The 102,718-nt window shown below is 70.5% G+C and carries 108 protein-coding genes, 2 tRNA genes and 2 pseudogenes (1 of these 112 cut by a window edge); 20 read left to right on the top strand and 92 right to left on the bottom strand.

Annotation, left to right across the window (positions count from 1 at the left end; translation table 11 throughout):
• Window positions 1-17: 17 nt before the first annotated feature.
• Together PHA84_RS13610 and PHA84_RS13605 are read left to right on the top strand one after the other, a co-directional pair.
• The gene (locus PHA84_RS13610; protein WP_270888652.1) at window positions 18-1,169 is read left to right on the top strand and encodes an LOG family protein; all 1,152 of its coding nucleotides are present in this window, start codon (window positions 18-20) and stop codon (window positions 1,167-1,169) included.
• The gene (locus tag PHA84_RS13605; protein ID WP_270888651.1) at window positions 1,166-1,705 is read left to right on the top strand and encodes a DUF1990 family protein; all 540 of its coding nucleotides are present in this window, start codon (window positions 1,166-1,168) and stop codon (window positions 1,703-1,705) included. The genes PHA84_RS13610 and PHA84_RS13605 overlap by 4 nt, the downstream gene beginning before the upstream one ends.
• A gap of 71 nt (window positions 1,706-1,776) precedes the next feature.
• Here the strand turns inward: PHA84_RS13605 and purU are convergent, their stop codons facing one another.
• From purU to pyrH, 6 genes are all read right to left on the bottom strand, one after another.
• A complete protein-coding gene (gene purU, locus PHA84_RS13600; protein ID WP_270888650.1) occupies window positions 1,777-2,661 on the bottom strand; it encodes a formyltetrahydrofolate deformylase in 885 nt (294 codons plus the stop codon).
• 69 nt (window positions 2,662-2,730) lie between these two features.
• On the bottom strand, window positions 2,731-3,960 hold the full coding sequence (locus PHA84_RS13595) for a monooxygenase (protein ID WP_270888649.1): 1,230 nt from the start codon (window positions 3,958-3,960) through the stop codon (window positions 2,731-2,733).
• 136 nt (window positions 3,961-4,096) lie between these two features.
• The gene (gene rlmN, locus PHA84_RS13590) at window positions 4,097-5,332 is read right to left on the bottom strand and encodes a 23S rRNA (adenine(2503)-C(2))-methyltransferase RlmN (protein ID WP_270888648.1); all 1,236 of its coding nucleotides are present in this window, start codon (window positions 5,330-5,332) and stop codon (window positions 4,097-4,099) included.
• Between the two features lie 62 nt (window positions 5,333-5,394).
• The gene (locus PHA84_RS13585) at window positions 5,395-6,306 is read right to left on the bottom strand and encodes a phosphatidate cytidylyltransferase (protein WP_270888647.1); all 912 of its coding nucleotides are present in this window, start codon (window positions 6,304-6,306) and stop codon (window positions 5,395-5,397) included.
• Between the two features lie 35 nt (window positions 6,307-6,341).
• Window positions 6,342-6,899, bottom strand: coding sequence for a ribosome recycling factor (frr, locus tag PHA84_RS13580; protein WP_270888646.1), 558 nt, complete (start codon window positions 6,897-6,899; stop codon window positions 6,342-6,344).
• 86 nt (window positions 6,900-6,985) lie between these two features.
• Entirely contained in the window at window positions 6,986-7,738 is a 753-nt protein-coding gene (gene pyrH, locus PHA84_RS13575; RefSeq protein ID WP_270888645.1) for a UMP kinase, read from the bottom strand.
• Between the two features lie 230 nt (window positions 7,739-7,968).
• Here pyrH and PHA84_RS13570 point away from each other — a divergent pair, with 230 nt between their 5' ends.
• Complete coding sequence (locus tag PHA84_RS13570) at window positions 7,969-9,945, top strand: M13-type metalloendopeptidase (protein ID WP_270888644.1); 1,977 nt, start codon at window positions 7,969-7,971, stop codon at window positions 9,943-9,945.
• A gap of 152 nt (window positions 9,946-10,097) precedes the next feature.
• Here the strand turns inward: PHA84_RS13570 and PHA84_RS13565 are convergent, their stop codons facing one another.
• Entirely contained in the window at window positions 10,098-10,325 is a 228-nt protein-coding gene (locus tag PHA84_RS13565; protein ID WP_270888643.1) for a hypothetical protein, read from the bottom strand.
• Between the two features lie 161 nt (window positions 10,326-10,486).
• On the opposite strand from PHA84_RS13565, the gene PHA84_RS13560 reads away from it, so the two are divergent.
• Window positions 10,487-13,441 carry an ATP-binding protein gene (locus tag PHA84_RS13560; RefSeq protein ID WP_270888642.1) on the top strand — a complete coding sequence of 985 codons (2,955 nt, stop codon included), beginning with the start codon at window positions 10,487-10,489 and terminating at the stop codon, window positions 13,439-13,441.
• Here the strand turns inward: PHA84_RS13560 and PHA84_RS13555 are convergent.
• The 3 genes from PHA84_RS13555 to rpsB all read right to left on the bottom strand — a co-directional run bounded on the left by PHA84_RS13555 (window position 13,421) and on the right by rpsB (window position 15,747).
• On the bottom strand, window positions 13,421-13,693 hold the full coding sequence (locus tag PHA84_RS13555) for a DUF4242 domain-containing protein (protein ID WP_270888641.1): 273 nt from the start codon (window positions 13,691-13,693) through the stop codon (window positions 13,421-13,423). The genes PHA84_RS13560 and PHA84_RS13555 overlap by 21 nt on opposite strands.
• Window positions 13,694-13,851: 158 nt before the next feature.
• Window positions 13,852-14,682, bottom strand: a complete 831-nt coding sequence (gene tsf / locus PHA84_RS13550; RefSeq protein WP_270888640.1) for a translation elongation factor Ts — start codon at window positions 14,680-14,682, stop codon at window positions 13,852-13,854.
• A gap of 39 nt (window positions 14,683-14,721) precedes the next feature.
• Complete coding sequence (gene rpsB, locus PHA84_RS13545) at window positions 14,722-15,747, bottom strand: 30S ribosomal protein S2 (RefSeq protein ID WP_270888639.1); 1,026 nt, start codon at window positions 15,745-15,747, stop codon at window positions 14,722-14,724.
• Between the two features lie 295 nt (window positions 15,748-16,042).
• On the opposite strand from rpsB, the gene PHA84_RS13540 reads away from it, so the two are divergent.
• Together PHA84_RS13540 and PHA84_RS13535 are read left to right on the top strand one after the other, a co-directional pair.
• Window positions 16,043-17,197 carry a pyridoxal phosphate-dependent aminotransferase gene (locus PHA84_RS13540; RefSeq protein ID WP_270888638.1) on the top strand — a complete coding sequence of 385 codons (1,155 nt, stop codon included), beginning with the start codon at window positions 16,043-16,045 and terminating at the stop codon, window positions 17,195-17,197.
• A gap of 174 nt (window positions 17,198-17,371) precedes the next feature.
• Window positions 17,372-17,911 (top strand): M23 family metallopeptidase, encoded by a 540-nt coding sequence (locus PHA84_RS13535; RefSeq protein WP_270888637.1) that lies wholly within the window; start codon window positions 17,372-17,374, stop codon window positions 17,909-17,911.
• A gap of 145 nt (window positions 17,912-18,056) precedes the next feature.
• On the opposite strand, the gene PHA84_RS13530 is transcribed toward PHA84_RS13535, so the two are convergent.
• The 3 genes from PHA84_RS13530 to dprA all read right to left on the bottom strand — a co-directional run bounded on the left by PHA84_RS13530 (window position 18,057) and on the right by dprA (window position 21,162).
• Complete coding sequence (locus PHA84_RS13530) at window positions 18,057-18,875, bottom strand: DUF3152 domain-containing protein (protein ID WP_270888636.1); 819 nt, start codon at window positions 18,873-18,875, stop codon at window positions 18,057-18,059.
• Between the two features lie 117 nt (window positions 18,876-18,992).
• Window positions 18,993-19,895, bottom strand: a complete 903-nt coding sequence (locus tag PHA84_RS13525) for a tyrosine recombinase XerC (RefSeq protein ID WP_270888667.1) — start codon at window positions 19,893-19,895, stop codon at window positions 18,993-18,995.
• Between the two features lie 148 nt (window positions 19,896-20,043).
• The gene (gene dprA / locus PHA84_RS13520) at window positions 20,044-21,162 is read right to left on the bottom strand and encodes a DNA-processing protein DprA (RefSeq protein ID WP_270888635.1); all 1,119 of its coding nucleotides are present in this window, start codon (window positions 21,160-21,162) and stop codon (window positions 20,044-20,046) included.
• 209 nt (window positions 21,163-21,371) lie between these two features.
• On the opposite strand from dprA, the gene PHA84_RS13515 reads away from it, so the two are divergent.
• Window positions 21,372-21,812 carry a hypothetical protein gene (locus PHA84_RS13515; protein ID WP_270888634.1) on the top strand — a complete coding sequence of 147 codons (441 nt, stop codon included), beginning with the start codon at window positions 21,372-21,374 and terminating at the stop codon, window positions 21,810-21,812.
• A gap of 88 nt (window positions 21,813-21,900) precedes the next feature.
• Here the strand turns inward: PHA84_RS13515 and PHA84_RS13510 are convergent, their stop codons facing one another.
• From PHA84_RS13510 to PHA84_RS13395, 24 genes and pseudogenes are all read right to left on the bottom strand, one after another.
• A complete protein-coding gene (locus PHA84_RS13510; RefSeq protein ID WP_270888633.1) occupies window positions 21,901-22,107 on the bottom strand; it encodes a hypothetical protein in 207 nt (68 codons plus the stop codon).
• 440 nt (window positions 22,108-22,547) lie between these two features.
• Window positions 22,548-22,994, bottom strand: a complete 447-nt coding sequence (locus PHA84_RS13505; protein WP_270888632.1) for a hypothetical protein — start codon at window positions 22,992-22,994, stop codon at window positions 22,548-22,550.
• A gap of 104 nt (window positions 22,995-23,098) precedes the next feature.
• On the bottom strand, window positions 23,099-23,320 hold the full coding sequence (locus PHA84_RS13500; RefSeq protein WP_270888631.1) for a hypothetical protein: 222 nt from the start codon (window positions 23,318-23,320) through the stop codon (window positions 23,099-23,101).
• Between the two features lie 153 nt (window positions 23,321-23,473).
• A complete protein-coding gene (locus PHA84_RS13495; protein WP_270888630.1) occupies window positions 23,474-23,599 on the bottom strand; it encodes a hypothetical protein in 126 nt (41 codons plus the stop codon).
• On the bottom strand, window positions 23,599-24,174 hold the full coding sequence (locus tag PHA84_RS13490; protein WP_270888629.1) for a hypothetical protein: 576 nt from the start codon (window positions 24,172-24,174) through the stop codon (window positions 23,599-23,601). Before PHA84_RS13490 ends, PHA84_RS13495 begins: the two co-directional genes overlap by 1 nt.
• 14 nt (window positions 24,175-24,188) lie before the next feature.
• A complete protein-coding gene (locus tag PHA84_RS13485; protein ID WP_270888628.1) occupies window positions 24,189-24,503 on the bottom strand; it encodes a hypothetical protein in 315 nt (104 codons plus the stop codon).
• An 86-nt stretch (window positions 24,504-24,589) separates the two neighbouring features.
• Window positions 24,590-24,754, bottom strand: coding sequence for a hypothetical protein (locus tag PHA84_RS13480; protein WP_270888627.1), 165 nt, complete (start codon window positions 24,752-24,754; stop codon window positions 24,590-24,592).
• A complete protein-coding gene (locus PHA84_RS13475; protein ID WP_270888626.1) occupies window positions 24,751-25,302 on the bottom strand; it encodes a hypothetical protein in 552 nt (183 codons plus the stop codon). Before PHA84_RS13475 ends, PHA84_RS13480 begins: the two co-directional genes overlap by 4 nt.
• Window positions 25,299-25,679: a hypothetical protein gene (locus PHA84_RS13470; RefSeq protein ID WP_270888625.1), complete on the bottom strand. Its 381-nt coding sequence runs from the start codon at window positions 25,677-25,679 to the stop codon at window positions 25,299-25,301. The genes PHA84_RS13475 and PHA84_RS13470 overlap by 4 nt, the downstream gene beginning before the upstream one ends.
• Entirely contained in the window at window positions 25,676-25,888 is a 213-nt protein-coding gene (locus PHA84_RS13465; protein WP_270888624.1) for a hypothetical protein, read from the bottom strand. Before PHA84_RS13465 ends, PHA84_RS13470 begins: the two co-directional genes overlap by 4 nt.
• Window positions 25,889-26,048: 160 nt before the next feature.
• Complete coding sequence (locus PHA84_RS13460) at window positions 26,049-26,411, bottom strand: terminase (RefSeq protein WP_270888623.1); 363 nt, start codon at window positions 26,409-26,411, stop codon at window positions 26,049-26,051.
• A 118-nt stretch (window positions 26,412-26,529) separates the two neighbouring features.
• On the bottom strand, window positions 26,530-27,009 hold the full coding sequence (locus PHA84_RS13455) for a hypothetical protein (protein WP_270888622.1): 480 nt from the start codon (window positions 27,007-27,009) through the stop codon (window positions 26,530-26,532).
• A complete protein-coding gene (locus PHA84_RS13450; RefSeq protein ID WP_270888621.1) occupies window positions 27,006-27,221 on the bottom strand; it encodes a hypothetical protein in 216 nt (71 codons plus the stop codon). The genes PHA84_RS13455 and PHA84_RS13450 overlap by 4 nt, the downstream gene beginning before the upstream one ends.
• The gene (locus tag PHA84_RS13445) at window positions 27,218-27,463 is read right to left on the bottom strand and encodes a hypothetical protein (RefSeq protein ID WP_270888620.1); all 246 of its coding nucleotides are present in this window, start codon (window positions 27,461-27,463) and stop codon (window positions 27,218-27,220) included. The genes PHA84_RS13450 and PHA84_RS13445 overlap by 4 nt, the downstream gene beginning before the upstream one ends.
• Before the next feature lie 785 nt (window positions 27,464-28,248).
• Window positions 28,249-29,595, bottom strand: coding sequence for a recombinase family protein (locus PHA84_RS13440; protein WP_270888619.1), 1,347 nt, complete (start codon window positions 29,593-29,595; stop codon window positions 28,249-28,251).
• A 71-nt stretch (window positions 29,596-29,666) separates the two neighbouring features.
• Window positions 29,667-31,112: pseudogene (locus PHA84_RS13435) on the bottom strand (YifB family Mg chelatase-like AAA ATPase); the annotation flags it as partial.
• A complete protein-coding gene (locus PHA84_RS13430; protein WP_270888618.1) occupies window positions 31,109-31,495 on the bottom strand; it encodes a YraN family protein in 387 nt (128 codons plus the stop codon). The pseudogene PHA84_RS13435 and the gene PHA84_RS13430, both read right to left, overlap by 4 nt.
• 210 nt (window positions 31,496-31,705) lie before the next feature.
• Window positions 31,706-32,023: a DUF2469 domain-containing protein gene (locus PHA84_RS13425; RefSeq protein WP_270888617.1), complete on the bottom strand. Its 318-nt coding sequence runs from the start codon at window positions 32,021-32,023 to the stop codon at window positions 31,706-31,708.
• Entirely contained in the window at window positions 32,020-32,778 is a 759-nt protein-coding gene (locus tag PHA84_RS13420) for a ribonuclease HII (RefSeq protein WP_270888616.1), read from the bottom strand. The genes PHA84_RS13425 and PHA84_RS13420 overlap by 4 nt, the downstream gene beginning before the upstream one ends.
• 4 nt (window positions 32,779-32,782) lie before the next feature.
• Window positions 32,783-33,967 carry a signal peptidase I gene (lepB, locus tag PHA84_RS13415; protein WP_270888615.1) on the bottom strand — a complete coding sequence of 395 codons (1,185 nt, stop codon included), beginning with the start codon at window positions 33,965-33,967 and terminating at the stop codon, window positions 32,783-32,785.
• Window positions 33,964-34,602, bottom strand: a complete 639-nt coding sequence (gene lepB, locus PHA84_RS13410; RefSeq protein WP_270888614.1) for a signal peptidase I — start codon at window positions 34,600-34,602, stop codon at window positions 33,964-33,966. Before lepB (PHA84_RS13410) ends, lepB (PHA84_RS13415) begins: the two co-directional genes overlap by 4 nt.
• A gap of 175 nt (window positions 34,603-34,777) precedes the next feature.
• Window positions 34,778-35,137: a 50S ribosomal protein L19 gene (gene rplS / locus PHA84_RS13405; RefSeq protein ID WP_270888613.1), complete on the bottom strand. Its 360-nt coding sequence runs from the start codon at window positions 35,135-35,137 to the stop codon at window positions 34,778-34,780.
• 228 nt (window positions 35,138-35,365) lie between these two features.
• Complete coding sequence (locus tag PHA84_RS13400; protein ID WP_270888612.1) at window positions 35,366-35,575, bottom strand: hypothetical protein; 210 nt, start codon at window positions 35,573-35,575, stop codon at window positions 35,366-35,368.
• Between the two features lie 65 nt (window positions 35,576-35,640).
• On the bottom strand, window positions 35,641-36,699 hold the full coding sequence (locus PHA84_RS13395; RefSeq protein WP_270888611.1) for a LacI family DNA-binding transcriptional regulator: 1,059 nt from the start codon (window positions 36,697-36,699) through the stop codon (window positions 35,641-35,643).
• A 140-nt stretch (window positions 36,700-36,839) separates the two neighbouring features.
• On the opposite strand from PHA84_RS13395, the gene PHA84_RS13390 reads away from it, so the two are divergent.
• Together PHA84_RS13390 and PHA84_RS13385 are read left to right on the top strand one after the other, a co-directional pair.
• Window positions 36,840-37,598 carry an ABC transporter permease gene (locus PHA84_RS13390; RefSeq protein ID WP_270888610.1) on the top strand — a complete coding sequence of 253 codons (759 nt, stop codon included), beginning with the start codon at window positions 36,840-36,842 and terminating at the stop codon, window positions 37,596-37,598.
• A 188-nt stretch (window positions 37,599-37,786) separates the two neighbouring features.
• Complete coding sequence (locus PHA84_RS13385; RefSeq protein ID WP_270888666.1) at window positions 37,787-38,680, top strand: aminoglycoside phosphotransferase family protein; 894 nt, start codon at window positions 37,787-37,789, stop codon at window positions 38,678-38,680.
• Here the strand turns inward: PHA84_RS13385 and trmD are convergent.
• The 20 genes and pseudogenes from trmD to PHA84_RS13290 form a co-directional block, all read right to left on the bottom strand.
• Window positions 38,661-39,875 carry a tRNA (guanosine(37)-N1)-methyltransferase TrmD gene (gene trmD / locus PHA84_RS13380; RefSeq protein ID WP_270888609.1) on the bottom strand — a complete coding sequence of 405 codons (1,215 nt, stop codon included), beginning with the start codon at window positions 39,873-39,875 and terminating at the stop codon, window positions 38,661-38,663. The genes PHA84_RS13385 and trmD overlap by 20 nt on opposite strands.
• Window positions 39,876-39,877: 2 nt before the next feature.
• The gene (rimM, locus tag PHA84_RS13375; protein ID WP_270888608.1) at window positions 39,878-40,423 is read right to left on the bottom strand and encodes a ribosome maturation factor RimM; all 546 of its coding nucleotides are present in this window, start codon (window positions 40,421-40,423) and stop codon (window positions 39,878-39,880) included.
• Between the two features lie 113 nt (window positions 40,424-40,536).
• Window positions 40,537-40,779: an RNA-binding protein gene (locus tag PHA84_RS13370; protein ID WP_270888607.1), complete on the bottom strand. Its 243-nt coding sequence runs from the start codon at window positions 40,777-40,779 to the stop codon at window positions 40,537-40,539.
• Between the two features lie 2 nt (window positions 40,780-40,781).
• On the bottom strand, window positions 40,782-41,351 hold the full coding sequence (gene rpsP, locus PHA84_RS13365) for a 30S ribosomal protein S16 (protein ID WP_270888606.1): 570 nt from the start codon (window positions 41,349-41,351) through the stop codon (window positions 40,782-40,784).
• A 283-nt stretch (window positions 41,352-41,634) separates the two neighbouring features.
• Window positions 41,635-43,173 carry an SDR family NAD(P)-dependent oxidoreductase gene (locus PHA84_RS13360; RefSeq protein WP_270888605.1) on the bottom strand — a complete coding sequence of 513 codons (1,539 nt, stop codon included), beginning with the start codon at window positions 43,171-43,173 and terminating at the stop codon, window positions 41,635-41,637.
• A gap of 73 nt (window positions 43,174-43,246) precedes the next feature.
• On the bottom strand, window positions 43,247-43,729 hold the full coding sequence (locus tag PHA84_RS13355) for an RrF2 family transcriptional regulator (RefSeq protein ID WP_333742317.1): 483 nt from the start codon (window positions 43,727-43,729) through the stop codon (window positions 43,247-43,249).
• A gap of 90 nt (window positions 43,730-43,819) precedes the next feature.
• Entirely contained in the window at window positions 43,820-44,146 is a 327-nt protein-coding gene (locus PHA84_RS20800) for a TOBE-like domain-containing protein (RefSeq protein ID WP_442952892.1), read from the bottom strand.
• A 30-nt stretch (window positions 44,147-44,176) separates the two neighbouring features.
• Window positions 44,177-44,830: pseudogene (locus PHA84_RS20795) on the bottom strand (sulfate/molybdate ABC transporter ATP-binding protein); the annotation flags it as partial.
• Entirely contained in the window at window positions 44,830-45,633 is an 804-nt protein-coding gene (gene cysW / locus PHA84_RS13345) for a sulfate ABC transporter permease subunit CysW (protein WP_270888603.1), read from the bottom strand. The pseudogene PHA84_RS20795 and the gene cysW, both read right to left, overlap by 1 nt.
• Entirely contained in the window at window positions 45,630-46,499 is an 870-nt protein-coding gene (gene cysT / locus PHA84_RS13340; protein WP_270888602.1) for a sulfate ABC transporter permease subunit CysT, read from the bottom strand. Before cysT ends, cysW begins: the two co-directional genes overlap by 4 nt.
• A gap of 2 nt (window positions 46,500-46,501) precedes the next feature.
• Window positions 46,502-47,542, bottom strand: coding sequence for a sulfate ABC transporter substrate-binding protein (locus tag PHA84_RS13335; protein WP_270888601.1), 1,041 nt, complete (start codon window positions 47,540-47,542; stop codon window positions 46,502-46,504).
• Between the two features lie 227 nt (window positions 47,543-47,769).
• A complete protein-coding gene (locus PHA84_RS13330; RefSeq protein WP_270888600.1) occupies window positions 47,770-48,861 on the bottom strand; it encodes an amidohydrolase family protein in 1,092 nt (363 codons plus the stop codon).
• An 11-nt stretch (window positions 48,862-48,872) separates the two neighbouring features.
• Complete coding sequence (locus tag PHA84_RS13325) at window positions 48,873-49,706, bottom strand: alpha/beta fold hydrolase (RefSeq protein ID WP_270888599.1); 834 nt, start codon at window positions 49,704-49,706, stop codon at window positions 48,873-48,875.
• The gene (ffh, locus tag PHA84_RS13320; RefSeq protein WP_270888598.1) at window positions 49,703-51,304 is read right to left on the bottom strand and encodes a signal recognition particle protein; all 1,602 of its coding nucleotides are present in this window, start codon (window positions 51,302-51,304) and stop codon (window positions 49,703-49,705) included. Before ffh ends, PHA84_RS13325 begins: the two co-directional genes overlap by 4 nt.
• A 206-nt stretch (window positions 51,305-51,510) precedes the next feature.
• Window positions 51,511-53,889 carry a [protein-PII] uridylyltransferase gene (locus PHA84_RS13315; protein WP_270888597.1) on the bottom strand — a complete coding sequence of 793 codons (2,379 nt, stop codon included), beginning with the start codon at window positions 53,887-53,889 and terminating at the stop codon, window positions 51,511-51,513.
• A 134-nt stretch (window positions 53,890-54,023) separates the two neighbouring features.
• On the bottom strand, window positions 54,024-54,362 hold the full coding sequence (locus PHA84_RS13310; RefSeq protein ID WP_091780767.1) for a P-II family nitrogen regulator: 339 nt from the start codon (window positions 54,360-54,362) through the stop codon (window positions 54,024-54,026).
• A complete protein-coding gene (locus PHA84_RS13305) occupies window positions 54,359-55,774 on the bottom strand; it encodes an ammonium transporter (RefSeq protein WP_270888596.1) in 1,416 nt (471 codons plus the stop codon). Before PHA84_RS13305 ends, PHA84_RS13310 begins: the two co-directional genes overlap by 4 nt.
• Before the next feature lie 130 nt (window positions 55,775-55,904).
• Window positions 55,905-56,561 (bottom strand): maleylpyruvate isomerase N-terminal domain-containing protein, encoded by a 657-nt coding sequence (locus PHA84_RS13300; RefSeq protein ID WP_270888595.1) that lies wholly within the window; start codon window positions 56,559-56,561, stop codon window positions 55,905-55,907.
• Window positions 56,558-57,541, bottom strand: coding sequence for an HTTM domain-containing protein (locus PHA84_RS13295; protein ID WP_270888594.1), 984 nt, complete (start codon window positions 57,539-57,541; stop codon window positions 56,558-56,560). The genes PHA84_RS13300 and PHA84_RS13295 overlap by 4 nt, the downstream gene beginning before the upstream one ends.
• Window positions 57,538-58,002, bottom strand: coding sequence for a hypothetical protein (locus PHA84_RS13290; protein ID WP_270888593.1), 465 nt, complete (start codon window positions 58,000-58,002; stop codon window positions 57,538-57,540). The genes PHA84_RS13295 and PHA84_RS13290 overlap by 4 nt, the downstream gene beginning before the upstream one ends.
• 93 nt (window positions 58,003-58,095) lie before the next feature.
• On the opposite strand from PHA84_RS13290, the gene PHA84_RS13285 reads away from it, so the two are divergent.
• Window positions 58,096-59,610: a lipase maturation factor family protein gene (locus PHA84_RS13285; RefSeq protein WP_270888592.1), complete on the top strand. Its 1,515-nt coding sequence runs from the start codon at window positions 58,096-58,098 to the stop codon at window positions 59,608-59,610.
• Here the strand turns inward: PHA84_RS13285 and ftsY are convergent.
• The 17 genes from ftsY to PHA84_RS13200 form a co-directional block, all read right to left on the bottom strand.
• Window positions 59,528-60,739 carry a signal recognition particle-docking protein FtsY gene (ftsY, locus tag PHA84_RS13280; protein WP_270888591.1) on the bottom strand — a complete coding sequence of 404 codons (1,212 nt, stop codon included), beginning with the start codon at window positions 60,737-60,739 and terminating at the stop codon, window positions 59,528-59,530. The two genes, PHA84_RS13285 and ftsY, sit on opposite strands and share 83 nt — an antisense overlap.
• A 72-nt stretch (window positions 60,740-60,811) precedes the next feature.
• Window positions 60,812-63,502: a WD40/YVTN/BNR-like repeat-containing protein gene (locus tag PHA84_RS13275; protein ID WP_270888590.1), complete on the bottom strand. Its 2,691-nt coding sequence runs from the start codon at window positions 63,500-63,502 to the stop codon at window positions 60,812-60,814.
• Window positions 63,503-63,637: 135 nt separating this feature from the next.
• A complete protein-coding gene (locus PHA84_RS13270) occupies window positions 63,638-63,901 on the bottom strand; it encodes a hypothetical protein (RefSeq protein ID WP_270888589.1) in 264 nt (87 codons plus the stop codon).
• 63 nt (window positions 63,902-63,964) lie between these two features.
• A complete protein-coding gene (gene smc, locus PHA84_RS13265; RefSeq protein WP_270888588.1) occupies window positions 63,965-67,534 on the bottom strand; it encodes a chromosome segregation protein SMC in 3,570 nt (1,189 codons plus the stop codon).
• Window positions 67,535-67,797: 263 nt separating this feature from the next.
• Window positions 67,798-68,094, bottom strand: coding sequence for a chorismate mutase (locus PHA84_RS13260; protein WP_270888587.1), 297 nt, complete (start codon window positions 68,092-68,094; stop codon window positions 67,798-67,800).
• A complete protein-coding gene (locus PHA84_RS13255) occupies window positions 68,091-68,282 on the bottom strand; it encodes a hypothetical protein (RefSeq protein WP_270888586.1) in 192 nt (63 codons plus the stop codon). The genes PHA84_RS13260 and PHA84_RS13255 overlap by 4 nt, the downstream gene beginning before the upstream one ends.
• Window positions 68,283-68,381: 99 nt before the next feature.
• Complete coding sequence (locus PHA84_RS13250; RefSeq protein ID WP_270888585.1) at window positions 68,382-68,678, bottom strand: acylphosphatase; 297 nt, start codon at window positions 68,676-68,678, stop codon at window positions 68,382-68,384.
• 6 nt (window positions 68,679-68,684) lie between these two features.
• A complete protein-coding gene (mutM, locus tag PHA84_RS13245; protein WP_270888584.1) occupies window positions 68,685-69,596 on the bottom strand; it encodes a bifunctional DNA-formamidopyrimidine glycosylase/DNA-(apurinic or apyrimidinic site) lyase in 912 nt (303 codons plus the stop codon).
• A 19-nt stretch (window positions 69,597-69,615) separates the two neighbouring features.
• The gene (rnc, locus tag PHA84_RS13240; protein WP_442952889.1) at window positions 69,616-70,419 is read right to left on the bottom strand and encodes a ribonuclease III; all 804 of its coding nucleotides are present in this window, start codon (window positions 70,417-70,419) and stop codon (window positions 69,616-69,618) included.
• 17 nt (window positions 70,420-70,436) lie between these two features.
• Window positions 70,437-70,631, bottom strand: a complete 195-nt coding sequence (rpmF, locus tag PHA84_RS13235) for a 50S ribosomal protein L32 (RefSeq protein WP_270888583.1) — start codon at window positions 70,629-70,631, stop codon at window positions 70,437-70,439.
• Between the two features lies 1 nt (window position 70,632).
• Complete coding sequence (locus PHA84_RS13230) at window positions 70,633-71,229, bottom strand: YceD family protein (protein WP_270888582.1); 597 nt, start codon at window positions 71,227-71,229, stop codon at window positions 70,633-70,635.
• A 204-nt stretch (window positions 71,230-71,433) separates the two neighbouring features.
• Window positions 71,434-71,931: a pantetheine-phosphate adenylyltransferase gene (coaD, locus tag PHA84_RS13225; protein WP_270888581.1), complete on the bottom strand. Its 498-nt coding sequence runs from the start codon at window positions 71,929-71,931 to the stop codon at window positions 71,434-71,436.
• A 39-nt stretch (window positions 71,932-71,970) separates the two neighbouring features.
• Window positions 71,971-72,525 carry a hemerythrin domain-containing protein gene (locus tag PHA84_RS13220; protein ID WP_270888580.1) on the bottom strand — a complete coding sequence of 185 codons (555 nt, stop codon included), beginning with the start codon at window positions 72,523-72,525 and terminating at the stop codon, window positions 71,971-71,973.
• Between the two features lie 70 nt (window positions 72,526-72,595).
• Window positions 72,596-73,171 (bottom strand): 16S rRNA (guanine(966)-N(2))-methyltransferase RsmD, encoded by a 576-nt coding sequence (rsmD, locus tag PHA84_RS13215; RefSeq protein WP_270888579.1) that lies wholly within the window; start codon window positions 73,169-73,171, stop codon window positions 72,596-72,598.
• Window positions 73,172-73,220: 49 nt separating this feature from the next.
• Window positions 73,221-73,997, bottom strand: a complete 777-nt coding sequence (locus tag PHA84_RS13210; protein WP_270888578.1) for an alpha/beta fold hydrolase — start codon at window positions 73,995-73,997, stop codon at window positions 73,221-73,223.
• A 154-nt stretch (window positions 73,998-74,151) separates the two neighbouring features.
• Entirely contained in the window at window positions 74,152-76,386 is a 2,235-nt protein-coding gene (locus PHA84_RS13205) for an ATP-dependent DNA helicase RecG (protein WP_333742313.1), read from the bottom strand.
• Window positions 76,387-76,391: 5 nt separating this feature from the next.
• Window positions 76,392-78,077 carry a DAK2 domain-containing protein gene (locus tag PHA84_RS13200; protein ID WP_270888576.1) on the bottom strand — a complete coding sequence of 562 codons (1,686 nt, stop codon included), beginning with the start codon at window positions 78,075-78,077 and terminating at the stop codon, window positions 76,392-76,394.
• 167 nt (window positions 78,078-78,244) lie between these two features.
• Here PHA84_RS13200 and rpmB point away from each other — a divergent pair, with 167 nt between their 5' ends.
• Complete coding sequence (gene rpmB / locus PHA84_RS13195; protein WP_056922510.1) at window positions 78,245-78,439, top strand: 50S ribosomal protein L28; 195 nt, start codon at window positions 78,245-78,247, stop codon at window positions 78,437-78,439.
• Window positions 78,440-78,572: 133 nt separating this feature from the next.
• On the opposite strand, the gene thiL is transcribed toward rpmB, so the two are convergent.
• Window positions 78,573-79,550 carry a thiamine-phosphate kinase gene (gene thiL, locus PHA84_RS13190; RefSeq protein WP_270888575.1) on the bottom strand — a complete coding sequence of 326 codons (978 nt, stop codon included), beginning with the start codon at window positions 79,548-79,550 and terminating at the stop codon, window positions 78,573-78,575.
• Window positions 79,551-79,692: 142 nt separating this feature from the next.
• On the opposite strand from thiL, the gene PHA84_RS13185 reads away from it, so the two are divergent.
• Together PHA84_RS13185 and PHA84_RS13180 are read left to right on the top strand one after the other, a co-directional pair.
• On the top strand, window positions 79,693-79,926 hold the full coding sequence (locus PHA84_RS13185; protein ID WP_270888574.1) for an Lrp/AsnC family transcriptional regulator: 234 nt from the start codon (window positions 79,693-79,695) through the stop codon (window positions 79,924-79,926).
• Window positions 79,927-79,930: 4 nt separating this feature from the next.
• Window positions 79,931-80,410 (top strand): DUF3515 family protein, encoded by a 480-nt coding sequence (locus PHA84_RS13180; protein ID WP_333742311.1) that lies wholly within the window; start codon window positions 79,931-79,933, stop codon window positions 80,408-80,410.
• A gap of 90 nt (window positions 80,411-80,500) precedes the next feature.
• On the opposite strand, the gene PHA84_RS13175 is transcribed toward PHA84_RS13180, so the two are convergent.
• The gene (locus PHA84_RS13175) at window positions 80,501-81,631 is read right to left on the bottom strand and encodes a D-alanine--D-alanine ligase family protein (RefSeq protein ID WP_270888573.1); all 1,131 of its coding nucleotides are present in this window, start codon (window positions 81,629-81,631) and stop codon (window positions 80,501-80,503) included.
• Between the two features lie 74 nt (window positions 81,632-81,705).
• Between PHA84_RS13175 and PHA84_RS13170 the strand changes: the two genes are divergently transcribed.
• On the top strand, window positions 81,706-82,779 hold the full coding sequence (locus PHA84_RS13170) for a trans-sulfuration enzyme family protein (RefSeq protein WP_270888572.1): 1,074 nt from the start codon (window positions 81,706-81,708) through the stop codon (window positions 82,777-82,779).
• On the opposite strand, the gene PHA84_RS13165 is transcribed toward PHA84_RS13170, so the two are convergent.
• A complete protein-coding gene (locus PHA84_RS13165) occupies window positions 82,776-83,774 on the bottom strand; it encodes an NAD(P)H-dependent glycerol-3-phosphate dehydrogenase (protein ID WP_270888571.1) in 999 nt (332 codons plus the stop codon). The two genes, PHA84_RS13170 and PHA84_RS13165, sit on opposite strands and share 4 nt — an antisense overlap.
• On the bottom strand, window positions 83,771-84,460 hold the full coding sequence (locus PHA84_RS13160; protein WP_270888662.1) for a lysophospholipid acyltransferase family protein: 690 nt from the start codon (window positions 84,458-84,460) through the stop codon (window positions 83,771-83,773). The genes PHA84_RS13165 and PHA84_RS13160 overlap by 4 nt, the downstream gene beginning before the upstream one ends.
• Before the next feature lie 192 nt (window positions 84,461-84,652).
• On the opposite strand from PHA84_RS13160, the gene PHA84_RS13155 reads away from it, so the two are divergent.
• A complete protein-coding gene (locus PHA84_RS13155) occupies window positions 84,653-85,564 on the top strand; it encodes a hypothetical protein (protein WP_270888570.1) in 912 nt (303 codons plus the stop codon).
• A gap of 20 nt (window positions 85,565-85,584) precedes the next feature.
• Here PHA84_RS13155 and murA read toward each other — a convergent pair whose 3' ends face one another.
• The 4 genes from murA to leuC form a co-directional block, all read right to left on the bottom strand.
• The gene (gene murA, locus PHA84_RS13150; protein WP_270888569.1) at window positions 85,585-86,901 is read right to left on the bottom strand and encodes a UDP-N-acetylglucosamine 1-carboxyvinyltransferase; all 1,317 of its coding nucleotides are present in this window, start codon (window positions 86,899-86,901) and stop codon (window positions 85,585-85,587) included.
• A 70-nt stretch (window positions 86,902-86,971) separates the two neighbouring features.
• Window positions 86,972-87,718: an HU family DNA-binding protein gene (locus tag PHA84_RS13145; RefSeq protein WP_270888568.1), complete on the bottom strand. Its 747-nt coding sequence runs from the start codon at window positions 87,716-87,718 to the stop codon at window positions 86,972-86,974.
• A gap of 391 nt (window positions 87,719-88,109) precedes the next feature.
• Window positions 88,110-88,703 carry a 3-isopropylmalate dehydratase small subunit gene (gene leuD / locus PHA84_RS13140; RefSeq protein ID WP_270888567.1) on the bottom strand — a complete coding sequence of 198 codons (594 nt, stop codon included), beginning with the start codon at window positions 88,701-88,703 and terminating at the stop codon, window positions 88,110-88,112.
• Window positions 88,703-90,154, bottom strand: a complete 1,452-nt coding sequence (leuC, locus tag PHA84_RS13135; RefSeq protein ID WP_270888566.1) for a 3-isopropylmalate dehydratase large subunit — start codon at window positions 90,152-90,154, stop codon at window positions 88,703-88,705. Before leuC ends, leuD begins: the two co-directional genes overlap by 1 nt.
• A 120-nt stretch (window positions 90,155-90,274) precedes the next feature.
• On the opposite strand from leuC, the gene PHA84_RS13130 reads away from it, so the two are divergent.
• Complete coding sequence (locus PHA84_RS13130) at window positions 90,275-91,018, top strand: IclR family transcriptional regulator (protein WP_270888565.1); 744 nt, start codon at window positions 90,275-90,277, stop codon at window positions 91,016-91,018.
• Window positions 91,019-91,066: 48 nt separating this feature from the next.
• A complete protein-coding gene (locus PHA84_RS13125; protein WP_270888564.1) occupies window positions 91,067-91,660 on the top strand; it encodes a MerR family transcriptional regulator in 594 nt (197 codons plus the stop codon).
• A gap of 82 nt (window positions 91,661-91,742) precedes the next feature.
• Here PHA84_RS13125 and PHA84_RS13120 read toward each other — a convergent pair.
• The 6 genes from PHA84_RS13120 to PHA84_RS13095 form a co-directional block, all read right to left on the bottom strand.
• Window positions 91,743-91,815: transfer RNA gene (locus PHA84_RS13120), tRNA-Glu, on the bottom strand.
• 107 nt (window positions 91,816-91,922) lie between these two features.
• Window positions 91,923-91,994, bottom strand: a tRNA-Gln gene (locus PHA84_RS13115).
• Window positions 91,995-92,086: 92 nt separating this feature from the next.
• A complete protein-coding gene (locus PHA84_RS13110; RefSeq protein WP_270888563.1) occupies window positions 92,087-92,524 on the bottom strand; it encodes a cyclic nucleotide-binding domain-containing protein in 438 nt (145 codons plus the stop codon).
• A gap of 70 nt (window positions 92,525-92,594) precedes the next feature.
• The gene (gltX, locus tag PHA84_RS13105) at window positions 92,595-94,124 is read right to left on the bottom strand and encodes a glutamate--tRNA ligase (RefSeq protein ID WP_270888562.1); all 1,530 of its coding nucleotides are present in this window, start codon (window positions 94,122-94,124) and stop codon (window positions 92,595-92,597) included.
• A 93-nt stretch (window positions 94,125-94,217) separates the two neighbouring features.
• Entirely contained in the window at window positions 94,218-94,994 is a 777-nt protein-coding gene (locus PHA84_RS13100; protein ID WP_270888561.1) for a fumarylacetoacetate hydrolase family protein, read from the bottom strand.
• A gap of 42 nt (window positions 94,995-95,036) precedes the next feature.
• On the bottom strand, window positions 95,037-95,990 hold the full coding sequence (locus PHA84_RS13095) for a GlxA family transcriptional regulator (protein WP_270888560.1): 954 nt from the start codon (window positions 95,988-95,990) through the stop codon (window positions 95,037-95,039).
• A gap of 82 nt (window positions 95,991-96,072) precedes the next feature.
• Between PHA84_RS13095 and PHA84_RS13090 the strand changes: the two genes are divergently transcribed.
• The 3 genes from PHA84_RS13090 to argG all read left to right on the top strand — a co-directional run bounded on the left by PHA84_RS13090 (window position 96,073) and on the right by argG (window position 98,733).
• Window positions 96,073-96,249, top strand: a complete 177-nt coding sequence (locus PHA84_RS13090; RefSeq protein ID WP_270888559.1) for a hypothetical protein — start codon at window positions 96,073-96,075, stop codon at window positions 96,247-96,249.
• Window positions 96,250-96,373: 124 nt separating this feature from the next.
• Complete coding sequence (locus tag PHA84_RS13085; protein WP_270888558.1) at window positions 96,374-97,297, top strand: 3-methyladenine DNA glycosylase; 924 nt, start codon at window positions 96,374-96,376, stop codon at window positions 97,295-97,297.
• A gap of 11 nt (window positions 97,298-97,308) precedes the next feature.
• Window positions 97,309-98,733: an argininosuccinate synthase gene (gene argG, locus PHA84_RS13080; protein ID WP_270888557.1), complete on the top strand. Its 1,425-nt coding sequence runs from the start codon at window positions 97,309-97,311 to the stop codon at window positions 98,731-98,733.
• Between the two features lie 24 nt (window positions 98,734-98,757).
• Here the strand turns inward: argG and cimA are convergent, their stop codons facing one another.
• The 4 genes from cimA to PHA84_RS13060 form a co-directional block, all read right to left on the bottom strand.
• Window positions 98,758-100,338, bottom strand: coding sequence for a citramalate synthase (gene cimA, locus PHA84_RS13075; RefSeq protein WP_270888556.1), 1,581 nt, complete (start codon window positions 100,336-100,338; stop codon window positions 98,758-98,760).
• A gap of 256 nt (window positions 100,339-100,594) precedes the next feature.
• Window positions 100,595-101,368: a gamma-glutamyl-gamma-aminobutyrate hydrolase family protein gene (locus PHA84_RS13070; protein WP_270888555.1), complete on the bottom strand. Its 774-nt coding sequence runs from the start codon at window positions 101,366-101,368 to the stop codon at window positions 100,595-100,597.
• Window positions 101,368-102,135: a 3-oxoacyl-ACP reductase gene (locus PHA84_RS13065; RefSeq protein WP_270888554.1), complete on the bottom strand. Its 768-nt coding sequence runs from the start codon at window positions 102,133-102,135 to the stop codon at window positions 101,368-101,370. The genes PHA84_RS13070 and PHA84_RS13065 overlap by 1 nt, the downstream gene beginning before the upstream one ends.
• Before the next feature lie 12 nt (window positions 102,136-102,147).
• Window positions 102,148-102,718 carry the final stretch of an aldehyde dehydrogenase family protein gene (locus PHA84_RS13060; RefSeq protein WP_270888553.1) on the bottom strand. The gene runs 803 nt beyond the window's last position, so the window shows 571 of its 1,374 coding nt (coding positions 804-1,374); its start codon lies beyond the right edge, outside the window; it ends in the stop codon at window positions 102,148-102,150.

The raw sequence follows: 102,718 nt of genomic DNA, 5'->3' as shown, positions 1-102,718 counted from the left end.
GCGGCTAGGGTCTGAGCATGGCGGCCACGAGCGGCAAGGACTCTCCGGAGGTTGAGAGCCTGCGTGACCTGGACGCCGTGATCGCCTCCGGCCGACCACTCACCGGCCTTCGGCTCCAGGACCTCGACCTCACGGCATACGAGGACGTGTTCCTGGGGCGCACCGACCTCGAAGGGCTCGTCGTCCTCGGCGGCCGGCTCCCGCCGGCGCTGGATACCCACCTGCGTATGCACCATGCCTTGGTGTTCCCGACTGACCCCAGCTGTCCAGTCAACCCGTACCGCGCCAGCCTGTACGAGCCGCATGAGCTCTACGCCGGGCTGGCGGACCAGGGCTACGAAGCGACCCCGGACTACCGCGCGTACGAGTGGTCCCGCGACACGACGTTCCATCGGGATGCCCTGGCAACCCTGCTCCGGGCCATCCACGACGACTCGGTCACCGACGCCCTGACCGAGCTCCTCGGAGACCGGATGGTCGTGGGCGTCATGGGCGGCCACGCGCTCGTGCGCGGCTCCGCGCCATATGCCGACGCCGCTCGGCTGGGACGGACCCTCGCCGCAGCCGGCCTCGTGGTTGCCACCGGCGGCGGCCCGGGTGCCATGGAGGCTGCCAACCTCGGGGCGTTCGCGACCGGTGAAGGACAGCTGGACACCGCCCTGGAGCGGCTCGCGGACGTTCCCTCCTTCCGGCCGGACGTGCGCGCATGGGCCTTGGTGGCCCTCCAGGTCCGCCAGGAGGTGGGAAGAGCCCGTCGCTGCAGCGAGGTCACGAGCGTCGGCATCCCGACCTGGTTCTACGGCCACGAACCACCGAACGTGTTCACCGACGGCATCGGGAAGTACTTCTCCAACGCAGTGAGGGAAGACGGCCTCCTTTCGCGGTCGAACGCGGGCGTGGTGGTCCTCGAAGGCGCGGCCGGCACGGTCCAGGAGATCTTCCAGGCGGTCACCCCGCTCTTCTATGCCGAGGCCGACGCCACCCTCTCCCCCCTGGTCCTGGTGGGCCGGCAGTACTGGACGACCGCGGTCCCGGTCTGGGACGTGGTCCAGGCACTGGGCCGCGACCGGCTCCTCGGACCGGCAGTGCACCTGGTGGACTCTGTCGCAGAGGCAGCGGAGGTCGTCACCTCGGCGTTGCCCAGCAACCCTGCGCACGTGGGCCGATGACCATGCGCCTGTCCGACCTGAGCCACTTGGACCTCACCTACACCCCTCAGGGGCTCACGCTCGAGTCGATACTGCCCGAGGGTTTCCAGCACCTGGAGGTACGTCGCCGGCTCGGATCGGGAGACCAGGCGTTCCGTAGAGCCTCGGAGGCCGTTCTGACGTTCGAACCGCAGCGGGCCACCGGCCTGCGCCCGCTGACCAGCGGATCGCGGGCGGTGGAGGGCGTCGACGTGCTGAACCGGCTGGGGCCTGTGCCGGTCCCGTGCCGCGTCGTCTGGATGCTCGACTCGCCGACGCGGGCCGGCTTCGGCTACGGCACGCTGCAAGGACATCCGGAGAGTGGCGAAGAGGGATTTCTGGTCGAGCGCCATGGTGAGGAGGTGTATGCCGCGGTGCGGGCCTACTCCCGGCCGGTCGCGTGGTGGACGCGGCTTGGCGGTCCGCTCACGTGGCGCGGACAGCGATGGGTGGCCCTGGGCTACTTGTGGGCAGTGCAGCGAGCGGTCGACCGGGACCGGGGACGTCGGAAGGGATGACCACGGTGATCTGCGTCAGCCGAGCTGCCCCGCGCCAGTCGCGCTCATCCGCCAAGCCGCTCACTGCGGCGTCAGTCGAACACGATCGTGCGGCGGCCTCGCAGCACCACCCGGCGTTCCGCGTGCCAGCGTACGGCTCGGGCGAGCGCCATGGCCTCGAGCTCCTGACCCGCGGAGGCGAGCTCGGCAGGGCTCATCCTGTGGTCGACCCGCCGGAAGTCCTGCTCGATGATCGGCCCCTCGTCGAGGTCCGCGGTGACGTAGTGAGCCGTGGCACCGATGACCTTGACACCGCGGTCATGGGCCTGCGTGTACGGCTTGGCCCCCTTGAAGCTCGGAAGCAGCGAGTGGTGGATGTTGATGATCTGGCCGGGGAAGTCGGCACACAGGTCCGCCGACAGCACCTGCATGTACCGGGCCAGCACCACCGTGTCCGCTGCGTGCTCGGCGATCAGCCGGCGCAGAGCGGCTTCAGCGGCCGGCTTGGTGTCGCGGCCAACCGGGAGGTGGTGGAACGGCACGCCATGCCACTCGGCGAGCTGCCGGAAGTCGTCGTGGTTGGAGATGATGGCCACCACCTCCACGGGCAGGGTGCCGCTCTCGGCCCTGAACAGAAGGTCGTTGAGGCAGTGGCCCTGCCGGCTCACCATGACCACGACCCGGCGACGCTGGGACAGGTCATGCGCCGCATACTCCATCCCGAACCGGCCCACTACATCTGCCATCGCCGCATCGAGGTCCGCGAGACCTAGCGGCGATCCCTCCCGTGCGAGGTGCATCCTCAGGTGGAACTCGCCCGACGTGGCGTCCGCGAACTGTTGGCTGTCCAAGATGGTCATGCACAGCTCGAGCATCACGCCTGAGACGGCGTGCACGATGCCACGTCGGTCCGGACACGACACGGTGAGGACGAACTCGCGACCCTGCTCGGGCGTCCGCGGGCTTCCGCTACGCACAACACGCTCCTTCCGACGCACCACACCTCTGGGATGGACGTCACCTCTGGCAGAGTCTCGAGGCGGCGGCTACGGCCGGGTCAGCAGCACGATGCCCAGGCACATCTCGTCGGTCGTGCCCTCCCCCCACACGACGTACCGCTCCGGGAGGCCGCTGAACGCCGGCAGCCTGTCACGCAGACTCTGGTCGTGCGTGCAGGTGACCGACAGCGTGTCTCCTGGCCTGACCCTCACCTCGGGCTTGACCGGCCGGCTGCTCTGGTTGTCGAAGTCCCACACCGGGAGGCTCAGAATGGTCCGCTCGTCGGCGCGGCCCTTGTTGACGGTGACCTTGATCGAGCGACCGAGGAGGTGCATGTGTCCGGCGACCGCCCGGATGGTGCCCGCCTCGAGCACCGGTCGGGTGCAGGTCTGCGTCGCAGAGGCGTGGATCGGCCCGCAGAGCAGGTGCAGCGCGTTCGCTACGGCGCCGGCCTCCCCTCCGAACCGGTGCGCGACGTCGAGCACCGCCACGTCCCGGTCGCACAGCGGCCCCGACTTTCCCGGGCGGCAGGGCAGCTCGACGGGGCCCGGGAGCAGGACCGTGTCCAAGGTCTTGCGGGTGCCGTTGTCCGCGGCGAGCCGGATCCTGGCAGCGCTCCGGTCGGGGGCATGGCCGGCGAGAAGGTTGTAGTGGACCTGCATGATGATCCGTGAGCCCGCCGCCATGGGCATGCCCAGGTCGGGCGCGAGCAGGCTCTCACCGCCCCCGGGCGCCCAGGCACCCAGCCACGGCGCCTGGTCCAGGCTTGCTCCCTGGCCCTCGACACCGCTGCCGCCGAAGCACGTCCAGCCCTGGCCGGGCACGCGCTGGTCCTCCTGCTGCGCGCGGGCCACCTTGTCCGGAGGAACCCTGAACAGGATGACGTGGTGCACGATGTGGGGGTTCCCTGGTACCACGTCCATTCCGGTGATGACCGCGTCGCGTGTCACCTTGGGGTCGAGCAGGAAGCAACGGTAGTCATCGGTGCCGGGCGTCGTGGGGGCCTTGGGCGTGTATGCCGCCGGCATGGCCACGGTGACGAGCCGTTCCCCGTTCCGCAGCGGAGCTATGGGCCGCGGGGCCTGCGCCGCGGCTGCGTGGTCGTGCCCGGGAGCTGCGCTGCCCGTGGCCGACGACCGCGTGGGGGACGCCGTCGGTAGCTGACCGGCGGCAGATCGTGACGAGGACGAGGACGAGGCCTGGCCCGTCGCGGCGCAGGACGCCGTGGTGAGCGCCAGCGCTACCGCGGCGACCACGAGACGGAGGCGAGCGGTCACCTGCCGAGTGTAGGCGGATGGAGGTACCGCGGCCGCCCATCCGTCGCACCCGGCTCGGTCGGCTGCGCCTCGACCGGTGGCCGTGCCCAGGCTGTGGCGGCGCAGGCTGTGGCGGCGCTCAGTTTGTTGGCGGCGCTCACGCGGTGGCCGCGGCCAGCTGCCCGCAGGCGCCGTCGATGTCCTGGCCCCGGGTATCCCGGATGGTCGTCGGAATACCGTGTGCGCGCAGCCGCTCGACGAACTGCTGCTCGACGCCGGGTCGCGACGCCGTCCACTTCGAGCCGGGCGTCGGGTTGAGCGGAATGGGGTTCACGTGTACCCAGCCCCTCCCCCGTGCGGCCAGCTTCTCCCCCAGCAGGTCGGCCCTCCAGGCTTGGTCGTTGATGTCCTTGATGAGGGCGTATTCGATACTCACGCGGCGCCCCGTGGTGAGGTAGTAGCGGTGTGCACTGTCGAGCGCCTCGTCGACCTTCCAGCGCGTGTTGATGGGGACGAGTTCGTCACGCAGCTCGTCGTCGGGTGCGTGCAGCGACAGCGCCAGGGTGACCGGGATGCCTTCCCCCGCGAGCTTGTCGATGGCCGGCACGAGCCCCACGGTGGACATGGTGACGCCTCGGGCGGAGATCCCCAGACCTTCCGGTGCCGGGTCGGTCAGCCTCCGGATGGCGCCGATGGCGGCCTTGTAGTTGGCCAGCGCCTCCCCCATGCCCATGAAGACGACGTTGGAGATCCGCGTCGGTCCGGTGGCCTCCGGAGCGTTGACGTCGTCCTCGTCACCGAGCCCTGCTTCTGCACCCGCTGTCCCACCGGCTCCCACACCGGTTCCCATCGCGCTCGCGAGCCCTCCGTTGCGTAGCAGCCGCGCGGCCGACACCACCTGCTCCACGATCTCGGCGGTAGACATGTTCCGGGTGAGCCCTGCCTGGCCCGTGGCGCAGAACGGGCAGTTCATGCCGCATCCAGCCTGGCTGGAGATGCAGATGGTCACCCGCTTGGGATAGCGCATCAGCACGGACTCGACGATCGCGCCGTCATGGAGCTTCCAGGCCGACTTCACCGTGGCACCGTCGTCAGCGGTCCGCTGGACCAGGGGGGTGAGGAGAGTCGGAAGGAGGTCGGCGACCAGGTCGTCGCGGATGGCCTTCGGCAGGTCGGTCATCTGCTCCGGCGCCTCCACGAGCCGCTCGAAGTAGTGCGTCGAGAGCTGCTTGGCGCGGAACCGCTTGTGACCCAACGCCTCGACCGCTTCCGCACGCTCTGCGGGCGTGAGGTCGGCGAGGTGCCGCGGTGGCTTCCCGCGGCGAGGGGCACTGAACGTGAGCTGGCCCGGCACGGGCCGGGCGGTGGTGGGTTCGGGCAGGTCGGTGCTCATGATGGGCCCATTCTCTCAGGTCCACCGGGTCCACCAGGCTCACCAGGCCGGCTGCCCACGGCCTACGTCGCGGAGGGCACCACGGCAGCGAGCAGCGCCCAGGCGATCGGAGCCACCACGACCAACGAGTCGAGCCGGTCCATGACCCCGCCGTGGCCGGGCAGGATCGTGCTCATGTCCTTGATGCCGAGATCCCGCTTCACGGTCGACTCGGTGAGGTCACCCACCGTGGCGGCGACGGCGCAACAGGCGCCCAGCAGGGCACCACCCCACCAGGGGCCGTCCAGAATCAGCGCGACGGCCACCGCACCACCCACCACGCAGGCCAGGACGGAGCCGGCGAAGCCCTCCCAGGACTTCTTGGGACTGACCGACGGCGCCATGGGGTGCCTCCCGAACGACACGCCTGCCGCATACCCCCCCACGTCGCTGAGCACGACGACGAGGATGAACACGAACACCCTGCGGGCGCCGTCCGGAGCCGCCAGCATCAGGGCCGCGAAGCCCGCAAGGAACGAGGGGTACACCGCGACGAAGAAGCCGCCCGCCACGTCGCGCACCGCGTCGAGCACCCCGTCGGCCACCCGCCACAGCAGGATCCCCACACACGTCAGGCCCAGCGTCACGATCAGCGCCTCTCCACCGCCGACATACGCCGACAGGATCATGCTGACGCTGCCGACAAGGCTGGGGAGAAGCGGCACGTGGATGGAGACCTGGGCGAGGGCTCGCCGCAGCTCCCATACCCCGACGCCGATCGCCACGACGACGATGCCGAGCATGAGCTCCTTGCGCAGCACCAGCGAGGCGACGATCAGGACACCTAGGCCCAGACCGACCCCGATCGCTGCGGGGAGGTTGCGACCTGCCCGCGACGGACTGCGGACCGGCGGCTCGGCCGCCGTCGGGCCGACGGCGCTTCCCGAGGCCTGCCTGGCCTCGCGACGGGTGTTGCCGGACTGGGGGGCGGACATGGAGGTCGCTCGTGGAGGAGGGGTGCTGGCGGAGCTCAGACCTCCAGGAGCTCTGCCTCCTTGCCCTTGAGCAGCTCGTCGACCGTGTCGACGTACCGCTTGGTGGTGGCGTCCAGCTCCTTCTCGCCGCGCGAGCCGTCGTCCTCGCCGACCTCGCCGTCCTTGACCAGCTTGTCCAGCTCGTCCTTGGCCTTCCGCCGGATGTTGCGGATGGACACCTTCGCGTCCTCGCCTTTGTGCCGGGCCAGCTTGATGTAGTCCCTGCGCCGCTCCTCGGTGAGCTGGGGAAGCACGCAGCGGATGACGTTGCCGTCGTTGCTGGGGTTCACTCCGAGGTTGGAGTCACGCAGGGTCTTCTCGATCGCGTGCATCGCCGACTTGTCGAAGGGGCTGATGAGGATGGTGCGGGCCTCGGGCGTCTGGAAGGACGCCAGCTGCTGCAAGGGAGTGGGCGCGCCGTAGTAGTCGACCAGCAGCTTGTTGAACATGCCCGGGGTGGCGCGGCCGGTCCGGATTCCCGCGAAGTCCTCCTTGGCGACCTCGACGGCCTTCTCCATCTTCTCCTCGGCTTCGAGAAGAGTCTCTTCAATCATGTCCAGCTCCTTGTCGGGCGCTCCCTGACAGGGGGACGCCGGTCGTCATGTGGCCAGTCTGAGGGAGGCGCCGAGCAGGCGCCGCCTCACCCGGGGGTGACCAGCGTCCCGATCCTCTCACCGCGCAGTGCCTTGACCACGTTGCCCTCCCCCTCCATGCCGAAGACCACCATGGGCAGCTTGTTGTCCATGCACAGGCTGAACGCCGCGGTGTCCACCACGCGCAGCCCCCTCTGCATCGCCTCCGTATAGGTGATCTCGTCGTACTTCCTGGCGGCGGGGTTCGTCCGCGGGTCCGAGTCGTAGACGCCGTCGACCCCGTTCTTGCTCATCAGCACGGCGTCGCACTTGATCTCCAGGGCCCGCTGCGCCGAGACGGTGTCCGTGGAGAAGAACGGCATCCCGGCGCCGGCACCGAAGATCACGACCCTGCCCTTCTCCAGGTGGCGGATCGCGCGCCGGGGGATGTATGGCTCGGCCACCTGCCCCATGGCGATCGCCGTCTGGACGCGCGTCTCCACTCCCTCCTTCTCGAGGAAGTCCTGCAGCGCGAGACAGTTCATGACAGTGCCCAGCATGCCCATGTAGTCGGCCCGCGTACGGTCCATGCCCTGCTGCTGCAGCTCGGTGCCGCGGAAGAAGTTGCCGCCGCCGATGACCACGGCGACCTGGATGCCCTCCCCCACCCCGCGGGCGATCTGGCGCGCCACGCCTCGCACGACGTCCGGTGCCAGGCCGACCTTGCCGCCACCGAAGACCTCGCCGGAGAGCTTGAGCAGGACCCGCCGGTGGTGAGCAGGGGAGCCGGCTCGGGCGGTCTGCTCGGGGGCAGATGTCACGACAGGTCCTCCTGGTGCTACGGGCGGTCACCGAATACTTCCACACTCGGTGCCCACCCCCCGTCTCGGTCATGCTCCTGTCCGTGATGGCGCGGCGCCTGTCCGTCATGGCGGGGCGCGTGTCGGTCATGGCGTGGCTCCTGTCCGGCCCGTGACCGTCGTTGCTCGCCGCCGGTTGGGGCCGTCAGTCGCCCGTGGCAGGGTTGGCGCATCCAGCCGCATCAACCCCCATGAAGGAGACGCGTGTGAGGTCCGGCATCCTCCCAGGTCACCGCGACGAGTCGGTCCGCCCGCAGGACGACCTCTTCGGATACGCGAACGGCGCCTGGGTGCGTGACACCGAGATCCCGGCCGACCGTGGTCGATACGGCACGTTCGACATCCTGCGCGAGCAGTCGGACGAGCGGGTCCGCGGGCTCGTGGAGCAGGCCGCCGCGGAGACCGACGCGCCGAAGGGGTCGCCGAACCGCCAGGTCGGGGACCTCTACCGCTCCTTCATGGACGAGTCACGCGTCGAGTCCCTCGGCCTCCGCCCGATCCAGGACGACCTGGGCGCCATCGCGGCCACAGAGACCGTGGAGGACCTGTTCCGCGTGGCCGGCAGGCTACAGCGCCAGGGAGTGCCCGGGCCGCTGGCCATGGGCGTGGCCCCGGACGCCCGCTCCCCCGAGGAGTACATCGTGTACGTGGCTCAGGCCGGCCTGGGGATGCCGGACGAGTCGTACTACCGCGAGGAGCGCCATCAAGACGTCCGTTCGGCGTACCTGCCTCACGTCTCGAAGATGTTGCACCTCACCGGCCTTGCCGACGGATCGACCGAGGAGGGCTCGGCCGCCGCCCGCGTCGTGGCGCTGGAGACTCGGATCGCCGCCCACCACTGGGACAACGTCGCGACTCGAGACGCGGTCAAGAGCTACAACCGGTTCACCTGGGAGCAGCTCTGCACCCTTGCACCGCAGGTCCCTTGGGAGCCGTATGTCGAGGGTCTGCGTGCGCGAGAGGCGTTCGAGCAGGTCGTCGTGGGGCAGCCGGACTTCCTCGAGGGCCTGTCCCAGCTCGTCGCGGAGGTGCCGCTGGCCGACTGGCGGACGTGGCTGGCGTTCCACCTCGTCGAGTGCTCGGCCCCTCTGCTGAGCAGCGACCTTGTGGCCGCTGAGTTCGACTTCTCGGGCCGCGTCGTGTCGGGGCTGCCGGAGAACCGCGATCGCTGGAAGCGCGGCGTGTCGCTCGTCGAGGGTGCCGTCGGGGAGGCCGTGGGGCAGCTGTACGCGGCACAGTACTTCCCGCCGGAGGCGAAGGAGCGGATGCTGCAGCTCGTCGACAACCTCGTGGAGGCGTTCCGCAGGTCGTTCCAGAGCCTGGACTGGATGGGTCCGCAGACCCGCGAGCAGGCCTTGGCCAAGCTCGAGTCGTTCACCCCCAAGATCGGCTACCCGGACCGGTGGAGGGACTACTCCACCCTGACCATCGACGACGACCTTGTGGGGAACGTGCGTCGGGCGGCCGTGTTCGAGCACGACCGACAGCTGGCCAAGCTCGGCGGTCCGATCGACCGCGACGAGTGGATGATGCTCCCGCAGATGGTGAACGCCTACTACCATCCGCTGCTCAACGAGATCGTCTTCCCAGCCGGGATCCTCCAGCCGCCGTTCTTCGACCTGGAGGCCGACGACGCGGTCAACTACGGAGGGATCGGCGCCGTCATCGGCCACGAGATCGGGCACGGCTTCGACGACCAGGGGTCCCGCTACGACGCCAAGGGCGCGCTGCGGGACTGGTGGACCGAGGACGACCGGGCCCGGTTCGACGAGCGCACCCGGGCTCTCATCGCGCAGTTCAGTGAGCTGTCGCCGTTGGCGGCGCCCGAGGACAAGGTGAACGGTGCCCTCACGGTCGGGGAGAACATCGGTGACCTCGGCGGCCTGGCCATCGGGTATGCCGCCTACTGCATCGCCACGCAGGGCCAGGAGGCCCCCGAGCTCGACGGGCTGAGCGGGGTGCAGCGCTTCTTCTTGGGCTGGGCCCAGGTCTGGTGTGGCAAGGCCAGACCCGAGGAGGCGAGACGGCTGCTCGCCATAGACCCACACGCACCGACGGAGATCCGCGCCAACGCGGTGCGCAACTGTGACGAGTTCCACGAGGCCTTCGCGGTCCGCGAGGGCGACGGGATGTGGCTGGCGCCCGAGCACCGGGTGCACATCTTCTGACCAACCCTCGCGGGTGGGGCGCCCCCTGCCACTGGTGCTGTGGTGCGCGTCGGCAGATCATGCCGCAGGTGGCTGACGGGAGCGCAGGAGTGCCGCGTGGCAGGAGCCACGCGGCACTCCCACTCGTGCACCGCGCACGGAGCGGGAGCGCCTCAGCGCTCGGGCAGGTGGAGCGGTGCGGACACCCCGGCGCCGGACAGCTCGTCCCCACGGACGATCTGGGTGCCGACCCGCTGGACGGGGTTCTTGAAGGGCGACGTGATCTGGACCGTGGGTGGCCCGGCGTCCTGCCGCGCGTCTGCAGGCCCGACAGCGAGAAGGGTGAGGACGGTCGCGGTGGCGATCGTCAGCGTGAGGCGAGCGATGCGGTGCACGTTCATGGTCTGGCTCCTTGTCCTGGCGGCCCACCAGTTGTGGGCCTGCAACCAGAGTCCGCGGCTGAGGACCTCACCACCTGACCGGAACCGGGCATCTTGCCCGCAGCGGCGGATGACCAGAAATGCCCATGGGGCGTGCCGATCGGCACCGGTACCGTGGACACGTGATCGGGTGGGCCGGCCCGGAGCTTCCGCCGCAGTGGTCCGGGTCGGCGAGGACGCCGCCCCTCGTTGGACGGCGGGCCGAGCTCGAGGCCCTCGAAGCCGCCTGGCGGGCTGTCGAGGCAGGAGCCCGTCAGCTCGTCCTCGTCGGGGGCGAGGCCGGTGCGGGAAAGTCCCGACTCGTGCAGGAGACCGCCCTAGCGCTGCACTCCCAGGGTGTGCGAGTCCTCACCGGCGCATGCTCGCCGGACCTCGGTCTGCCGTTCGACCCCCTCGCCGGTCCGGTTCGAGTGCTGCTGCACGCCGTGGAGTCGGGCGAGCTCAGCCTCGAGCAGCAGGCGTCCGACCCGCTCGATCCCGCGCTGTTGCGCACCCTCGTCGACGGGACGCTGCAGACCACTGTCGCCGTAGCTCGGCCCTCGTTGGGCGGTGTCGTCTCAGCCCTCACCGCCGCGTGCCGCGGTCGCCCGGTCGCGTTGGTGCTGGAGGACCTTCACTGGGCCGGTGAGTCCGGGCTGCGTGCCTTGCGCTTCGTGGTCGAGCAGACCAACCGGCTTCCGCTCCTGCTGCTGGCGACCTACCGGACGAGCCCTCCTGACCGCTCGGAGGTCCTAGGTCAGCACCTCAGCGAGCTCTCCCGCGTACCCGGCGTGCAGCGTCTCGAGCTCCAGGGACTCGAGACGGCCGAGATCGCCGACTACCTCGCCGCCCTCGACGGCTTCGCACCGCACGCCGGCGTGGAGGACGCGGCAGCCCTGCGCGCGCACACGGGAGGCAACCCCTTCATGCTCGGGGAGGTGTGCCGCGAGCTTCGCCGCCGTGACCGGTCCCCGACCGTCTCGGGAGAACCGCTGCCGGTGCCGGAGTCGCTGCGCAGTCTCGTCGCCGGGCGTCTCGCGACTCTTCCGGCGCACCATCGGCGGCTGGTGAACCTCGCAGCCATCGTGGGCGAGACCTTCTCGCTAACCACCCTCCTCGCCGTCCGCACGCCGGACGGGCAGGGGCCCGGGGTGGGCCAGGTCTACGAGGCCCTGGAAGCGGCGGCCGCAGCCGGGCTGGTCGAGCCGGTCCGCAGTATGGCCGGCCGACACCGCTTCCCGCACTCCCTGGCACGCCAGGCGGTACTCGACGAGATGAACCACTACGAGCTGGCGTCGGGGCACGCCAGCGTAGGTTTCGCGCTCGAGCGTGCACCGGACGGGGAGGGCTCGCACGTTCAACGGCTGGCCCACCACTTCGCGAATGCCGTAGGGCTCGGCCTCGAGGACCAAGCCGCGCACTACCTCGAAGGGGCCGCAGTGGCTGCGCGGTCACGACTGGCCCACGCCGACGCCGCCGTGCTGTTCGAGCGGTCCGCGTCGTTCGCAACCGGTCCGGAGGACCGGGACCGGCTGCTCCTGGCGGCTGCACACTGCTACCACGGCGCTGGCAACATGACCCGGGCCCGCTCTCTCGGGGAGCAGGTCGCGACCGAGGGCCAGCCCGGCATCCGACTCACCGCTGCGATCGCCTACGAGAGGTCCTGCTGGGAGGCCAGCGTGGACTTCCCGCGCGCGGTGCAGCTGCTCAGCGAAACGTTGGCTGCCGAACCCGCCACGCACGCACTGGCCAGGATCCGTGGCGAAGCCCATCTGGCGCGCGCACTCGCATGGATCGGCCGCCTTCCCGAGGCGGTCAGCCGGAGCGAGGATGCGGTGGCGCGAGCACGCGCTTCGGGTGACGAGGACACCCTCGTTGACGTGCTGTCCACGGCGATCCACGCCACGACCGGGCTCTACCGCGCCCGTGACCGTTGGGACCTCGCGCGGGAGCTCTGCGAGATTGCCAGACGCCGGGACGACGTCGCGCCTCTGGGCCCGGGCGCCGCCACCCGATCCCAGTGCGCCTACATCCTGGGGGACCCCGACGACCTCCGCAGCGCGCTGGAGGACATGGCGCACATGGTGCGAGCGACGCAGCACACGTACTGGTTGTGGACCGCCAACTTCGCCGCGATCTCTGCCCGGATCATGCGTTGCGACTTCACCGGAGCCGAGGAGTCGATGCGGAGCAACCGGGCACTTGCTCGGTCCCTCGACGGCGGGCAGGGACGCCAGGACGAGGGGCCGGCCAGCCTGCAGACCTTCATCCTCAGACGCGAGACAGGTGGTCTGGAGCCGGCCCGCGCGCTGCTGGGGGGCGCTGCCTCGCCGCTGAACGACGCCTGGCGACCCGGGCTTCTGGCCCTCGCCACCGAGCTGGGCGCGGCGGACATCGCCCTCGCCACGCTGCGTGAGGCCCTCACACACGACCTGGAACAGCTGCGGGTGTCGTCCTCCTGGCCGGCAGTCCTGTCATTCCTGGGCGAAGCCGCCGCTTGGCTCGACCAGCCCGGTCTCGCCGAGGTGCTGCTGGCCGAGACGGAGGGCTACGCCGGGTACAACCTCCTCGGCGGGGAGTTCCTGGCGCCGATGGGCAGCATCGAGCGGCTCGTCGCCATGCTGCGTGCCACGTTGCATCGCCCTGGTGTCGAGGACCACTTCTCACTCGCTCTGGAGATGGACCTGCGGATGGGGTCGACGCTGCACGTCGCCACCACGAGGGCCGAGTGGGCGGCCTACCTGCTTCGAGTGCGCGCGCCGTCCGCCCGGGTCGAGGAGCACGCGCGCGTGGCTCGCGAGCTGGCAGTCCGTCACGGCCTGGCCCGCGTGCGGCGTCTGCTCGGTCCACTCGCGAACGGGGTCCCGTCACAGCGACCGGACGGGCTCACCGAGCGCGAGGTCGATGTGCTGCACCTCATCGGCCGAGGCTGCACCAACCGTGACATCGCCCTCGAGCTCGTGATCAGCGAACACACCGCGGCCAACCACGTGCGCAGCATCCTCATGAAGACGCAGTCACCCAACCGGACTGCGGCGGCTCACTACGCCATGCGGCACGGGCTACTCGGGGCAGCCTCAGACCGGGGCGACCAGTGAGCCGGTCGGCAGCACCCGGTGACCGAGCTCGGTGACGACGTCTGCCGGAAGACCAGCCCGCTGGGCCGCCCGACGGATGGCATCTGCGGACTCGGCCTCATAGAGGCAGTACGACTTCCGCTTGTCTGCAGAGAGGAAGGACAGCACCCAGCTCACCTCCTCCTCGTCGTTGATGAGGTTGATCCTCTTGGCGTCCTCCGCCGTCGGGTCCAGCTGGTCGGCGAACCGCCGTTCGATCATGAAGATGGGCATCTGGGACCTCCTGCGCCCGAAACTACGCCCGTCCACCGGTCGCCGGCATGACTCGTTCTGATCATCTGGCACCTGAAACACCGGGCCCCCGGCGCAGGTATGCCGCCCGCTCTGGTGAGCGGGCGGCATACCGGGTCCTGCGGTCTAGCGGGGGCTGATCAGCTGCCCACCCGGAAGCGGGCGAAGGACGTGACCTTCGCACCGGCCTCCTCGAGCACCTTGGTGACCGTCTTCTTGGCGTCCTTGGCGAAGGGCTGCTCGAGCAGGACGTTCTCCTTGAAGAAGCCGTTGACGCGCCCCTCGACGATCCTCGGCAGGGCCGCCTCCGGCTTGCCCTCCTCCTTGGCGGTGGCCTCGGCGACGCGGCGCTCGTTCTCGACGATGTCCGCGTCCACCTCGTCCCGGCTCAGCACGGTTGGCGCGAACGCCGCGATGTGCATGGCGACGTCGCGGACCACGGACTCGTCCCCCGTCTCGGCTCCGACGAGCACACCGATCTGCGCCGGCAGGTCAGGGCTGGTCTTGTGCAGGTACGAGGAGACGACGGGGGCCTCGACGCGGGCGACCCGCTTGACCTCGATCTTCTCTCCGATGGTGGCGTTGGCCTCGTCGAGGAGCTCCTGGACGGTGCGACCGTCCTCGAGCGTGCTCTTGAGCAGGGAGTCGGCGTCGGCCGCGCCAGAGCTGGCGGCCTGGGCCAGCACCTGGTCGGCCAGGGCGATGAACTTGTCGCCCTTCGCCACGAAGTCGGTCTCGCAGAGGACTTCGACCAGGGTGCCCACGCCGCCCTCGGCCTGAGCGGCGACCAGGCCGTTGGAGGTGGTGCGACCCTCGCGCTTCGTCACACCCTTGAGTCCCTTGACACGCAGGATCTCGGTGGCCTTGCTGCGGTCGCCGTCGGCTTCGTCGAGCGCCTTCTTGACGTCGAGCATGCCGGCGCCGGTGGACTCCCGCAGGGCCTTGATGTCAGCGGCGGTGTAGTTCGCCATGAGAATCTGTCAGCTCTTTCTGTCTACGTGGTCTGTGGCTCAGGCGTTGGCGCTGTCGGCGTCGGCGTTGACCGCCGCGTCGACGGCGGGGGCCGCCTCGTTGCCCGGGATGGCAGTCGCAGTCTGCGTGGTGCCGATGCTCTCGGTGACCGCTGTGGCGTCGGCGTCAGTCGGGTCGGCAGCCTCCGGCGAGCCGGGTGCAGCGGTCGCGTCGCCTGTCACGTCGGCCGCGTCCGCGGCGGCCGTCTGGCCGGCCTCGGGGGCAGCGACGGCCGCGGTCTGCGGGGCGTCCCCACCGAGGAGCTCGCGCTCCCACTCGGCCAGCGGCTCGTCACCGGCGACAACGCCCTCGGCCTGCTCGCCGGACTTGCCGGAGGAGCGGGAGATGAGGCCGTCGGCCACGGCGTCGGCGATCACCCGGGTCAGCAGGGTGACCGAGCGGATGGCGTCGTCGTTGCCCGGGATCTTGTAGTCGACCTCGTCCGGGTCGCAGTTCGTGTCGAGGATGGCGATGACCGGCAGTCCGAGCTTGCGGGCCTCGTCGACGGCCAGGTGCTCCTTCTTGGTGTCGACGATCCACACGGCGGAGGGGACCTTCGCCATGTCGCGGATGCCGCCGAGGGTCTTCTCCAGCTTGTCCTTCTCGCGCTTGAGGATGAGGAGCTCCTTCTTCGTGCGGCCGGAACCCGCCACGTCGTCGAAGTCGATCTCCTCGAGCTCCTTCAGGCGCGTCAGACGCTTGGAGATCGTGTTGAAGTTGGTGAGCATGCCACCGAGCCAGCGGTGGTTGACGTAAGGCATCCCGACCCGCGTCGCCTGCTCCGCGATGGGCTCCTGAGCCTGCTTCTTCGTACCGACGAACAGCACGGAACCACCGTGCGCGACGGTCTCCTTGACGAACTCGTAGGCGTTGTTGATGTAGGTCAGCGACTGCTGGAGGTCGATGATGTAGATACCGTTGCGCTCGGTCATGATGAAGCGCTTCATCTTCGGGTTCCAGCGACGGGTCTGGTGCCCGAAGTGGACGCCGCTCTCGAGGAGCTGGCGCATGGTAACGACGGCCATGCCGTGGTCTCCCTTGTGTGTTTGTCAGTTTCGTCGGACTCCGCCATGGGCGGCGGTGTCCTGCCTGGCGCCTGCAACGCACCCGCCGCGTCACGCGGCCTGTGGACCGCGCGGGATACGGACTGCCTGGGTGCGCCCCGGGTTCGGAGGAAACCTCGTCACCCGGCGAGAAGACGCGCGAATTAGGTCCCGGGTGCGAGCACACGGTGACCGTCGACCATCGTACGGCCCGGGGTGCTGATCGAGAAATCCCCGGCCCGCGGCTGTCGGCCTCGGCGGCGGATAGCCTGCCCCCATGGGCTCACCCCTGGTACGACGCATGCAGGGCTTCGGCTCCACGATCTTCGCCGAGATGACGGCCCTCGCCGCCCAGCACGGCGCCGTGAACCTGGGCCAGGGGTTCCCGGACTCGGACGGCCCCCCGGAGATGCTGGAGGCCGCGAAGGCGGCGATCGACGGCGGGCGCAACCAGTACCCCCCTGGCCCGGGCGTTCCCGAGCTGCTCGACGCCGTGGCCGCGCACCAGTCGCGCTTCTACGGCCTGTCCCCGGACCCGAGTTCCGAGGTGCTGGTCACCGTCGGAGCGACAGAGGCCATCGCGGCGACGATCCTCGCCCTCTGCGAACCGGGCGACGAGGTGGTGACCTTCGAGCCGTACTACGACTCGTATGCGGCCTCCATCGCGTTGGCGGGGGCCGTTCGCCGGACCTCGGTGCTCAGGTTCCCGGACTTCGCCGTCGACGAGGAGTCCCTGCGCGCGGCCTTCTCCCCACGGACCCGGATGGTGCTGCTCAACAGCCCCCACAACCCGACGGGCAAGGTGTTCACGACCGCAGAGCTCGAGCTGGTGTGCGCGCTGGCCAGGGAGTACGACGCGTGGATCGTCACGGACGAGGTCTACGAGCACCTGGTCTTCGAGGGGCTCCAGCACGTCCCCGTCGCCACGCTGCCTGGCATGGCCGGACGGACCCTGACGATCTCGTCCGCGGGCAAGACCTTCTCGGCGACCGGGTGGAAGGTCGGCTGGGTCAGCGGACCCGCGGAGGCCGTCGCTGCGGTCCGGGCCGTGAAGCAGTTCCTGACCTTCGTCGGGTCCGGGCCCTTCCAGCCCGCAGTCGCCGTGGCCCTGGGCCTGCCGGACACCGTGTACGCCTCGTTGTCGACGATGTTGCAGGCCAAGCGGGACCTGCTCGTGAAGGGCCTCGGCTCCGCGGGCCTCGAGGTCTCCGTTCCTTCCGGCACGTACTTCGTCATCGCGGACGCCGCGCCGCTGGGGGCGAAGGACGCGTTGGAGTTCTGTCGTGAGCTGCCCGGGCGAGCCGGGGTCGTGGGGATCCCTGTGTCGGTGTTCCACGACGATCGGGACGCTGCCCGGACGCTCGTGCGGTTCGCGTTCTGCAAGAGGGACGAGGTCCTGCATGAGGCAGTCGACCGGCTGAGCCGCCTCTGACCGGTCCCGGGTAGCAAGGGGCGGGCGCGGCTCGCGCCGGGCCGGCCACCGCGCATTCGGCCCACGCACGAGGTCCTCAGCCGCGGTTCCACAGGGGTCGAGGACTCTGGCCGGCGTCAACATCGCGGGGGCGACCCTTCACCGCGGCTCGCTCCGACCAGCCAGAGTCCTCCCATGACCCCCCTCGGCATCGCCATAGGACCCATCGCCGCCATGCTGCTGGCCTTCTCGACGGGCGCCCCTCCCCACCTGGACCAGCCGGAGCCGGCGGGGCCATCGAGCGCGCTCACGGCGCAACGGCCGACACGCTGGTCCTGGCCGCTGGCGCCGCGGCCGAAGGTGCTCCGACCGTTCCTGCCACCGGCCAGCCGGTGGGGTGAGGGCCACCGCGGGGTCGACCTCGCGAGTCACAGCGGCCAGGCGGTGCTGGCTGTGGACGCCGGCACCGTGGCTCACGTCGGAGTCGTCGCGGGGAGAGGCACGGTCACGGTGCTGCACCCCTCAGGAGTGCGGTCGACCTACGAACCCGTCGCCGCCACCGTAAGCACGGGTGCGACGGTCGCCCGCGGGATGCAGCTCGGCACGCTGCGCGACGTCGGCAGTCACTGCGCGCCCGTGACGTGCCTGCATCTGGGAGCACTGCGCGACGCCACCTACCTCAACCCGCTGACGCTCCTAGGGCCTGTTTCGGTCCGGCTCCTACCCATGCCCTGACGGCCGGTACCCGTCCAATGACGGGCGGGGCCCAGCAGCCGGGACCCCAGGGCGAGTCCCGTTCCCGCCCCGACCGCATCGGGGCGGTGGCGCGGCAGGGAGCCGACCGCACAACGCCTGCTCACGGCCGAGCTTCGGCCGGACTCTAGGCGCCTGAGGGGAACGGCCAGGGTGTGCACCCCGCGAGGTCCAGCGTCTGCTGCAGCATCACCGGAGCGCGCCTGCCCTTGCCCGGACAGCTGCGGTGCTGGTGCCCCAGACCATGGCCGACCTCGTGGTTGACCTGGTAGGTCCGGTAGCGAGCCACGTCCCCCCCGTAGCTGTCGTCGCCCAGCGCCCACCGCCGGAAGTTGAGGACCGACCTGCCTCCGTTCCAGCACGAGACCTGGGACAGCGTGCGCATGGGGGCGCACAGCTGGTCGGTCAGGCCGGGGCTGGCCAACGTCACCCTGATGTCCACCTGCGCCCCGGACGACGCTTCTGCGGGAGGGACGTTGACGAACCGGACGCCGTCGACCTTCTGCCAGCCTCGCGGGTCCAGCAACACTGCCTGGATGGCCGCCGCCACGTCGCCCTCGTCCACCCCGAGACCACCCTCGACCTCGACGGTGTACCGGACCGTTCGGCCGGACGCCGACACGGGGGCATCAGGTACAGAGACGACGTGCACCTTCCCGTTGCCGTGCTGGGGCACCTTCGGCGTCCCCGACGTCGTCGTCTCGGAGCTGGTGGAGCCGTCCTCGGTGTTCGACGCGGGGGTCCGGCCGCTGCCTGCGGCACTGGTCGTCGTCGCGACGGGATGGCCTGCTGTCGGAACGTGTCCGTGTCGGCTCCTCCACGTGAGGCCGCCGCCGAGGAGCAGAAGCAGGACGACGGTTGACGCCACCGTACGACGTAGCCTGACCTGCCGGTTCAGCCGGCGTCGCGGGTGACGCGGTGGTCGGTTCGGGACGGTGGTGCTCACTCCGCGCTCTCGTTCCTCTCCGGATGGCTCGCCCGCGGCGCCCGCGTCGATGACCCGTTCATCTTCTCCTGTCCGGCCCTTGTACGTCCCGCGGCGCGCCCGGCCGCTGGGCCGGTCTCAGGCGCGGGGATGGGCCTGACGGTAGGAGTGCCTGAGGCGGTCGACCGACACGTGGGTGTAGATCTGGGTGGTCGCCAAGGATGCGTGACCCAGGAGCTCCTGGACGAGCCTGAGGTCTGCGCCCCCTTCCAGCAGATGCGTCGCGGCACTGTGACGAAGACCGTGGGGCCCCAGGTCGGGGGCTTGTGGGACGTAGGCCAACAGCGCATGCAGTGCCGCTCTGATCTGGCGTGGGTCGGCGCGGCGGCCACGGCGTCCGAGGAACAGCGCAACACCGCTCTCGGGTCCCAGGAGCTCAGGGCGGCCCGCCGAGAGCCAGGCGCCGAGAGCCTCGGCGGCCGGCACGCCGAAGGGCACGGTCCTCTCCTTGCCGCCCTTTCCCATGACCCGCACGACTCTTCCGTCCCGGTCCACGTCGTCGACGTCGAGCGACGTCAGCTCCCCCACGCGGATGCCGGTGGCGTAGAGCAGCTCCAGAGCTGCGCGGTCCCGCAGATGCAGCGGGTCGTGGTCATCGCTGGCCACCGCCGCCACGTCGAGGAGCGCCGTCGCCTCGGACTGCTTGAGGACCTCGGGTAGGTGCGCCACGCGCTTTGGCGCAACGAGTCGAAGGGAGGGATCGGCTGAGATTCGGCCCGTCCTGGTCGCCCAGCCCAGGAAGCTTCGCGCTGCTGCGGAGCGACGAGCGATGGTTGCCCGGGCCGCGCCCGACTGGGCCAGTGCGGCCAGCCATGCCCGCAGGTCACGAAGCGTCACGGCAGCCAGGCCGTCCGCTCCGCAGTGCTCCTCGAGGAAGGCCACGAGGCTTCGGACGTCCCCCGCGTAGGCGCGGATCGTATGCTCCGACCGGCCGCGCTCACTGCGCAGGTGTCGCTCGAAGGCAACGAGCGCCTCGGCCATCGACTCCCCCTCCGCGGCCACACTGTCACGGTCGCAAACCGCCCGGCGGTACACAAGCCGCCACCCCGTCCGGATGGGGGTCGGATGAGGCTGACGTGGGCCGATGCTGTCACTGCCGGCGGTCGAAGCGGCCCGTCCGGCGCCAACGTCACGATGTCCGTCGCTTCCGCCAGCCATCGTCCCGGCGCTCGCACAAGCCACCCGCCGACAGGATGCCCAGTGAGGAACGAACCTCTCCCGTCGAGCGGCCGGAACGCTGGGCGAGCTGGTCCACAGACGCCGTGGCACTGACCGGTAGGGCCGCGTACACCACCTGCTGAAGCTCGCTCAGAGCGTCCTGCGGGCTGCTGCGCCCGCGCTTGGGCGATGCAAGCTCGCCGATCTGACCCACGGCCTCGACGATCTCGTCGGCATCGGTCACGAGGATGACTCCCTCCTCACGCAGTAGCTCGTGGCAGCCGGCCGAGGCGGCGGAGGTGACCGGACCGGGCACCGCGCACACCACCCTTTGATGCTCGCGAGCCTGGTTCGCGGTGTTGCGAGACCCCGAGCGCAGGCCAGCCTCGACTACGACGGTGCCCTGGCTCAGGGTCGCGATGACCCGGTTGCGGCTCAGGAAGCGCCATCGCGTGGGCGCGGATCCAGGCGGCACCTCGGTCAGGACGGCCCCGGACTCCGCGATCCGCGCCAGGAGGGACGCGTGACCGGCGGGATACGGCCGGTCGATGCCGCCCGCGACCACGGCGACGGTCAGGCCATCGCCGGCCAAAGCGCCTTGGTGGGCTGCCCCGTCGATGCCGTACGCGGCTCCGGAAACCACCATGAAGTCCCGATCGACGAGGCCGGCGGCCAGCTCCCTGGCCTGGTGCACGCCGTACCCAGTGGCCGCTCGCGCGCCGACGATCGACACGCTGCGTTCGCAGACGTCGGCCAGCTGCACTGGGCCCCGAACCCACAGACACCACGGAGGGGCGGTCAGGGATCTCAGCCCCTGGGGCCACTCCGGGTCGTCCGGGATGATGACCCGTGCGCCGAGCCGCCCGGCGATCTCGAGGTCCCGCTCCACGTCCAGCGTCGCCAGCCGGGGAGCGATGCGGGTGCCCAGAGGCGACGCCGGATCCAGCCCGCGCAGCGCCTCCTCGGGTCCCAGCGTCTCGACCAGCCTCACGGCGCCGGCGTCGGCGGGCTCAACCAGCCGTGCCCACGCGATGCGGGCGGTGCGCTCCCCCGGCGGCACCCGCCGCGTCCAACCGGTGGCACCGTTCATGCCGCGACGGGTCCGTGGTTCCGCAGGGTCAGGGCAGTGCCGAGATCGTCGCGCGTCGGGCTGGAACGTCCCTCGAGGTCGGCCACGGTCCAACCCAGCGGGAGGGCAACTAACCAGCAGAGGTTAGACCGGCCCAAGCCGGCGCGTGACCACCGGCAAGGGCCTGGACGATTCACCTACACAGGAGATGAACCATCGTGGGAACAAGCATGACGCACGACAACAACAAGCACGTGAGCTCGAATACTCAGAAGACCCCCAGCGAGACGCCGGAGCTCAAGATCCGGGCGCAGCGTCTAGCGATAACCGAGGGCGTCTACGCGGTCGACTGGTGGGAGAACAAAGACCTCAACTACGTCCTGCGTCGGGGCGACAAGATCAGCGCGGACCTGCCAGCGCACGGCCCGGGCGGGCTCGTCCTCGTCGTACTGGACGAGGAAGGTCTTGCCGAGGTCGTCACCAGCATCCCGGCAGGGCTCGAGGTCGACGACGTGCTCAAGTTCGCAGCGGAGCACTTGCAGGTCGCGGCCCGGGGCATCCACCGAGCAGAGCACGGTGCGGCCTCAGACGTGACCGCGGCATTCGACGCGGGCCGGGAGTACCAGCGCCGCGGGGCCGCCCGCGAGGCCCTTGACGGGCAGCAGGAGTAAAATCTCACAAAGAGCAGCATTCGTGCTGCTGGGCGCACCCCCTCGACTCGCCTTCCCCGGCTCTGAGGGGGTGCGCCACATTTCTGGCTTACGTGTCACCCGGGAACTTGTCGATGGCCAGAGCGCCGACCTCGGGCCCTGCGTCGTAGCGGCAGCGCTCGGCCGCATTCGGCTCCGGGTGGACATGGATGGTGAGGCGATGGTCGGCCCTCCGACCGGTCACCGTCGTGGTTTCCACGGCCTTGCCGCATGCCGGACACAGATTGTCCGTCACGACCTCAGAGCGACGTGTCACAGGTGAAGCCTTGCCGTCCCAAGTAGTCAAGTCGATGGCTCAACGGTGTCCCCTGATGATGACTACGTGCGAGTCTTGCGGCCACGGTCCAGCGGACAGCGAAGCGCCCACGCCTCGAACCCCCTCAGGCGTGGGCGCTTAACTCCCACCCGTGAGCATGCGCGCTGTGCCGCGCCAAAAGCAATGGCTCAGACGGGCCATATCGGCCCGGGATGGGTGCGAGGATGGTTGGTCCTGCGCGTCCCCATCACGGGACCCCCTGCCAGGCTGATGGGGGCGCGTGCGCCGGACTCGCAGCGCGGTAGCGCCAACTTCTGGCGGTGCTTGCCGCTTGTGGCGGGCCGACTTACGCTGCATCCGAGGCGACCGCCACCGTGTCCTCGCTGCTGGACCCACGGGGGCGGTCTCCGAATGCGCGTACCCGGTCAGCCGCAGCCCATTCATCCACTCGGGGATGGCATCCGATCCGTCTCACCTGCAGGCAAGGTGACGCTATGAAGGGCGTAACCGTCCTTGTCTGGGTCAGTGAGCTGGTCCATCTCGAAACGGTTGGCGAAGGCCCGGCTGGGTCGGTTGTCCTTGTGGATATAGGCAATCAGTTGGAACTCTCTCAGCCCGCGGTCCGCGGCGTCTCCACTGATCTGCGCCGTGGCGGTATCCACCATTTCTCTGGTGTACGTCAGACCATGCCCGCGAAGGCGCCGTGAAAGCGCGACGACGCACACTATTGCCAGGTCACGCTCAATCCACTTCCATGACGCCACTGCAGCCACGCCCAGCGAGTCCCGCCCCACCCAAATTCGCTGGCCTGTGCGCGCCGCTTTGGAGAGTTTCAGGCTGCGCACAATGCTCTGTGCCCTGGCCTCAGGCAGCTTGGGGTACTCCATCCGTCCCACGGCGGTGGATGACTTCTCCTTTGGCGGCGTGCAGCAGAAGTTGTCCAGGTCGGGAGCATCCTCGGGCGTGGCATCTGCCCAAGTCAGCCTTGTAGTCACTTGGGCAGGTGGATCACCTTGCGGGGCGACTTGGCCTGAAGCGAGCCCTCACGCCGCATCTGCTTGGCGAGCCGTTCACCGCGGCGCTGCGCCCTGGCGTAAGACAGGTCCGACGCCATGCCCTTGAGCGCCCGGGAGGCATCCCTGATCTGAGCCGACGCCTGACGAGCAGCGCCTTCCTTGATTGCATGCGCAAGCGGGTGCGAGTGCGTGCTCACGTGCTCAGCCCCCTCTCGATGCCGGTTAGTGGATTGTGCCCTCATGCCCAAGGCCCTGTCTATGAAACGTGAGATTTGTGACCCATTCCTTGCGGGATTCCCCGGTAGCACGTCAGACCACCTCGACCGCGGCACCCCTCGGGACGGTGCCCATCACAGCCCGCGGCCCATGGCCTCATCGAGCGCCGGAGCGCTCACCTGTAGCGGGTTGTCCGGCTGCACGGGTCGGCGTAGCGCGTCGGCGTCGTAGTGCCAGCCGGGCTCAGGGCGCGGGGCCATCAGCGGGCCTTTCGCACGATCTCGGCGAGGGTCTGCTCCATCGCCCTCTCAATGGCCCGGCGCACCGCTGGCGCCTGCGACTTCATGGAGTCGTCGAACCAGCCGGGCTGGACCCTCTGCGTCACCCACGCGTTCCGGTTCCCGTACACCGGGTGACGAATCACGCCACGGTTCGTGGACTGGGCCCCCCCGCGGCGTCGGCCGACGACGATGCGCACGCCGGCCGTGTCGGCGCCCGTGCGGATCTGCACCCGCATCGGTTCGCTGGCGACCTGGGCGGCGAGGCCGCCATGGTGCGGCAGCTGGGCGCGGGCTGCGGCGCGGGCCTGGTTGATCATCGGCCGGGCGACGGTGCGAATCTCGGCGTTCACCCGCTTACGCAGCTCCGGCCCGGCACCTTTCAGCGCCCGGCTGGCCTTGTAGAAGTCCTCCGAGCCCTTGACCTCAACGTGGACCCCGGCGTACCGGCCGGCCAGGGCCTTCATCTCCTTGGCGATGCCGTTGATCACGATGTCTTTGACGATGTGCTGGATCAGGTCTTTGACCAGCTTCTGGATGATGAATCGCCCGATCATTGCGAACAACATGCCTAGTTCTCCTGGTTCTCTAGCGCTTTGGCGAGCGCCTGCAAGAGGTGCGCCGGCTCCTCACCCGTGACCTCATGCAGGAGCACCAGCAGCTCCCCAGCGACGGCCAGCATGCCCACGTAGGCCGTTGCGAACGCGTGCGCGTCCGGCTGCTCCGCGTCCTCGAGCAGGTACCCGTTCAGCGCCTCCATCGCGGACTCGGCGGGCGGGTCATCTCGGAACCCTGGGTGCTCGGTGGCGACGAAGGCAGCCGTGAGGATGGCGATGCCGGCGCGGGTCGCCTCGGCGAAGTCGTACGGGTTGGCGTCGTCGGTCATGGGACGCGCTGAGGCCGCGGCGGGCGGGAGTGAGGCGCCCGCCACGGCCTCGCGCCGGCCCGAAGGCCGGTCCTGTCCGTCGACCGTCACCCTTGCCCCGGTCCAGACAGGAACCCATGCGCCTGCGACTGCTGCGCCTGAACGGCGCCCGTCGCGGCCTTGATTGCTTCGGCGAACCCTGCGACCTGCTCGGCGTGGACCACCTCGGCGGGACGTGCCCCGGTCTCGTCGCGGTCCTCTGCCCCGGTCATCGCGTCCGCCTCGTGCCACCGGGCAGCCTGCCGTTCGCACGCTCAACGCCGAGGACCGACTCTGTGACGTTCCACGCCCTGGTGACGAACTCGCGATTGGCAGCCCGTGCCGCCCGCTTCTCGGCGCGCTCCCTGGCCTCGTCACTGATCGTGTCCGGTGCGCTGTTGTCGGCGCTGTTCTGCTCGGACCACTCAGCGTCCGACAGCGCGGCGCCCTCCTTGGCGCGGCGCCATGCTTGGCGGCGGTCGTCGAGATCCATGCGGGCGGAGGCCTCGGCCAGCACTTCGGCGTGGGTGCGACCCACGCCACCATCTGCCCACGCCTGACGCAGGTCGACGTGCTCGCCACGGTCGAGTGCGGCCGCGATGGAGGCGCGCACGGCGCCGTCGCGGAATGCGGCTGCCCGGGCGGCGCGCTCGCGCTCGGCGTTCGCGGTCTCCCGCGCGAATGCCCTGTCCGCGCTCTCGACCTGGGATCGCAGCGAGTACGACATACGGGTGTAGTCCGTGTTCCAGCCGCCACCGGCTCGAACTCTCATCTCAGTCATGGTGTTTCCCCTTCATGGTTGCTGGGCCAGATGGCCCCTCGTCCCGGCTGGCCCGGGAAGTTGTGTGGAAAGCGCAGCGCCCGCCTGGTCTCCAAGCTCTGGCGCAGCAGGTCGATGGCGTCGAGGCCGCCTGGCCAGCCGTGCTGGTCCAGCCAGTCCAAGCGGGCACGGGCCCACAGCCGTTGCGCCTGGCTTCTGCACCACTGCCTCTGCGAGAGGCTGGGGGCGCCGACGTGACGGCCATCGGTGATGTTCCGGTGTCGGTCCGGGTCGTACTCGCTCGGGTCGACCAGCGGCAGCCAGTCGGCCTCCAGATAGGCCAGCAGCCGGTCCGGTGGCATGTCTGCGGCGCGCATCGGCGGCGGTCGGCGTCTCATACCAGCTCCGGGTGCCACGGGGTGTCCGGGCCGCCACCGACGATGTCGTAGTCCGCGTCGTCGGGGTGCTGCCGAGCCCACTCGGTCGCTGCCTCCCAGAACGCGCACTCCGGATGGCAGGCGGCCTCGGGCCAGTCGCGTGCGTCGTAGCGCAGCAGCTTCTCCGGTGGGTCCCTCTGCGGGTCCGGCTTCGGCGCACGACGCCTCATGACAGCCCCCGCATAGCCCGGGACCGCGCCCGGTTCCACCGCAGCCGCGCCCACTGTGTAGGCGACCCCGGAGCCCCCGCGGGAACCTCCCCGGACCACTCGGCCTCATCGAACCGCGCCAGATTGACGGGCACCCGGTCGACAGGCTTCACTCGGCGCCTCACGACGCACCGCCAGTGATGCCATAGACGCCACGAGGGCCGCCGCGGTGTTGCGTGCGACCGATGACGGGCGTCTCCCCGGCCGGGATGCGAAGCGCCGTCAAGAGCCGAGCGAACGTGATGCGTTGCTGACGCAGCTCCACCAGCGCCGGATGCACACGCGAACCCTGCGACGACTCCGAAATCAGCCCCTCGTTCTCCAGCAGCGTCTGCAAACCGTCGAGGCTGTCGGCGGTGCGGCACGCCTCCCGCAAGATGGTCGTCTCATGCTCATCGAGCTCGTAGTGGTTCAGCACAGCGCGCCACAGGGCACGACCGGAGCCCCGCAAGCCGGCGGGAGGTCGGGGGATCTTCTCGGCCATCAGGGCCTCCTAGCGATGGTTTCAAGGGCCGTTGGTTTCGGCCTTGGGGAGACCGAGAGTGCGACGCGCGGGTGCAGCGAGGCGAGATCGTTGCGGCTCGATACCGCCCCCGAGGTCGTCATGACGCACCTTCTGCGTTCGGCGGGAGTGCTTTTCCCGTCCCGTCCCGTCCCGTCCCGATGTGACGCGTCACAAGTGGCGTAACAGAGCCCACCTCCGAGCACCGGCCAGACGTGCACAGGGAGTGGTCGCCCGTGTCGTGGGCACGCTTGCGACGCATGCGCATCTTGGTCTGCTCCTTGGCGTTACGGATGTGTGGAGCAGGGACGTGCTCGTGGATGCGCGGCAGCTCCACCACACGCTCGGAGCGCACCTCGTGGACGAGTGACAGGATCGCCAGCCGCTCGATGCACTGCTGTGGGTCGTCGACCTGGGCGGCGAGCGCTGCGATGGCCCGGGCCTTGGGCAGGCGCCCGTCCCAGTACTTCCCGCGGGAGCACGCCTGCACGAGGCAGATGTACGCCCACCGGGCCTCGACGTGGGCACGGTCCCACTCCTGCCATTCGGTGAAGTCGTCGTCGAAGCGGAGCCAGCTCACCGGGGAAGCACCCCCCTCATCCTCACCTGATAGCCGGCATGCTCGGCCCTGGCGATCAGGTCGCCCACCCTCTCGGTGCGCACGCACCATCCGTGCAGCCTGGGCGTCCATTGAGCGGGGATGGCCTCGGCCTTCAGCCAGTCACCCAGGTGACCACGGAGCAGGCTGTACTTGACGTTCTCCGCCAACCCCCAGACATAGAGCCGATTCACTGGGCCCACCTCGCGGAGCGGCGTTCAGCCGCGGCCTCATCAGCCGCACGGTCGCGCTCGGGAATGTTCGCCATCGCGTGGACAATGCGCGCTGCCTCTCGCTGAATAGTGGCGATCTCGCCGTCGCACGCGACGTATCCCCGGTCGTATCCCACCGCCTCGCCGTTGACGTAGCCCGACAGCCAGCCATCCAAGTAGGCGACCCACTCGCGATGCGTCCAGACACGACCGTCAGCCGTCACGAGAGAGTCGGACGTCTCGGCTACACTGTGAGCAGATCGCCCGCCCGTGATCTCTGAGTCCGTCCCGTTGCCCGCGGGGCGGATTCTCTTGTCAGGCGGCGTCATTCGCGCCGCCACCCTGGAGAAGTAGGGCGAGGCGATCTCGCTGCTCAGCGCTCAGCGGTGGCGCTGAGTCGACGAGATCCTTGATCCTCCGCTCAACCGCGGCGATCTTCCTGCTCCTAGCACCGACGAGACCCAGCTCGCGCATGTGCTCTCGGGACTGGGGGGCCGAATTGCCCATGAGTGCCTCGAATCGGCCACCCTGCCCTAGGCGGCTCGGTTCGGCTTGCAGTCCCGGCGACGGTTAGTGCGGTGAAGTTGTGATTTAGATGATAGCAGCGGTCGCTCGGTTGTCCGCGTAAGCGGTCACCGTGGCGCTCAGCCGATCAGGACTCGGCGCTTGCCGCTCGTCAGCGCCCGTTTCACTTCGTCTGTGTCGACGTAGTGCAGCCGGGGTATCGAGTCCGGCCACCCGGGCTGGGGCGCCGGATAGGGCACGCGACACCGGCACTCGCCCATAAGGCGGTGGTCGAGCCACTGGGCTATGCGGGAATCCTCGCTGTGCAACTGTTGCGCAGCCGGGTTGCGGAGGTAGCCGACCCACAGCGGCCCGTGTGGCGTGCGATGGACGACCGCGATTGACCGGCCACACGGCCGACAGATCACCTTCAGCAGCGGCTCTGGCTCCACACCGGCAGCAGTGCTCAGCATCTCCCAAAGCGCTGCTGAAGGGTCAGGGCGACTCATCCTGACCCCTTCCAATCGATGCCCACCGTCTCCGGTCTGAACGTCCTGGTCCCCCGTCCTACCGGGTGCAGCCGGATCGTCGCGAGCGCGTCAATGACAGCGCGCCGCCGTGCCATGCTCAGCCCATCCCAGACTGCGCGCACATCGTCAGCGGCCACAAGCGGCCCCAGGACGTCGACCCTGCCCGCGTCTGCCATCCGGCCTTCTACGTCGCCCAGGCGCGCCCTGACGCGTGCCGTAGCGGTCCTGAGCTGGGAGGCGGTGAGGGAGCCGTCCGCGAAGTCAGTCGCGAGCGCGTCGAGCCGCTGTCGGAGGGCCACGGCCTCAGTTCGCAGCGCGTCGATGTCCACCTTGTTCTCGTCGACAAGAAGGTCTGCCGCGTCCGGGCGCGAGAGTCGTTCAACCATGACCGCAGATACGAACCGATCGACCGGCTGCGCCATCCGGGCGAAGTGTCCGGTGGACCCACCACAGCGATACCCACGGACGCCCGGCCGCGCCGCGCCGCCCGACTGAACCGCCGACCCGCAGACGCCACAGAGGGCCAGCGACGACAGCAGCGAGCGGGCGTTGCCTCTCGGTCCAGCCCTCCGCGTCGGATCTGACAGGAGCGCCACGGCGGCCCGCCACGTTTCCTCAGTCACGAGCGCCGGCCACATGGCGTTGGCGACGACCTGCCCCTTGTGGGCGCGCTTGCCTGCGTACCGAGGGTTGCGCAGAACCGCACGAACTGAGTCTGCGCGCCAGGGCGACGGCTGGCCCTTGTGCTCGCCCTTCCAGCGTGACTGCCCAGTGACGTGCCCCGCGGCGTTCCAGTCGCGGGCGATCTGGGCGAGCGGCACGCCTGCTAGAAGTGCGTCATAGCCCGCCACGACTGCCACGGCCTCCCTCGGCCGGACGGTTGTGCCGTCTTGCTCGTAACCGAATGGGCGCCGGCCACCTACCCGCTGGCCGTTGGCCGCGGCCTGCTCCTGCTGGCGAACCTGCCGGTCTGACTTCATCCGCACCTCGAATCGGGCCACCATGCCGAGCTGGTCGGCCACCATCTCCCCCGTTGCCGTCGTGAAGTCCAGCTCAGGTCCGTTGATCAGCGAGAGGACCGCTCCCCGGGACTTGCACAGCTCGTAGAGCCTGAGCTCGTCGCGTCGGTTCCGCTGCAGACGGTCCAGGGACCATGCCACGATGACGTCCGCCTCCCCGCGCTCGAGGCTTTCGAGCATGGCCTCGAAGCCGGGGCGACGACGGCCACTGCTGGCAGACATGTCGTTGTCAGCCTGTTCCGACACGATGGGCCAGCCGCGATCACGACATCGCTTCTCGCAGTCCTCGCGCTGACGGGACACACCAGCCTGAAGGCCGGTCGCGTCCTTCGAGATTCTGAGGTAGACAATGGCTCGCACAAGTGCAAGTCTATAGTCCTCCCCAGCCGCAGGACTCGGTCATAACCACGCAGGGTGAGCTGGCCGCGGTCCAGGGAACCATCGATGTCCCTGGTGACCCTGCTCGGCAGGCGCCACCGTCCGCGGCGCAGGTGCCCGCCCGGCACCTGGCTGTTGAGAGCCCATGGCGCAGCCCCCCAGCGGTCTCCCTGGACGCGGCGGGCCTCCGCGACTCTGGCCGCCACGACAGCACTCGACTCACCGGCCTCCCCGGCCAGCGCGGACCGGGTGACCGCCGGGACCTGCACCTGAAGGTCGACCCGGTCCAGGAGCGGGCCGCTGAGCCTGCCCAGGTAGCTCCGTTTGGCCAGCGGTGTGCAGCTGCACCCGATGCCTTTGCCGAACCCCAACCCGCACGGGCACGGGTTGGCCGCCATCACCAGCTGGAACCGTGCCGGGAACCGCACTGTCGTCCGGGCCCGGGCCACCACGACGGCTCCTGACTCCAACGGCTGACGCAGCGCCTGGAGAGCTCCGGTGCGGAACTCCGGGGCCTCGTCCAGGAAGAGGACGCCATGGTGCGCCTGCGAGATGGCGCCCGGACGCACCGCACCACTTCCCCCACCGATGATGGCGGCCTGCGTCGCACTGTGGTGCGGGGCGACGAACGGCGCGACACCCTCCACCTCCAGCTCGGCGGCGGTGACCCCCAACAGCGAGCGCACGGCCAGCACGTCGATCGACTGGTCCCGCGTGAGCCTGGGCAGTATGGACACGAGCCGCTCCGCCAGCATGGTCTTGCCCGATCCCGGGGGCCCTAGGAGGAACAGGTGGTGGCCTCCCGCCGCGGCGAGCTCGAGAGCCGTCCTTGCCTCTTCTTGCCCGACCACGTCGGCCAGATCCGGGACGGTTCTGTGCCGAGGCAGCTCGCCCTTCACGTCACCTGCTCCGATCGAGAGCGTCTCACCGGTCCCTGTGTAGGCCTTGACGAGCTCGGCCAGATGCGACACGGCGTGGATCCGTACGTCGGGTACGAGCAGCGCCTCCGCCGCGTTGCCGGCCGGGACGACGACGTCGCGGACGCCCGCCCTGGCGGCACAGAGGACTGCGGGCAGAACTCCACGAACCGGACGCACGCTGCCGTCCAGCCCGAGCTCGCCGAGATGAACCACGTCGCGGAGCCGTCGAGGCGGGACCATGCCGAGTGCGGCGACCACCGCCAGAGCGATGGGCAGGTCGAAGCCGCTGCCGTTCTTCGGGATGGAGGCCGGGGAGAGGTTGACGGTGATCCGGTCCTGCGCCAGGGAACGTCCGATACTGGCGGCGGCTGCTTTGACGCGGTTCGGTGACTGGGCACACGCAGCGTCGGGCAGCCCTCCGAGCATGAAGGCAGGAAGACCCCCGGACAGATGTGCCTGGACGTCGACGACCGAGCCGGACAGCCCTTCGAGAGTGACCGACCTGGTCTGCCCGAAGCTCATGGCCCCACTCCGACCAGATGACGCACGACCGCCGGGCCTTGGGGCGGCCGAAGAATGCCGATCACGTCGATCCTGATCCGGCCAGGGCGCACCTCGTGCTCCTGCAGCCAGGCAGCGGCCAGCCGCCGAAGTCGCGCCGCCTTGCGTCGGTCGACCGCCTCCACCGGCGCGCCGAACCGCTCGCTGCGACGGGTCTTCACCTCGCAGAAGACCAGGCAGTCAGCGTCGCGGGCGACGAGGTCGATCTCGCCGTGGGCGCACCGCCAGTTGCGGTCCAGGATGCTCAGGCCGCAGTCCCGCAGGTACCTGGCCGCAAGCCGTTCGCCGTACTGTCCCAAGGCGCGTCGAGGGTCACCGTTGAGCTGTGCGGTGTCGGTTGCCATCCCCCGATCCAACAGCCGGACGTCTGCGTGCGAGGCGGGTCGGAGCTGACCTGTGGAGGGCCCGGCCGTGGGCGGGCGCGTGGGGACAGGCGCCGGCCGTATCGGGCTCGAAGAAGGGGCCGAGCTCAGGTCCAGAGATCAGGTCCTCCGGACGTCGAGAAGCCAGGTTCTCACGCACGTCCAGATCTGGAAGCCGGGTCCTTCGGACCTCTAGAAGCCGGGGCCCTTCGGCAGCTCGAGCTCGGACTTCGCCAGCTCCTCGACGTTGACGTCCTTGAACGTCACCACGCGCACCTGCTTGGCGAACCGAGCCGGACGGTAGATGTCCCACACCCAGGCGTCCTGCATCGTCACGTCGAAGTACACCTCACCGCCGTCCGAGCGCACCTTCACGTCGACGGAGTTGCACAGGTAGAACCGCCGCTCCGTCTCCACGACATGGGAGAACAGCCCTACGACGTCCCGGTACTCGCGATAGAGCTGCAGCTCCATCTCCGACTCGTACTTCTCGAGATCCTCAGAGCTCATCGCGCACTCATCTCCGGTCGATCCACCTGCTGCAGTGTCTGTTCCAGCACCGCATACCCATCATCTCCCGCCACTCCGGGGAGCCGCCACGAGCGACGGTGGAGCTCGGTGGCGCCGTACGCCTCCAGGGCCGCGAGATGTTCCGGCGCGGCATACCCCTTGTTCTCGTGCCAGCCGTACACCGGATGCGACGGAGCCAGTCCCACCATCAGCGTGTCCCGTTCGACCTTGGCCAGCACGGAGGCCGCCGCCACCGAGGAGCACTTGAGGTCCGCCTTGATCATCGTGGTCACCGGTGGGGTACGGGACTCGGAGCCGTCCGCGAACGCCAGCAGACCGACGGAGCCCGGAGCCGTGAGCCAGTCGTGGTTGCCGTCCAGGATCACCAGGTCGGGTTCGACGTCCACGGCGGCCAGGGCGCGACAGCCGGCGAGCCGAAGGGCCGCGATGATGCCGACCTCGTCGATCTCGGCCGGCGAGGCATGCCCGACTGCGTACGACAGGGCCCATCGCCTGATCTTGGGCACCATCGCCGTCCGGGCGGCAGGCGTGAGCAGTTTGGAGTCCTTGACGCCGGTCGGCGCGCTGCGACACGTCTCGTCGATGAGCACGACCCCCACGGTGACCGGACCGGCCAGTGCCCCGCGACCGACCTCGTCCATCCCGGCCAGGATCCGGTGCCCGTCCCGCTGCAACGCCCGTTCGACGCGCAGGCTCGGCTTGCGGCTTCGCTGCGGTGGTGCTGGCCCCGGCATGCCCTCAGTCTTCCCCAGGCAAGAGCTGAGGAGGCCGCGACCCTGCCGCTACGGCGTTCGCGAACGCCCCCACGATGCCGTCGCCGGTCGTTCTGAACCCGGTGCTCTTCCATGCTGCGCTTCCGAAACCTGCGTTTCCGGACCCTGCGTTTCCGGACCCTGCGTTTCCGGACCCTGCGTTTCCGGACCCTGTGCGGCCCCAGCCTGCGCTTCCGAAGCGGGTGGGTTCGACCGGGGTGCTGGTTCCCGACTGTCCGGGCGTCGTGTGCGAAGGCTGTCCGCCCGGCCGGGTGTCGGTGCCCGTCGGGCGAGGGACGCTGGCGAAGGTCGACGTCGGGTTCGAGAGCCACGCGAGGTGGTCCAGCGGCCAGACCAGCGCCACCGCGCGACCCACGATCAGCCTTTCGTCGACGGAACCCTGGGTGCCGTTCTCGTCCGGGCCGTCGTGCGCCCGTGAGTCGGCGGAGTTGGAGCGGTGGTCGCCCATGACCCAGACCCGGCCCCGTGGCACCGTGATGTCGAAGTCCTGCTCGCTGGCCGCGTCGCCAGGTTTCAGGTACGGCTCCCTGATGGGCGCACCGTTGATCGTGATCCGGCCACCCTCGTCACAGCACACCACGTGGTCGCCTGGCAGCCCGATGACCCGCTTGATGAGGTGGTTCTCGGAGTTGTCCGGCAGGAGCCCGACGAACGTCATCGCCTCGCGGAGGATGGTGGCCACCTGGCCATGCGGCGCCTGCGGCACCGGGTCGAGCCAGTCCCCCGGGTCGGCGAAGACGATGATGTCCCCACGCCTGAGTTGCAGCGGGCCGGGAGTGAGCTTGCTGACGATCACCCGGTCGTTCAGGACCAGCGTGTCCTCCATGGAGCCGGAGGGGATGTAGAACGCCTGCAGCAGCCACGTCTTCACGATGAAGGAGAGGACCAGAGCCATCCCCACGACGATGGCGAACTCCTTGACGGCCGCACCGAGCACCGCCAGGCCACTGGCGGGGGTGGGGGTGGTGTCAGACGCGGTGGTGTCAGACGCGGTGGTGTCAGACGCGGTGGTGTCAGACGCGGTGGTGTCGGAGCGGGCGTTCTCAGCGGCGGCCGCGCGGTCGTGACCGCTCGAAGCGGCGGGCGCATGCCGCGCCTCCTGGGATGCCCGCGAACGGTCCTGCGACTCCGGACCGGGCGTGGGGCTCACCGTGCTCCTGCTCTCGGGATGTCGGCCAGGACCTTCGGGGTGTCGAACCCGCCTGCCCTGGACAACGGCCAGTACGTCAGGCTCGCGCGACCGATCACGTCGCCGACCCCCACCGTGCCACCGCCTGGGTCGCCGAGGTGCGCCCGGGAGTCGGCACTGTCACTGCGATGGTCCCCCATGACCCACAGCCTGCCCTGCGGCACGGTGATGTCGAACGTCAGGTCGCTGGGCTTGTCCCCAGGGTGGATGTACGGCTCTGTGACAGCGGTGTCGTTGATGGTCAGGCGGCCGTCGGGGTCGCAGCAGACGACGTGGTCGCCCGGGAGCCCGACCACCCGCTTGACGAAGTCCTGCTCACCCAGCTCGACGCCCACCAGGGAGGCGGCGCGGCCGAGCACCCTTCCCGCCAGCCCGTGGTCCTGCGGGGGAGTGAGGTCCGCAGCGGCGAACGTGGTCGTGCCGTCGAACACGACGACGTCTCCACGGCGCAGGCTGCTCCCACCGATGAGCTTGTTCACCAGGATCCGGTCACCCGGCTCGATGGTGTGCTCCATCGACCCCGAAGGGACGTAGAAGGACTGCACGAGGAACCCTCGGACGAGCATCATGGCGACCAGCGCGACACCGGCGAGCACGAGCCACGAAGGGCCTTGTCGCGGACGCCGAGATGCGGGCGCCGCGTCAGGCACTGCTGACGCGGCGGCCGGGTCCTGCTGGGGTGGTTCCGGTCGGTGGTTCATCGCATCCGGAGCCTAACCCTCGGGTCTGTGTCGGGCGTGACGGCAGGCCCGAGGGGAGAGACGACGGCCCTTACTTCGCCGGGGTCGTCTCTCGCTTCTCCTTGATCTTGGCGGCCTTGCCACGCAGGTCGCGCAGGTAGTACAGCTTCGCGCGACGCACGTCCCCGCGGGTCACGACCTCGATCTTGTCGATGATGGGCGTGTGCAGCGGAAAGGTCCGCTCCACGCCGACGCCGAAGGAGACCTTCCGGACGGTGAAGGTCTCGCCCACACCTCCGCCGTGCCGACGGATCACGACACCCTTGAAGACCTGGACGCGCGAGCGGGTGCCCTCCACGACCTTGACGTGGACGTTCACGGTGTCACCGGCGCGGAAGGCCGGGATGTCGTCGCGCAGGGACGGCTTGTCGATCTCGTCGAAACGCTGCATGGGGGGTTCGCTTTCTTCTCGGCGCCACAGGTCGCCCAGGGTGGTTGGGTGGTGCTGGTCTCGAGTACGCCGGGTGCAGGACTCGCCGCGTGGCTGGGACGGTGCCCGGTCACTCCCCCTGTGGCAGGGGCGCTGGTCAAGCAGGCGCGAGGAGCCATTCTGCCACGGCCGGGGTCGCTGCCGAAATCGGCGATCACCCCCGTGGGTATGTCGCGTGGCTGCGCCGCGTCAGCCGGCAACCGGGTCGAGCCGGTCGGCCCAGCGGCGCTCCAGCGAGGCTACGGACCGAAGCGTCGTCGCGAGCGAGCGCCGGACGGTCGCGCCGTTGGGGGCGGGGGCGTAGCCGTCGTCGGTGACGGCCGCCTGGGGCAGGGCCGACTGGGCCAGGCCGGAGGCGGAGGTGCTGCGGATGATGCTGAGGGCGATGAGGTCGTTCATCGTGCTTGTCCTTTCCAGTGGTGTCTGAGTGATGTGGATGTTCTGGTGACGCCGTAGTCGACGACTCAGTGCGGTGCCGGGCCGGTGCTGGACCGGACGACCAGCTCGGTGTCGAGGACGACCTTGCGTTGGGTGAACTGCGGGTCGAGGAGCATCCGCCCGAGCAGCCGGCCCTTCTCGGCGATGGGCTGGCGGACCGAGGTGAGGTCCGCCGCCCGGGCCGCGGGGATGTCGTCGAACCCACTGACGGACACGTCGCGACCCGGGGCCAGCCCGCGGGCCTTGACCGCGTCCAGGACGCCGAGGGCGAGCACGTCACTGGTGCAGGCGATGGCCGTCGGCCGGTCGGGCCGGTCCAGCAGGAACCGGGCGGCCGTCCGGCCCGCCTCCTGCGAGTTGTGACCTGCCGACACCGCCGTCACCTGCGCCTGCGGGCCCAGTGCCTGGCGCAGGCCTCGCAGACGCAGCCGGGAGTCGTAGTACAGGTCCTCCTCGTCGTCGGCACTCAGCAGGGTGGCAGCACCAGCAGGCTCACGACTGTTGACCACGACGCCGACGTTCCGATGACCCAGCTCTCGCAGATGCCGACCCAAGGCCTTGGCCGCTCCGTCCTCGTCGATGAGGACGTACCGCTGCCGGTCGTCGTCGAGCTCGATGGTCGAGGCCATCGGCAGACCTCGGTCGAGAGCCACCTGCCGGGCCGGGTGGTCGGCGTCGACGCAGTAGGCGACGACGCCGTCGACGACGGCCTGACGCATGGTGTCCGCATCGAGCTCCACGTCCTGCGGCGTACTGGAGTCCGGGGAGGCGAGCGGGATCAGCAGGAGACCCGTGCGATGGGCCTCGGCGACCTCCGACAGCCCCGCCAGCATCCCGACGGAGTACGGGTCCGAGAACGCATAGCTCAGCCGTTCGGTGAAAAGCAGGCCGATGGCGCCCGCGCGCTGGGACCGGAGGCTGCGAGCGGCCGGGTCCGGCCCGGCATACCCCAGTGACCTCGCCGTCTCCAGCACGCGTTGCCGTACCTCGGCCGACAGCTGCCCCGGCCTGTTGTAGGCGTTGGACACGGTGGAGACGGACACTCCGGCCGCCTCTGCGACGGACTTCAACGTGACCCGTCCCATCGTGTCCTCCTGTCTGTATCGTTCTACTCGAACGTTCTAGTAGAACGATACAGAACCTCTCTGAGGCGCGTCAAGGCCCTGCGGTGTACTTCCCACGGGCCCATCGCCGGGCACACCTCCTGCGTCGCTAGCGTTGTCCGGTGACCATCGACCCGGGCTGGCCCGTCGCCCTCGCGCTTGCCGTCCTGCTGGGCATCGCTCTCGCAGCGCATCGCGGCAGCGGCTACGGGCTCGAGCGACCAGTGCTGGTGGCCGCAGTGCGCGCCATCGCTCAGCTCGGCGTCGCCGCGCTGCTCATCGCCGCCGTCGTACGGAGCCTCGCACTGTCGATCGCGCTGGTCTGCGTCATGTTCGCGATGGGCGTTCTCACCACGACCCGCCGGGTCGAGGCACAGACCGCGTGGGCTGCTGCCGCGGTCGCCATGGCGGCTGGGGTGCTACCTGTCGTGGCGGTCGTGCTGGCCACCCGGACGATCCCCCTCCAGGGCATCGCCGTCATCCCCGTGGCAGGCATCATCGTCGGCAACGCCATGACCGCCCACACGCTGGTCGGGCGGCGGGCGTTCGCCGCCCTTCGCGAGGAGCACGGCCAGTACGAGGCGTGCCTCTCGCTCGGGCTGCTGCCGAGCCAGGCGATCCACGAGATCGTCCACCGTCGAGCCCCCGAGGCGTTGCTCCCCGGCCTGGACCAGGTGCGGACCACCGGTGTCGTCACGCTTCCCGGGGCCTTCATCGGCGTCATGCTCGGGGGTGGCTCCCCCGTGCAGGCAGCTACGGCTCAGGTGCTGGTGCTGTTCGGCATCATGGCGGCGCAGACGGTCACCGTGGCGGTCGCGGAACGGCTCATCGCGGCCCGGCGCCTCGTCCCCCGGGACCTGCGGGCCGCCTTGCGGGACTGAGGGCGCTGGCCCGACGACGCCGGACCAGACCGTTACCGGACTGAGGACGTTACCGGACTGAGGACGTTACCGGACCGAGTGCGTTCGCGGACTGAGTGCGTCGAGATGGGCTGCCTCGGCAGGCTGGGCGAAAGCAGCCAAACCGGTTGCGACGGGCGGGTCGCCCCGCGCATGCTGCCCGGGTGCCGATGCATGCCGACCAGCTCGACCTGGGTCTGGAATCTGTGGCCGGGCTGGTCGCCGAGCGGCTCCCCCAGTGCGAGGGTCTGCCGCTGCGCCGGGTTCCCTCGCACGGCACGGTGACGCAGCTGTTCCGGCTCGGTCCCGACCTGGTGCTGCGGTTCCCTCTCCAAGGAGACGACGTCGAGGCCGGTCGGCTCCTGCTCGCCGAGGAGGCCGTTGCGGCTCGACGCCTGCTCGGCCGCCTTCCCGTGCCGACCCCCGAACCGCTGATGCTCGGCGGGCCCACCGCCACCTGCCCGTTGCCATGGGCCGTGTATGGCTGGCTCCCGGGAGCGACCGCGTCGCACGCCGGCGTGGCAGCCTCCAGAGCGTTCGCCGAGGACCTGGCAGCGGTCGTGTCAGCTCTCTGGTCCATGGACGTCGAAGGGTGCAGCTTCGCGGGGCAGGGCCGCGGCGGACCGCTTCCACTGCAGGACGACTACGTCGACACCGCGCTTCGCCGGAGCCGCGATCTCATCGACGTGCGGGCCTTGGAACGGTTGTGGCAGAGGCTTCGCACAGCCGCCCGGACCGAGGCGGACACGTGGGCCCACCGGGACCTCATGCCCGGGAACCTCCTCATGCGAGGTGGCCGCCTCGCTGCCGTCATCGACGTGGGCGGCCTGGCGCCCGCGGATCCAGCGATCGACCTCATGCCGGCCTGGAACCTGCTGGAACCGCCAGCACGACGCGTCTTCCGACAGTCGCTCGACGTCGACGACGCCCGATGGGAGCGCGGCAAGGCGTGGGCCTTCGCGCGAGCGGTCGGCTGCCTCGACTACTACCGGGTGACGAACCCCGTGTTGTCGCGGCTGGCGCACCATACCCTCACGGCACTGCTCACCGACGAGCCTTGCTGACGACGACGGTCCCGTGCTGGGCCCCCTGAGGCGTGGCGACCCGGTACCCGGCCTTACGGAACATCCGGAGGTTCGTCTGGGAGCGGGTGCTGGTGTCGAGGCAGTACGTCGTCGTGCCTGACGGCGCGTCCGCCTCAGCGAACGCAAGCAGCGCCCTCCCGAGCCCGCGGCCCTGCAGGTCCGGCGCCACCATGAGACGCCCGATCTGCCAGCGGCTCGGGTCGTCCGGCGAGGGGCGCGTCCGCACCGAGGCGACCAGGCGCCCTTGGCTGCGAACGGTCCAGGTGCGCCATACCGCCAGTCCGGCGATGACGTCCTGCAAGGTCTCCTGCGCTGCGCCGCAGGTCCCCTGCTGCGCCATCTCAGGGGCCCAGCAGGCTCGGGTCAGGGTCATGAGCTCGGCGGCGTCTGCAGGCGTGGCCACAGCCAGGTCCAGGCCGGCCAGCGCATCGGCCCCGGGCGCGACCGCGACGGCCTGCGAAGGGTGCAGCAGGTCGGGGCGCCGGGCCGCGGTGCGCTCGAGGCGCTGCTGTTGCCGCCAGGACGCGATGGCAGCGTGGTCCCCGGACAGCAGGACGGGTGGTACGTCGCGACGGACGCCAGGGGCCGCCTGCCAGGACGCGGGCTTGGTATAGACCGGGTACTCGAGCAGCCCGTCCTCGTGCGACTCCTCGACCAGAGAGTCGGCGTTGCCCACCACCCCGGGCAGGAGTCTGGCGACGGCCTCCACGATCGCGAGCACCGCCACCTCACCGCCGTTGAGGACGTAGTCGCCCAGCGACACGACGGAGACCTCGAGGCCCAGGTCCTGCGCCGCATGCTCGTAGACCCTCTCGTCGATCCCTTCGTAGCGCCCGCACGCGAACGCCAGCCACGGCTCCGCAGCCAGTGCCCGAGCCATCGCCTGGGTGAACGGTGCGCCCCCTGGACCAGGCACCACGAGTCGGGGGGGCGGCTCGCCCTTGCCTGAGCGGACCACCTGCCGCAGGGCCAGTCCCCATGGCTCCGGCGTCATCACCATCCCAGCGCCGCCACCGTACGGCGTGTCGTCCACCGTGCGATGGCGGTCCTGCGTGAAGTCCCGCAGGTCGTGGACCCGCAGGTCGAGCAGCCCCTCCCGACGGGCCCGCCCGATGAGGGAGAGCTCGAGGGGTGCGAGGTACTGGGGAAAGATCGAGATGACGTCCAGGCGCACGGTCAACCGCCTTCGTTGAGCTCGAGCAGCCCGGTGGGCGGGTCGATGACCACTCGCCCGCCCTCGACGTCGACCTCGGGAACGATCGCCGTGACGAACGGCACGAGGGCCTCCGCTCCCGAGCTGAGCCGTACGACCAGTAGGTCCTGGGCCGTCCCGGTCTCCAGCCCGGTCACCTCGCCGACGGCGTCGCCGTCGACGGTGACCACCGACAGACCCACGAGCTCGTCCTCGTAGTAGCCGTCGTCGTCGGCGGGCTCCGTCACTTCGGCGACGTCCACGAGAAGTCTCGTGCCGCGCAGCGACTCCGCGCCGGTGCGGTCGGGAACCTCGTCGAAACCCAGCAGCCAGATCGCGCGGTGCTGCCGCGCCGTGCGGAGGGTCAGCGCCCGTGGGACGCCTGAGCCTGCTACGGCCTGGGTGGCGAAGACGGTGCCCGCGACGAACCTCCGCTCGGGGTCATCCGTGTGCGTCTGCACCGTGACCTCCCCGCGCAGCCCGTGGGGCTTGCCGATGCGGGCGACGAGAAGCTGGGGAGCGTCGGACATACGCAAGATCCTCTCAGGTGGTCCCGACGCGACGAAGGGGCCGCCAGGACATCCTGGCGGCCCCTTCGTCGTGTGGTCTGCCCGTAGTGCGAGCGGTGGAGTGGCCTCGACGGTCAGCGCAGCTTGTCCGTGTCGACGATGTCGACGCGGACGGTGTGGCCACCGGCGAGGGCGCCCAACACGGTGCGCAGTGCGCTGGCGGTCCGCCCCGACCGGCCGATGACGCGGCCGAGGTCGTCGGGATGGACCCGCACCTCCAGCACCTCACCGCGGCGCAGCTCCTTGCGTCGTACGGCGACGTCGTCCTTGTGGTCGACGATGCCCTTGACGAGGTGCTCGAGCGCCTCCTCCAGCACGGTCAGGACCCCTGGCCCGGGACCGGCTCGTCGCCCCTCTCGGAGGTGGCGGAACGCTCGGCCTCAGCCTCACGAACAACCTCAGCCTCGACCGCGTCCTCGATGGCCGCGACGTTCTCGGGGTTCTCGGCCTGGGCCTGGTCGGGCTGGGGGGCAGCAGGGGCCTCGTCTGCCTTCTTGGCCGCACGCTTGCGCGGGGTCGTGGCACCGTCGGTGCCCGCGGCATCCTTCCCAGCGGCGGCGATGGCGGCCTCGTAGAGCTCTCGCTTGCTCGGCTTGGCCTCCTTCACCTTCAGGGTGCCTTCCGCGCCGGGCTCGCCCTTGAACTTCTGCCAGTCACCGGTGACCTTGAGCAGCGCGGCCACAGCCTCGGTGGGCTGTGCCCCCTGGGTCAGCCAGTACTGCGCACGGTCGGAGTCGATGTCGATGACCGAGGGGTCCTCGGTGGGGTGGTACTTGCCGATCTCCTCGATGGCCCGGCCGTCGCGCTTGGTGCGCGAGTCCATGACGACCACCCGGTAGAACGGGGTGCGGATCTTGCCCATCCGCTTCAGACGAATCTTGACAGCCACAGTGGCGGTCTCCTGTTTCTCTTGTGAGCGCGGCGAGACCGCACACGGGATCGCGCGGGGTGCCGGGGCTCGGTGTAGGCGTTCCAGCCAGGAGGAGCTCTCATCCGTGCCTGGACGGGTACAGCGCACCATTGTGCCAGACCCGGCGAGGTGCCCCGACCACCCTCCCCTCCCCGGTTCCCCCTCCCCTTCCTTCGACCGAACTCAGCAATTTGTGAGTGTCGGCCTCGCGCGCGGGCGGACACTCACAAGTTCGTGAGTCCGGTCGGGAGAGGCGTGGGGGTTACCAGGGGCTCGGGGCGTAGTCCTTGACGAAGCACCCGTACAGGTCCTCGCCGGCCTCGCCGCGGACGATCGGGTCGTACACGCGCGCGGCCCCGTCCACGAGGTCCAGCGGCGCGTGCCAACCTTCCGCTGCCATGCGCAGCTTCTCGTGGTGCGGCCGCTCGTCCGTGATCCACCCCGTGTCGACGGCGGTCATCAGGATGCCGTCAGTCTCGAACATCTCCCCTGCGCTCGTGCGGGTCAACATGTTGAGCGCGGCCTTGGCCATGTTCGTATGCGGGTGGCCGGGCCCCTTGTAGCGTCGCGAGAACTGGCCTTCCATCGCCGAGACGTTCACCACGTAGGCCCGTCGCGCACCGGTCGCCACTGCCGCCCGCATGGCGGGTCGCAGCCTTGAGATGAGGATGAACGGTGCCGTGGCGTTGCACAGCTGGACCTCGAGGAGCTCCAGCGGGTCGACCTCGTCCACCTTCTGGGTCCACGAGTTGTTGACCTGGCTGTCCGGAAGCAGCCCGCCGGCGTCCACCGCCGTCCCTGCGAGGTGTGCCTCCAGGCTGGCGTGTCCGGCCGAAAGAGCCAGCGCGGTCATCGACGCCGCGGATCGCGCCGCGCGCGACTGCGTGGCCTGCCCGGCACTCTCCCCCTCGTGATGCGCGACCTGCTGCCCGCGCAGCGTACCGATCAGGGCCGCGGGATGTGCCTCGCTGATGCGGTCGAAGGTGAGGAGCTCAGGAAGCTCCACCCCGTCGGGCAGCGGCGCAGCCTCACCGTCGACCAGCTGTCCGTACGCCCCGGGCGAGCGTCGAACCGTCTGCGCGGCGTTGTTCACGAGGATGTCGAGCGGGCCGGCGGCGGCCACCTCGTCAGCCAGCGCGACGACCTGGGTGGGATCCCGCAGGTCGATCCCCACCACCTTGAGCCGGTGGAGCCACTCGGCGGAGTCCGGTTGGGCCGCGAAGCGCCTCGCCGCGTCGCGCGGGAAGCGCGTCGTGATGGTGAGGTGCGCACCGTCCCGCAGCAGCAGCAGTGCGATGTACATGCCGATCTTGGCCCGACCACCGGTCAGCAGGGCACGCCGGCCGGTGAGGTCCGTGCGCTGCTCGCGCTTGGCATGGCTCACAGCTGCGCACCGCGGACAGAGCCAGTGGTAGAAGGCGTCGACGAGGGTGTACTCCGTCTTGCAGATGTAGCAGCCACGCGCCTTCATCAGCTCGCCGGCGTGGGCACCGGACGCCGAGGACACGAGCTGGATGCCTAGGGTCTCGTCGTCGATGCGTAGTGGCGAGCCCGTCGCCGTGAGCGCCAGCACGGCCTCGTCGTGGTCGACCTGAGGCTGCTTGGCCTCGCGGCGGCGGGCCTTGCGCACCTGCTTGTACATGCGCCCGATGGCGCGCTTGACCGTCTGGATGTCGGGGTGGTCGGCCTCGAGCGTGGGTAGCAGCTCCAGGACCCGCAGCGCGGTCGCGAGGTCGCGCGGGTCGATCCCCGGACGGTCCGGGGGGCCATCGCCGAAGGGCTCGGTGGTCGGGTCTGTCACCGCGTGATCATACGGGCCGGGGCGCTGGGGTCCGTCGGGGCGCGAAGGTGGTCTGCTGACCCAGGCGCCGAGGTCATCTGCTGACCCAGGCGTCCGGATCCGCTGCCATCTCGGCCACGCGGCGCGGCAGCTGTCCACCCAGCACGTCGGCCAGGCTGGTCTCGTCGAGAACGGCCCTCAGGCTGGCGCGCACGGCGACCCAGACCGTCGGCAGATGTTCCGCCACGCCCTCGTACTGGGTCTCGTGCGGGCGCAGCCCCCGAACCTCGGCGAGCGGACCGTCGACGGCGCGGAACACGTCGCCGAGCGAGATGTCGCGCGCCTCGCGGGTCAGCGAGTACCCACCCCGGGCGCCGCGGGTGCTCTTGACGAGTCCTGCCGTCTTCAGGTCCGCGGCGATCGCCTCGAGGAACTTTCGCGGCAGCGTCTGGCGGAAGGCGAGCGTCTCCACGCTCACCGGACCTGCACCGGTCGTGGCGGCTTCGGCAAGGATGAGCATCGCCCTGACTGCATACTCCGTGCGCGCCGAGATGTCCACGGGGGCATTGTCCCGCACCAGGCCTCCACCGCATGCCGAGCACACCGCATGCCCACCCCACCGCATGCCGGGCACGCGGCACGTCAGCGGTGTGCGGCCGCCCAGGACTCAGATGGCGAGGGCCGGCTCGGTCTCCGTCACGTCGGGGCCCTGGGTGGCCCGGGCGTACACCGTCTCGCCCACGCGCAGGTCCAGGGCGTCGGCCTCGGCGCGCGTGACCTGCGCGGCGAACCGCTCCCCCGAGTCCGCGCGCAGGTCGACGCGCACCTCGAAGCCCAGGCGGACCACGCGCTCGACGACCGCTTCGATGACCCCTGGCGAACCACCGACGCGGGCGTCGAGGGACTGGGCCCGCTCGCGGCTGCGGTGCAGGGCGATGTCGTGCGGGCGGACGAGCTGTCCGCCGAGCCTGGCCACCGACCCGAGGAACGACATCACGAAGTCGTTGGCGGGGCGGTCGTACAGGGCGACGGGGTCTCCCACCTGCTCGATCCTGCCCTTGTTGAGCACCGCGATCCGGTCCGCGACGTCGAGTGCCTCCTCCTGGTCATGGGTCACCAGCACGGTGGTCACGTGCACCTCGTCGTGCAGCCGGCGCAGCCACTGACGCAGGTCGGCGCGGACCTTGGCATCGAGGGCGCCGAAGGGCTCGTCGAGCAGGAGCACCTCCGGGTCGACCGCGAGCGCCCGGGCCAGGGCCATTCGCTGGCGCTGACCTCCCGAGAGCTGGGCCGGGTAACGGTGCTGGAACCCGTCCAGGCCGACGATCTCGAGCAGGTCGTCCACCTTGCGGGCGATCTCCGCCTTCGGGCGCTTGCGGATGCTCAGGCCGAAGCCGACGTTGTCCCGGACCGTCATGTGCTTGAACGCCGCGTAGTGCTGGAAGACGAAACCGATGCCTCGCTTCTGCGGCGCCACCTGGGTGACGTCCTGGCCGCCGATGACGATGCTGCCGGCGTCGAGCCGCTCGAGGCCGGCGATCGAACGCAGCAGGGTGGACTTGCCGGACCCACTGGGGCCGAGCAGCGCGGTGAGGGTGCCCGCCGGGATGTCGAGGGTCACGTCGTCGAGGGCCGCGAAGTTCCCGTAGCTCTTCCGGGCTCCTGTCACGCTGATCATCAGGTACTCCTCTTGCGGTCGAGCAGGGTCATCAGCAGCAGCGTCACCACGGCCAGACCCATCAGCAGGGTGGCGGCGGCATACGCGCCGTAGGTGTTGTGGTCGTCGATGTAGCGGGAATGGACCAGCAGAGTCAGCGTCTGCGACACGCCGGGGAACCCCGAGCTCACCATGATCACGGCGCCGAACTCCCCGAGCGCCCGGGCGACCGTCAGCACCACGCCATACGTGAGGCCCCACCGGATCGCCGGAAGCGTGATCCGCCAGAAGGTCTGCGCCGAGCTGGCTCCCAGCGTGGCTGCGGCCTGCTCCTGGTCGGTGCCGATCTCGTGGAGCACCGGCTCGACCTCGCGCACGACGAAGGGCAGTGTGACGAACAGCGTCGCGATCACCATGCCGGGCAGTCCGAAGATCACCTTGAACCCGAGCTTCTCCACGCCGCCCAGCCACCCGCCCGCACCCCACAGCAGGATGAGCGACACGCCCACGACGATGGGCGACACGGCGAACGGGAGGTCGACCACCGCCTGGACGAGTCCGCGCCCTCGGAACCGCCCCCGGACCAACGCGAGCGCTGTCGCGACCCCGAAGACCACGTTGAGCGGCACCACGATCGCCACGATGAGCAGCGACAGGTTGAGGGCCGAGATGGCGGCCGGGGTGCGCACCGACTCCAGGAACGCGCCGACGCCTTCACCGAGGGTGCGCCAGAGGATGAGGACGATAGGCACCGCGAGCAGCACGACGAGATAGCCCAGGGCGACGGTGCGCAGGCCCAGCCGCGTCGCGGTCGAGGTCTTCACGAGGACTCCTCCTCGCGGCGCCGGCTGCGTCCGGCGGCGACGCGCAGCACGAACAGGGTGAGGAACGCGATGACGAGCAGCGCGACGGACACCGCCGCCGCGTTGACCGGCCGGTCGATCTCGATCTGCTGCTGGATGTACTGCGACGCCACCTGCGTCCTGCGCGGGATGTTGCCGCCGATGAGCACCACCGACCCGTACTCGCCGATCGCCCGGGCGAACGCCAGGCCAGTGCCACTGATGATCGCCGGCGCCAGGGTCGGCAGGACGACGCGCCGGAAGGTCGTCCAGTTCGACGCCCCCAGCGAGGCCGAGGCCTCCTCCACCTCCCGGTCCACCTCGATGAGCACCGGCTGGACGGACCGCACGACGAATGGCAGGGTCACGAAGGCCAGAGCCACGACGAGGCCGGGGCGCGTGGCGTTGAGGTGGACGTGCACGGGGCTGTTCGGCCCGTAGAGCGAGAGCAGGACGATGCTGGCCACGATCGTCGGCAGTGCGAACGGCAGGTCGATCAGCGCGTTGACGACCCGCTTGCCCGGGAAGTCGTCGCGGACGAGCACCCACGCGATGAGCGTGCCCATCGCTGCGTTGAGCAGCGCGACGACGGCGGCCAGGCCGACCGTCACCGCGAGGGAGGCCAGGGCCACCGGGGCCGTGACCGCGTCCCAGAACCCGGATACACCGTCCCCGAACGACGTGACGGTCAGCGCCGCGAGGGGCAGCAGCACGATGACGCTCAGCCACAGGCCCACGAGGCCGACTCCGAGCGGCCGCGCGGAGAACTGGCGTTGCGGCGTCGGGCGCGGCGGCAGGGACGACACCATCGTGTCGTCCCTGCGCGCGGTGGCGGTCGTCGCCGTCATGCCTACTTCGTGGCCTTGTCGTAGATGACCGCGATCGAGCCGGTCTCCTTCTTGAAGAGCGTGCCGTCCACGGTCTTCCACCCGCCGAGGTCTTCGATGGTCCACAGCTTCGCAGGCTGCGGGAAGTCGGCGGCGAACTCGCGGGCGACAGTTGGGTCCACCGGGCGGAAGCCGGCCTGGGCCCAGAGCTTCTGCGCCTCCGGCGTGAACAGGTAGTCGTTGAACGCCTTGGCCGTCGCGAGGTTCTTGCTGGTGCTGAGCACCGCCGTGGGATTCTCGATCTTGAACGTCGAGGGTGGGGTGACGTGCTGGACCGGGTCGCCGCTGCGTTCGGCGAACAACGCCTCGTTCTCGTAGCTCAGCAGGACGTCGCCGGTGCCCTGGAGGAACGTCTCGGTCGCCTCCCGCCCCGACTTGGGCTGCACCTTCACGTGACCCGTCACGAGCTTCTCGATGAACGCCAGACCGGCCTTGGGGTTCTTGCCGCCGTTGCTCTTTGCCGCATACGGCGCCAGCAGGTTCCACTTCGCGCTGCCGGAGCTGAAGGGGTTCGGCGTGACGACCTCGACGCCCGGCTTGAGCAGGTCGTCCCAGTCCTTGATGCCCTTGGGGTTGCCCTTGCGCACGACGATGGTGACGACCGAGCCGAACGGGATCCCCTTGTACTGGTTGGCGTTCCAGTCCTTGGCCACCAGGCCGGCGTCGACCAGGCGGGTGATGTCGGGCTCGACCGAGAAGTTCACGAAGTCGGCCTGCGCTCCGGCGGCGACCTTGCGGGACTGGTCCCCGGACGGACCGTACGACTGCTGCAACTGGACGCCCTTGCCTGCTGCCGTCCGGTTGAAGGCGGGGATGATCTTGTCGTAGCCGACCTTCGGGACGGCGTACGCGTAGAGGTCGATGGTGCTCGTCCTGGCGGCCGCGTTCTCGGCGTCGGCCCCCGCCCCCGTCGCGTCACTGGCCCCACCGCCGGCACAGGCCGTCATCACCATCGCGGCGACGGTCGCGGTGGCGGCCAGGGCGAGGCGAGGATGACGGCTCATGGGTGCTCCTTTGGTGTCCCGGACCGGCCGGGGGAGGCCGGCCCGGAAGGTCGGCACATTTCCTATGTGACAACTAGGAGTTTGGATAGCATCGCGTTATCGGTCAAATAACGTCGGCTTATGTCTCGCATCGTGGATGGAGGGCCGTACCGGCTCACGGGCGCACGTCGAGCGCCGCAGCGCGTACGTCGGTCAGCCCTCAGGCGCCGGGGCGGGACATCCTCCGGTCAGGAGAGGTCCGCGCCCCGAAGAACCACGTGAGACGGCGCCTGGAGCGCACGGATCTCCCGTCGCGGGTCGACGTCGTACACCACCAGGTCGGCGTCGGCACCTTCCTCGAGCCCCGGCCTGCCGAGCCAGGCCCTGGCTCCCCAGGTGGCCGCGGACAGCGCCTCCGCGGCACCGAACCCCGCGCGGGTGAGCTCGACGACCTCGTCCGCCACCAGGCCGTGCCGCAGGGAGCCGCCCGCGTCGGTGCCGACGTACACCGCGATGCCCGCGTCGCGCGCCGCGCCGATGGTCTGGTAACGCCGGTCGTGGAGGGCGATCATCCGCTGGTGGTAGGCGGGATACTTCTCCTTGGCGGGCTCAGCGATGGCGGGGAACGTGGCGATGTTGACCAGGGTCGGGACGATGGCGATGCCCTGCTCGGCGAACTGCGCGATGGTCTCCGTCTCGAGCCCCGTCGCGTGCTCGACGCAGTCCGTGCCCGCAGCCGCGAAGTCGTAGAGCGAGGCCTCGCCGAAACAGTGCGCCGTGACCCTCGCGCCCTCCTCGTGCGCTGCGGCGACAGCGTCGGTGAGGACGTCGACCGGCCAGCAGGGTGAGAGGTCCCCGGTGTCCCGGTCGATCCAGTCCCCGACGAGCTTCACCCAGCCGTCCCCGGCCTTCGCTTCAAGCCGCACCCGGTCGACCAGCTCATCGGGCTCGAGCTCCCACGCGTAGTTCCGGATGTAGCGCCGGGTCCGAGCGATGTGCCGCCCGGCTCGGATGATCTTGGGCAGGTCCTCGCGGTCGTCCATCCACCGCGTGTCGGCGGGTGAGCCGGCGTCCCGGATGAGCAGCGCGCCGGCGTCGCGGTCGGCCACGGCCTGCGCCTGCGCGGTCTCGTCGTCCACGGCACCATGCGCGTCCAGCCCGACGTGGCAGTGCGCGTCGACCAGCCCAGGGAGCACGAAGCCGTGCAGGGTCTGGACCTGCGGGCCGGCGGTGGTCGGTCGTTCGAACGTGAGCCGGCCGCCGACCACCCAGGCTTCCGGCCGCACCTCGTGCGGACCGACGAGGATCTCGCCCTTCAGGTGCAGCACCGGTCCCGTCATGGCATCCGACCCTAGCGAGCCTCCGAGGCCAGCGGCGCGACGAACCGGCGCAGGGCCTGCGCCATGACCTCCGGGGCGTCGGTGTGCACCCAGTGCGTGGCACCCTTCACGGTCAGCAGCCGCACCTTCGGAAAGAACCTTCGCATCGTCGGTAGGTCCTCGTCGCCGATGTACGCCGAGTCCGAGCCGGCCACCCAGAGGACCGGGCCCCCGTACGGCGTCACGTCCTCGGGGTCCAGCGGCCAGTCGGCGATCCGCGAGTCTGAACCGGAGGCGGCATCGGCGGCGAAGAGGTCGAGGTTGGCCTGCCAACGCCAGCCGTCGCCGTGACGACGCAGGTTCTGGAGCAGGAACGCCTTGACGCCCGCGTTCGGCTCGTCGAACCGGGCCTCGGCGTCCGCCCTGCTGCTCAGCTGGTCGAGCGGTAGGTCCTGCATCTCTTGGATATAGCCGCTGAAGCGCTCGAGTGTCCCATAGCTCTTGGGCGCCACATCGACGACGCAGAGCCGGCTGACGAGCTCCGGGTGCTCCAGCGCCAACATCATGGCGGTCTTCCCGCCCAGCGAGTGCCCCACGACAACCCACGGTTCGGCCGGGTCGACCGCACGCAACGTGCCGGCGACCGCCTCGGCGTACGCCTCGAGCGAGAACTCCTTCGACCAGGGTGAGCGACCGTGGTCGGGCAGGTCGACCAGGGCGCAGCGCGCGTCGTTACCGTCCGGTCCGGCGAGCGCCTTGGCGATCTGGGTCCAGTTGCGCCCCTGTCCGAAGAGCCCGTGGAGGAACGCGACCCGCGGGCCCGACCGACCCACGGAGAGCGTATGCAGCCGCGGAGCGCCCGTCACCGCCCGAGGAACTTCTCGAACCCGGCCGGGAGCTGGGTGGGATCGAGGTCCGGCCGAGCATCGGGCTGCGAGCCGGCTCCGAAGGCCGCTCCCCCAGACGCCTTCGGCGCCGATGGCCGCTCGGCGGCCGCGCGCTCCTGCGCCGCACGCTTGGCGGGGTTCCCCGACTTCGACTTCTTGCGCTGCGGCTGCTGCTGGCGCTTCCGGCCACCGCCCATCCCAGGCATGCCGGGCATCCCCGGGATGCCGCCGCCACGGGCGAGCTGCTTCATCATCTTCTGGGCCTCGGTGAACCGCTCGAGCAGCGCGTTGACCTCCGACACCTCGACTCCCGAGCCCTTGGCGATCCGCGCCCGACGAGAGCCGTTGATCTGCTTGGAGTGGTTGCGCTCGAAAGGCGTCATCGAACGCACCATGGCCTCGACGCGGTCGAACTCCTTGGGGTCCAGGTTGTCGAGCTGCGCCTTCATCTGGCCCATGCCGGGCATCATGCCGAGCATGGACTTCAGCCCGCCCATCTTCTTCAGGGCCGCCATCTGGTCGAGGAAGTCATCGAAGGTGAAGTCCTCCTCGGCCAGGAACTTGCGCTGCATCTCCTGGGCCCGGCGGGCGTCGAACGCCTTCTCCGCCTGCTCGATGAGGGTGAGCACGTCGCCCATGTCGAGGATGCGGGAGGCCATCCGGTCGGGATGGAAGACCTCGAAGTCCTTGACCGCCTCGCCGGTCGAGGCGAACATGATCGGCCGTCCGGTGACCGAGGCGACCGAGAGCGCGGCGCCACCCCGAGCGTCGCCGTCGAGCTTGGACAGCACGACGCCGGTGAAGTCCACCCCCTCCTGGAAGGCCAGCGCGGTGTCGACCGCGGCCTGCCCGATCATCGCGTCGATGACGAAGAGCACCTCGTCGGGCTGGATCGCCGACCGGATGTCGGCGGCCTGCTGCATGAGCTCCGTGTCGACCGCGAGGCGACCCGCGGTGTCGACGATGACGACGTCGTACTGGCTGCGCCGCGCGTGGTCGATACCCGCTCTCGAGACGGCGACCGGGTCGCCGAACGACCGGGTCCCTTCGCCGGTGGGGCCCACGGCGTCGTGACCGCCGACGTTGCCGCGCTCGGGCGCGAAGACCGGCACGCCGGCACGCTCCCCGACCACCTGGAGCTGGGTGACGGCGTTGGGCCGCTGGAGGTCGGCGGCAACCAGGATCGGCGTATGGCCCTGCTCCTTGAGCCACCGAGCCAGCTTGCCCGCAAGCGTGGTCTTTCCCGCACCCTGCAGACCGGCCAGCATGATGACGGTCGGCGGGTTCTTGGCGAACCGGATCGTGCGGGTCTGGCCCCCCAGGATGTCGACCAGCTCTTCGTTGACGATCTTGACGACCTGCTGGCCCGGGTTCAGCGCGCCGGAGACCTCGGCCCCGAGGGCGCGCTCGCGCACTGCGTGGGTGAACTTCTTCACCACGGGCAGCGACACGTCCGCGTCGAGCAGCGCGAGACGGATGTCGCGGATCGTCGCGTTGACGTCGGACTCGGAGAGCCGCCCCTTCCCCCGGAGGTTCTTGAAGGTGGCGGTCAGGCGGTCGGAAAGGCTGGTGAACACGCGCCCAAGGTTAACCGCCCCGGCGCTGCCCCACGACGAGCATCCAGCCCAGCGGACCGCATCCAGCACAGACGACCGGCGCCCACCCCACAGAACTCCAGAAGTTGTGCGTGTCGGCACGGCGAGCGGGCCGACACGCACAACTTCCTGAGTCCGGTCCGGAGGGGCAGCCTTGGTGGCGTCCGGTCGGCAGGAGTGGGCCGTCTTCAGGCGGAGGGAAGCGTGCCGTCGCAGGTGTCGATGACCATGGCGACGGTCTGCGCCACCTTGGCGGGCGAGAGCAGGCGCCCACCGAACTCGGTGACGTAGAAGGTGTCCAGCGTCTGCCCGGCATACGTGGCGATGTGCGCCGACCGCACGGACAGCCCTGCCTTCGCGAAGCCGATCCCGAGCTCGTGGAGGAGGCCCGGGCGGTCCTGCGCCCTCACCTCGATGACCGTCGCGTCCTGGGACGCGTGCGGGACGACGAGGGCCCGAGCCTGACCCGGCGAGCCGGTGCCCGCGCTGGCACTGGGGCGGGCGGCGAACTGTCGGCGCCGGTCCAGGAGCCCCAGTGGCGCTCGGTCACCCTGGGCCAGCCGCTGCAGCCCGCGCACGATGCGCTGCTCGTCCGGTGGCTCGTTGCTCGGGCTCTCGACGTGCCACTCGTTGGCGGCGACGCCTTCGATGGTCCGCAGGATCGCGGTCCTGACGACCAGGCCGTATGCCGCGAGCAGCCCGGCGGTGTCGGCGAACAGTCCCAGCCGGTCGCGGTCGAAGACGTCGATCCGGTAGGAGCCGCCCTGTGGGCGCACCACGACGCGGGGCTCACCCGCGGCCACCGACTGCAGCTCCTGCGCACCGACGGTCACAGCCTTGCCGGGCTGCGGCACGCTGCCCTCCTCCCAGCCTGTACGCGCCGCTTCGGCGAGCTGGCGCAGCAGGGTGGCCCGCCAGTCGGTCCAGGCCTGCGGCCCGGCGGCGGACGCGTCGGCCTCCGTCAGGGCGACGAGCAGGTCGAACACCTCACGGGAGCCACCCACCGCGTCGCGCGCGGCGCCGACCGTCCCGGGGTCCTGGTGGTCGCGCCTGGTCGCCAGGTCGATGAGCGTCAGGTGCTCGCGCACGAGCGTGGTCACGACCTCCACATCCTCAGCCGAGTATCCGAGGCGGGTGACGATGGCACGGGCCAGCGGCGCGCCCGTGGCGGCGTGGTCGTGCGCCCCAGGCACCTTGCCGATGTCGTGCAGCAGGGCCGCCAGCAGCAGCAGGTCGGCTCGGCTCACAGCGCGGACGAGCCCACCGGCGATGACGACCGTCTCGATGAGGTGCCGGTCGACCGTGTGACGGTGGACGGCGCTGCGCTGGGGACGGGAGCGGACTGCCGCCCACTCCGGCAGCCAACGGTCGACGAGGCCGGCCTGGTCCAGCCCCTCCCACACGCTCACCAGGCCTGGGCCGGTGGCCAGCAGGTCAGCGAACAGGTCCCGGGCGATCTCGGGCCACGGCTCCTCGAGCCTTGGCGTCTGCCCGGCAAGGTTCGCCAGCGTGGTGGGGGCGATCGGGAGGTTGTTCCGCGCGGCCACGACCGCCGCCCGCAGCGGTAGCAGCGGGTCGGTGGACAGCGTGCTGCGGGGTCCGAGCACCACCTCGCCGTCGTGCTCGAACATCCCGAAGCCCAGGGGGTTGAGCTGCGGTCGGCGTGGGCCCACCCGAAGCGCGCGAGCCCGCTGCGACTGGCCCGCCCGGCGCACCGTGCCGTCGAGGGCGAAGGCGACGGTCCGCCCCGCAGTCGCCACGGTGGTCAGCATGTCGTCGGCGTCGGGCTGGCCGAGCAGGGCTGCCACGGCGTCGTGGTCCTCGCGCGTCAGCCTGTCTCGGCCCTTGCCGGTCACGACGTGGACGGCGTCGCGGACGTCGAGCAGCACCTGGTGCGCCTCGTCGACGCCCCCGTGGGGTCGGTCGGTGAGCCAGGCCGCCGCCAGGGCGTTGAGGACGGTCATGTCGCGGAGCCCGCCGTGGGCCTCCTTCAGGTCGGCCTCGAGGCTCTGCGCCAGGTCGCCATGTCGTGCGTGCCGGGCCTTGAGCCCTTCGACGAGCTGGGGAAGCCGTCGACGGGCGTTGGCGCGCCAGTCGTGGGCCACCGTGGACCTGGCGGCGGTCACGACCTCGGCGTCACCGGCGATGCACTCGAGGTCCAGCAGCCCGACGGCTGCGGCGAGGTCCCCCGACGCCACGGTGCGGCACTGGTTCACCGTGCGGACGGCATGGTCGAGCCGCACCCCGGCATCCCACACCGGGTACCAGATCCGGTCTGCCAGCCCGCGCAGGTCCTCACCGCTGAGCGAGCGCCCGTAGTGGAGCAGGACCAGGTCTACGTCGCTGAGCGGTCCGGCGTCACCTCGGGCGAGGCTGCCGACGGCGGCGAGCGCGATCCCCTCGGTCGCGCGGGAGTCCGTGGCGTCCTGCCATACCTGCGTCAGCCACTGCCTGGTGAGCGCCGAGATCGCCGAGCGTCGGGCAGGCCCGGCGCCCGGGACGTGGAACCCCCGGGCCCCCGCCAGGTCCAGGCGGCGGGCCGCCAGGTCGGTGGTGTCGATCGTCATGCCTCCCACTGTCGCTCCCCGCGGTTTCGGAGAGTGCGCGCGTGTGTTACGTGTGTGTTAGCCGTCCCGGACGGCAGGCAGTGGCGCCCAGAGCCTTCTGACTCTGGGCGCCACCGCTGTCTGGGGCAGGCCGGTCACAGAGCGTCGACGCCCCGCTCCCCGGTGCGGACCCGCACCACGTCATCCACCGGAACCGTCCAGATCTTCCCGTCGCCGATGCGGCCGGTCTGTGCCGACTTCAGGATGACGTCCGCAACCGACGCGGCGTCGATGTCGTCGACGAGGACCTCGACCCGGACCTTCGGCACGAAGTCGACGGTGTACTCCGCGCCGCGGTACACCTCGCTGTGGCCACGCTGGCGCCCGTACCCGGACGCCTCGCTCACGGTCATGCCGGAGATCCCGTAGGCCTCCAATGCCTCCTTGACCTCGTCCAGCTGGTGCGGCTTGATGATGGCGGTGACGAGCTTCATGCGGATGCTCCCTCGGGGGTCTTGGCGTGCGAGCCGGTGGTCACTGCGGAGCCGGCGCCGAACCGGCCACCGAACCCGCTGAGCTCGTAGGCCGACTCGCCGTGCTCCGTCTGGTCGATACCGTCGGACTCCACGTCAGTGTCGACGCGCCAGCCCATCACTGCCTTGAGTGCCAGGGCGATGAGCAGCGTGAGCACCCCGGAGACGACGAGCGACGTCAGCGCGATGATGACCTGGATGACGGTCTGGTCGACTCCCTTACCGTAGAACAGTCCCGAGGACACGGACAGGAGCCCGGCACCGATGGTGCCCCAGAGCCCGGCGACCAGGTGGACCCCGACCACGTCGAGGGAGTCGTCGTAGCCGAAGCGGTACTTGAGCCCCACCGCCAGTGCGGACAGGCCACCGGCCACCGCACCGAGGATGAGCGAACCGACTGGTGACAGGGCACCGCAGGCCGGCGTGATGGCGACGAGCCCGGCCACCGCGCCGGAGGCCCCACCGATGGAGGTGGCGTGCCCGTCACGCAGCTTCTCCACGAGCAGCCACCCCAGCATGGCCGCACAGGTCGCCGCGGTCGTGTTGAGCCATACGGTGGACGCAAGCCCGTCCGCGGCGAGCTCGGAGCCGGCGTTGAAGCCGAACCAGCCGAACCACAGCAGGCCGGCACCCAGCATGACGACCGGGACGTTGTGCGGGCGCATCGGTGTCTTGGCGAAGCCGAGCCGCTTGCCGACCACCAGCGCGAGCACCAGGCCCGCGATACCGGCGTTGATGTGGACCACGGTGCCACCGGCGAAGTCGATCGGGAGGACCTTCGCCACGCCGTCCGCCGCGCCGAAGATCTTGGCCGACAGGCCGTTCTCGGCGCCGGACAGGACGCCGCCGCCCCAGACCATGTGGCTGATCGGGAAGTACACCACCGTGGCCCAGATGCCGGAGAACACCAGCCACGTCGAGAACTTGACGCGGTCGGCGACGGCGCCGCTGATCAGCGCCACGGTGATGACGGCGAAGGTGAGCTGGAAACCGACGAAGACGGTCTCGGGGATGAAGACGTTGACGCCGAAGACGTCGACCAGTCGGGAGCCCTCGGGCCCGATGACACCGCCCAGGCCGAAGAGGTGGAAGGGGTTGGTGAAGATTCCGGCGACGTCGGAGGTCCCGTCCTGGAGGTTGCCGAAGGACATGGAGTAGCCCCACAACACGTAGATGACGCCGACGACGCCGAGGGCCCCGAACGACATCATCATCATGTTGAGGACGGACTTGGCTCGCGTCATGCCGCCGTAGAACAGCGCGAGGCCTGGCGTCATGAGCAGGACCATCGAGGCGGCGATCAGCATGAACGCCGTCGCCGCTTCGTTGATCGTCGGAGTCGCTGCCGCAGCGGGCAGCAGTGCTGTTGTCATGGCCAGAACTGTGCAGGGCGGCGGTTTCCGGCAGCGCCTTCCTGTGTTACAGCCGTGTTAGCGCGGTCCCACGACCGTAAGCATCAGGTAAAGGCGCGGCCACCGTCTCGCATCCTGGACCGGCCGCCTCTCAGAAGGCCGACACGGTCGCGGGTGCGCGCTGTGGGCGGCTGAGGGCACGCACCACTGCCGCCTCTCCGTGTCGCCGCACCGCCACGCCGGTGAGCAGGCCGAGCACGGGCCCGAGCACTGCTTCACCGTACTGGGGCGTCTCGAGCCCGACACTGGACGCGAGATCGTCCCCGTGGACGACCATCTCCATCATCCGGGTCGTGAGGAAGTCCTGCGTGGACAGCGCCCACCCCTGCCAGGGGATGAGCACCGTGTCGGGCTCGCGCTGCGCCCCCAGCGCAGCGGGCAACCGGTCGATCGCCTCGCGCGCCCGTGCCAGCACCACGTCCCGTCCTGCCTCGGCCCGGGCGTTGTCCCCGTCGCGGATGGCGACGTTGACGTCGTCGTCGGGCGAGGCGGAGACCCAGGCGGCGCGGTGGTAGTGGTCCAGCAGGGCGATCGGCGGCTCCGGTTGCGGCGGCCGGCCGAGGAGCAGGGCCGTGTTCACGGCTTGGTTGATCAGATGGTTCGCCAGGCCGCCGACGGTCATCCCGGCGCACGAGCTCTCCTGCGCCCACGCGTCCCTCACCTGCTCGGCACAGGCGAGGTCCCAGGTCACCTCCACGGCGGAGAGGAAGGCGGCAGCGTGCTCGGCTCTGGTGGTTCCGGGACTCACGAGGACCACCCTGACACCGACCGGAGGGTGGCTGCCACGCGTCGCGGCAGTCGCTCGCGCAGCCACTCGGCCCCTCGCTCCAGCGGCAGGAAGGCGAGCATCATGACCAGGTGCGGCCAGAAGGCGATCGTGATGGCGGCATACGTCATGGCGTGGAACACGAACCAGCCGGCGACCGCCCTGCGGCGCCAGCGCTCGGAGAGGAGGAAGATGACGGGCGCCGTGAGCTCCGCCGTGAAGAGGACCCACTGGAACCAGTGCAACGTCCACGGTACGTCGAGCAGCCACCGGGCCCACGGCGTGCCGCGGCGCACCACGGCGCGGACCATGGTGGCGGAGTTCACCCACTCCCAGCCGCCGAAGCGCACCTTGGCCCAGGCCGACAGGAAGTACGTCGCCACAGCCGCGAGCTGCACCGCCCTCAGGGCGAAGCCCGCCGCCTCGCTGCGGCGTCGGTCGGACAGGTGCGCCAGCCCCACGGTCGGCAGCAGCGCCAGGGCGACCACGAAGTCGGCCCGGTCGTGGTCGACCTTGCCGTAGCTGAAGGCGACGTACTGGTACCAGGTCCACCCCACGGCCACCGTCCAGCCGAGCAGCCGTGGGGCCCGGCCGGTCATCGCGGCCAGGGCGGCCGCGACGGAGCCCCACCTCAGCAGCTCGACCAGCGCGACGGATGCAGCCGGGAGGTGGAGCGCGTCGCCGAGCAGGAGTGGCTCGTACCAGACCGGGTCGGCCCAGCCGTGGTACCAGCCGGACGTGTGCAGCCCGAGCACGTCCACGACCACGAAGCCGAAGACGAGCAGCCGCAGCGCTGCCAAGCGGGACATCGGAGCCGGGTCGAACAGCCAACGCCCCAGACGCGGGGTCCGCACTCCGGTGTCGCGGCCGGCGGGCGTGTCGGCGGCACCGGGAGGGTCGGCGGCACCGGAAGTGTCCACGCCGCTTGGAGGGTCGATGGCGACGCGGCCGTCGGCAGTCACGGGCCTGCCGACCACTGGGCAAGGGTCTGCTGCCGCACCTCACCGGTCGGCTTGCGGTCCACGACCACGATCTGTCGCCGGACGACGCGAAGCGCGGTCCACGCCGGTGCGCCGGGACGCAGCGCGGCATGGCTGGCGGCGAGCGTCCCGAGCCGTGAGGGGTGGGCCACGATCTGCGGGATCCGGCCCTCGATCTCGGCTCGGTTGAGACCGACGGTGTCCGGCGTCAGTGGCGCCGGGACCCAGTCCCGCGGCGCCTGTGCGGTCTGCACCTCGATCCCCGTCGACACCACCGAGCCGGTCGAGGCCTGTGAGGTCGAGAACATCCGCCACGGACCGAATGGCCACCACGGGTCGTCCCCCACGAGGGAGCCGGCGCAGAACAGGCCGGCGAGCATGGCCACCACCGCAGCCCGCCACGCCTTCGACGCTGCTCCGAGCCGGATGACCCCCGTGTCCACCGGCCCAGGCTAGGCCATCGGTGCGCGGCCGAGGGGCAGCGTCGGCCAGCTGCGCCAGGCGACGAGGAGCCTGCCGTCGTAGCGTTGACCTCGGTGGAGTGGTTCGCGGGCGACGGGTACTGGCTGGCCCGCCTGGCCTTCCAGCGAGGGCTGGCGGCGGTCTACCTCGTCGCGTTCGTCGTGGCCCTGACCCAGTCGCGCGCGCTGCTGGGGACGGAAGGGCTCACCCCTATCCCGGACTTCGTCCGCAGGGTTCCGTTCCGGCGGTCGCCCAGCCTGTTCCACTGGCGCTACTCGGACCGCCTCCTCGCTGTCGTGGCAGGGACCGGGGCAGTCGTGGCGGCGGCCACCCTCCTCGGCGTGACGGAGCGACTGCCCCTACCGCTGACGATGCTGGCGTGGCTGCTGCTGTGGGCTGCGTACCTGTCCATCGTCAACGTGGGGCAGATCTGGTATGGCTTCGGCTGGGAGTCGCTGCTGCTCGAGGCGGGGTTCCTGGCCGTCTTCCTCGGCAACGCCCAGACCACGCCACCCTTCCCAGTGCTCGTCGCGGTCCGGTGGCTGCTCTTCCGCCTGGAGTTCGGGGCGGGGCTGATCAAGCTCCGGGGCGACCGCTGCTGGCGCGACCTGACGTGCCTGGACTTCCACCACGAGACGCAGCCCATGCCGGGACCGCTCAGCTGGTGGTTCCACCACCTTCCCAAGCCCCTACACCGGGTGGAGGTGGCTGCCAACCACCTGACACAGCTCGTGCTTCCCTTCGGGCTCTTCCTCCCCCAGCCGGTGGCAGGCGCGTGCGCCGGCGTCATGGTGCTGACCCAGCTCTGGCTCGTCCTGAGCGGCAACTTCTCCTGGCTCAACTGGACGGCGATCGTGCTGGCGCTCCCTGCCGTACCGGACCGGTTCTGGAGCCTGGTGTTGGCAGCCCGACCGCCCGCGGATGGAGGACGGATGCCGCTGTGGTGGGTGGTGCTCGTCTGCGCGGTGCTCGTTCTCGTGGTCGTGCTCAGCTACCGGCCGGCGCGGAACCTGCTCTCGGGCCGCCAGGCCATGAACGCGTCGTTCGACCCCCTGCACCTGGTGAACACGTATGGCGCGTTCGGAAGTGTCACGAAGGTGCGGTACGAGATCGTGGTCGAAGGCGCGCGACGGTCGCTGGAGGGCCTGCTGGGGTGGCGGGAGTACGAGTTCAAGGGAAAGCCGGGAGACCCCCGTCGCAGGCCGCGCCAGTACGCGCCTTACCACCTGCGCCTGGACTGGCTGATGTGGTTCGCCGCGCTGTCACCCGCGTACGCGCGTCCCTGGTTCTCCCGCCTCGCGCTCAAGCTGCTGCACAACGACCGCACCACGCTACGGCTGCTGAGGTACAACCCCTTCCCCGACAGCCCACCCGAGGTCGTGCGTGCGCGGCTCTACCGGTACCGGTTCACGACGTGGCGCGAGCGGCGAGGAACCGGCGCGTGGTGGCACCGGGAGCTCGCCGGGGAGTTCCTGGATCCGGTTTCGCTCAGTGGACCGGTGTCGCTCAGTCAAGCAGAGCGTCGACGAACGCCTCCGGGTCGAACGGGGCAAGGTCGTCCGGCCCCTCGCCCAGCCCCACGAGCTTGACGGGCACCCCCAGCTTGCGCTGGACCGAGACGACGATGCCCCCCTTGGCCGTCCCGTCCAGCTTGGTGAGCACGATCCCGGTGACGTCCACCACCTGGGCGAAGACCTCCGCCTGGCGCAGCCCGTTCTGTCCGGTCGTGGCGTCGAGGACGAGCAGGACCTCGTCGATCGGGCTCTGCTTCTCGATGACCCGCTTGACCTTGGCCAGCTCGTCCATCAGTCCGACCTTGTTGTGCAGCCGCCCGGCAGTGTCGACCAGGACGACGTCAGCCTCCATCTCGGCGCCTGCCTTCACCGCGTCGAACGCTACGGCCGCCGGGTCCGCCCCGTCGCGGTCCGAGCGCACCGTCGGCACCCCTACCCGGGTGCCCCAGGTCTCCAGCTGGTCCGCCGCGGCAGCGCGGAAGGTGTCGGCGGCGCCGAGAACGACGTCCTTGTCCTCCGCCACGAGCACCCTGGCGAGCTTTCCCACGGTCGTCGTCTTGCCGGTCCCGTTGACCCCCACGACGAGGACCACCGCGGGCCGTCCCTGCGCCCGGCTGCTGGCCACGGTGCGGTCCAGTGACGGGTCGACGAGGCGGAGCAGGTCCTCGCGCAGCCACCCCCGGACGGTGGCCTCATCCGTGGTGCCCTCGACCTTGACCTTGGCGCGCAGGCTGTCCACCAGCTCCGTGGTGGCCTCCACGCCGAGGTCCGAGCGGATCAGGGTGTCCTCGACCTCTTCCCATGCCTCCTCGTCCAACCCCCCCCGGGACAGCAGGGCCAGCAGGCCCTGCCCGAGCGCCGAGTTCGACCGGGCGAGCCGCGCCCGCAACCGGGTCAGGCGTCCTCGGGCGGACTCCGGACGTTCGATGGTCGGCGCCGGGGCGGGGGTCGCGAGCGACTCCTCCGGGGCCGGCAGCGTGTCGACCGATCCCGCGTCCTGCACCGACCTCTTCGGCGCGTCCCGCGGTGGCTCGGCGTCGTCTCCCACGCCGGGCAGTACGTCGGTCCCGCGTCCCGGCGCCGGTGCGGACCGGCTGCGGCCTCCCCGGCCACGCATGAGCCCGACGAGCAGGCCACCGAGCACCACGAGGATGCCGATGGCGATGACAACCCATTCCCACAGCTGATCGATCACGCGCGCCATCCTCTCATCACGACGCGGAAGGCCCCGGCCGCCTCACGCGGCCGGGGCCTCCGGTGGGTGCACAGCGAGCGGTCAGCGCGGAGCGGGGATGCTCCAGATCCCGCGCCCGTGGGTCGCCGCGTACAGGTTGCCGTCAGGTGCTGCCTCGACCTTCATGACCACCGTGAGGGGCAGCCCGGTCCCGAGCACCTGCCAGGTGGTGGCGCCCGGTGCCCGGTAGAACGCCGCCAGGTCGGTGCCCAGGACGAGCGCGCCGGTGGACAGCCGCTTGACGCTGCTCGCCGGCACGTCGGGCAGGTTGGCACTGATGTCGTTCCAGTGGGCACCGCCGTCCGTCGTCTCGTACAGGTGTCCGACGCCGGCCCCCGGGCCTTCGGTGAACCGACGGGAGAAGCCGTTGACCGCGGCATACGCGTGGTCGGTGTTCGTGGCGTCGATGGCCAGCCCCTGGACGAACCGGTTCGGGAAGGAGGTGCCCAGCGTGAGCTGGTGCCACTGGCCGCCCGCGTTCGTCGCGATCCCCCGGGTGAACCCGGCGTTGTTGCAGGGACCACACCAGGACACGTACGACACGCCGTTGTGCATCGACACGGCGGTGGCCGAGTGCCCGGTGCCGAGGTCGAAGGCCTTGTCGAGGTCCGAGGCGCTGCGCGTGGCCGTCCAGCCCTTCGTCCCCGTGTAGACGTACCGGCCACCGAAGACGAAGTGGTCCGGGTTGCCGGAGTCCAGCGCGATCGGAGCGATGAACCTCGGCGAGGGGTCACCGGGGTCCAGCGACCAGGAGGTCGCCTGGTCCACGCTGAGGGCACCCTTGTTCAGCGCGCAGGTGTTGGTGATCTTCACCGCCAGGTTGACGTACTCCTGCAGCTGGTTGCAGCCGTTGCGCGGATCGGCGGCCCCGTCACCGCCGTCCCCGCCGAAGCTCGACCCCATCTCGGTGTCGCCGTTGGACCCGTCCGGCTGGACCCTGAAGAGGTTCGAGACCCCGTTGTCCTGGAGGCCACCCGACAGGACGACCCCCGTGCCGTTCCTGGTGTCCTTGCCGACCGACGCCGAGTAGTACTGCAGCGCGTCCATGGTGCCGTCCGTGGTCACCGACTCGAGGTCGGTCGCGTTGCCGTTGGCGTTGACCTGCCCGTTGACCGGGCGCCGGTAGACGCCTCCGTCGTTGCCGAAGAAGACGAACTGCTTGCCTGCCTTGGTGCCGATGGCGACCGAGTGCTGGTCGGAGTGGCCCGCGAGCGGGCAGGTGTTCTTGGCGTCGTCGAGGCTCCAGCACGGGAAGCCGAAGTTCCAGTACGGCGACACGGCCGACCAGTGGGACCCGGCGTCCTTGGTCTCGAAGACCTCCTCCAGCCCGGCCCAGACATGGTCGCGGTTGGTGGGGTCGACCTGCAGGAACTGGTTGTACCAGGCCTGCACACCGACGCCATACCCCTTGCGGTCCAGCGCGGACCCGCTGTTGTGCAGCTGCTGGGTGTCGGCGATCTTGTTCCACGGACCGCTCGGCGAACCCGTCTTGGAGACGAAGATCCCGGCCAGCGAGGACGAGGCGTTGATCTTGCTCGGCTGCTGTACCAGGGCGTAGAGCCGGTCACCGCTCTTGCTGAAGGCGAACGTCGTGTAGCCCACGTCCGAGGTGTTCGTGATGCCGCCCAGCGTCACCGGCAGCTTGTGCCAGCTTGAGGGGCCTTGGGTGAAGTCCGACGTCTCGTAGAAGCCGTTGTAGGTGTCGCCCGAGCGCCACCCGATGGCGGCGATGACGTGCTTCGGGTTGGCCGGGTCGACAGCGATGTCGTTCACGATGTTCTTGTATGCCGCGTTGGTCGCTCCGGACGCGGTGTCGCCGGACCAGTTGGACCCTGCGGGTACCAGCGTCGTGCCGGCATCGTCCTTGATCTGCGGCATCCACGACATGTTCGGCGCGAACGCGAAGGTCCAGGCGCCGGCCTTCGTGCCCTGGGCGTGATACCAGATGCCGCGGTTCGTGGCGGCGAAGACGGTGCTACCGCCGAACCTGATGCGACCGATGGTGGTGGACTCCAGCTCCTTGCCGCCGACCCGGTCGGTCGGGGCGAAGGTGCCCGTGGCGGGGTTGTCCAGCCGGAAGACCCCCGCACCGACGTACGAGGTGCCACCCGTGTTTGCCTCGCCGGTGGCGTACCAGAGCGAGCTGTCGCCGGCGAGCCGCAGGTCTCCTCCACTGAGGGAGGGCAGCGAGTCCGCGATCGGCGTCCAGGCGCCGCCGCCCTGGGAGGAGCGCCATACGCCGCCGTTCGCGCCCGCTGCATACACGTGGTCGCTGGAGTCAGCGGCGAGCCCGGTCACCCGACCGGTGACATACCCGGCGCCACCGGAGGAGTTCGAGTTCCAGTCCCGGTAGCGGGGGTCGTCGGCGTTGTAGGGCACCTTGGTGACCTCACGCCAGGAGCCCGCCGTACGGGGCAGCGACTGGAGCTGGGTGTAGGCACTGCCGTAGGCCCCGGGAGCGACGATGCCCGGCGCGGTCCGCGCCTGCGCGAACTGCTCTGCGATGGTGGCGGCTTCCTTGGACTCGTTCTGAGCCTCGGCCGGGTTGCCGCCGGCGATCATGAGGGCCTTCTCCATGACTGCCGCGTTGTAGTGACGGTCCCGCCACTGGTACTTCAGCCATGCTTCGTTGAGCTCATGGCGCCCTGCGAAGCCGGCTGCGGCCCCAGCGACGAGGGCCATTCCGCATCCACCGGCGATCAGCCGACGGGTGCGGACACTGAGTGATGCCATCCGCGTTCTCCTCCGAGAGGTGCTGCACGGCCCGGTCGGGCCCGGGCAAGCATCCCCGGGGAACACCGCCAGCGCCCATGACAAATGTCATGGGCGCTGGCGGCAAAGTGGCACTGACCTGGGCCGACGGGCGGCTCAGCTGACCTGGCGGCGCTCAGCCTCGTCACCGTTGGACGCCACGGAGGTCACCGTCTCGGCGACCTTGTCGCGCGTGGCTGTCAGCACGTCGCCCGTCTTGTCGATGGTCGTCTCGGTCTTCTCCCGCACGAGGGCGACGATCTCCTCGCCCTGCGGCGTGAGGAGGTCACGGCCCTCGCGGCGGGCCGGCACGGCGACGAGCGCCACGACGGCCACGGCGAGACCGACGCACAGCAGCATCGCGATGATGAGAGGAACCATGGCCCAAGGGTGCCTTGCGCGGGAGCCAGGCTCAAATCGACCCGCCGCGGTGACCACCACGGCTCAGGCGGTCTTGGCCGCCACGTCCCGGATCCGCTGCGACACGACGGTGGTGACGCCATCGCCACGCATCGACACGCCATACAGGGCGTCGGCGACCTCCATGGTCCGCTTCTGGTGCGTGATGACGATGAGCTGGCTCGAGTCACGCAGCTCTTCGAAGAGGGTGATGAGCCGGCCGAGGTTCGCGTCGTCGAGCGCGGCCTCGACCTCGTCCATGATGTAGAACGGGCTCGGGCGGGCCTTGAAGATGGACACGAGCAGCGCTACCGCGACCAGGGAGCGCTCGCCACCGGAGAGCAGCGAGAGCCGCTTGATCTTCTTGCCGGGCGGCCGCGCCTCGACCTCGATGCCGGTGGTCAGCATGTTGGCCGGGTCGGTGAGCGTCAGCCGGCCCTCGCCCCCCGGGAACAGGCGACCGAAGACCTGTTCGAACTGCGCCGCAGTGTCGTGGAACGCCTCGGTGAAGACTCGCTCGACCCGCTCGTCGACCTCGCGGACGATGTCGAGGAGGTCGCGCTTGGACCTCTTGAGGTCCTCCAGCTGGTCGGTGAGGAACTTGTGCCGCTCTTCGAGGGCGGCGAACTCCTCCAGGGCCAGCGGGTTGACCCTCCCCAAGGCGCTGAGCGCCCGTTCAGCCTTGCGAAGCCGCTTCTCCTGCACCTCGCGCACGAACGGCGCCGGCTCGGGCAGCGCGCCGGGGTCGTCCTCGGGTCCGCCGACGGACGGGACGAGCTGGTGCGGTCCGAAGTCCTCCACCAGAACGGCCGGGTCGATCCCGAGCTCGTCCAGGGCCTTCGCCTGCAGCGCCTCGATCCGCAGCCGCTGCTGGGTCCGAGCGACCTCGTCGCGATGCACGGTGTCGGTCAGGTCGCGCAGCTCGTCCTGGAGCACGGTCGCCTCACGACGCACTCGGCTGAGCAGCTCGTCCCGTTCCGTCCGGGACCGCTCGCTCTGGGCCCGCTGCGCCGCAGCCCGGTCCAGGGCCGAGGCGACGATGGTGGCGGCGTACGCGGCACCCCGGCGGACCCCCTCCGCCACCGTCGCCTCGCGGCGGCGGCGCTCCTGCCGGGCCGCGAGCCGCTCCCTCGCCGCGAGCTCGTTACGCGCCGCGCCCTCGAGAGAGTCGGCCCGCCCCTTGAGCGCCCGAGCGCGCTCCTCCTTGGTACGCAGCGTCAGCCGCAGCTCGGTCTCCACCGTGCGTCCCCGTCTCGCCTCGACCTCGAGCCGGTCGCGCTCGTCGGTGGAGGGATCCTGAGCCTCCCCCGGCTCGACGCCGGCTTCGTCGAGCCGCTCCACTAGTCCGGCGAGCTCCGCTCGGTCGGCCTCCAGGGCTGCGCCGGCGTCCGCGATGGCGCGCTCGGTCCGCTCCGCTTCGGCCCGGGCCGACCGGACGGTGCCCCCGAGGTGCCCGAGGCGCTCGGCCACCGCGGCCATCTTGGCGTCGGACTCGTGCAGGCGCTCCAGAGCAGCCTCGACCTCGTCCGCGGCCACCCGCTGACGCTCGACCGCCGTCGCGAGTGCGAAGCGCGCCTGCTCCCCGCGTCGGGTGGCCTCCGTCAGGCGGTCGCGAGTCTCGTCGACGGCTGACTGGATCTCGATGAGGCTCGGCGCGTTGCTGCTGCCGCCCCGGACGAATCCTGGGGCGAACACGTCGCCATCAGCCGTGACGGCAGTGACGTCTGCGCTCGCGGCCAGGGACGCGGCGAGAGTCGGGTCCGGCACGAGGGCGACCCGCTCCAGCAACTGCTCGACGGCGGGACGCACGGTGGCGGGGGCCTCGACGACATCTCGCGCCCAGACGGCAGAGCCGTCGAGGGCCGGCCACGACGAGGGGTCGCTCGAGCGCGCGGTCTGGCCGACGAGGAACGCCGCACGCCCCGCCTCGTCGGCGCGCAGGCTCGCGAGGGCGCGCGCGGCATGGTCGGTGCTCTGCACGGCGAGGGCGTCACCGGCCCAGCCCAGCGCCGCAGCGACCGCGGCCTCGTAACCGCCCTTGACCTGCACGAGGGAGGCCACCGAGCCGAGGATGCCGTGGCTGGCGTCCGCAGCGGCCAGCAGCGTGGCGGCGGCGTCCTTGCGGGACAGGCTCAGCTCGAGCGCCTCCAGGCGGGCGACCGCAGTGGTGCGGTCGCGCTCTGCGGCACGCTCGGCGTCTCGGTGCTGCTCCACCTCGGCCTCGACCGAGGCCAGTCGCGCCGCCGCCCTCTCGTAGGCGCTGTCCAGGCCTTCCTCGCCCTCCTCGTCGACGGCGACCGAGGTCTCCAGGGTCGTGAACTCGTTCTCCGCTGCCGCAGCCCGCTCGAGGGACGCGGCCACGACCTCGCGCAGACGGCCGATCTCGGCCTCCCCGGCCTCGATCCGACTGCGGCGTGCCGCCACCTGACCGGCCAGCTTGGCGAGACCTTCCCGACGGTCGGCCGCCGCACGGGCGAGCCGCTGAAGGCGCTGCTGCTCGGCGGCGTACGCCTGCTCGGCCGCCTCGCGCGCCGCTACCGCGGCAGCCAGTGCGGTACCCGCCTCGCGGACCTCGGCCAGGAGGGACTCCTCCTGGCGTCGCGCCTCGGCCGCCTGCGCCCGCAGCTCCTCGGGGTCGCGTCCGGAGGTCTGCTCGTCCTGGGTGTCCTGCCGGAGCAGACGGACACGCTCCCCCGCGAGCGCCTCGGTCGAGCCGAGCTTGTCGCGCAGCTGCTGAAGGGCGAACCAGCGGTCCTGCGCGCGCGCCAGCTCCGGCGCCGCGTCGTGGGCCTCCTGCTCGAGCGTGGCCAGCCGGCTCCGCAGCGCCAGCAGGCTCTCCTCGAGCTCGCTCCTCCTCGCGATGAGGGCGGACTCGTCGGCCACCTCCTGCTCCAGCGTGGAGGTGAGCTGGACAAGGTCGTCCGCGAGCAGACGCAGCCGGGCGTCGCGTGCGTCGGCCTGGACGACCGCGGCCTTGCGGGCCGCCTCTGCCTGCCGGCCGAGCGGACCCAGCTGTCGGCGGATCTCCCCCGTCAGGTCGTTGACCCGTGTGAGGTTCGCCTCCATCGACTCCAGCTTGCGAAGCGCCTTCTCCTTGCGCTTGCGGTGCTTGAGGACCCCGGCGGCCTCCTCGATGAACCCCCGGCGCTCCTCCGGCGTGGCCCGGAGCACGGCGTCGAGCTGACCTTGGCCCACGATGACGTGCATCTCCCGGCCGATGCCCGAGTCCGAGAGCAGCTCCTGGACGTCCAGCAGCCGGCAGGCCGTGCCGTTGATGGCGTACTCGGAGCCCCCGTTGCGGAACATCGTCCGGGCGATGGTCACCTCGGTGTAGTCGATCGGGAGGGCGCCGTCGGTGTTGTCGATCGTCAGGGTCACCTCTGCCCGGCCCAGCGGAGCGCGCCCGGCAGTCCCGGCGAAGATGACGTCCTCCATCTTGCCGCCGCGCAGGCTCTTGGCACCCTGCTCGCCCATCACCCAGGCGAGCGCGTCGACGACGTTGGACTTGCCGGAGCCGTTGGGGCCGACGATGCAGGTGATGCCGGGCTCGAGTCGCATGGTGGTGGCCGAGGCGAAGGACTTGAAGCCCTTCAGGGTCAGGCTCTTGACATACATGCGCTGTCAGTCGTCTCTCGTCGGCGGTGCGGACCGCGCTCACTGTACCGGCGGGGAAGATCACGCCCAGGGACCTCGACGACCAGCCACGGCGCGCCGCGACCCCTGCCCCGCCGAAGTCTGGGACTTCGGACTCCATACCGGCGTGTCACCCCGAAGTCTGGGACTTCGGACTGCAGCCCTGCCGTGCCGAAGTCTGGGACTTCGGGCTCCATACCGGCGTGTCACCCCGAAGTCCCAGACTTCGGGCACAAGGGCGGGGCTCAGCCGTGGGCGATGGCCTCGTGATGGTGGATGACCTCGGCAATCACGAAGTTGAGGAACTTCTCGGCGAAGGTCGGGTCGAGGCCCGCCTCGTCGGCCAGCCCACGCAGGCGCGCGATCTGGGCCTCCTCACGCGCCGGATCAGCAGGCGGCATACCCTCTCGGGCCTTGAGCTCACCCACCTGCTGGGTGCACTTGAACCGCTCGGCGAGCAGATGGATCAGCGCGGCGTCGATGTTGTCGATGCTGGCGCGCAGCCGCACGAGCTCCGAGGGCGTCGAGGCGGGCTGCGTCACCCGGCAATCGTAGGCGCGCCGGCGCCGACGACGTCCGGCTGTCTCAGATCCTCACGGAGCTGGTCGTTGTCCCGTTGGAGGCGGTCCACCAGATGCTCCAGGTCCGCCACGCGACGGCGAAGCTCGAGCGCTTCGAGCATCAGTCTCTGGTCGTAGGCGACGCGGTAGCCGACCAGGGCCTTGGCCATGTTGACTCCTTCCACAGGCGGTGCACGTACCGTCCTGGGGTATCCGCTGTTGGGGGCCGTCTCTCAGGGTGACAGGCGGTCAACCCGGGGTCAATGGAGCTACTTCTCCAGGAAGTCCACCAGACCCTCACGCGCCGGCCCCCAGCTGGTCACGCAGGTGGTCACGTCCCCCGGACGCCGCTGCGACGTCGGCTTCTCCTCGAGCAGCCGCACGAGCTCACGGACCTTGTCGGGTGGCCCCTGCGCCACGATCTCCACCCGCCCGTCGGGAGTGTTACGGGCGTAGCCGACGAGGCCCAGCTCGAGGGCGCGCGCCCGCGCCCACCACCGGAACCCCACGCCCTGCACCCGCCCGTGCACCCAGATCGCGGCCCGCGCCGGCTCGTCCTCGCGCATACCCCATCACCTCTCTCCTGTCCTACCGCCAACAGCCGGCGGCCGCATCGCGGCAGGGCGCCGCCGGGGACGCGGCTGGCAGCGTGGGCAGGAGAACGAGGAGCGGTTCATGAACGGCTCCCGACGGATGAGGGCGCCGCACCGGTCACAGGGCCGACCCTCCTGCCCGTACGCGTGCAGGGAACGGTCGAAGTACCCCGAGGCGCCGTTGACGTTGACGTAGAGCGCGTCGAAGCTCGTCCCTCCTTGGCCGAGCGCTGCCACCATGACCTCACGCGCGTGGTCCAGGATGCGGTTCAGCGTGGCCCCGGTCAGCGCCGAGCACACCCGTTCGCCGTGCACCTGCGCCCTCCACAGCGCCTCGTCCGCGTAGATGTTGCCGACACCGGACACCAGCGACTGGTCGAGCAGCGCCCGCTTCACTGCGGAGTCACGCGACTTCATCCGCCGGACGACGCTCGCCTGGTCGTACGCCTCCTCCAGCGGGTCGGGGGCGATATGGGCGATGGACTCCGGGACCCGCGCGTCCGTGAGCTCGGCGAGCGCCATCCCGCCGAAGGTGCGTTGGTCGACGAACCGGAGCTCGGGGTCGCCGTCGGTGAAGGAGAACCGGGCGTGCAGGTGCTTCTCTTCAGGAGCGTCCGCGGGCTCCACGAGCAGCTGCCCACTCATGCCGAGGTGCGTCACGAGACCTTGACGGGAGCCGTCGGGCGTACGCAGCACCAGCCAGAGGTACTTGCCACGGCGCCGGGCCGCTTCTACGTGGTTCCCCTCGAGGCGCAGCGCCAGATCCAGTGGCCCGGGCGTGTGTCGGCGGGCGACCCGCGCGCCGCGGAGCTCGGCGCGTGCGAAGGTCCGGCCCACGACATGGGCGGCCAGACCGCGCCGGACGACCTCGACCTCGGGCAGCTCAGGCATGGCGTATGTCGCGACTCACCTAGGAGGGCGAGCCCGCTGCGGCGTCCTCCGGGCTGACCGTCACGTCTGAGTCCCCACCGGCGTCGCCCGCGGCTAGGTCGCTGAGCGCGCGCCAGGCCAGCTCGGCAGCCTTCTGCTCGGCCTCCTTCTTGGAGCGCCCGGTGCCGGACCCGAGGACCTCCGCGCCCACGAGCGCCTGGGCGTGGAACGTCTTCGCGTGATCGGGCCCCTCCTCCTCGACCCGGTACTCGGGCACGCCCTGGGAGGTGGCGGCAGACAGCTCCTGGAGGCTGGTCTTCCAGTCGAGCCCGGCGCCGAGCGTCGCGCTCTGGGCCATCAACGGGTCGAGGAGATGATGGACCAGCGTGGCCGCCGCCGACATGCCCGCCGAGAGGTAGACCGTCCCGATGACCGCCTCCATCGTGTCGGCGAGGATCGAGGCCTTGTCGCGGCCCCCCGTGCTCTCCTCGCCACGACCGAGGAGCACCTGGTCGCCGACACCCAGGGTGCGCGCCACGTCGGCGAGGGCCCGCATGTTGACGACCGCAGCCCTGAGCTTGGCCAGCTGCCCCTCCGGCAGGTCCGGATGCGCGGCGTACAGGGTGTCCGTCACCACGAGACCCAGGACGGAGTCGCCCAGGAACTCCAGCCGCTCGTTGTTCGGGAGACCGCCGTTCTCGTAGGCGTAGGAGCGGTGCGTCAGGGCGCGCAGAAGCAGCGACTCGTCGATCGGGCTTCCCACCACCTCGGTGAGGTGGTGGGCGAACCCCTCGACGGGCCGCTGCGTCGCGCTGTCCCCGGCGGGGGACGCAGGAGAGGTCACGCGCGGTTCGGGTTCGCTCAGCCCTGGTGCTCGGTGCGCTCGGCCGGCGTGTAGTGACGGCCCTTGTAGGTGCCGCACGACGGGCAGGCCACGTGCGGCTGCGTCGGAGCCTTGCACTGGGGGCACGTGGTGAGCGTGGTCGCGGTCGTCTTCCAGTTCGCGCGGCGCGAACGGGTGTTGGAGCGCGACATCTTCCGCTTCGGGACAGCCACGTCAGTTCCTCTTCTCTTCGGTGTTGCTCAGGGTGGTGGTGCGGGAGTCGGCGGTCAGCGCGGTGAGCGCTGACCAGCGTGGGTCGATCACGTCGTGCCGGTGGCCGGGGTCGTCGGCCAGCCGCGCTCCGCACTCGGAGCACAGCCCGGGACAGTCGTCCCGGCACACCGGCTGGAACGGCAGTGCCGGCACCACGGCGTCCACGAGCACCGGCTCGAGGTCGAACAGAACGCCGTCGAGCTTGTGCTCCTGGGTCTCGCTGTCGTCGTCACCCACCTCACGGTGGTGTGCCACGCGGTCGGCGTAGGCGAACAGCTCCTGGAACTCCGCAACGACCTCGTGGGTGGCCGGGTCCAGGCACCGCACGCAGGCCCCGGTGGCGCGGGCGGTGACGGAGCCGGTGACCAGGACGCCCTCGACGACGGACTCGAGCCTCAGCTCCAGCTCGACCGGCGCCCCTTGCGGGACGGCGATGACGTCCGTGCCGAAGTCGACAGGGGCATCGACCGTACGCCGGAGGCGCTCCATCGAACCGGGTCGCCGACCTAGTGCCGTGGTGTCGAAGACCAGCGGCGATCGGGGGTTGAGGTGGTCCATGGCTCCAGAAGACGTCGAAGGATCGGCCTGCGCCAGACGAAGGACGTAGACCGACGCACGAGGTTACCCGAGCACGACCCCCTCGCCCAAATGCGAGCCGGGGCGTCCGGTCCGTCCGGGCCTGGACTGCCTCCTGCACCCGTCCCCTGGGCCGTCCTGCATCGTGTGCCCGTGCCTGTCACCGACCTCCGGTATGGCGCCGACTCAGTGCCCGTGGAGCCTTGCCGACAAGGCGTCACGCACCTCGTCGGCGACCAGGCCGCCGACATCGCCGCCATAGCGTGCGACCTCCTTCACCAACGAGCTGGAGATGTGCTCGAACCGTGGGTCCCCGGGCAGGAACACCGTCTCCACACCACTGAGGTGGCGGTTCATCAGCGCCATCGGGAGCTCGTAGGCGAAGTCGCTGCCACCGCGCACCCCCTTGACGATGGCGGCGGCGCCCAGCTCCCGGCAGACGTCCACAAGGAGCCGGTCGGCGAAGATCTCGACGCGCACCTGCGCAAGGTCGCCGCAGGAGGCCATGACCAGCTCCCGACGCTCCTGTGGGCTGAACGTGCCTCGCTTGGCCGGGTTGTGCAGGACGGCCACGACGACCTCGTCGTACAGCGCTGCCGCTCGCCGGATGACGTCCACATGGCCCAGCGTCACGGGGTCGTAGGAGCCTGGGCACACGCATCGCCTGGCCGCCGGAGTGCTCACAGGCGGCAACCTAGCAGCGCAGGTGCCGCCACACCGCTCTCACTCCTCGTCGTCGTCCGCAGGGAGCAGCCCCTCGCGATGGGCACGAGCCACGATCCTCCGCACGTTCTCCACGGCGCCCGCACCGTCGTCCAGCAGCCGGTTGCGCAGGGTCACCCACGCCGTCCCGAGGTCGCGCCGCACCTGCTCGGACACCTCGGTCCGGGCCGGGTTGAGGATGGTCTGCTCCTCCTCGCCGATGTGGTGGTTCAGAGCGGTGGCGAGCGCCTCGACGGCGTCGTCGAACTTCTGGGTGTCGGTGCCCTTGCACTCCAGGAGGGCGAGCAGCTTCTCGTTCCCCTCAGCGTGCTCCTCCTCACCGTGGTCGGCCTCCTCCTTGGTGATCGCGCGCTTGCTGTTCAGCTGGTTGTAGACCTTCTCCTCCTCCGCCTCCCCGTGGGCGATGAGGATGTCGGCGAGCACCGCGCGGGCGGCCTCGCGGTCCGCCGTGGCGTCACGCAGGTCGCGCAGCAGGCTCTCGAACAGGCGGTGGTCGTCCAGGATGAGGTCGACCACATCACCCTGGGTGGGTCGGGGGATGTCGTGGTGCGTCATGGCCCCAGCCTCTCACCTGCGGCGGTGCCACCCGTCCGGCCCATGGCGACGCGGCTGAACGGTCAGGTCGTCAGGCCACCTCGCCGGGATGCCGCCGACCCGCGAACCAGATCTTGGTCTCGCCGTAGCGGCGCTCGGCCTCGCGCTCCCACGTGCCGGGCCACCGGGGCTCCGGCGAGCGTGACGACCGCTCCACCACGACGAGGGCTTCGGGCACGAGCCACCCGTTCTCCACCAGCGCGGTGAAGTCGTCGGCGAGCGCGTCCTCGCTGAGGTCGTACGGCGGGTCGCTGAACACGAGCGTGCAGGGAGTGCCCGGTCGGCCCGCCAGGACGCGGGACACCGAGGAATGTCGTACCGAGATCCCGGGCAGTCCCAGGGCCCTTGCGTTCGCCTGGGTGACCTTTGCGGCGCCCCGGTCCGCCTCGACGAGTAGCACGCTCGCCGCCCCGCGGCTCGCCGCCTCGAGGCCCAGGGCTCCCGACCCCGCGTACAGGTCCAGAACGTGGGCGCCCCTGAGCACCTCCAGATGCTCCAGACGCGAGAACAGCGCCTCTCGCACACGGTCACTGGTCGGCCGGGTGTTCGGACCAGCCGGAGTGTCCAGCCGGAGCCCTCCAGCCCGACCGCTGATGATCCGGGTCACTGCGGCACCGTACAGCGCCGCGGCTGATGCTCCTGTGCGGCGCCGATGGTCAGGGCGCGTGGACGGTCGGGTCGTCGCGCAGCACGTCGAGCAGGAGGGCCAGGACGGCGTCGGGGCGCTCCAGGGATGGCAGATGCCCGGCCCACGCCAGCTCCACGGCGTCGGCACCCTGCACCTCCCGTGCCAGCCGGGCAGCGACGTCGCGGAAGAGCTGGAGGTCGTGGCCGCCGGACACGACGGTCGTCGGGACCGAGATGTCCTCGGGGCGCACCTCGACCGTGCGCTGCACCGGACGCGGGACCAGCACGTCGGCCGCCAGCTGTACCTCGAAAGCGCGCCGCTGCATGGAGGCCACGAGCTGGCGTGCCGAGTCGTCGCCCTCGGGGCCCAGCCAGGTCCGGACGTTGAGCTCGACCGCGCCGTCCACGTCGCCCGCCTCCAGCAGGCGCCCTTCCTCCTGGCCGAAGGCCAGGACATCGGGGGTCGGCTCGACGCCACGCAACGCGGTACACAGCAGCACGAGGGACGACACCCGTGCCGAATGCAGCGTGGCAAGCTCCAGCGCCACGCGGCCACCGAAGCTCGAACCCACGACAGCCGCATCGGTGATCCCCAGGCTGTCCAGCAGCGCGTCGAGGTCGTCTGCGTCCGCATACTCCTCGGGCGGCAACGGGGTCTCACCGAACCCGCGCAGGTCCGGTCGGACCACTCGGAAGCTGTGGCTCAGAGACGGCACGACCGGGTCCCACATACGGCGGTCAGCCACACCGGCGTGAAGCAGCAGGACGGCGCGACCGGAACCGTCGTCGTCATAGGCCAGCAGCACGGCCCCAGCGTATGGCGCGGTGAGCCTGCCGCCCAGGGGTGCGGCGGGCGCGTCACGAGGACTGAGCACCGAGCCAGACGGGGTCATGCTGTGGCCGCCCGCGGGATGCGCGGTCAGTGAAGGCCACCCGCGCTCGAAGAAGGCCGTGTGCCGCTCACCCGCGCTCGAGGAAGGCCGCCTGCTCCTCGTCGATGCGGTCCGCGACGGCCGCGGCCAGCTCCGGATGACGTGCCAGGAGCGGGTCGGCCTCGACGACCGCCACGGCGTCCTCGCGCGCCTGCTCCACCAGCTCCTCGTCGCGCAGGATGGACAGGAACTCGAGCTGGTTGCGCCCGCCGGACTGCCGGGAGCCCAGGACGTCGCCTTCCCGGCGCTGCTCGAGGTCGAGCCGGGCCAGCTCGAAACCGTCCGTGGTTCCCGCCACCGCGGCGAGCCGCTCCAGCGCGGTCTGGGCCTCCGTGTCGGTCATCAGGAGGCACAGACCCGGATGCCGTCCTCGGCCCACCCGGCCACGCAGCTGATGCAGCTGGGACACCCCGAAACGGTCCGCGTCCATGACGACCATCACGGTCGCGTTCGGCACGTCGACGCCGACCTCGATCACGGTGGTCGACACGAGCACGTCGATCTCACCGCCGCCGAAGCGTCCCATCACCAGGTCCTTCTCCTCCGGAGACAGCCGGCCGTGCAGCACCCCGATGTCGAGGCCCGCCAGCGCCGGCAGCCGCCGCAGCGCCGCCTCCACGGCGTAGACGCTGGCCCACTCGCGCGGCTCGGCCCTGTCCTGCGTGTCCTCCGACCTGTCCCGCAGGTCCTCCGTCCGGTCCAGGACGTCCTCGGGCTCGGGTGGCGTGTCAACGATCTCCTCCTCCTGCGGAGCGGCCCCACTCGGGCCGATGTCCACCGGACCGCCGATCCGAGGGCACACCACGTACGCCTGGCGGCCCTGCCGCGCCTCCTCGCCCACCCGTTCCCAGGTCCGCTCCACCCATCGCGAGTTGCCCCCCTGCACCAGGTGCGTCGCGATCGGGGAGCGACCGGCCGGCAGCTCGCGCAGCGTGGAGGTCTCCATGTCACCGAAGACGGTCATAGCCACAGTCCTGGGGATCGGCGTGGCCGTCATGACCAGCACATGCGGCGGCTGCTTTCCCTTCTCCCGCAAGGCATCTCGCTGCTCCACGCCGAACCTGTGCTGCTCGTCCACGACGACCAGCGCGAGGTCGAAGAAGGAGACGTCCTGCTGGATCAGCGCGTGCGTGCCGATGACGACGCCCGCGTCACCCGAGGCGACGTCGAGCAGCGCCTGGCGGCGCGCTGACGTGGGTTGTGAGCCGGTCAGCAAGGCGACCCGGGTGCCGATCTCGCTGCCGCCCAGCATCCCGCCCTCGGCGAGGTCTCCCAGCATCTGCGTGACGGACCGGTGGTGCTGGGCTGCGAGAACCTCGGTCGGCGCCAGGAGCGCGGCCTGACCTCCGGCGTCGACCACGGCCAGCATCGCCCGCAGCGCGATCACGGTCTTCCCCGAGCCGACCTCGCCCTGGAGCAGCCGGTGCATCGGTGTGTCGCGGGCCATCTCGCTGGCCAGCACGTCGCCCACCTCGCGCTGCCCCTGGGTCAGGTCGAACGGCAGACGCTCGTCGAAGGCGGCCAGCAGCCCCCCCTCCCGGGGACGCCGCGCGACGGTCTTCTCCAGTGCCTGCTCCCGCCGGCGCTTTGCCAGCACCGTCTGCAGGACGAAGGCCTCCTCGTAGCGCAGCCGCCGCCGGGACGCCTGGACGTGTGGCCAGTCCCGTGGCTGGTGGATCCCCCGCAACGCTTCCAGCCGGTCGGGCAGCCGTCGACGGCGGCGCACGTCCGCCGGGATGACGTCGGGCACGTCCCCGAGCTGGTCGAAGACCAGGTTGAGGCTGTCCACGATGGTCCAGTTCTGCAGCTTGGGGACGCGCCGGTAGATGGGGATCAGGCCGCGGTCCTTGTCCAGCCCCTCAGACTCCGGAGCAAGGATCTGGTAGTCGGGGTGCGCCAGCTGCCACTTCTGCCCGTACCGGCTCACCTCGCCGGCGAAGACGGCCCGCGCCCCGGGCACCAGCCGCTCCTCGTGCCCGTAGGGCTTGAAGAAGGTCACCTCCATGTCGAAGGAGCCGTCGGTGATGGTGACCGTCAGGATGCGGCCCCGGCGGTTCCTCATCGGGCGCGTGACCGCCTGCTTCACGTCCGCCACCACGACGACGTACTCGCCGACGTGAAGGGCCGACAGGTCGGCGTCCCTGCTCCTGTAACGCCGGGGCCAGTAGCGCAGCAGGTCGCCGACGGTGTGGAGGTCGCGTTCCTTGGCCAGGCGCGGAGCCGCCGTGGAGACCACCGCGGACAGGCGGGTGCTCTCGTCCACCACGCCTACTCGACTCCCACGAGCAGGGGGTAGTGCGGCTGCCCGCCGTCGATCACGGTCACGTCCACGTCCCGATGGGCCAGCTGGATGCGGCGGCCGACCTCGCCGGCGAGACCCTCCGGTGCCTGCGCCCCGCCGACCACCGTGACGAGCTCGCCCCCGCCGGCGAGGAGCCGTGCCACGACGTCGGAGCCGACCTCTGCGAGGTCGTGGCCGACGATGACGACGTCGCCGGCGACCGCGCCGAGCACGTCACCCGGTTGGCAGGGACCGGCGCTCGTCAGCGCCTGCTTGTCGGCCACCGCCACCGCGCCGTGCCGGGTCGCCGCCGCGGCATGGCTCATCTGCGCCGCGTTGCGGGCCGCGCTGAGGGTCGGGTCGAACACCGCGAGGGCCGCCAGCCCCTGCACCGCCGTGTGCGACCGCACGAGGTGCACGTCGAGGCCGTCCTGCTCCGCGGCGCTCGCCGCAGCCTGCGCCGCCATCTCGGTGTCCCGGTCGTTGGGCAGCATGATGACGGCCAGGGCATGGCAGGCGCGGACGGCGTCCAGGAGCTGACCGGCCGAGGCCCGCCGCCCGGGCCCGCTGGACACGACGACTGCGCCGGCCTGGGTGAAGACGTCGCGCAGCCCGGGACCAGCCGCGCAGGCCACCACCGCGACGCCCGTGGCGGGTCTGCGGTGCGCCAGCTGGTCGGCGAAGTGGGTCACCCGCACCCGGTACGGGCGCCCGGCATCCAGCCCGGCCTCGATGGCGGCCCCCACATCCTCCACGTGGACATGGACGTTCCACAGGTCCGGGCCGCCCACCACGAGGAGCGAGTCGCCCAGGTCGTCGAGGGTCTGGCGAAGCACCGCCACCCGCGCCTCGTCACTGTCCCGCAGCAGGTACATCACCTCGTATGCCGGACCGCCGGGGACGCCGTCCGGGACGCCCGCGGCGGCGTCGGTGCTCCCGAACGGGTGCACCACTGCGCCGACCTGGCCCCACTCCTTGCGACGACGAAGGGAGGGGTCGTCCGCAAAGGGCTCTATCCGCTCCCCCAGGTGGGCGCCGTCCTGATGGACCACCCGAGCCAGGGCCTCGAGCAGTAGGACGTAGCCGGCGGCGCCGGCATCCACGACGCCTGCCTGCTCGAGCGCGGGCAGCTGCGCGGTGGTCGCCTTCAACGCCCGGGTCGCCGCGTCGAGTGCACGCTCCGTCACGGCGACGAGGCCGTCGCCCTCGGCGGCCGTCCCGGCCTCTGCGGCCGCTCTCGCCACGGTGAGGATCGTGCCTTCGGTGGGCCGCGTCACACTCGCGTGGGCACGCTCGCTGGCTCTGCGCAGACCGTCGGCGATGACGGCGGCGTCGGCCGCCACTACACCGCTGTGCGCGACGGCCTCCGCAAACCCGCGGACGAGCTGGCTCAGGATCACCCCCGAGTTCCCCCGAGCGGTCAGGAGCATGGAGCGAGACAGGGCCGAGCACTCCTGCCCGAGGGTGGCGGTCCCCAGGACGCCGGCACGCTCGTGCTCGGTGCGGACCGCGTCGAGGGCGGCGTCGAGCGTCAGGTAGAGGTTGGTGCCGGTGTCGCCGTCCGGCACCGGGTAGACGTTGAGCGCGTCGATCTCCGCGCGGCGCGCGGCGAAGGCCGCCCGGGTGAGCACGGCCCACCGCCGCGCATCCACGGCGGAGAGGGCATCGAGCACGGTGGCAGGCTAGTCCCCGGTGCCGTCACCAGCCTCGTTTTGGCCGTTGCGCCACACCTCGGCTACGCTTGACCGGTTCCCGTGGACCTCTGCGTGGCTGGCCCGTGCCTGCACCGAGGAAGAGGGGGATCTCAGGTTTCGTACGCATCTAGTTCAGGAGAACACCCGTGGCTGCCAACTGCGACGTCTGCGGCAAGGGACCGGGCTTCGGTCACAACATCTCGCACTCGCACCGCCGCACCAAGCGTCGCTGGAACCCCAACATCCAGCGCGTCAAGGCGCTGGTGGGCGACGCGGGCGTGACTCCGAAGCGGCTCAACGTCTGCACCTCGTGCCTCAAGGCGGGCAAGGTCAAGCGCTGACCTGACTCAGCCCCCGGCATACCGAAGCCGGCCTCCCACCCGGGAGGTCGGCTTCGCTGTTCTCGCCCTCCTGCCGCCCCAACCCCGCCCCACCCTCCGGTTCGAGGGAAGCACGACGGTGGTCACCGGCGTTCTACCTCGAACCGGAAGGGTCGAAGTGGTCCCAGCCGCGGGGCTCCTGGGCTCGGCCGTCGAGGGTGATGCCGGAACCGGCCTCGACGCGGCCCAGCCGGCGCCAGCCCTCGGGCACTCCCCCGGGGAACGTCGCCAGCAGGCTGTGCTCCTCTCCCCCGGCCAGCACACAGTCCCACGCCGCGTCGCCGACGGCCGGCTCAAGGGCAGCGGCGTATGGCGCCAGCAACGAGCGTTCCAGGGCCAACCGCACCCCGCTGGCATCGGCGAGCCGAGCGCCGTCCCTCAGTAGGCCGTCCGACACGTCGAGCATCGCCGTGGCCCCGGCGACCGCCGCCTGGGGCCCCGCTGCCAGAGGGGCCCGCGGTCGCAGATGATGCTCGAGACACTGCTGCCTCGTCCCGCCGTGCCGCTCGTGGGGGTCCACGCCGGCGCGCAGCAGCGACAGACCCGCGGCGGAGCGGCCGAGCGTCCCGCAGACGGCCAGCACATCACCCGCGCGCGCACCGCTGCGTAGGACCGGCGGGCGGCCCTGAAGGTCACCGAGAGCCGTCAGCGACACGACCACGGTTCCCGGTCCGGCCGACGACAGGTCGCCCCCGGCCACGGCGACCATGGCCCCGCGGGCACCCTCGCCCAGCGCTCGCGCGAAGTCGACCGCCCAGTCCGCCGGGGTCTGCGGGTCGGCGATGAGGCTCACCAGGATGGAGGTGGGCACGGCGCCCATGGCGGCCACGTCCGCGAGGTTCTGCGTGAGCGCCTTGGCTGCCACGTCCGGCGCGGAGGACCACTCGTCCAGCCAGTCCCGGCCCCGAACCATGGAGTCGGTGGTGGCGACCACCGCCCCGTCGGACGCGAGCACCGCGGCGTCGTCGCCGGGCCCCACGAGGACCGCGTCATGCCCAACGAAGAACGGCAGGATCTGGGCCAGCAGAGCCGACTCGGAGACCTGCGCCAACGTGCGCCGGGCCGTGACCATCACTTGACCTCCTCGAGGCTCCCCGGGGGAGACGGGTGGGACACGGGCACGGTAGCGTCTGCCCTGGCCGCGGGCTCCGCCGCGGTCGGGTTCTCTCGGGACGCCGATGTCCCGGCCAACCGGAAAGCTGAGGTAGCTCGTGGTGGTGCAGGCCTACATCCTGATCCAGACCGAAGTCGGCAGGGCGGCGACCGTGGCCGAGGCCATCGCCGGCATTGCCGGGGTGGTCCTGGCGGAGGACGTCACCGGCCCCTACGACGTGATCGCGCGCGTCGAGGCCAACACCGTCGACGAGCTCGGCAAGCTCGTCATCGCCAAGATCCAGGACGTCCCCGGCATCACCCGTACCTTGACCTGCACCGTCGTCCACGTCTGACCTCGTGCTGCCCGGCGCCCGCCCCCGGGCAGGGCGCCTGACCACCGGCCTCCTCGTCCTCGGGGTCGCCGGTGGTGTTCTGTCCGCCTGTTCCAGCTCGGTGAGGGTCAGCCCTCCACCCCATGCCAAGGAGTGCGAGCCCGCCACGGCGAAGTGGCCTGCCACGGTCGGGGGCCGTGCTGCTCGCCCGGTCACCGTCAAGGCTCCCGCGGTGCGGACCGACGCCGCCGCCTGGGGCGACCCGGCGATCATCGCGACCTGCGGCTGGCCGGCCCTGGGGCCCACCGAGCAGGAGTGCCTGGCGGTAGACGGCGTCGACTGGGTCGCCGAGCCGCTGAGCGACGGGGTGAGGTTCACGACCTTCGGCCGCACCCCCGCCCTCGAGGTGCTCGTGCCCGATGCCTACAAACCGGAGCCGTTGCTGCTGCCGGCGTTCCGAGCCGTCGCGGAGGCGCTGCCCGGGAACGGACGTCGTTGCAGCTGACCGTGCCACTGATCGTGCCACTGATCGTGCCACTGATCTTGCCACTGACCTCGCCGCTGAGGTTGACGCTGCCGCTGTGGACGAGTGGGCCTAGCGCAGCCCGACAGGCCGGGTCAGCGCCAGCTGGATCAGCTCGTCGATGAGGTCGCGGTACGACAACCCGGTCGCCTCCCACATCTGTGGGTACATCGAGTGTGGGGTGAACCCCGGCATGGTGTTGATCTCGTTGATCAGCACCCGGCCGTCGTCGGTGTAGAAGCAGTCCACCCGTGCCAGCCCCTCGCACCCGAGCGCATCGAAGGCCGCACCGGCGAGTCGCTGTACCTCCGCCGCCACGGCGTCCGGCACCTTGGCGGGGCAGGAGAGTACGGCACCGTCGTCGAGGTACTTCGCCTCGAAGTCGTAGAACTCGTGCCCACCGGCGGCCGTCACCTCGATCTCCCCGACGAGCGACACCCGAGGGCCGTCCGTGCCGCGCCCCTGCAGGACCGCGCACTCGATCTCGCGCCCGACGATCCCCTGCTCCACGATGACCTTCGGGTCGTGCTCGCGGGCGAGCTCGACGGCTGCCTCGAGCGCCTGCGGCGTCGAGACCTTCGAGATCCCCATGCTGGAGCCGGCGCGCGCAGGCTTGACGAACACCGGGAACGACAGCGCGGAGACGGCGTCCAGGGCCGCTGCTCTGTCCCGCGTCCACTGGGCGTCCGTGATGACGGCGTACGGTCCGACGGGCAGCCCGGCGCCTGCGAACAGCACCTTCATGAAGTGCTTGTCCATGCCCGCCGCTGACGCGAACACGCCGGACCCGACATACCGGATGTCGGCCAGCTCGAGCATTCCCTGGATGGTGCCATCCTCCCCGAACGGGCCGTGCAGCAAGGGGAACACCACGTCGACCTCGCCGAGGCTCCGGGGCACCTGCTGCGGCTCGAGGGCGGTCAGCGTCCGGTCCGTTGTCGCCAGCGGCACCACGACGCCGGCACCGTGCCCGGCCACCTCGGGACTGCGTTCGGGCGTCAGGCTCAGCAGCTCGGGGTCCGCGTCTGCCAGCACCCAGTGGCCGTCCCGCGAGATCCCGACCGGGATGACGTCGTACGCCTCACGGTCGATGGCGCCCATCACGCCCGCCGCGGTGGCACAGGAGACCGCGTGCTCCGAGGAGCGGCCGCCGAAGACGATGGCGACGCGCGGTCTGCGAGGTGCGGGCTGGTCCGTAGTCATCGCGGCCGAGCGTATCCCGACCGCTCGGCGGGCAGGGCGCGCGGCACGCTGCACCACCCGCCTACGCTGACCGCGTGACGCATCAAGACCTCTCCCCCGCCACCCGCCTGGTCTCCCTCGGACGCCAGGAGCGCATTCCCGGCGCGGGGGTCAACGCCCGCCTGGAGCTCTCGTCGACGTATGTGGCGGATGGACCGGTGAACTATGCCCGGGCTGGGAACCCGACGTGGTCGGCCTTCGAGGAGGCGCTCGGCTCTTTGGAAGGCGGGGACGCGCTGGTCTTCGCCTCGGGGATGGCGGCGGTGGCCGCAGCGCTCTCGCTCGTCGACCACGGCGGCGTCGTAGTCGCGCCCCGGTCTGCGTACAACGGCACGGTTGCCACGCTGCTCGACGCGGAACGCGACGGACGCTTCGAGGTCCGCTGGGTCGACCCGGCGGACACCTCGGCGACAGTCGACGCCGTCGAGGGGTCGGACCTGGTCTGGCTGGAGTCGCCCAGCAACCCGCTGCTGGAGGTGGCCGACCTGACAGCGCTGGCCAGTGCTGCGTCCCGCGCGGGCGCGATCTCGGTGTGCGACAACACCTTCGCCACGCCGCTGGTCCAGCGCCCCCTCGCCCTCGGCGTGGACGTCGTGGTGCACTCCGTGACCAAGTACCTCAGCGGCCACAGTGACCTGATCCTCGGCGCCACGGTCACGGGGGCCGGCGACCGCGGTCGCAACCTGCACGACCGCCTGTCCCATCACCGGCTTCTGGGCGGTGCGATCGCGGGCCCGATGGAGACCTGGCTGGCGCTGCGCGGCCTGCGCACGCTGCACGTCCGGCTGGAGCGGGCCACGGCCAACGCGCGCGAGCTCGCCGACCGGCTGGCGCGACACCCACACGTCCAGCGGGTGCGCTACCCCGGCTTCGGCGCCATCGTCTCGATCGAGGTCCCGGGAGGAGCCGACGGAGCCGAGCGCGTGGCCGGCGCGACGCAGCTGTGGACGCACTCCACCAGCCTCGGTGGCGTGGAGTCGCAGATCGAGCGCCGACGCCGCCATCCCGCGGAGCCGGTCGCCGTACCGCAGGAGCTGCTGCGGCTCTCGGTAGGGATCGAGGACGTCGAGGACCTCTGGGCGGACCTCGACCAGGCCTTGGTCGGCTAGTCCGTCTCGTTCTTCAGCGCCCGCAGCATCAGCGCGCCGACGACCTCCGACGGTGGCCGCCCGTCGTGCACCACGGCTGCCACCTGCTCGATGATCGGCACCTGGACGCCGTTCTTGTCGGCCAGCTGGAGGATCGACTCGCACGACTTCACGCCCTCCGCCGTCTGGCGCGTCACCGCCACGACCTCCTGGACGGTCATCCCGCGGCCGAGGTTCAGCCCGAAGGTGCGGTTCCGCGACAGCGGCGACATGCACGTCGCGATCAGGTCGCCCACCCCGGCAAGCCCGGCGAAGGTCATCGGGTCGGCGCCCAGGGCCAGGCCCAGCCGTGTGGTCTCGGCCAGGCCTCGGGTGATGATCGAGGCCTTGGAGTTGTCGCCCATCCCCAAGCCCTCCGCCATGCCCACCGCCAGTGCGATGACGTTCTTGACGGCACCGCTCAGCTCGGTACCGACGACGTCGGTGTTGGTGTAAGGACGGAAGTACGGGGGGTTGGAGGCCTGCGCGACCATCTCCGCCACGTCCTCGTCGATGCACGCGACGACGCTCGCCGCGGGCTGCCTCATCGCGATCTCCTTGGCCAGGTTGGGGCCTGACACGACCACTATCCGCTCGTACTCGACGTCGCCGACCTCGGCGATCACCTCGCTCATCCGCTTGGTGGTCCCCAGCTCCACGCCCTTCATGAGCGAGACGACTGCGGCCCGCCTGGGCAGCACCTCACGCCACGTCGCCAAGTTCTCCCGCAGCGTCTGCGAGGGCACGGCCAGCACGACGATGTCGGCGCCGGCGCAGGCTTCCTGTGGGTCGGTGGTCGCCGAGATGGTGCGCGGGAGCTCGATGCCGGGCAGGTAGTCGTCGTTGCTCCCAGCGTTGACCTGGTCCACGACCTCCTGACGCCGTCCCCACATCCGCACGGAGGTCCCCCCGTCGGCCAGCACCGCGGCGTACGCCGTGCCCCAGCTGCCGGTGCCGAAGACCGCCGCGGTCGTCATGCGCTCTCTCCCTGCTGTCGTCGGAACTTCCCCGTCTCGGGCAACCCGTGACGGCGGGAGTCGAACCGTTCGAGCGGCGCCTTCTCGCCACGGAGCTTCTCCAGCTCGGTGGTGATCGCAGCCATGATCCGGTCGGTGGCCTCGCGCAGCACGGCGCCCGTCAGCGGGCGGTCGTACAGGTCGCTCAGATCCACCGGCGGTCCAGCACTGACCTGCATCGTCTTGCGGGGGAACAGCCGCGGACTCTTCGCATACGGCTCGAGGAGCTCCTGCGGGCCCCACTGGGCCACCGGGACCACCGGGCAGCGGGTCGCGAGGGCGATGCGTGCGGCGCCGGTCTTGCCCACCATCGGCCACATCGCCGGGTCACGCGTCAGGGTGCCCTCCGGGTACACCCCCACGCACTTGCCCTCGTTGACCGCCGCGACGGCTGCCCGGAAGGCATCCGCCGCCTGGCCGGTGTTGCGGTACACGGGAATCTGCTGGGCACCGCGCAGGATCGCTCCGACCACCGGCACACGGAACACTCCCTCCTTGCCGAGGAAGAACGGAGGGCGTCCGTTGTCCACGAGGAAGTGCCCGAACGCCAGCGGGTCGACGTGGGACAGGTGGTTCGGCGCGACGACGAACCCGCCCGTCGCCGGCAGGTTCTCCGCCCCGCGCCAGTCGCGCTTGGTCAGGACCATGAGCAACGGCCGGACGATCGCCACGACGAACCGGTAGGCGAACGGCAGGCTGCGGCGGGTGCCACGGGCGGTCACGAGGGCTCCAATGCGGCGAGGACGGCGAAACGGGTCGGTCTGGCCATGTGAATGAGCATCTTCCCGGCTCCTGGGGGCGGTGTCGAGGCACCTCGCCATCGCTGGCACGATCGGGTCGTGTCCACGTCATGGCGGCTGGTCCTGCCGGTGAAAGGGGGAAGGGCGGCGAAGTCCCGCCTTCACCCACCGTCGGGAGTCGCGCGCGTGGACCTGGCCCTCGCCATCGCCGCCGACTGCCTGGCTGCGTGCACCGCCGCCCTTCCTCCAGGTCACGTCTTCGTCGTCAGCTCGGACCGGCAAGTCCGGGCACTGGCGGGAAAGTATGGTGCCGTCCTCGTGGCGGATCCCGGTGCAGGCCTCAACGCCGCGGTGACGGCAGGCGTGGCCGCTGCGGGCACTGCGGGGGCGACCCGTGGGGCGGCCGCCGCACCAGCGGGGCTCGCGGCGGTCGCCGGCCTCGGTGAGCCGACACCCGTCGCCGTCCTGCTGGCAGATCTCCCCTCGGTTCGCCCGGACGACGTCGTGCAGGCGCTGACGGCGGCCGCGGCCCACGATCGTGCGGTCGTCCCCGACGCCTCGGGTGAGGGCACGGTGGTGCTCAGCGCCAAGGACGGCAGACGCCTCGTCCCCCGCTTCGGCCCCGGGTCGGCGGCACGTCACGCGGCATACGGGCACGTGCGCCTCGAGCTGGACCTGCCGCGGCTGCGCACCGACGTGGACGACGACGTGGCGCTGGCCGCCGCGATCCGGCTCGGGGTCGGGGCGGCGACCCGAGCAGTGCTGCAGTCGGGTCCAGCTACGCTGGCCGCCATGCAAGGCACCGTCCACCGCTTCGACAGCACCACCGGGGCGGGCTCGGTGCTGCTCGACGACGGGCGCGAGGTCCCGTTCAGTGCAGAGGTCTTCGCGACCAGCGCCCTGCGTGGCGTGCGTCCAGGACAGCGGTTGAGCATCACGACCACGGCAGGCGACGACTCCGTGTCAGCGCTGTGGATCGTGGGCATCGGGGACGACCAGGTCATCGCGTAGCCCCGCCGGGCCGCCGCGGCTCAGCCGACCTGGTAGTCCGCCCCCAGGGCGTCGAGCTTCTCCGAGAAGCGCTCGTAGCCGCGGTAGATCAGCTCGATGCCGTGGACCTTCGACTGCCCTTCCGCCGCGAGCGCGGCGATGAGGTAGCTGAAACCCCCGCGCAGGTCCGGCACGGTGATCTCGGCGCCTTTGAGGGGCGTCGGTCCGGACACGACCGCGCTGTGCCGGAAGTTGGCCCTGCCGAAGCGGCACGGCGACCCGCCGAGGCACTCGCGGTAGAGCTGGATCACGGCGCCCATCTCCTCGAGCGCGTCGGTGAAGCCGAGCCGGTTCTCGTACACCGTCTCGTGGACGATCGACAGGCCGCTGGTCTGGGTGAGGGCCACGATGAGCGGCTGCTGCCAGTCGGTCATGAACCCGGGGTGGACGTCGGTCTCCAGGACGAGCGAGCTCAGCGGGCGACCGCCGTGCCAGAACCGGATCCCCTCGTCGTCGATGTCGAAGTCCCCCCCGATCTTCCGGAACACGTTGAGGAACGGCATCATGGCCTGCTGCTGAGCGCCCCGGACGTAGATGTCGCCCTTGGTGGCCAGGGCGGCACACGCCCATGAGCCGGCCTCGATGCGGTCCGGGATGGCGAGGTGGTCGTAGCCGCCGAGCCGGTCGACGCCCTCGATCTTGATGACGCGGTCGGTCTCCACACTGATGACCGCCCCCATCTTCTGGAGGACCGCGATCAGGTCGAGGATCTCGGGCTCGACGGCGGCGTTGCGCAGCTCGGTGACGCCCTGGGCGCGCACGGAGGTCAGCAGCACCTGTTCGGTGGCGCCGACGCTGGGGTACGGGAGCTGGATGCGCGTCCCCTTGAGGCCCTCAGGGGCGGTGAGCCGCAGGCCCTCAGGACGCTTCTGGACGTCGGCACCGAACTGGCGCAGCACGTCGAGGTGGTAGTTGATCGGGCGCTCGCCGATGCGGCAGCCGCCGAGGTCGGGGATGAACGCCTCGCCGAGCCGGTGCAGCAACGGCCCACAGAGCAGCACCGGCACCCTCGAGGACCCGGCGTGCGCGTCGATGTCGGCGACGTGCGCCTGCTCGACGTTGGTCGGGTCGAGGACCAGCTCTCCGTCCCGCTCGGTGGAGTCGATGCGGACGCCGTGCAGCTCGAGGAGCCCGGACACGATCTTGACGTCCGAGATCTCCGGCACCCCGCGCAGCCTGCACGGACCCTCAGCCAGCAGCGCCGCGACCATGGCCTTGGAGACCAGGTTCTTCGCCCCGCGGACCTCGAGGTCTCCGACCAGAGGGGCGCCGCCGTTCACGGTGAGGATGTTCGTCATGGCGCAAGCATCCCAAACGACGTCAGAGGCCGACACCCCGAGGGGTGCCGGCCTCCGAGGCGCTGCGGAGTCAGGCCTTCTTGGCCGTGCGCTTGCTGGCGGTCCTGCCGGTGGCCGACTTGGCGGGGGTCGTCCTGGCTGCCGTCCTCTTCGCCGGCGCTGCCTTCGAGGCGGTCTTCGCGGTTGCCGACTTCGCCGTGGACTTCGTGGCGGTCGTCTTGGCCGTCGTCGTCCTGGCTGCCGTCTTCGTGGCGGGCGTCGCCTGGGCGGCCGACTTGGCCGTCGTCTTCTTCGCGGGAGCCGACTTGGCCGTCGTCGCCTTCGCCGTCGTCGCCTTCGCCGTCGTCGCCTTCGCCGGCGCCGACTTGGTGGCGGTCTTCGCCGTCGTGGCAGCGGACTTCTTCGCCGGCGCGGCCTTGGTGGCGGTGCTGGCCGTCGTGGCCTTGGACGCGGTGGCGGTCTTCCTCGTGCCGGCCGAGGCGGTCTTGCTCGCCGACCCGGCGGCCGCGCGTGCCCCCGCGACGGCAGCCTTGGGCAGCGACCGCGGGTTCTTCACGACCTCCTTGAAGGCCGACCCTGCCCTGAACTTGGGGACGACGGTCTTCTTGATCTTGACGGAGGCGCCGGTGCGAGGGTTGCGCCCGGTGCGGGCTGCACGAGCGGCCTGCTCGAAGGTGCCGAAACCGGTGATGGCCACACTGCCGCCCTTGGCGACCTCGCGGATGACCACGTCGACGACCGCGGTGAGAGCGTCGCTGGCGGCCTTGCGGCTGCCGAGCCGCGACTCGAGCTCCTTGATGAGTTCTGCCTTGTTCACGTCTACCCCTCCGAAGGGTCTGGTGACGCCGGGCCCCTGAGCCCGACGAGGTGAGCGGCCGAGCCGATGCCCGACTTGAGACCGACGTTAGGGCGCAAGAGCGTGCGAGTCCACCATCCGGGCACCTTGATCCATTGTGTCGCAACGGATTCAGGCCTCCGCGCAGCGCGATGGGCAGCCCGCCACACTGTCGAGCGCGACCATCGGCCGCCGCGAGACGATCCGCTTGGGATTGGAATCCCTTGCAGGACAACGGATCTCGATGCGCTACGTCCGCCAACGAGGCGGACGTCCGACCCGTCACGGGTCCCCAGGCGACCAGAACGCGACTTCCCGTGCCGTCAGGGGCATTTCGTGCGTGTCGCGGCCACCCGAGACGGCGAGCGGCGCGTCAGCCGACGGTGGTGGAGGGCTTGTACGCCGGGCGGCGGCCCTCGAAGTCCGTCACGTCCTGCTCGTGGCGCAGGGTCAGGCTGATGTCGTCCAGGCCCTCGAGGAGCCGCCAACGGGTGTAGTCGTCGACCTCGAACGGCGCCACGATGTCGCCGGCCGTGACGGTTCGGGACACCAGGTCCACGGTGACCGACGAACCGGGCTCGTTCTCCAGGTACTTCCAGATGAGCTCGATGTCGTCCTGGGCCACCTGCGCTGTGAGCAGCCCCTGCTTGCCACTGTTGCCGCGGAAGATGTCCGCGAACCGGGACGACAGCACGACGCGGAAGCCGTAGTTCATCAGGGCCCACACGGCGTGCTCGCGGGAGGAGCCGGTCCCGAAGTCCGCGCCGGCCACGAGGACCGAGCCGGCGGCATACGCGGGGTGGTTCAGGATGAACGTCTCGTCCTTGCGCCAGGCGGCGAAGAGCCCGTCCTCGAAGCCCGTGCGGGTCACCCGCTTCAGGTAGACCGCCGGGATGATCTGGTCGGTGTCGACGTTGCTGCGGCGCAGCGGAACACCGATGCCCGTGTGGGTGGTGAAGGCCTCCATCAGCTGCGCTCCTTGCTCGCGCCGACGCCGGCGTCGACGTCCGCGTCGACACCCTCGTCGGCCAGGTCTGCCGGGCTGGACAGGGTTCCGCGCAGTGCAGTGGCCGCCGCGACGAGCGGGCTGACGAGGTGGGTGCGGCCGCCCTTTCCCTGCCTGCCCTCGAAGTTGCGGTTGGACGTCGAGGCGCTGCGCTCACCCGGGGCGAGCTGGTCCGGGTTCATGCCCAGGCACATGGAGCACCCGGGCAGGCGCCACTCCGCCCCCGCGGCGGTGAAGATCTCGTCGAGCCCCTCCTCCTCCGCCTGGAGCCGGACGCGCGCCGAGCCGGGCACCACGAGCATCCTCACGCCCTGGGCGACCTGGCGGCCCTTCACGACCCCGGCTGCGGCGCGAAGGTCCTCGATGCGCCCGTTGGTGCAGGAGCCGACGAACACCGTGTCGACCCTGATGTCGCGCAGCGGTGTGCCCGCGGTGAGGCCCATGTACTCGAGGGCGTGACGCGCCGCGGCCTTCTCGTTGTCGTCGCCGAGGGCCTCGGGGTCCGGGACGGAGTCACCGAGGGGCAGGCCCTGAGCCGGGTTCGTGCCCCAGGTGACGAACGGCGTCAACGTGTCTGCGTCGAGGTGGATCTCCTCGTCGAACACCGCGTCCTCGTCCGTGCGCAGCAGCTTCCAGTCCTGCACGGCGCCGTCCCACTGCTCACCCTCGGGCGCGTGCTCGCGACCGCGCAGGTAGTCGAACGTCGTCTCGTCGGGGGCGATCATGCCGGCCCGCGCACCCGCCTCGATCGACATGTTGCAGACGGTCATGCGAGCTTCCATGGACAGGGCCCGGATGGCGCTGCCGCGATACTCCAGGACGTAGCCCTGGCCGCCGCCTGTGCCGATCCTGGCGATGACGGCCAGCACGATGTCCTTGGCGGTCACCCCCGGCTGCAGGGTGCCGTCGACGTTGATCGCCATGGTCTTGAAGGGCTTGAGCGGCAGGGTCTGGGTGGCCAGGACGTGCTCGACCTCGGAGGTCCCGATGCCGAAGGCGAGCGCGCCGAACGCGCCGTGCGTGGAGGTGTGCGAGTCACCACAGACGATGGTCATCCCAGGCTGCGTCAGGCCCCGCTGGGGTCCGACGACGTGCACGATGCCCTGCTCTGCGTCGCCCATCGGGAACAGCCGCACGCCGAACTCCTCGCAGTTGCGGCGCAGGGTCTCCACCTGGGTCCGGCTGACGAGGTCGGTGATGGGTCCCGGCGTGGTGGGGACGTTGTGGTCCTCCGTGGCGAGGGTCAGGTCAGGCCGGCGCACCTTCCGTCCCGCCAGCCGCAGACCGTCGAAAGCCTGAGGGGAGGTCACTTCGTGGATGAGGTGGAGGTCGATGTAGAGCAGGTCCGGCTCGCCCTCGGCGCGTCGCACGACATGCGACTCCCAGACCTTCTCCGCCAACGTTCCGGACACGTCTCCCACTTCCTCCGCATTCGACTCGGGCGCGCGCGACACTGCGCCGTCCCCCGAGGTTCGCACGCGGGACACGCCCACGGATTTGCGTCTCAGGCAATGAGACGTCAATATCAGTGCATGGACATCACGAGTGGGGTCGGAGTTCTCGACAAGGCGGCCATCGTGCTCGGCGCGCTCGAGGCCGGCCCCTCGACGCTGGCGCAGCTCGTCTCCGCCACCGGACTGGCCCGTCCGACGGCGCATCGCCTCGCGGTCGCCCTGGAGCACCACCGCCTCGTCACCCGAGACCTGCAGGGCCGCTTCGTGCTCGGGCCTCGTCTGGCGGAGCTCGCGGCGGCAGCGGGCGAGGACCGGCTGCTCGCCGCGGCGGGTCCGGTGCTCGGGGCGCTGCGCGACCACACGAACGAGAGCGCCCAGCTGTTCCGGCGCCAGGGGGACCATCGCATCTGCGTGTCGGCCGCCGAGCGTCCGGTGGGCCTTCGCGACTCCATCCCGATCGGCGCCACCCTGTCCATGCTGGCCGGGTCGGCCGCCCAGGTGCTGCTCGCCTGGGAGGAGCCGGACCGCCTGCACCGCGGGCTGCACGGTGCCAAGTTCACCGCGACGACGCTGTCCGGCGTCCGCCGGCGCGGATGGGCCCAGAGCGTCGGTGAGCGCGAGGCCGGGGTGGCCTCCGTCTCCGCCCCCGTGCGGGGGCCCTCAGGGCGCGTGGTGGCCGCTGTCTCGATCTCCGGCCCGATCGAGCGGCTCTCCCGCCAGCCGGGGCGACTGCACGCCGCGACCGTCATCGCAGGCGCCAACAAGCTCACCGAGGTGCTGGCGCGACACCACGCCCAGCAGCAGCAGCAGAACCACGCCTGACCCCACCCTGGCCGACCGCGGGTCGGCCCGTGGATAGTGTCACTACCCATGCGGATCTCCGAGCTGTCCGAACGCAGCGGCGTCGCGGTGGCCACCGTCAAGTACTACCTGCGCGAGGGGCTCCTCCCCGCGGGACGCAGCGTCGGAGCCACGCGGGCGGAGTACGACGAGACCCATCTGGCGCGCCTGCGCCTCGTCCGGGCGCTCGTCGAGGCGGGCGTCTCGGTGGCGCAGGCCAGGCGCGTCATGGAGGCACTGGACTCGCCGCCGACCTCTCGCCACGACCTCCTCGGCAAGGCCCAGTACGCCCTTCCCGCCCCCCATGCCGACGTGGAGGTCAGCCCGGAGGTCCGCAGTCTGCTGGTGGACCTGGGCTGGAGCGTCTCCCCTGACGCCCCCGCTCTGCACTCCTTGACCGGGGCCGTCGAGGCGGCCCGGGCGGCCGGGGTGCCCGTGTCCCCCACGACCCTGCGCTCGTATGCGCGGGCCACCGAGGAGATCGCCCGCGTGGACCTGGCGAGCGTCCCCACCGACGACCTGGCCTCCGCGCTGCACCGGGTCGTCGCCGGGACGGTCCTCGTCGACCCGGTGCTCGCCTCTCTGCGACGGCTGGCGCAGGAGCACTTCAGCGGCACCGGCTGACGGAGGCGCGGCCGGACACGGCGAAGAGGTCGCGAACGCGCAAAGGTCCCCGTCCGGATCGGACGGGGACCTTTCCACAACGTAGCCCCGACGGGATTCGAACCCGCGCTACCGCCTTGAGAGGGCGGCGTGCTAGGCCGCTACACAACGGGGCCCTAGCTGGTCCACTCGGTGCCGTACGGCTCCCGGGCAGCGGAGGAAACCATACCGAAAGGTGACTGGATCTCCGAATCGGCGTCTGTCACAAGGACGTGCGCCTGAGCTGGGGTACCAGGACTCGAACCTAGAATGACGGTACCAGAAACCGTAGTGTTGCCAATTACACCATACCCCAAGGGGGTATCACTTCCCGCGCCCGGAGGCCTTGAGGACGTGAACCGAGAGCCGATACTACCGGTCGCGCGAGCACGTTCCCAAATCGGCGCTTCAGCGGGCGACCGCTGCCTCCCCCGCGTCCAGCGTGCGGATCCTGGCGCAGAGCGCCCGCAAGAGCGAGTGCGCCATGCTGGGGTGCCGGTCCACCAGTGACCAGAAGTTGAGTGGCGAGATCGTGAAGGTGTCCAGCCCCTGCTCCCCGGCCGTCAGCGTGGCACTGCGGCCGAGGCCGTCGATCACGGAGATCTCACCGAAGTAGTCCCCCTGCCCCAGCTCGGGACCGCGCTCCACCCCGTTGACCGTCACGGTGGCGGAGCCTCTGAGTATCACCTGGAGCCCGGCGTCGTCGCTGCCCTGGCACACCGCCCGGTGACCGCCGGGGGTATGGATCGTCGCTCCGGCCTGGATGAGGTCGGAGATGAGCGTCTCGGGCAGCCCCGAGAAGAGGTCGATGTCCGCCAGCACGTCCGAGAGCGTCCGTTGGGCCATGAGGCCCCCCTTCCATGCGTAGGAGACCACGATGGCGGCAACGCAGGGGCCATGGCAACGGCTGGAAGGACTACCTCTCGGCCAGCGCGTCCCGCAACCTGCTCAACCGGGCGAGGGTGGACGTCTTCCCCAGGATCTCCATCGACTCGAACAACGGCGGGCTGATGCGCTGCCCGGAGACGGCCGTGCGCAGCGGCCCGAACGCGAGCTTGGGCTTGATGCCCATCCCTTCGACGATGGCAGACCTCAAGGATGCCTCGATCGCCTCCGCGTTCCAGCGGGAGCCCGATGCGAGCAGCCCCTCCCGCGAGTCGTCCAGGTCCGACAAGGCCTCGAGCGCGGCGCCCAGGACCGCACCGGAGTCCTCCTTGAGCTGGGCCCGGGCGTCGTCGGCGACCTCGATCTCGTCGTCAGCGGAGTAGAAGGGCGCGACCAGGGCCGTCGCCTCGGACAGGAGCACCATCCTCGTCTGGATCAGCTCGGCCACCCTGCCCAGCCGCGCGAGCTGGCCCAGGCTCGGCTGCGCGGGCAGTACGCCGTCCCGCTGCAGGTAGGGAAGCAGCCGCGACGCGAGCTGTCCGACCTCGAGCCGGCGAAGGTAGACGCCGTTGAGCCAGTCGAGCTTCTTGAGGTCGAAGATCGGACCGACGGGGTTGACCTTGCGCCAGTCGAAGTCCTTGCTGAACTCCTCGAAGCTGAACACCTCGACGTCCTCGCCGTCCTCTCCGGCCTTCGGCGGGTAGGCCAGCAGGGCGAGGAAGTTCACCAGAGCCTCGGGCAGGTATCCCTGCTCCTGGAACCAGGTCAGCCGGGCTGCGGGATTCTTGCGCTTGGAGATCTTGGACTTGTCCGGGTTGCGCAGCAACGGCATGTGCGCCCACTGCGGCGGCTCCAGGCGGAGCCAGCGGTAGAGCAGGATGTGCTTGGGGGTGCTGGAGATCCACTCCTCACCACGGACCACATGGGTGATGCCCATCTCGTGGTCGTCGACCACGACAGCCAGGTGGTAGGTCGGGAAGCCGTCCGCCTTGAGGATGACCTGGTCGTCAGGCCTCGGCGCCGACACGCGCCCCCTGATCAGGTCGTCGAAGGAGAGCTCGACGTCGTCGGGGACGAGCATCCGTACCACCGGGGTCGGGGTGTAGCCGGGCAGCTCGGCCCGCTCAGCCTGCGTCCTGCCGTGGCACAGACGGTCGTAGCCGGTGGGCTGCTTCGACTTCTGCTGGACCTCGCGCATCTGCGCCAGCCGCTCGGTGGAGCACCAGCAGTGGTACGCCTTCCCGTCGGCCAGCAGTCGCTCGACGTACGGCCGGTAGGTCTCCAGCCGCTCGGACTGCCGGTAGGGGGCGTACGGGCCGCCGACGTCAGGCCCCTCGTCCCACTGCAGCCCCAGCCAGTGCAGCGTGTCGAAGACCTGCTGCTCGCTGTCCTCGCGGAAGCGCGCCCGGTCGGTGTCCTCGATCCGAAGCACGAACCTGCCACCCTGCTGGCGCGCGAAGGCGAGGTTGAACAGGGACATGTAGGCGGTGCCGACGTGCGGGTCACCGGTGGGTGACGGCGCAACGCGCAGCCGTGGGGCGGTGGGGGCGTGGTCGCTCATGGTTCCCCGATCCTAGTGACCCCATGCCTCACCCACAGGGGCGCCCAGACCGCTCCCAGACCGTCCCAGACCGACCCTCGGCCGCCGTCGTCCTCAGCGGCGCACGAAGGTGTTGGTCAGCGTGCCGATCCCCTCGACCTCGACCTCGACGCGCTGGCCGGCCTCGACGAGACCCACGCCGGCGGGCGTCCCGGTGAGGATGACGTCGCCCGGCAGGAGGGTGAACGCGGCGCTGGCGTACGAGACCAGGGTCGGGACGTCGAAGACCATGTCGGCCGTCGTGCCGTCCTGGCGGGTCTCGCCGTCGAGCGTGCTGCGGACCGCCAGGTCGGCCACGTCGAGGTCGGTGACGATCCACGGGCCGAGGGGCTTGGACGTGTCGAAGCCCTTCGCCCGCGCCCACTGCCCGTCGTCGCGCTGCCAGTCCCGAGCGGTGACGTCGTTCGCGCAGGTATAGCCGTAGACGACCTCGGGCACCCGCTCGGGCGGCACGTCCTTGGCGATCCGGCCGATCACCACGGCGAGCTCGGCCTCGTACGACACCTCGCTCGACCCGGCCGGCAGGACGATGGGGTCCCCAGGGCCGACGACGGCGGTGTTAGGGACCAGGAACATCATCGGCCGGGCCGGCGGCTCGCCGCCCATCTCTCGGGCGTGGTCCGCATAGTTGCGGCCGATGCCGATCACCTTGCTGCGCGGGATCACTGGCGCCAGCAGGCGGACCTGCTCCAACGGCACGCGCTCTCCGGTGAAGACGATCGGCTGGTAGAGCGGGTCGCCCTGGACCTGCGCCACGACCTCCTGCCCCGGGTCGCCCTCGACGACGCCGTAGGACGGGTCCTCACCGGTGGTGTATCTCGCGATGCGCACGCCCCCGAGCCTATCGGGGCTCTCGTGCGGCCGCCCGGGACGTCAGCGGGCGGAGAACTCCCGGCGGTAGCGCTGCGGCGAGGTCCCGACCACGCTCTGGAAATGGCTGCGCAGGAGGGCAGCCGAGCCGAAGCCGCTGTGGGAGGCCACCGACTCGACCGGCAGGTCGGTCTGCTCCAGAAGCTCCCTGGCGCGCAGCACCCGCTGCTGGACCAGCCACTTGTGCGGCGTCGTCCCGGTCTCGGCGACGAAGCGGCGGGCGAACGTGCGCTCCGACATCATCGCCAGCCGGGCGAGGTCGGGGACGGTATGCGGGGCGTCGAGGTTCTCCGCGATGTGGTCCAGCACCGGTTGGATGCTCTCGCAGTCCGTCTGCGGCAGCGGGGCCTCGACGTACTGGCGCTGACCCCCGTCGCGCTGCGGCGGGACGACCATCCGCCGGGCGATGCGGGTCGCAACCGCCGATCCCAGCTCACGACGTACCAGGTGAAGGCACGCGTCGATCCCTGCCGCGGTACCCGCTCCGGTGATGATCGACCCCTCGTCGATGTAGAGCACGTCCATGGACACCCTCGTCCTCGGGAACCGCCGAGCCAGCTCCTCGGCATACCGCCAGTGGGTGACCGCAGAGCGGCCGTCGAGCAGGCCGGTAGCGCCGAGCAGGAAGGAGCCGGTGCAGATGGACAGGATCGTGGCGCCCTGCGCGTGCGCGTCCCGGATGGTCTGCAGCAGCTCGGGCGGGTACTCCTCGCGGACACCTCCGGCCGGGATGACGACGAGGTCGGCACCCACGGCGTCGGACCACGGGTGCGAAGCGACGTACTGCCCGCCGCTGGTCGTCGGGACGGGGACACCGGGGCTCTCCCCGCAGGTGAGGAAGGTGAACGGCGGCACGCCGTCATCGGTGCGGTCGATCCCGAAGACCTCGCAGGCGACCGACATCTCGAACATCGCCATCGGGTTGGTCACCAGGGCAGCGACCTTGGAGAGCGCCATACCGGCAGTATGGCAGAAAACTTGCCTTTGGCGTCACTTCTGCCACTGGTGGCGGAATATATGCCAGCGCATGATTTCAGTCATGACCATCATCCTGCTCCTGGCGTTCGTCACCGCTCTCGTCGCCGCGCTCGAGCGGCACCACCGGCACACGTGGAACCTGCCGCACGCCCCGCACGGCGCCGACTCCACCATCGCCTTCACCGACCTCGACCACGACTGGGACCGCGTCCTTCACGACGCCGACGCTCGGCGCTGACGTACAGCCCCGCCTCCCTCCACTCGTCCACCTGGTTCGAGGTGAACACGCCGGAGAGCCGCCGCGCGTCCGCCTGGAACGCGATCCCGGGCGGGTACTGCCCCAACCTGGGTACCCTCCAGCCGTGGAGCGATGGCAGGCACTCGAGGCGGACCACGTCGCCCGCGCCGACCGCGCCACCCGGGCCCACCGCGAGCGCCGCCAGTCCGGTCGGCCGCACCCCGTTGAGGACTTCCTCTTCACCTACTACCCGTTCCGGCCGGCGCAGCTGCGCCGCTGGCACCCGGGTCCAGGGGTCCCGCTCGAGGGCGCCGCGCCGCTCGCTAGAGCGCGGTGGCGGTACTACCGCACCGTGGGTGACACCGTGGAGCTCGACGTGACGGCATACCTCGCGGAGCGGGCAGACACCGTCGAGCTCGTCCGTCGGCTCGTGTCAGCAACGCAGGGCCGGGCTCCTCAGCTGGGCTGCTTCGGGCTCCACGAGTGGGCCATGGTCTACCGCCTGGACGAGGACCGGACCAGACACCGCGGCTGGCCGCTGCGGCTGGGTCGGGCGGGCACCGACGCCGTCGTGGAAGGCCTGCCCCTCCGTTGCACCCACTACGACGCCTTCCGCTTCTACACGCCGCCGGCGCGCTCGCTCAACCTCGTGCAGCCGAGCCGGGACTCCCAGGTGTCGCTGGAACAGCCGGGGTGCCTGCATGCCGGGATGGACCTGTACAAGTGGGCTTTCAAGCTGGGCCCGGCCATACCGGGCGAGCTGCTGCTGGACTGCTTCGACCTGGCACGCGAGATCCGCGAGCTCGACATGCGCGCCTCTCCGTACGACCTCAGCGAGCTGGGCTACTCCCCGGTCTGCATCGAGAGGCCGAGCGGACGTGCGGAGTATGCCGCCGCCCAGCGCGGCTTCGCGGCGCGCGGACAGGCGCTGCGCCTTCGGCTGCTGAGGGCGATCGAGGCGCTGGAGCTCCACGCCGGAGGCACTGCCGCCCAACGGTCGCCGACCCGGCGCCCGGACCCGTGCGCGGCGCCCCAGGCCGGCCCGTAGGCTGACCTACCGTGTCCAAAGTTCTCACGTCCCTGCCTGCTGGTGAGCGCGTCGGGATCGCCTTCTCCGGTGGTCTCGACACCTCTGTCGCCGTCGCCTGGATGCGCGAGAAGGGGGCCATCCCCTGCACCTACACGGCCAACCTCGGTCAGTACGACGAACCGGAGATCGAGACCGTGCCCGACCGCGCAGGCCAGTACGGCGCCGAGCTGGCCCGGCTGGTCGACTGCCGGGCGGCCCTGGTCGAGGAGGGGCTGTCGGCCGTGGCCTGTGGCGCCTTCCACATCCGTAGCGGCGGCAGGACCTACTTCAACACGACCCCGCTGGGCCGCGCCGTGACGGGCACCCTGCTGGTCCGCGCGATGAAGGAGGACGGCGTCGACATCTGGGGCGACGGCTCCACCTTCAAGGGCAACGACATCGAGCGGTTCTACCGGTACGGGCTGCTGGCGAACCCGGCACTGCGGATCTACAAGCCGTGGCTCGACGCCCACTTCGTCGACGAGCTCGGTGGCCGGCACGAGATGTCGCAGTGGCTCACCGCCCGTGACCTGCCCTACCGGGCCAGCGCGGAGAAGGCGTACTCGACCGACGCCAACATCTGGGGGGCCACGCACGAGGCCAAGACGTTGGAGTTCCTCAGCGAGAGCATGGAGGTCGTCGAACCCATCATGGGCGTGCGGTTCTGGGACGAGTCCGTCGCCATCGCGGCGGAGGACGTCAGCGTCCGGTTCGAGCAGGGGCGACCGGTGGCGCTCAACGGGCAGGTGTTCGCCGACGACATCGCCCTCGTGGACGAGGCGAACCGCATCGGCGGTCGCCACGGGCTGGGCATGTCGGACCAGATCGAGAACCGCATCATCGAGGCGAAGTCGCGCGGCATCTACGAGGCCCCCGGCCTGGCGTTGCTGCACCTCACGTACGAGCGCCTCCTCAACGCCATCCACAACGAGGACACGATCGCCGGCTACCACGAGCAGGGCCGACGCCTGGGCCGGCTCCTCTACGAGGGGCGTTGGCTCGACCCCCAGTCGCTGATGATCCGCGAGTCCCTGCAGCGCTGGGTCGCCTCGGCGGTCACCGGCGAGGTGACCGTGCGGCTACGCCGTGGGGACGACTACACGATCGTGGACACCGCCGGCCCCGCCTTCAGCTACCACCCCGAGAAGCTCTCGATGGAGCGTACCGAGGACGCCGCCTTCGGGCCCGTGGACCGGATCGGACAGCTCACCATGCGCAACCTCGACATCGCTGACTCGCGGGCCAAGCTGGAGCTGTATGCCGCCCAGGGCCAGCTGGTGGCACGGCACCAGGACCTCGTCGGGGACCTCGAACCGGGTGGGGCCAATGCGATCTCGTCGAACCCGCGGGCGGCCCGGGCGGACAGCGAGGACGACGCCCTCGACCGAGCGGCGATCGAGTCGGGTACCGACTGAGCCCGGCAACCGACTGAGCTCTCCTCAGCGGACGGGTACGCCGGCCCGGACCAGGCCGTAGGTCACGCCCTCCACGAGGGCGTGCCAGGAGGCCTCGACGATATTGCCGGCGACGCCGATGGTCTCCCAGGACGTCTCGCCGTCGGAGGTCTCGATGAGAACCCGGGTGACTGCGTCGGTGCCGTGCGCCGCGTCCAGGATGCGCACGCGGAAGTCGATGAGCTCGAGCTTGTCCAGCTCGGGGTAGGCAGGTGCCAGGGCGCGCCGCAGCGCGTGGTCGAGCGCGTTGACCGGGCCGTTGCCCTCCCCGGTCGCCACGACCCTCTCGCCCCCGGCGACCACCTTGACCGTCGCCTCGGACAGCGCACTCTCGTCGCCGCGGGCATCGGTGATGACGCGCCAGGACTCCACCTCGAAGAACGTGTAGCTGTCGTCCTCCACCTCACGGCGCAGCAGGAGCTCGAAGGAGGCGTCGGCCGCGTCGAACGTGTAGCCGCGCAGCTCCAGCTCCTTGACCTTGGCGAGCACCCGGCTCAGCAGCACGTCGTTGCCCGACAGGTCGTACCCGAGCTCGCGCCCCTTCAGCTCGATGCTGGCTCGCCCCGCCATGTCCGAGACGAGCATGCGCATGTCGTTGCCGACGTGCTGGGGGTCGGTGTGCTGGTACAGGTCCGGGTCGACGCGGATGGCGCTGGCATGCAGGCCGGCCTTGTGCGCGAACGCGCTGGCACCCACGTACGGCTGGCGGGAGTAGGGCGGCACGTTGGTGATCTCGCTGATCGAGTGCGCGATCCTCGTCGCCTCACGCAGCCGGTCGGTCTCCAGGAGGGGAAGCCCGCGCTTGATCTGCAGGTTGCTCACCACCGTGAGGAGGTCCGCGTTGCCGGTCCGCTCGCCGTACCCGTTGATGGTCCCCTGGACGTGCGTGGCCCCGGCGTCGACCGCTGCCATGGAGTTGGCCACGGCGCACCCCGTGTCGTTGTGGCAGTGGATGCCGAGTCGGGCGGAGGTCGCGGCCACGGCGTCGGCGACGACGTCCGCGACCTGGTTCGGCAGCATTCCTCCGTTGGTGTCGCACAGGGCCACCACTTCGGCCCCCGACTCCATCGCGACGCGCACGACCTCCAGCGCGTAGCCGCGGTCCGCGGCATACCCGTCGAAGAAGTGCTCGGCGTCGAGGAAGACCCGCCGGCCCTCACCCCGCAGGAACGACACCGTGTCCCGGACCATCTCGAGGTTCTCCTCGAGCGTGGTCCGCAGCGCCGACTCGACGTGGCGGACGTGGGACTTCGCCACGAGGGTCACCACCGAGGCGCCGGAGTCCACCAGCGCGCGCACGAGCGGGTCGTCGGCTGCGCGGCCGCCGACCCGCCTCGTGGCGCCGAACGCGGCCAGGGTCGCGTTATGCAGCCGCAGCTCGGTCCGGGCACGGGCGAAGAACTCGGTGTCCTTGGGGTTCGCGCCCGGCCAGCCGCCCTCGATGAAGCCGACGCCGAGCTCGTCCAGGTGTGAGGCAATGGCGAGCTTGTCGGACACCGAGAGGTTCAGGCCCTCCTGCTGCGCGCCGTCGCGCAGGGTCGTGTCGTATACCTGCAGGTCGCTCATCGCGGTCTTCCCGTCAGCTCAGCGTCGTCTTGCCGGTCCTGGTGGTGCGGTCTCCCTGTCGCTCGGTACCTGCCGGGGTGTGGCCGGCACCGTTGCCGTACAAAGCAAAAGACCCCCCGGGTGCGGGAGGTCTGCGCGACGAGGAGGTCTCGTCGCGCTAGTCGATAATCACCATGGTGGTAGCCATGTGCCAGGATGTCACGGGCTCACTGTCCCACGGCTCACGTCGCCACCCAAGCCACGGTCCGCATGGTGGTCAGGACGCAGCAGCGCTCACGAGCGCCTCGAAGAGGCGCGGGTCGTCGCCCTCCTCCGGATGCCACTGCACCCCGACCCTGAACCTTGCGTTCGGATCCTCCATCGCCTCGAGCGTCCCGTCTTCGGCCCAGGCCGCCGGCACGAAGCCAGGGTGGGTCAGGACGGACTGGTGGTGGTACGACGGCACCGCGGTCTGCCGACCCAGCAGCCGGCCGAGGCTGGTTCCGGGGACCGTCCGGACCGGGTGCCGACCGTAGACCGCCAGGGCCGGAGAGTGGTCGACATGGCCGACGCGGTCAGGCACGTGCTGCTCCAGGGTGCCCCCGGCGGCGACCGCCATGACCTGCATGCCACGGCAGATGCCGAGCAGCGGCGTGTCCGTGGCCGCCGCGGCGGTCGCCAGGGCGAGCTCCATGTCGTCGCGGTCCGCTCGGTGGTCCTGCGCGTGTGGGTGGCGTGCCTGCGAGTACCGGTCGGGGTCGATGTCGGGGCCTCCAGCGATGACGAGCCCGTCGAGACGGGACAGGACCTGCGTCGCGAGCTCCTCGTCGGCGTCGGCCCTCGGCGGGATGATCACGGCGAGGCCGCCGGCCTCCTCGACCTTGGTGACGTAGGCCTGCGGCAGCACGGAGCTCGGCACGTCGGTCCAGTCGCCTCGCGACGCCGGCTCGACGTAGCAGGTGATCCCGATGACAGGCCGGGCCCTGACCATGCGAGCGGAGTCCATCGCAGCGGAGTCCATCGCAGCGGAGTCCATCCGAGCCGTCGCCATCAGAGGGGCGTGACGTAGGCGCCCGCGATTCCCCCGTCGACGAGGAACTGCGAGGCGGTGATGAAGCTGGACTCGTCGCTGGCCAGGAAGAGCACCGCGTTGGCGATCTCCTCCGGCTCGGCGAACCTCCCGAGCGGGATGTGCACGAGCCGCCGGGCCGCCCGCTCCGGGTCCTTGGCGAACAGCTCCCGCAGCAGCGGCGTGTTGACCGGACCCGGACAGAGCGCGTTGACGCGTATGCCCTCACGCGCGAACTGCACTCCCAGCTCGCGCGACATCGACAGCACCCCACCCTTGCTGGCGGTGTACGAGATCTGGCTCGTGGCCGCGCCCATGACGGCCACGAACGAGGCCGTGTTGATGATCGACCCGCGCTTCTGCTCCAGCATGTAGGGCAGCGCAGCCTTGCAGCAGAGGTACACGCTGGTGAGGTTGACCTCCTGGACCCGGCGCCAGGCGCCGAGGTCCGTTGTCAGGATGGAGTCGTCCTCCGGCGGTGAGATCCCGGCATTGTTGAACGCCACGTCCACCGAGCCGAACCGTTCCTTCGCCGCGGCGAAGAGCGCCTCCACCTGTCCGGCGTCGGTAACGTCACAGTGCACGTACGCACCGTCGACCTCCTTCGCCACAGTCTCGCCGGACTCGTCGTCGAGATCGCCGACGACGACGCTCGCGCCTTCCTCGGCGAACCGGCGCACGGTCGCCAGACCGATGCCGCTGCAGCCGCCCGTGACGACGGCAACCCTGCCGTCGAGCCTGCCTGCCATGGTGTGGTCCTCTCAGGAGTCCGTGGAGATGAAGACGTTCTTGAGCTCGCTGAAGGCGTCGAGCGCGTCAGGCCCGAGCTCCCGGCCGAGACCGGAGTGCTTGAAGCCGCCGAAGGGAGTGGAGTAGCGGACGCTGCTGTGCGAGTTGACCGAGAGGTTGCCGGCCTCCACAGCGCGGGCCACCCGCATCGCACGGCCGACGTCGCGGGTCCAGATGGAGCCTGACAGCCCGTACGCCGTGTCGTTGGCCTTGGCCACTGCGTCGGCCTCGTCCTCGAACGGCATGACGGCCACGACGGGCCCGAACACCTCCTCCTGCCAGACGCGGTCGCTGGTCGAGCCGGGAAGGACGACGGTCGCGGGGTACCAGTACCCGTCTCCCTGGGGTGCCTGGCCTCGGAAGGCGACCTCGACAGGCTCCTGCGCGTCCTCGACGTACGAGCGCACCGCCTGCCGCTGGGCATCGCTGATGAGCGGCCCCATCTCCGTCGACTCGGCTGCCGGGTCCGCCACGACGACGTTCTTGACGGCCGGCTCGAAGAGCTCCATGAAGCGGTCGAAGACGCTGCGCTGCACCAGGATC

The organism is Pedococcus sp. 5OH_020, assembly GCF_027812955.1.
Lineage (GTDB): Bacteria > Actinomycetota > Actinomycetes > Actinomycetales > Dermatophilaceae > Pedococcus.
Note: the sequence above shows the minus strand (reverse complement) of the source record. Positions and strands in the feature narration are given on the sequence as shown.

What these genes read in the sequence shown, in the direction of transcription:
- smc (WP_270888588.1), bottom strand. Translation starts at nt 67,534, where the DNA reads ATGTATGTCAAGAGCCTGACCCTGAAGGGCTTCAAGTCCTTCGCCTCG.
- PHA84_RS13525 (WP_270888667.1), bottom strand. Translation starts at nt 19,895, where the DNA reads ATGGCCGAGGCGCTCGTTGCCTTCGAGCGACACCTGCGCAGTGAGCGC.
- PHA84_RS13480 (WP_270888627.1), bottom strand. Translation starts at nt 24,754, where the DNA reads ATGACCGGGGCAGAGGACCGCGACGAGACCGGGGCACGTCCCGCCGAG.
- PHA84_RS13315 (WP_270888597.1), bottom strand. Translation starts at nt 53,889, where the DNA reads ATGACGATCGACACCACCGACCTGGCGGCCCGCCGCCTGGACCTGGCG.
- PHA84_RS13175 (WP_270888573.1), bottom strand. Translation starts at nt 81,631, where the DNA reads ATGACTACGGACCAGCCCGCACCTCGCAGACCGCGCGTCGCCATCGTC.
- frr (WP_270888646.1), bottom strand. Translation starts at nt 6,899, where the DNA reads ATGATTGAAGAGACTCTTCTCGAAGCCGAGGAGAAGATGGAGAAGGCC.
- PHA84_RS13385 (WP_270888666.1), top strand. Translation starts at nt 37,787, where the DNA reads ATGCATGCCGACCAGCTCGACCTGGGTCTGGAATCTGTGGCCGGGCTG.
- rpsB (WP_270888639.1), bottom strand. Translation starts at nt 15,747, where the DNA reads ATGGCCGTCGTTACCATGCGCCAGCTCCTCGAGAGCGGCGTCCACTTC.
- PHA84_RS13125 (WP_270888564.1), top strand. Translation starts at nt 91,067, where the DNA reads ATGCGGATCTCCGAGCTGTCCGAACGCAGCGGCGTCGCGGTGGCCACC.
- dprA (WP_270888635.1), bottom strand. Translation starts at nt 21,162, where the DNA reads ATGAACGGTGCCACCGGTTGGACGCGGCGGGTGCCGCCGGGGGAGCGC.
- PHA84_RS13470 (WP_270888625.1), bottom strand. Translation starts at nt 25,679, where the DNA reads ATGAGACGCCGACCGCCGCCGATGCGCGCCGCAGACATGCCACCGGAC.
- PHA84_RS13400 (WP_270888612.1), bottom strand. Translation starts at nt 35,575, where the DNA reads ATGAACGACCTCATCGCCCTCAGCATCATCCGCAGCACCTCCGCCTCC.
- PHA84_RS13430 (WP_270888618.1), bottom strand. Translation starts at nt 31,495, where the DNA reads ATGGCAACCGACACCGCACAGCTCAACGGTGACCCTCGACGCGCCTTG.
- ftsY (WP_270888591.1), bottom strand. Translation starts at nt 60,739, where the DNA reads ATGGCGCGCGTGATCGATCAGCTGTGGGAATGGGTTGTCATCGCCATC.
- PHA84_RS13485 (WP_270888628.1), bottom strand. Translation starts at nt 24,503, where the DNA reads ATGACCGACGACGCCAACCCGTACGACTTCGCCGAGGCGACCCGCGCC.
- PHA84_RS13460 (WP_270888623.1), bottom strand. Translation starts at nt 26,411, where the DNA reads ATGGCCGAGAAGATCCCCCGACCTCCCGCCGGCTTGCGGGGCTCCGGT.
- PHA84_RS13505 (WP_270888632.1), bottom strand. Translation starts at nt 22,994, where the DNA reads ATGGAGTACCCCAAGCTGCCTGAGGCCAGGGCACAGAGCATTGTGCGC.
- cimA (WP_270888556.1), bottom strand. Translation starts at nt 100,338, where the DNA reads ATGAGCGACCTGCAGGTATACGACACGACCCTGCGCGACGGCGCGCAG.
- PHA84_RS13160 (WP_270888662.1), bottom strand. Translation starts at nt 84,460, where the DNA reads ATGGTCCTGACCAAGCGCGACTGGCGCGGGGCGGAGAACCTGCCGGCG.
- PHA84_RS13585 (WP_270888647.1), bottom strand. Translation starts at nt 6,306, where the DNA reads ATGTCCGCCCCCCAGTCCGGCAACACCCGTCGCGAGGCCAGGCAGGCC.
- PHA84_RS13220 (WP_270888580.1), bottom strand. Translation starts at nt 72,525, where the DNA reads ATGACGCACCACGACATCCCCCGACCCACCCAGGGTGATGTGGTCGAC.
- murA (WP_270888569.1), bottom strand. Translation starts at nt 86,901, where the DNA reads ATGACGAACATCCTCACCGTGAACGGCGGCGCCCCTCTGGTCGGAGAC.
- PHA84_RS13130 (WP_270888565.1), top strand. Translation starts at nt 90,275, where the DNA reads ATGGACATCACGAGTGGGGTCGGAGTTCTCGACAAGGCGGCCATCGTG.
- PHA84_RS13330 (WP_270888600.1), bottom strand. Translation starts at nt 48,861, where the DNA reads ATGACGGGACCGGTGCTGCACCTGAAGGGCGAGATCCTCGTCGGTCCG.
- PHA84_RS13515 (WP_270888634.1), top strand. Translation starts at nt 21,372, where the DNA reads ATGACGCACGACAACAACAAGCACGTGAGCTCGAATACTCAGAAGACC.
- PHA84_RS13610 (WP_270888652.1), top strand. Translation starts at nt 18, where the DNA reads ATGGCGGCCACGAGCGGCAAGGACTCTCCGGAGGTTGAGAGCCTGCGT.
- PHA84_RS13110 (WP_270888563.1), bottom strand. Translation starts at nt 92,524, where the DNA reads ATGGCCCAACGGACGCTCTCGGACGTGCTGGCGGACATCGACCTCTTC.
- PHA84_RS13490 (WP_270888629.1), bottom strand. Translation starts at nt 24,174, where the DNA reads ATGATCGGGCGATTCATCATCCAGAAGCTGGTCAAAGACCTGATCCAG.
- PHA84_RS13605 (WP_270888651.1), top strand. Translation starts at nt 1,166, where the DNA reads ATGACCATGCGCCTGTCCGACCTGAGCCACTTGGACCTCACCTACACC.
- PHA84_RS20800 (WP_442952892.1), bottom strand. Translation starts at nt 44,146, where the DNA reads ATGTCGTTCCTCGGGTCGGTGGCCAGGCTCGGCGGACAGCTCGTCCGC.
- PHA84_RS13465 (WP_270888624.1), bottom strand. Translation starts at nt 25,888, where the DNA reads ATGAGGCGTCGTGCGCCGAAGCCGGACCCGCAGAGGGACCCACCGGAG.
- PHA84_RS13310 (WP_091780767.1), bottom strand. Translation starts at nt 54,362, where the DNA reads ATGAAGCTCGTCACCGCCATCATCAAGCCGCACCAGCTGGACGAGGTC.
- rlmN (WP_270888648.1), bottom strand. Translation starts at nt 5,332, where the DNA reads ATGAGCACCGACCTGCCCGAACCCACCACCGCCCGGCCCGTGCCGGGC.
- gltX (WP_270888562.1), bottom strand. Translation starts at nt 94,124, where the DNA reads ATGAGCGACCACGCCCCCACCGCCCCACGGCTGCGCGTTGCGCCGTCA.
- mutM (WP_270888584.1), bottom strand. Translation starts at nt 69,596, where the DNA reads ATGCCTGAGCTGCCCGAGGTCGAGGTCGTCCGGCGCGGTCTGGCCGCC.
- PHA84_RS13475 (WP_270888626.1), bottom strand. Translation starts at nt 25,302, where the DNA reads ATGACTGAGATGAGAGTTCGAGCCGGTGGCGGCTGGAACACGGACTAC.
- tsf (WP_270888640.1), bottom strand. Translation starts at nt 14,682, where the DNA reads ATGGCGAACTACACCGCCGCTGACATCAAGGCCCTGCGGGAGTCCACC.
- rplS (WP_270888613.1), bottom strand. Translation starts at nt 35,137, where the DNA reads ATGCAGCGTTTCGACGAGATCGACAAGCCGTCCCTGCGCGACGACATC.
- PHA84_RS13095 (WP_270888560.1), bottom strand. Translation starts at nt 95,990, where the DNA reads ATGGCGCTCTCCAAGGTCGCTGCCCTGGTGACCAACCCGATGGCGATG.
- PHA84_RS13230 (WP_270888582.1), bottom strand. Translation starts at nt 71,229, where the DNA reads ATGGACCACCTCAACCCCCGATCGCCGCTGGTCTTCGACACCACGGCA.
- PHA84_RS13255 (WP_270888586.1), bottom strand. Translation starts at nt 68,282, where the DNA reads ATGGCCAAGGCCCTGGTCGGCTACCGCGTCGCCTACGACCAGAGACTG.
- thiL (WP_270888575.1), bottom strand. Translation starts at nt 79,550, where the DNA reads ATGGTCACGGCCCGGCGCACGTTGGCGCAGGTCTCCGAGTCGGCTCTG.
- leuD (WP_270888567.1), bottom strand. Translation starts at nt 88,703, where the DNA reads ATGGAGGCCTTCACCACCCACACGGGCATCGGTGTTCCGCTGCGCCGC.
- PHA84_RS13090 (WP_270888559.1), top strand. Translation starts at nt 96,073, where the DNA reads ATGACCATCATCCTGCTCCTGGCGTTCGTCACCGCTCTCGTCGCCGCG.
- PHA84_RS13270 (WP_270888589.1), bottom strand. Translation starts at nt 63,901, where the DNA reads ATGGTTCCTCTCATCATCGCGATGCTGCTGTGCGTCGGTCTCGCCGTG.
- PHA84_RS13495 (WP_270888630.1), bottom strand. Translation starts at nt 23,599, where the DNA reads ATGGCCCCGCGCCCTGAGCCCGGCTGGCACTACGACGCCGACGCGCTA.
- PHA84_RS13275 (WP_270888590.1), bottom strand. Translation starts at nt 63,502, where the DNA reads ATGGCATCACTCAGTGTCCGCACCCGTCGGCTGATCGCCGGTGGATGC.
- PHA84_RS13165 (WP_270888571.1), bottom strand. Translation starts at nt 83,774, where the DNA reads ATGACGACCGCGGCGGTCTTCGGCACCGGCAGCTGGGGCACGGCGTAC.
- PHA84_RS13535 (WP_270888637.1), top strand. Translation starts at nt 17,372, where the DNA reads ATGACCCCCCTCGGCATCGCCATAGGACCCATCGCCGCCATGCTGCTG.
- PHA84_RS13395 (WP_270888611.1), bottom strand. Translation starts at nt 36,699, where the DNA reads ATGGGACGGGTCACGTTGAAGTCCGTCGCAGAGGCGGCCGGAGTGTCC.
- PHA84_RS13335 (WP_270888601.1), bottom strand. Translation starts at nt 47,542, where the DNA reads ATGAGCCGTCATCCTCGCCTCGCCCTGGCCGCCACCGCGACCGTCGCC.
- PHA84_RS13555 (WP_270888641.1), bottom strand. Translation starts at nt 13,693, where the DNA reads ATGCCCATCTTCATGATCGAACGGCGGTTCGCCGACCAGCTGGACCCG.
- cysT (WP_270888602.1), bottom strand. Translation starts at nt 46,499, where the DNA reads ATGACGGCGACGACCGCCACCGCGCGCAGGGACGACACGATGGTGTCG.
- PHA84_RS13250 (WP_270888585.1), bottom strand. Translation starts at nt 68,678, where the DNA reads ATGCGCGAGGACGAGCCGGCGCGGGCCGCGATCTGGGTGCACGGGCGG.
- PHA84_RS13565 (WP_270888643.1), bottom strand. Translation starts at nt 10,325, where the DNA reads ATGAACGTGCACCGCATCGCTCGCCTCACGCTGACGATCGCCACCGCG.
- PHA84_RS13425 (WP_270888617.1), bottom strand. Translation starts at nt 32,023, where the DNA reads ATGAGCTCTGAGGATCTCGAGAAGTACGAGTCGGAGATGGAGCTGCAG.
- PHA84_RS13570 (WP_270888644.1), top strand. Translation starts at nt 7,969, where the DNA reads ATGAAGGAGACGCGTGTGAGGTCCGGCATCCTCCCAGGTCACCGCGAC.
- PHA84_RS13305 (WP_270888596.1), bottom strand. Translation starts at nt 55,774, where the DNA reads ATGACAACAGCACTGCTGCCCGCTGCGGCAGCGACTCCGACGATCAAC.
- PHA84_RS13070 (WP_270888555.1), bottom strand. Translation starts at nt 101,368, where the DNA reads ATGGCGACGGCTCGGATGGACTCCGCTGCGATGGACTCCGCTGCGATG.
- PHA84_RS13065 (WP_270888554.1), bottom strand. Translation starts at nt 102,135, where the DNA reads ATGGCAGGCAGGCTCGACGGCAGGGTTGCCGTCGTCACGGGCGGCTGC.
- PHA84_RS13420 (WP_270888616.1), bottom strand. Translation starts at nt 32,778, where the DNA reads ATGCCGGGGCCAGCACCACCGCAGCGAAGCCGCAAGCCGAGCCTGCGC.
- rimM (WP_270888608.1), bottom strand. Translation starts at nt 40,423, where the DNA reads ATGTCCGACGCTCCCCAGCTTCTCGTCGCCCGCATCGGCAAGCCCCAC.
- PHA84_RS13540 (WP_270888638.1), top strand. Translation starts at nt 16,043, where the DNA reads ATGGGCTCACCCCTGGTACGACGCATGCAGGGCTTCGGCTCCACGATC.